The following is a 112,170-nucleotide window of genomic DNA, read 5'->3' on the forward strand; positions in this document are numbered from 1 at the left end:
CAGATTGCATCGAATAGGCAAGCGCGACGACGCGGTTGCTGCCGACGGAAATGGAGATCAGCCGGCCGACGGACCAGAGTTCGGTGAGATCGGTGTCGCCATGCTCGGCGACAGCTGCGATCGTCGCATGCGAGCCGTTGCAGGCGACGACACGGCCCAGCATCCGGTTACCGATTTTCTGGGCATCGCGACGCTCTTGCTCCCCGGCAGAGATCGAACGGTGAAGGTCGTTGTTCAACAACAGTAACGGCCCTGCAAATGGGGTGGCAATCGAAAGGTGATATGGAGATCAGGTTCCTCCAATCTCGCGACTGTAGCCTTGCCGGCTTAACAACTTGTGTAGGACCTCGTGACTTTCGGCGTGAACTGCGAGCGATCTCAATGAGATGACGTTTTTGCTGACGGTCTGCGTTGACGAATGGGGCATATCCGGCTAACACTCACGGCCATGAATATTTCGAACGCACTTATCGTGGTGGGAACGCGCATGGGCAGGACGGTGTAACCGTCCGGCGATAGCCACCCATGCGCGGAAAGACAGGCTCCTCAAGGGGCCTTTTTTTATGTCTTCAAACCGGCTCGGAGGAGCCGCCGGTAAATCCAGAAGTGAACGGATGACGATGATGACGGATACGAATAACAGGATGACGGGCGCAGAGATCGTCCTGAAGGCGCTCAAGGACAACGGCGTCGAGCATATTTTCGGCTATCCCGGCGGCGCGATCCTGCCGATCTATGACGAAATCTTCCAGCAGGATGACATCAAGCACATCCTCGTCCGCCACGAACAGGGCGCCGGCCATGCTGCCGAAGGCTATGCCCGTTCGACCGGTAAGGTCGGTGTCATGCTCGTCACGTCAGGTCCAGGCGCCACCAACGCGGTTACGCCGCTGCAGGACGCGCTGATGGATTCGATCCCGCTCGTATGTCTGACCGGCCAGGTTCCGACCAACCTGATCGGCTCGGATGCCTTCCAGGAAGCCGATACGGTCGGCATCACGCGCCCCTGCACCAAGCACAACTGGCTCGTCAAAGACGTTGACCAGCTGGCCGGTGTCATCCACGAGGCGTTCCGTATCGCCCAGTCCGGCCGTCCGGGACCTGTTGTCGTCGATATCCCGAAGGACATCCAGTTTGCGACCGGCACCTATACGCCACCGGGCGCGACGCCTGCCAACAAGAGTTACGCGCCCAAGCTTGCCGGCGATATGCAGGCAATCGAGGCAGCCGTCCAGCTGATGGCCTCGGCCCGTCGGCCGATCCTCTATACCGGCGGTGGCGTCATCAATTCCGGTCCGGAAGCGTCGCGTTTGCTGCGCGAGCTGATTGAGCTGACGGATTTCCCGATCACCTCGACGCTGATGGGGCTCGGCGCCTATCCGGCATCGGGCAAGAACTGGCTCGGCATGCTGGGCATGCACGGTTCCTATGAAGCCAACATGGCGATGCATGACTGCGACGTCATGGTTTGCGTCGGTGCGCGTTTCGACGACCGCATCACCGGTCGCCTGAACGCGTTCGCGCCGAACTCGCGCAAGATCCACATCGATATCGACCCGTCGTCGATCAACAAGAACGTTCGTGTCGAGATCCCGATCATCGGTGATGTCGGCCATGTTCTGGAGGAGATGGTCCGCCTGTGGCGCGCCCTGCCGCAAAAGCAGGACAAGGCGCAGATCTCCGACTGGTGGAGCGAAATCCAGAGCTGGCGGGGTCGCAAGTCGTTTTCCTACAAGAACTCGACCGACGTCATCATGCCGCAATACGCGGTCGAGCGTCTCTACGAGGCGACGAAGGGTCACAAGACCTTCATCACGACCGAGGTCGGCCAGCACCAGATGTGGGCGGCACAGTTCTTCGGTTTCGAAGAGCCGAACCGCTGGATGACATCGGGTGGTCTCGGCACGATGGGTTACGGCCTGCCGGCAGCTCTCGGCGTTCAGGTCGCGCATCCCGATGCGCTCGTCATCGACATTGCCGGCGACGCGTCGATCCAGATGTGCATCCAGGAAATGTCCTGCGCCATCCAGCACGATCTGCCGGTCAAGATCTTTATTCTGAACAACCAGTATATGGGCATGGTGCGCCAGTGGCAGCAGCTGCTCCACGGCAACCGCCTGTCGAACTCCTATACGGAAGCGATGCCTGACTTCGTCAAGCTCGCGGAAGCTTACGGTGCTGTCGGCATGTATTGCGACGATCCGAAGGAGCTGGACGACAAGATCGCCGAGATGATCGCAATCCGGCAGCCGGTCATCTTCGATTGCCGCGTGGCGAACCTTGCCAACTGCTTCCCGATGATCCCGTCAGGCAAAGCCCATAATGAGATGCTGCTGCCGGACGAGGCGACCGACGAAGTTGTTGCAACCGCCATCGACGCCAAGGGCCGTCAGCTGGTTTGATCGGCGCATCTGGGACGTCAGCGGAGGGCTGGCGTCCTGAACGTATCTCTGAGGAAACGGACCTGAGACCATGAATGCACATCAGCAGCCGACCGGTTCTGCCTACTTCTTCCAGCCGGAGACGGCAAAGGTCGAGAGCCACACGCTTTCGGTTCTCGTCAGCAACGAGCCGGGTGTTCTTGCCCGCGTCATCGGGCTTTTCTCCGGCCGCGGCTACAATATCGAAAGCCTGACGGTTTCGGAAACCGAGCACGAAGCGCACCTATCGCGCATCACGATCGTCACCAACGGAACGCCGACCGTGCTTGAGCAGATCAAAGCGCAGCTCGAGCGCATCGTGCCTGTCCACCGGGTTCTCGACCTGACGGTCCGAGCGCGCGATCTTGGCCAGGACCGGCCGATCGAACGGGAAGTGGCATTGCTCAAGGTCGTCGGCCACGGCGACCAGCGGGCCGAGGCCTTGCGTCTCGCCGACGCGTTCCAGGCGAAGGTCGTGGACGCGACGATCGAGCACTTCATCTTCGAGATCACCGGCAAGTCGTCGAAGATCGATCAGTTCGTTGCGGTCATCAGGCCGCTCGGCTTGATTGAGATCTGCCGCACGGGCATCGCCGCGATGAACCGCGGCTCGCAGGGCATGTAAGTGTCGGGCCGCGGCGCCGGGGATATTCCATTGCAAAAGGGCTGGCTGCCGAAACCTGGAACGCGCATCGGTGCGACCTTCTATGTCCGGCAGTCGCAGCCCTTCCTGCGGCATTACTTCGGCGTCGAGGCGCTTGAACCGACGCTTCGGCCGGGGATCGGCGGGGTCGTTCTGTGGGGCGGTCGCATTCCCGCAAAGGCGGCCCGACTGATTGCCGCACTGCGCGGCCTGCCGAGCTGGTATCTGGAAGACGGGTTTTTACGCTCGGTGGGTCTCGGCAAGCAGAACGCGCTGCCGATTTCGATCCAGATCGACGACCTTGGCATGCCGGTAAGGGCCGCCGTTCCCTCGCGCCTGGAAAAGGTGATCGCGGCATCTGCCGACGATTGGGATGCTGCATCCCTTGGCAGTGATATCCGCACTGCGCTGGTGTCTGAAAAGCTGTCGAAATACAACAACCTGCCGCATCGGGAGCTGAAACTCGAGAGATCGCTGCGAAAGCGCATCCTTCTGGTTGACCAGGTGCTCGGCGATGTTTCGGTGCCGATGGCGGGCGGCTCGCCGGACAGCTTTTCTCGGATGCTCAAGGATGCGATCGCGAGCGGTGCTCAATGCGTGGTGCGCACCCATCCGGATGTGATGGCCGGCTTCCGCAAGGGCTATCTGACCGAACAGGCAGCGAAAGCGTCCGGCGTGATTCTCCTGTCGGATGCAGTCTCGGTTGCCTCCATTCTCGATGTGGTGGATGAAGTCTGGACGGTCTCCAGCCAGTTCGGGCTGGACGCGCTCCTGCGCGAAAAGCCGGTGCGGTGTTATGCCGGTCCGTTCTATGCGGGCTGGGACCTGACCGAAGATCACCTCGGTGGGGGCGCGCAGGCCACTCTGTCTCGTCGGACCGCCCGTCCCACCATCGATCAGCTGGCAGCGGCAGCCTTCGGCCTATACCCGGTCTATCGCGACACGAAGAGCTTTGCCGAAATCGACGTCTTCAAGGCGATCGAGACGCTCGCGGACGAGCGCCGACGGCTGAATCTCGACTAGAGCATTTCCAGCGGCTGCTTGCGTTCCGGCGGCGGGAAGGCGGCGTCGAGAGCCTCCCAGTCCTCGTCGCTGATGTCGAGGTCGACTGCACCGGCATTCTCCTCGACGCGGGACGCAGTCGAGGATTTCGGAATGGCGATCACCTTGTCCCGCTCCAGCAGGAAGGCGAGAGCCACCTGCGCCGGTGTTGCCTGATAGGCCTTGGCGATGCGGATCAGCTCGGCATTGCGCAGGATCCGGCCCTGCTCGATCGGGGAATAGGCCATGACCGGGATGTCGTGATCCTGGCACCAGGGCAAGAGGTCGAACTCGATGCCGCGGCGCGACAGATTGTAGAGAACCTGATTGGTCGCGCAGTTGCGTCCATCCGGCACCTCCATCAATTCCTCCATGTCCGCGACGTCGAAATTGGAGACACCCCAGGCGCCGATCTTGCCGCTGCGGCGCAGTTCCTCGAACCCGGCGACCGTTTCTTCGAGCGGATGCTCGCCGCGCCAGTGCAGAAGGTAAAGGTCGAGCCGATCAGTTTTCAGGCGTTCGAGACTGGCCTCACAGGCCTCGATGACACCGCGGCGGCTGGCATTCCAGGGATAGACCTTGCTGACCAGAAACACCTCGTCGCGCCGGCTTTCGATGGCTTTTCCTGTGAGCTCTTCCGAAGCGCCTTCGCCATACATCTCCGCTGTGTCGATCAGCGCCATGCCAAGGTCGAGCCCGCGCCGCAGACTTTCGATTTCGGCCTTGGCGTCGTTCGGAGCCTCGCCCATTTTCCAGGTTCCAAGGCCAAGCGCTGGAACCGAGATGCCGGAGGGCAGGGTGACGGTTGGAATATCGGTCATCTTCGACCTCGCTGGTGAGTGATCTGATGTCAGATAAGGCGCTCCGTCGTGATGCCAAGCCTCCGGTTCGTCCGGTGGCGGCAAAGGCTTGCCGGGCATGATGAAGGCGCATACGCTGAACCGACGACGACAACGTTTGCATCTCCGCGATGCGGACGTTGGCAAAAGTACCCCGCAGCGATCATGAGGTCCGGCCATGCACGACGATCACGAACACCACCATGGCCACTCTCCCGACCACGGGCACGACCACTCTCACCACCATGGTCGCCACCATGACCACGGGCACGACAACCGATACACCGACATGCAGGCGCGGGTGAGGGCGCTTGAGACGGTGCTGGTCGAAAAGGGCCTGATTGATCCGAAAGCAGTCGATGCGATCGTCGAGACCTACGAGACGAAGATCGGGCCGAAGAACGGCGCCCGCGTGGTAGCGAAAGCGTGGAGCGATCCGGCATTTGCAGACTGGCTGAAGGCAGATGCGACGGCGGCGATCGCCAGCCTCGGCTATGCCGGTCGTCAGGGCGAGCATATGCGCGCCGTGTTCAACACCGTGGATACCCATAACCTCATCGTCTGCACGCTCTGCTCCTGTTACCCGTGGGCCGTGCTTGGCCTGCCGCCGACCTGGTACAAGGCGCCGGCCTATCGCTCCCGTGCGGTGATCGATCCACGCGGCGTGCTGGCCGAATTCGGCTTGGCTCTTCCCAAAGAGACGAAGATCCGCGTTTGGGATTCGACAGCCGAGCTGCGCTACCTCGTCATTCCGGAACGACCTGACGGGACGGACGGGCTGGACGAGCAAGCGCTTGCCGCACTGGTCAGCCGAGACGCGATGATCGGCACGGCGGTCGCAGGGGTGCCATCATGAACGGCCCGCACGACCTTGGCGGCCAGATGGGTTTCGGCCCGGTGGCGCCTCAAAGCAGCGAACCCTATTTCCATGCGGACTGGGAGCGCCGCGCGCTGGGCCTGACGCTGTCCTGCGGTGCATTTGGCGCATGGAACATCGATGAAAGCCGGCATGCGCGCGAGAATATCCCACCGGCGAGCTATCTCTCGGCCAGCTATTACGAGATCTGGACCCGGGCGCTGGAAGTGCTTCTGGAACGGCACGGTTTTGCGACCAGCGCGGAAATTGCCTCGGGCACAAAACAGGTCGAACCGGCGGTGCCCAAACGCATCTTGAAAGCCGAGATGGTTGCGGGCGTGCTTTCCAAAGGCGGGCCGTGCGACCGGCCGCTGGAGACAAGGCCAGCCTTTGCCGCGGGCGATCGTGTCCGCACGAAAAACTTCAACCCGGAGACCCACACGCGATTGCCGCGTTACGCACGCGCCAAGACCGGCGTGGTCGAGGCGGTGCAGGGCGCTTTCGTGTTCCCGGATGACAATGCCCATGGCAAGGGCGAAAACCCGCAATGGGTCTATACCGTCGTTTTCGATGCGTCAGAAATCTGGGGCGAGGGCGCCGATCCGACGCTGACGGTTTCCGTCGACGCGTGGGAGAGCTATCTTGAGCGCTTCTGAACATAGATGCGATAGCAAAACCGACCTTGCGGATTCGCCGGGCTTGCCGGCGTCACCGGAGGGTGATCCGGTATTTCCCGAGCCCTGGGCGGCCGAAGCCTTCGCGATGACCGTGCACCTGCACGAGCGCGGCGTGTTTACTTGGCCGGAATGGGCAGCGGCATTGTCGCGCCAGGTCCATCAGCCCGGCAGGGCAGACGATGGAAGCGATTATTTCGACTGCTGGGTGGCAGCGCTATGCGACCTCCTCGAAGAGAAACGTGTCGCCGACGAAGCGACGATCCTTAACCTACAGCAAAGCTGGCAGCGCGCGGCGGAAGCCACGCCGCATGGCATGCCGATCGAGCTGAGGAACGATCCGCACCGACAGAGTTGAAAACAGGCATCTTGAAAATACACATCAAGTGTGTATAGATAGCCCATGAAGAGTGGCGACATCATCTCTGCGTTGAAGGCTGATGGCTGGTACGAGGTCGCCAGGAAGGGCAGTCATGTCGAGTTCAAGCATCCAAGGAAGCTTGGTCGGGTAACTGTCCCTCACCCTAAGCGAGATATTCCAGTCGGAACGCTCAAGAGCATCGAGAAGCAAGCCGGACTAAATTTGAGGTAAGCCATGCGCAATTATATCGCACTGATTCATAAGGATGCCGACAGCGATTTCGGCGTTTCCTTCCCGGATTTCCCCGGTGTTGTCACTGCTGGTCGGGATCTGGATGAGGCGCGGCGCATGGCTGAGGAAGCGCTGGCGTTGCATGTCGAAGGATTGCTGGAAGATGGCGATGCCATTCCTGAACCGGCTTCGCTTGATGCAGTGATGGAAAACCAGGACAACAGGGACGGTGTTGCGATTCTTGTTTCTCTAAAGACCGAGGGCAAAAAGGCTGTTCGCATCAACATCACGCTTCCCGAAGACATGCTCGCCTCGATCGACGCTTTCGCCGAGGCGAATGGATTTACCCGATCCGGCTTTCTCGCCCGTGCGGCCAAGCATGAGATGGAGTCAGCTCATTCGGGCAATGGCCGGAAGCGAGCGCTGGCCGTCTGAACCAGCTTCCTTCATCCCAGGCTTCCATTCATCTTTCGTTCTTTTCAGTTGCGCTGGCAGGCAGAATCCTGCCAAGTCGCGGCCATGCAATTTGCGCCGCAACAAGACGAGGCCTTGAAGGCCGTTTCGAAATGGCTGAAGGAAGGCCGTAGCCAGGTTTTCCGTTTGTTCGGGTATGCGGGCACGGGCAAGACGACGCTTGCCAAGCATTTCGCTGAGCACGTCGATGGCGACGTGCTGTTTGCCGCTTTTACCGGCAAGGCGGCGCAGGTGCTGCGGTCGCGCGGCGCGCGCAACGCCAAAACCATTCACTCGCTGATCTATCGCCCCCGGGGCGAGGAAGAGGTTGAAAACGAGGAAACCGGCAAGACCTCCGTGTCGCCGATGTTTTCGATCAACCGCCAGAGCCCGCTCACCAAGGCCGCTTTGATCGTCATCGACGAATGCTCGATGGTAGACGAACAGCTGGGCCGTGACTTGTTAAGCTTCGGCACGCCTGTTCTGGTTCTGGGTGATCCCGGCCAGCTGCCGCCGGTCACAGGCGGCGGGTTCTTTACCGAACAGGAACCGGATTATCTGCTGACCGATATCCATCGCCAGGCGCAGGACAACCCGATCATCCAGCTCGCCATGACCGTGCGCGAAGGCAAGGAGATCATGCGTGGCGATTACGGCAAGGCGAAGGTAATTTCCCGCAACGAGGTGACGCAGGAACTGGTGATGGAGGCCGATCAGGTTCTGGTCGGAACCAACCGGACCCGCAAGCGCTACAACCAGCGCCTTCGCGAACTGAAGGGCTTTACCGCCGATTACCCACAGTCCGGCGACAAGCTGGTCTGCCTTCGCAACGATCAGGTCAAGGGCCTGTTGAACGGGTCGCTGTGGCAGGTGATGAGTTCGTCGCGAGAAACCGTCAAGCCCGGTATCAACCTGATGATCCGCCCGGAAGACGACGACATGGATCGCGGTGCAGCCAAGATCAAGCTGCTGAAGACCGCGTTTGAGAGCGACGAGGAAATTCCGTGGTCGACACGCAAACGCTATGACGAATTCGATTACGGCTATGCGCTGACCGTCCACAAGGCGCAGGGTTCTCAGTGGCAGAACGTCGTTCTGTTCGACGAGAGTTTTGCCTTTCGCGATACGCGGGAGCGCTGGCTCTACACGGCGATCACCCGCGCTGCCGAAACGCTGACGATCGTCCGCTAGAGCGGTTCAGTTGAGGACGACACCGGCCACCAGTGCCTTGGCGATTGCCTGAAAACGGTTGCTCGCCTCGAACTTGTCGATCAGCGCGATCTCGATTCGGCGCATTTCGTCGAGATCAATCTCAAGCTCGCGGGCTATCCTTGATGCGGAATATCCATCGCTCATCAACGACAGGCATCGGCGTTCGATATCGGCAAGCGGCGGACAGGCTGCACGCCGGCTGGTCTCGGCAAGGTCGTCGGTGTCCTGCGACACTAGGGTCTCGATCTGCTGCATCTGCCGCCGGATCTGGGAGATCTCTGCGGTCATCTCCCGTTTGCGTTGTTGAAGTGCGATACTGAAGATGTCGTCGGCCTTGGCCTGGCTGGCGGCTCCTGCCAGCTCCGACAGGAGGTCCTGGATCATCACGATGCCGATGCCGACCTCGCGGCAGGCCGTGATAACTGCCATGCGACGGATCTGATCTGATGCGTAAACCCGCATCGGGGCCGTTCCGCGTCCCGTTGCACGGCCTGCGACCAGCAGCCCTTTTTCCTCGTAGAAATGCAGTGTCCGGTGCGTTACGCCGAACAGGTCCGCCACGTCGGCAATCGGCACAGGCTGATCCGGCAGCTCGAACGGCAACTGGATTTGCGGGAAAAATCTGATCGCCAGGAATTCCGGCGACAACAGGCAGGAGGGCTGGGAACTCTGGCTCGTTGCATCAAACAAGTCGCTTCGCATCGGATCCTTCGGTCGCTACCTGGTCCTGCTCGATTGCATCCACAGGCCGCTTTATGCGTCATGATGAGCGGATGATCTTCGGTAAAAGGAATGCGGACCCGATTGATCGTGACAGCAGAATTCGCCTCGCCGGCCTCATGTGCCGCATCTTGCCGACTTGGCGAATTCTGCATGAAGACAACGTACGTAAAGTTTTAACGATTACTACTCCGGATTTTTGTAGATTATAATATGCTTACGTATCGGAAAGATCTATTTTCTACGTAATGTTCCCAAACGGTGGTCAACACGCTGCGCATGTCCTAAAAGCAGGCTGACATTTCTCGCTTCGGACGCTGCCATGACCACTACGCTCTCCGTCAATCTCAATGCTGTCGCCATGCTCCGCAATCGCCGCGATCTTCCGTGGCCGAGCGTTGAAGCTTTGGGGCGGATTGCGTTGCAGGCCGGGGCATCCGGACTGACGGTTCATCCGCGTCCCGACCAGCGCCACATCCGCTTTTCCGACCTGCCGGTTCTTCGAGCCCTGATCGACGACGAATTCCCGGACGCAGAATTCAACATCGAAGGCTATCCGAGCGAGGATTTCCTGGCGCTGTGCGAACGTATCCAGCCGGAGCAGGTGACATTGGTGCCTGACGATCCGGCCCAGGCGACGTCCGACCACGGTTTCGATTTCCGTGCGACAGGCGAAATGTTGAAGCCGATTGTGGCGCGCTTGAAAAAGGGCGGCATGCGGGTTTCGCTGTTTGCCGATGGTGACGGCGATGTCGAAGCGGTGGCGCTTGCCAAGGCGACCGGTGCCGATCGGATCGAACTTTATACCGGTCCCTATGGCGGCTGTTTCGACAATCCGGAACGCGGCATCGAATTTCTCGAGCTGTTGGGAAGGACTGCGGATGCTGCATTGGCGCACGGCCTTGGCGTCAATGCCGGGCACGACCTGACGGTCGACAATCTCCCCGCGCTGGTGAAGCGCATTCCGGCGCTTGCCGAAGTCTCGATCGGCCACGGGCTGACGGCCGATGCGCTGGAATACGGAATGGCCGAGACGGTGCGTCGTTTCTGCCGCGCCTGCGGTCAGACGATCTAACTGAACCCGCAGCCGCGGCTCTCTCTTCGACCATGAGGCTGTCAACGTCTGGTGCCGTCACGGCAGGCTTGTAACCGCGTGAAGGCGACGGGTCGGATGCTGCCCCCAAGCGGCGCTATCGAGCGCCTGAATGCCTTGCATCAGGCGGCTCCCTGCCTTGCACAAAAGGCAGATGGACAAAGTGCCGCAGTTCCGTTGACTGAGAACTTGATTAAGACCTGCATCATATTGCGCTGCAGCATTTCATTGTCATTCGTCATTCGGGGAAGCATCCATCGTGATCAAGCATAGAGTTGTCGTCGTCGGGGGAGGTTTCGGGGGATTGCAGACGGTGCATGGGCTGAAAGGTGCCGATGCCGACATCACGCTGATCGATCGTCGCAACCATCATCTGTTCCAGCCGCTCCTCTATCAGGTCGCGACGACGGTGCTCGCCACGTCGGAAATCGCATGGCCGATCCGCAGGCTGTTCCGCGATCGCCGCGATGTCACGACGGTGCTCGATGAAGTTCTCGGGATCGACAAGGGTGCGAAGACGGTGAAGCTCGCGTCCGGCCGTATGGTGCCCTATGATACGCTGGTTCTCGCAACCGGCGCACGCCACGCCTATTTCGGCCGCGACGAATGGGAAAGTGTCGCGCCCGGCCTGAAGACGTTGGAGGATGCGACGACATTGCGCCGCCGCATCCTGCTCGCATTCGAGCGGGCAGAGATGGCGGAAAAGACGTCGGAGCTGGATTCCGAGCTGACATTCGCGATCATCGGCGCCGGTCCGACAGGCGTGGAAATGGCCGGCATGATCGCGGAACTCGCGAACAAGGTGCTGCCGAAGGAATTCCGCAAGATCGACACGACCCGCACACGGGTGATGCTGATCGAGGCAGGTCCCCGCGTGCTGCCGGCTTTCACCGAGGATCTGTCGGCCTATACGAAGACGGCGCTCGAAAAGCTCGGCGTCGAGGTTCATACCGGCAAGCCCGTCACCGCGATCACCGAGGAAGGCGTCACCGTTGGCGACGCGTTCATTCCCTGCAAGACGGTGATCTGGGCAGCCGGTGTTCAGGCATCGCCCGCAGCGCGCTGGATCGGCGCGTCGGCGGACCGGGCAGGGCGCGCCGTCGTCGGTCCGGATCTGTCAGTCCCCGAGCAGCCCGAGATCTTTGTCATCGGCGATACCGCGCTGGTCTCGCAGGACGACGGCAAGCCGGTGCCCGGCATCGCGCCGGCCGCCAAGCAGCAGGGTGAGTACGTCTCGAAAGTCATCAAGACCCGGCTCGCCGGCAAGCCTGCGCCGGCGGCGTTCCACTACCGTCACCAGGGCAGTCTCGCGACGATCGGCAAACGTGCGGCAGTGATCGATTTCGGCAAGTTCAAGCTGACGGGTGGACTTGCCTGGTGGATCTGGGGGCTTGCCCATATCTACTTCCTGATCGGCACGAGATCACGCGCCGCCGTTGCCTGGAGCTGGCTGTGGATTTATCTGTCCGGCCAGCATAGCGCGCGGCTGATCACCCAGAAGGAAACGCTGAAGGACGAGTCCTGATCGTCTGGCAGGGTATGGATCCTCGGGCGTGATCCGGGGATCCAAGCACGATCTCAGACATCGGCCCGTGGAACGTCCGTTAGATCGAGTTCCCAGGTCTGGCCGATGCATTCCGGGCCGAACATCGCATGTCTCTCCTCGGCGACAAGCGTGAAGCCGGTGGCCTCGTAGATGTGAAGGGCAGCCTTCAGCACGTCATTGGTCCACAGCGAAAGCTTGGTATAGCCTGCCGCCTTCGCGAAGGCGATGCAGTGCTCGACAAGGGTCCTGCCAAGGCCGAGGCCACGGCCTGCAGGATCGACATAAAGGACGCGCAGCTTGGCGATGTTCTGGCCGGCGTCGGCGACCAGAACCGAGCCGATGCGGCGTCCGTCTGTCTCGGCAATCCAGCACCGCTCCCTGTCCGGATTGAAGTTTTGGATGAACCGTCCCGCCACCTCGGCAACGAGACCTTCGAACCGGTCGTTCCACCCGTATTCCCGCGTATAGGCAACCGCCTGCGCCTCAATCAGCCAGCCCATGTCGCCGGTTCGGTGTTCACGGATCACGACCGGTGCCGTGGAGCGCTCTGTGGTTGCCAGGATGCCGTGGATAGTAGCCATCGCGGTGACCAATCTGTCTCGATCACCGTCGCTGACGCCGGAAAGCTCGCGGGCGATCTGCGCTCTCGATCGCGTGCCGAGCATTTCGTATTCCGCTTTCCCCGGCGCGGTAATCGTCAGGATTTGACTGCGCCGGTCCAACGGGTCGGGTTCGCTCTCGAGAAAGCCTGCTTCGCGGAATTTCTTCAGGATGCGGCTGAGATAGGCAGGATCGAGCCCGAGTTCACGGTTGAGCTCGGTGGCCGAAATCCTTTGGCGCGCACCGATCTCGTAGAGGATACGCGCTTCCGTCAGCGTGTGGTCGGTATCGAGGTACCCTTTCGACAGCACGCCGAGCTTGTTGGTGTAGAAACGGTTGAAGGCGCGGATTGCCTCGAAGGTCTCTGCTCTAGACATGATGATCTTCCCATTCAGGAGGAAAGATGTTCCGGTATTTAGTTGACTGAGTCAACTAAATACCGGAACTGCGTCGCCTGTTGTCTTACGCGGTGAGGTCGGCCTTGCGGCTGTCGAAATAGGACGCAAGCGATTGGGGCTTTGCACCTGTCAGCGTCTCGTAATCGTCGGTCACCAGATCAAAGTTGCCCGCCTTGATATTGGCGTCGGCGGATACGAGCATCTTGATCAGGAAGTCGGGAAGCCCCGCATTGGCCATTCCGCCTGCAAGTTGCTCCTCGGTGACCTTGACGACCGCAAGCGGCTTTCCCGTGACCTTCGAAACCAGTGATGCGATCTCGTCCGCGCTGAGGCTTTCCGAGCCCGTCAATGTCACCGTCCTGTTGCCGGCCGGGGGATTGGCGAGCGCTGCTGCGGCGGCGCGGGCGCAGTCATCGCGCGCGATGTTGGAAAGCTTGCCGTCGCCCATGGCCGTGTACCAGGTGCCGGTCGCGAGGTTATGCGGCATCGACATCAGGTAATTGTCGCCGTACCAGGCGTTGCGCAGGATCGTGTAGGACAGCCCCGTCGCCTTGATGGCCTCCTCGGTCCCGAGATGATCCGGCGCGAAGCTCACCAGCGATCTGTCCGGGTTCGGCATAGATGTGTAGAGGATGTGCTTGACGCCGGCCTTTTCAGCAGCGGCAACGGCAGCCTTGTGCTGCTTGAGGCGACCGCCCGGCGTGGCGAGATCATCGGTCGAGATGATCAGCACGCGATCGATCCCTTTGAACGCCTCTACCAGCCCGGCTTCGTTAGTGAAATCCGCCTTGCGGGTTTCGATACCCTTGGCCGCAAGCTCCGACAGTTTGGATGGATCACGGCTGGCGGCAACGATATCGCCGGCCGAAACCTTCGATGTCTCTAGGAGGTGATGAAGAACGGCGCGGCCGAGCTGACCGGCGGCACCGGTGACGAGAAGTTTGGTCATACTGCGTTTCCTATCTTTGTAAGTCTCAAAAAGAGACTAACACTAGAATAGGAATTGACGACCTCCTGTAAAGGAGGCAGTTTTGAGGGAGATCGTTACCAAAAGGGAACCACCGCAATGGCCGTTAACGCACGCAAGCCGACGCTGGCTGAGCGACCCTGTGACACGTCGACGTGGGATGACGGGAACTGTCCGGTCCGGGACGTGATGAACCAGATCGCAGGCAAGTGGTCGACGCTCATTCTTCAGGCGCTTTCGGAAAAGCCGTACCGGTTCGGCGAGCTGCGGCGGCTTGTGCCCGATATTTCCCAGCGGATGCTGACGCAGACGCTGCGGGATCTGCAGCGCGACGGTTACATCGATCGGCAGGTGTTTCCGACCAAGCCGCCAAGCGTCGAATACCGGATGACGCCGCTAGGCTACTCGCTGTTTGAACCACTCTCGGCAGTGCTTGCGTGGGCGGCAAGCAACCACGCCAACGTCAGGGCGGCACGGTCGAAGTTCGACGCGGGCGATCTTCGCTAAAACAAAGGGCGGCCCGAAGACCGCCCCTGTCATTCCACTATGTCACATGGATCAGGCGTCGAGCGACGCCATGTCGATGACGAAGCGGTAGCGCACGTCGCTCTTCAGCACGCGCTCATAGGCTTCGTTGACGTCCTGGATCTTGATCATCTCGATTTCCGAAACGATGTCGTGCTTGCCGCAGAAATCCAGCATGTCCTGGGTTTCCTTGATCGAGCCGATCATCGAACCCGACAGGCTCTTGCGGCCCGGGATCAGCGAGAAGGCATGAACCGGGATCGCATGCTCCGGTGCACCAACAATGACCATCGAGCCGTTGACCTTGAGCAGGCCGAGATAGGCGTTCCAGTCGATCGCCACGCCGGCCGTGCAGATGATCAGATCGAATGTGCCGGCAAGCTTGGTGAAGGTTTCCGCGTCGCTCGTCGCGTAATATTCCTTGGCGCCGAGCTTCAGGCCGTCTTCCTTCTTGGAGAGGCCCTGCGAGAGGACGGTGATATCAGCGCCCATCGCGGAACCGATCTTGACACCCATATGGCCGAGACCGCCCATGCCGACGATCGCGACCTTCTTGCCAGGGCCAGCCTGCCAATGGTGGAGCGGCGAATAGAGCGTGATACCGGCGCACAGCAGCGGAGCGGCAGCGTCGAGCGGAAGATTGTCCGGGATCGACAGGACATAGCCTTCCTTGACGACGATGTGATCGGAATAGCCGCCCTGGGTGGCCGCATTGCCGTTCAACGTATCCACGTCGTTATAGGTCTGGACGAGGCCTGGCATATACTGTTCGTTGTCGACATCACGCGCCGCGCAGCCGACGCAGCTATCGACGAAGCAGCCGACGCCGACGCGGTCGCCGACCTTGAATTTGGTGACGGCCGAACCGACGGCGGTAACGATGCCGGCGATCTCGTGACCGGGAACGATCGGGTAGACGGCGTTCTTCCATTCGTTGCGGACGGTATGGATGTCGGAATGGCAGATGCCGGCAAATTTGATATCGATCACCACGTCATCTTCGTTCGGCTCGCGGCGCTCGAAGGTAAACGGTGTGAGCGGCTTGGTGGCGTCGGTCGCGGCATAGCCTCGTGCAATAGCCATGGAAAACTCCATTCATTTTCAGTTGAAATCAACTGCCGGACTATGCCGATCCGTCGTCACAAGCGTTAGATCGATCCTGCAAGCTTCTTGCACGATCCTACAAATTCCGTTTTCGGATACTACCTCTGTCTTGTGCCTGATATGGATTTGCCATGTCAGTGCCGGAACGCGCGACGGTGGTAAGACTTCATGACAATTTCCTTCATGCCCTATCAGGAACTGACGGCACTCGCTGCCCGGCATGCAGTCGAAGGCAATGATGGCACGACTGCGATCGAAGGGTTGCGGCTGCACCGATGTTCGGCTCCAACAGCGCCGCTTCATACGGCCTATTCTCCCAGTTACACGCTGGTGCTACAGGGCTCCAAGAGCCTGACGCTTGGCCGTGAGACGTATCGCTATGGCGTCGGCCAGTATCTGCTGACCTCGCTCGATCTGCCCGTCGCGTCCTGGGTGGTGGAGGCCAGCGGCGATATTCCCTACTACTGCCTCTGCCTTGATCTGAAGATGGAGCGGCTCCACGAATTGTTCGACCGTATCAACTTCCAGCCAGACTCTCTTGCAAGTGAGGGATACCGCGGGTTGACGGTCAACCATGCGTCGCCTGATCTGATCGATGCGACAACCAGACTGGTGCGGTTGCTTGATACGCCATCCGATATCGCTGCGATGGTGCCGCTTATCGAACAGGAGATCTTCTACCGCCTGCTGACCTCGCCCGATGGGCCAAGGCTTGTCCATATGGCCATGTCGGAAACGCAGAGTTCCAGAATCGCACGAGCCGTCAGTTGGTTGCGATCAAATTTCCATCGTCCGCTCAAGATCGAGGATCTGTCGGATCACGTGGGAATGAGCCCGTCCTCGTTCCACCATCACTTTAAGGCCGTGACGGCTCTCACGCCTGTCCAGTTCCAGAAGCATCTCCGCCTTCACGAGGCGCGCCGGTTGATGCTGGTCGACGGGCTGGATGCAGGCAATGCCGGCCACCGTGTCGGTTACCAGAGCCCGTCCCAGTTCAGCCGCGAATATGGCCGTCTCTACGGCATGTCGCCGAGCCGTGACATCAGCGCAGTGCGTGAGCCGTCCGCCGGCTGACGCGGATTAGCGAGAGTTCTCTCCCGGCTTGGCCGACCAAACTCTTCCCGCATCTTATTCACAGGACCCGCCAGAAGCACTTGACGGGCATTTGAAATCATTTATACCGGCAGAACCGTACCGTACGGTACTTCAGAGGTGAGCCGTGAGAACCGAAACCGCAGATATGCCCGACTTTTCGCCGCGCCAGAACGAGGTTCTGGAGCAGGCGCTGCGTCTGCTCGTCGAAGGCGGGGAGAAGGCGCTCACCACATCCGGGCTTGCGCGCGCCGCAAGCTGCTCGAAGGAAAGCCTCTACAAGTGGTTCGGCGACCGTGAAGGCCTGCTGGCGGCGATGATCGCCCACCAGGCCGCCAAGGTCCGCACTTTCGAGCGCTCCGGCGAGCGGCTGAGCGCCGAGCTTCTGCGCGAGCATCTCGAACTTTTCGCACGCGATCTGCTGGAGGTTCTCTCCGGCGACGTGTCGCTGGCGCTCAACCGGCTGGCGATCGGCCAGTCGGGACCGGGTGCCGGACCGAACGGATCCAAGCTCGGCAAACTGCTGGTCGAGCACGGCCGCCGCCAGATCGATCGTCGCGCCATGGCGCTGATCGATGCGGGCAAACGGGTAGGTCTCCTGCGGTTCGACAACGCGGATGCCGCTTATCATACGCTTTACGGCCTGATCGTCTCTGATCTGCATGTTCGCATGCTGCTCGGCGAACCGGGGCTGAAGGATACTGCACGCCAGGCGGAAAGAGCCATCGATGCCTTTCTGTCGCTGTATCGCACCGAGAAACAGCCGCTGGAGGTGTTGCGCACCTCCTCGGCCCGCTAATCATCAACAACAGTTACGTTCATAGGGAAGGAACATACGATGCGCGTTTATTACGATCGGGATGCTGATCTCAATCTCATCAAGTCCAAGAAGGTTGCCATCATCGGCTACGGTTCCCAGGGTCGCGCCCACGCGTTGAACCTGAAGGACAGCGGTGCCGGCAACGTCGTCATCGCACTGCGTGCCGATTCGCCGACCGTCAAAAAGGCCGAAGCCGATGGCTTCAAGGTCATGACCGTTGCCGAAGCTGCCGCCTGGGCAGATCTGATGATGATGGCGGCTCCCGACGAGCTGCAGGCAGACATCTACAAGGCCGACATCGCCGGCAACATTCGCGACGGCGCTGCGATTGCTTTCGCCCACGGTCTCAACGTCCATTTCGGCCTGATCGAGCCGAAGGCTTCCGTCGACGTCGTCATGATCGCACCAAAGGGCCCAGGCCATACGGTTCGCGGCGAATATCAGAAGGGCGGCGGCGTTCCTTGCCTCGTTGCCATCGACCAGAACGCGTCCGGCAATGCGCTTGAGATCGCTCTCTCCTACGCTTGTGGCGTTGGCGGCGGCCGGTCCGGCATTATCGAGACCACGTTCAAGGAAGAGTGCGAAACCGATCTGTTCGGCGAACAGGCCGTTCTCTGCGGCGGTCTCGTCGAACTGATCCGCGCCGGTTTCGAAACGCTGGTCGAAGGCGGTTATGCGCCTGAGATGGCCTATTTCGAATGCCTGCACGAAGTGAAGCTGATCGTCGACCTGATCTATGAAGGCGGTATCGCCAACATGAACTACTCGATCTCCAACACGGCCGAGTGGGGCGAATACGTCACCGGTCCGCGCATCATTACCGCCGAGACAAAGGCCGAGATGAAGCGGGTTCTGACCGATATCCAGACCGGCAAGTTCACGTCCGACTGGATGCAGGAATATCGTGCCGGTGGCGCCCGCTTCAAGGGCATTCGCCGCATGAACGACAAGCACCAGATCGAGGAAGTCGGCACCAAGCTTCGCGCCATGATGCCATGGATCGGCAAGAACAAGCTGGTCGACAAGGCCGTCAACTAAGCGATTTTTGCAGATTGAAACGGAGGCCGGAGCCGAAAGCTCCGGCCTTTCGCATTTCTGGGTGACGTCGAGCGGGTGAAGTCGCCGGTCGAGGCTCCCCGGTCAACCATTGCTTAAGCAAGTTCTGCGATTCTCTCGCAGTTCGGATCGATCCTGATCCAGTTTAGCGTAATGGGTAGGCGTCTCGTGAGCATGTGGACCAAGCATCACAAGAAAAGAAAATTCGGTCGTTTCGTCCTGCCTGCCATCACGATCGCATTCGTTTCCTATTTCGGATATCATTCCGTGCATGGCGAACTCGGGCTGATCGCGACGGAGAAATTCGAGAAGCGGCGGATCGAGCGGGTTGCCGAACTGACAAGGCTGACCGACGGTCGCAGGGCGTTGGAGCGTCAGGTCCAGTTGATGAGCGACGGGTCTCTCGAGAAGGACATGCTCGACGAGATCGCCCGTTACCAGCTCAACGTCTCCAAGCGCGACGAAATCGTGATCTTCAACAACTACTTCTAAATTAACCACAAGCTGGTTAATTTCACAATTCAGCAACGATATCAGTGATTTAATTTGGATGTGAGCCATGCAATTATGGCATTGCTGGTCCGTGCTTTCTTCCCTATGTTACGCTCCGAAACCAGGGTGCGTCATTTTGACATGATGTCCCCTTTATAAAGAGCAGCACACAGGGAGGGATCGATGGCGCAAGCTAAAACCGCGTCTACGTCCGGCCGCAAAACGGCGGCAAAGTCTGCAACCCAGAACGTTTCAAAGGATTTTACCGGCAAGAATATGTCGGACTTCGGCAAGGATGACGAGCTGCACGCGTATCGCGAAATGCTGCTCATCCGCCGCTTCGAGGAAAAGGCCGGCCAGCTTTACGGCATGGGCTTCATCGGTGGTTTCTGTCACCTCTATATCGGCCAGGAAGCTGTCGTCGTCGGCATGCAGATGGCGCAGAAAGAGGGCGATCAGGTCATCACCGCCTATCGGGACCACGGCCATATGCTGGCAACCGGCATGAGTGCCCGTGGTGTGATGGCGGAACTGACGGGGCGTCGCGGCGGCTATTCCAAGGGGAAGGGCGGCTCGATGCACATGTTCTCCAAGGAAAAGCAGTTCTACGGCGGCCACGGCATCGTCGGCGCACAGGTGTCTCTCGGCACCGGTCTTGCCTTCGCCAATGCCTATCGCGGCAATGACAGCGTATCGGTCGCCTATTTCGGCGATGGCGCTGCCAACCAGGGCCAGGTGTACGAGAGCTTCAACATGGCTGCTCTCTGGAAGCTCCCGATCGTCTACATCGTCGAGAACAACCGTTATGCGATGGGCACATCGACCGCCCGCGCGACGGCGCAGTCGAACTATTCGCTGCGTGGCTCCGGCTTCGGCATTCCCGGCATCCAGGTGGATGGTATGGATGTTCGCGCCGTTAAGGCCGCCGGCGACGAGGCGCTCGCTCACTGCCGTTCCGGCAAGGGTCCGATCATTCTCGAAATGCTGACCTACCGCTACCGTGGTCACTCGATGTCCGACCCGGCGAAGTATCGTTCCAAGGAAGAAGTGCAGAAGATGCGCTCCGAGCAGGATCCGATCGAACAGGTGCGTCTGCGCATCCTCGACGGCGGCTGGGCGACCGAGGACGAACTGAAGACGATCGACAAGGACATCCGTGACGTCGTCTCGGATTCTGCAGATTTTGCCCAGAACGATCCGGAGCCGGATGTATCCGAGCTCTACACCGACATTCTGCTGTGATCGCGGGGAGGGAACCTCAATGCCAATCGATATCCTGATGCCCGCGCTTTCTCCCACAATGGAAGAAGGCACGCTCAGCAAGTGGCTGAAAAAAGAAGGTGACAAGGTCACCTCCGGCGACGTGATCGCCGAAATCGAGACCGACAAGGCGACCATGGAAGTGGAAGCCGTCGATGAAGGCGTGATCGGCAAGCTGCTGATCGAGGCCGGCACCGAAAACGTCAAGGTCAACACCAAGATCGCAATCCTGCTTGCCGAAGGTGAAACCGCCGACGACATGAAGGCTGACAAGCCTGCACAGGAAAGCGCGCCCCAGGGAGATGCTCCGAAGGCTGATGCCGACACTCCGGCTGCGACCTCCGATGCTGCCGGCGGCAAGGCCCGCGAAGCCAAGGACGAGACACCTGCTGACGCCAAGGTTCCGGCCCAGCCGAAGATCGAAATTGCTGCCGATCCGGACATTCCAGCCGGCACGGAAATGGTGATGACCACGGTTCGCGAAGCACTTCGCGATGCCATGGCCGAAGAAATGCGTCGCGATGGCGATGTGTTCGTGATGGGTGAGGAAGTCGCCGAATACCAGGGCGCCTACAAGATCACGCAAGGGCTGCTGCAGGAATTCGGCGCGCGTCGCGTCGTTGATACGCCGATCACCGAACACGGCTTTGCCGGCGTCGGCGTCGGTGCTGCCATGGCGGGCCTGAAGCCGATCGTCGAGTTCATGACGTTCAACTTCGCCATGCAGGCGATCGACCACATCATCAACTCGGCTGCCAAGACGCTCTACATGTCCGGCGGTCAGATGGGTGCGCCGATCGTGTTCCGTGGTCCGAACGGTGCCGCTGCCCGCGTTGGCGCGCAGCACAGCCAGGATTACGCCGCCTGGTACAGCCAGATCCCCGGCCTCAAGGTCGTCATGCCCTATACGGCTGCCGATGCGAAGGGTCTTTTGAAGGCTGCGATTCGCGATCCGAACCCGGTCATCTTCCTGGAAAACGAGATCCTCTACGGACAGCAGTTCGAAGTGCCGAAGCTGGACGATTTCGTACTGCCGATCGGCAAGGCGCGTATCCACAAGACGGGCAAGGACGTCACCGTCGTGTCCTTTGGCATCGGCATGGCCTATGCCACGAAGGCGGTTGCCGAACTCGAGAAGGACGGCATCGATGTCGAACTGATCGATCTTCGCACCATCCGTCCGATGGACCTGCCGACCGTGATCGAATCGGTGAAGAAGACGGGTCGTCTGGTCACCGTCGAGGAAGGCTATCCGCAGTCGTCGGTTGGCACCGAGATTGCCACCCGCGTGATGCAGCAGGCCTTCGACTATCTCGATGCGCCGATCCTGACGATCGCCGGCAAGGACGTGCCGATGCCTTACGCCGCCAACCTTGAAAAGCTGGCGCTGCCGAATGTCGGTGAAGTCGTTCAGGCGGTGAAGACCGTCTGCTACAAGTAAGGATCCGGTTATGCCGAAATCTTCTGTGAAGCAGATTCTGCCGGTTTCCGGTTCTTGGTTCCGAGTGATCGGCACCAAGAACAACCCGGTCTTTGAAAGAATTGTGTTCTGGGCCTTGGTCAAGACCGAAGACACCGAGGTGATCGTCGGTGTCCCGCGCGAAGAGATTGGCGTGATTGGTGCCGTAGACGGCTGGCTTGAAGACGTTGCCGGTTACATCGAAGTGACGCCTGAGGACGTCACCCGGCTGACGGAACATCCTGACGAACTTGCCCAGTTTGAACTTGTGTGGGCGGAGGATTAACATGCCTATCAACATCACCATGCCTGCCCTGTCGCCGACCATGGAGGAGGGCAACCTCGCCAAGTGGCTGGTCAAGGAAGGCGATACGGTCAAGTCCGGCGACGTGATCGCCGAAATCGAGACCGACAAGGCGACGATGGAAGTCGAAGCCGTCGACGAAGGCGTTGTCGCCAAGCTGGTGGTTCCGGCCGGCACCGAAGGCGTCAAGGTCAACGCCCTGATCGCCATCCTTGCGGTCGACGGCGAAGATGTTTCGGCTGCCGCTTCCGGCGGCGAGGCTCCGAAGGCTGAAGCCCCGAAGGCAGATGCTCCGAAGGCTGAAGCAGCTCCTGCGGAGAAGGCGTCCGAAGCGCCGAAGTCCGAAGCCAGTTCCGACAAGCCGCTGACGGATGCCGCTCCGGCACCGTCGACGCCTGCTCCGAAGGCAGAAGACGGCAAGCGTGTGTTTTCGTCGCCGCTCGCCCGTCGTATGGCCAAGGAAGCCGGTCTCGATCTCACCGGCGTTACCGGCACCGGCCCACATGGCCGTGTCGTCAAGGCCGATATAGAGAAGGCAGCCGCTTCCGGCGGTGCAAAGTCTGCTCCGTCCGCGACGACGCCGGCAACCGCCGGTGCCGCTCAGGCTCCAGCCGCGCCAATGGCAAAGGGTCCGTCGGACGACAACATCATGAAGCTGTTTGCGGAAGGCTCATACGAGCTTCTGCCGCATGACGGCATGCGCAAGACGATCGCCTCGCGCCTGACCGAGTCGACCCAGACGGTTCCATCGTATTTCGTTTCGATGGACTGCGAACTCGATGCCATGCTCAAGCTGCGCGCCGAGATCAATGCGTCCGCGCCGGTGAAGAAGACGGAAAAGGGTGAGGTTCCGGCCTTCAAGCTTTCCGTCAACGACTTCATCATCAAGGCGATGGCGCTGGCGCTTCGGGATGTTCCGATGGCGAACGCCTCCTGGACGTCTTCTGCCCGCGTCCTGCACAAGCATGCGGATGTCGGCGTTGCCGTCTCGATCCCGGACGGTCTGATCACTCCGATCGTCCGCAAGGCCGAGACGAAGACGCTTTCGGTCATCTCCAACGAGGTCAAGGATCTCGCCAAGCGGGCCCGCGACAAGAAGCTGAAGCCGGAAGAATACCAGGGCGGCACGACGTCTGTGTCCAACCTCGGCATGTTCGGTGTCTCCAACTTCACGTCGATCATCAACCTGCCGCAGGCCTCGATCGTCTCTATCGGCGCGGGTGTCGAGAAGCCGGTCGTGCGTGGCGGCAAGCTCGAAGTCGGCACGGTGATGACGGCAACCTTCGCCTTCGACCACCGCGTCATCGACGGCGCGCTCGGCGCAGAGCTGGCCTCGGCCTTCAAGCGCTACATCGAAAGCCCGATGGGCATGCTGGTTTAAAAAAACTCTCGGCCGCGGCCTATGTCGCGGCCGTTCCCATCCGCGAATGCGCTTGATGCGTGACATTTGTAAGCTGCTCCACCATATTTGATGGAGCGGAATACGGCCCGCTCAGGAGCACGTCGATGGCGAATGAACCGGTAGATATGATCATGCCCATGCTGCGTGAAATACGCGGTGAAATGCTTGAAATACGCGGTGAACTCGGTGCCGTAAAACAGCAATTGCACAAGCTTGAGATCGGCCAGAAGAGTATTCGCAATGCGCTGACCGCCGATACGATGCTCTCGAAATTCATGACCGGTGATTTCGAGGAGCGGATATCCGAGTTGGAAAGCAAGGTCGAGACGCTGATGAAGGGGACCTGAGCTCGACAGAGACAGGTCGGCAGGGAATGACTGGGCGTATGGACACTATGAAAACCGTTCTCTGCTTCGGCGACAGTCTCACCTGGGGATATGACCCCATCGGTCCCGGCCGTCACGCGTTCGAGGGTCGCTGGACGAGCGTGCTCGGCGCCGCACTCGGAGACGAGGTCACGGTGATTGCCGAGGGCCTGAACGGGCGCACGACAGGCTATGATGATAACCTCGCCGATTGCGATCGCAACGGCGTCAGAAATTTTCCGACCGTCCTCCACACCCACATGCCGCTTGATCTGGTCGTCATCATGCTCGGCACCAACGACATGAAGCCAGTGATCGCCGGCACGGCGCATGCGGCGCGGGCCGGCATCCAGCGGCTGGTCGCACTGATCCGCCATCACGAATGGTCGTTCGACTATGATGCACCTGACGTGCTGATCGTTTCGCCGCCGCCGCTTTGCGAGACCGGGGACCCGATCTTTTCGGCGATGTTCCAGGGCGGGATCGAGCAGTCGTCGATGCTCGCCTCGCTCTATCGCGATCTCGCCGACGAGCTCGGGTGCGGCTTCTTCGATGCGGGATCGGTCGCAAAGACCAGCCCGCTCGACGGTGTGCACCTGACCGCTGAAGACACCCGCGCCATCGGCCGCGGCCTTGAGCCGATCGTCCGGATGATGCTCGGCATCTGACCCAAGAATTCACATCGGCAGGCCGCGTATCGATGGTCGCCGCAGGCACAGACTTAAAAAGACAAAGGCAGGAAACAATGGCTCAGTCCTACGATCTCATCGTTATCGGCGCCGGCCCGGGCGGCTATATCGCCGCGATCCGTGCATCCCAGCTGGGCATGAAGGTTGCCGTCGTCGAGCGCGAGCATCTGGCCGGCATCTGCTCCAACTGGGGCTGCATCCCGACCAAGGCGCTGTTGCGAACCGCCGACGTGCTGCACACAGCCCAGCATGCCAAGGATTACGGCCTGACGCTGGAAGGCACGATCACTCCCGACGTCAAGGCGGTCGTTGCGCGGTCGCGCGGCATTGCCAACCGCATGAACAGCGGCGTCGGCTTCCTGTTCAAGAAGAACAAGATCGATATCATCTGGGGCGAGGCCAAGGTCACCAAGCCGGCATCCGGTTCGCAGATGGCCGAGATCGTCGTCGGCAAGATCACCAAGGAGATCGTCCAGCCGCAGGGTCCTGTTCCCAAGAACACGCTGGGCGAGGGCACATACAACGCCAAGCACGTCATCGTCGCCACGGGCGCCCGTCCCCGTGCGCTGCCGGGCATCGAGCCGGATGGCAAGCTGATCTGGACCTACTTCGAGGCGATGAAGCCCGAGGAGCTGCCGAAGTCGCTGCTGGTCATGGGATCTGGCGCGATCGGCATCGAGTTCGCGTCCTTCTACCGCACCATGGGCGTCGACGTGACCGTGGTCGAAATCATGAGCCAGGTCATGCCGGTCGAGGATGCCGAAATCTCGGCCTTCGCCAAGAAGCAGTTCGACAAGCAGGGCATCAAGATCCACCTCGAAGCCAAGGTCTCGAAGGTCGAGAAGGGTGCAAACTCGATCACGGCCACGATCCAGAAGAAGGACGGCACGTCGGAGAAGATCACCGCAGACCGGATGATCTCGGCTGTCGGCGTGCAGGCCAATATCGAGAATATCGGCCTTGAGGCTGTCGGCGTGAAGACCGACCGTGGCTTCATCGTCATCGACGGCTACGGCAAGACCAATGTCGAGGGTATCTACGCGATCGGCGATGTGGCCGGCGGTCCGCTGCTGGCGCACAAGGCCGAGCATGAAGCCGTCGTCTGCATCGAGAAGATCGCCGGTCTGCCGAACGTGCACGCGATGGACAAGAGCAAGATCCCGGGCTGCACCTATTGCAACCCGCAGGTCGCGTCGGTTGGTCTGACGGAAGCGAAAGCCAAGGAGCAGGGCCGCGAGATCCGCGTCGGCCGCTTCTCGTTTGCAGCCAATGGCAAGGCTGTGGCCCTCGGCGAGGACCAGGGCATGGTCAAGACGATCTTCGACAAGAAGACCGGCGAGCTCATCGGTGCGCATATGGTCGGGGCGGAAGTGACCGAACTGATCCAGGGCTTCGTTGTCGCCATGAACCTCGAGACGACGGAAGAAGACCTGATGCACACCATCTTCCCGCATCCCACGATTTCGGAATCGATGAAGGAAAGCGTTCTCGATGCCTATGGTCGCGTCCTGAACGCTTAAGTCTCAGCGCCGATTGCATATGGGCGGCTCGCCGCCCATATTTGCTGAAGAGGTTTGAACGGAGTAAGACATGGGCGTGGGCTGGTTTGCAGCAATCATCATCGGAGGCCTGGCAGGCTGGCTTGCCGGCAAACTGATGGATATGCGCTTCGGCATCTTCATGAATATCGTGATCGGCATCGTCGGCGCTGTGATTGCCAACGCGATCTTCAATGCGGCCAACATCCATGTTGCCAGCGGTTGGCTGGGTTACCTCGTGCAGGGTTTCGTCGGCTCGTGCATTTTGCTATTTGTCGCAAAACTCGTCAGGCGTTGACGGTACCCGCATTCAAGGCGGTTGAGGACAGTAATTTATGGTCACCATTCTCGACAGGATAAACTTCATCACCCCTGCTACGGGCGATGAGAAGCGTGTCCGCCATCCGGAAAAGGCGCATCGGCCAGATACCGAGGTGCTGCGCAAGCCCGAATGGATCCGTGTCAAGGCGCCGGTTTCCAAGGGCTATCAGGAAACCCGCTCGATCGTGAAGGAGCACAAGCTCGTCACTGTTTGTGAAGAAGCGGGTTGCCCCAACATCGGCGAGTGCTGGGACAAGAAGCACGCCACGTTCATGATCATGGGCGAGATCTGCACCCGCGCCTGCGCGTTCTGCAACGTCTCGACAGGAAAGCCGAACGCGCTCGACCTGTCAGAGCCTGAAAACGTCGCAAAGGCCGTCAAGGAGATGGGCCTCAGCCACGTCGTCATCACCTCGGTCGATCGTGACGATCTGGCCGATGGCGGTGCCGAGCATTTCGAAAAGGTAATCTGGGCGATCCGTGCGGCGTCACCGTTGACGACGATCGAAATCCTGACACCGGACTTCCTCAAGAAGCCGGGCGCGCTCGAGCGCGTTGTTGCCGCAAAGCCTGACGTCTTCAACCACAATATGGAGACGGTTCCTGGCAACTACCTGACGGTTCGCCCCGGTGCGCGGTATTTCCACTCGGTTCGTCTGCTGCAGCGGGTGAAGGAACTGGATCCGACGATGTTTACCAAGTCGGGCATCATGGTCGGCCTCGGCGAAGAGCGCAACGAAGTGCTGCAGCTGATGGACGACCTGCGGACCGCCGACGTCGACTTCCTGACGATCGGCCAGTACCTGCAGCCGACCCGCAAGCATCACGCGGTGATGAGTTTCGTGACGCCGGAGGAGTTCAAGTCCTACGAGACCGTGGCCTATACGAAGGGCTTCCTGATGGTGGCGTCCAGCCCGCTGACGCGGTCGTCGCATCACGCAGGCGATGATTTCGCCCGTCTGCGCGCCAATCGCGCCCGCAAGCTGCTCGCAGCAGCGGTGTAATCCGCACTTCTGCGGTCTGGCGGCCGATCACTCGGCCGCTTGAATCTTCTCGATCTTATCCTGGTTCTTGTCCTGCCCGCGGCGGCGCTCGCGCAGCGTCGTGCGATGTCCGCGTGTCTCGGCTTTCGCCATTTCCACAAAATAGGCGAGCATGGGGAGCTGGTTCATATCGGCCAGTTGCTTGGCGGATTCGAGCAGCTTGATCATTTGCGTAAAGTCATCCATGGAATGCGTCTTTCCGACAGGTAAAGGCCAGTCATCTCCCGTGAAGCGTTATACGCAGGATTGATCCCGCGGATCATTACAACTTCATTGCTGAGACATTAAAATTATTTAATCTTTGGGCCTCCCGTTATCGAGCCGAGCGGCGACGTCCCAGATATGCCTTGAAGCAACAACCCGCCAGAGGGCGGGGCCATTTCTTTGGACGACAGCGAGAGCGCAGGATTTGGGCGCGCCTGATGTTGAAATCGCACCGACAGAGGCGTCAGCTTCTTGATCTTCTGCCTGTGCGCGATTAACTCCACGACATGCCCAAGTTCGAAATACGCCGCCCCGTCAAGCATAGTCCCGAGAAGATGTACGCGCTGGTCGCCGACATCGAGAAATATCCGGAATTCCTGCCGCTTTGTGAAGCGCTGTCGATCCGTTCCCGCAAGGAACGTGATGGCAAGGAGTTGCTGCTTGCCGACATGACCGTCGGCTACAAGGCGATCCGCGAGACCTTCACGACGCAGGTTCTGCTGCATCCCGCCGAAGAGGCGATCGATGTCAAATATATCGAAGGTCCGTTCAAGTATCTCGATAATCGCTGGCGGTTCGAGCCGGCGACGGACGGTTCCGACGGTTGCACCGTTGCCTTCTTCATCGACTACGAATTCAAGAGCATGATTCTCGGCGCTTTGATGGGCTCGATGTTCGACCGCGCCTTCCGCATGTTTGCCGAAGCGTTCGAAGCACGCGCGGACAAGATCTACGCCTAATTGGGGTCAGTTCAGTCCGCCGCCTCCAGCAGCATCTCCAGCGCAGTCCTGACGGTCGCAAGCCGGATCTCGGTTCGGCCGATGTCGCCATAGCGCATCTCCCGGTGCAGGATCTTCCCGGTCCGGCCGCGCGCTGCGAGATGGACCAGCCCGACTGGCTTTTCGGCCGAGCCGCCGCCGGGGCCTGCTATGCCTGTTACGGCAACAGCGAGATCGGCGCGGGAGCGGAACAGGGCGCCAGTTGCCATCAACAGGGCAGTTTCCCTTGAGACGGCGCCGTGTGTTGCAAGCACCGACGAGGGCACTCCCAGCATGTCTGTCTTCGCGTCATTGGTATAAGTGACAAAGCCGCGATCAACGACCGCCGACGACCCGGCGATCTCGGTCAGCGCTCCGGCGATCAGGCCGCCTGTGCAGGATTCTGCCGTCGAGACCATCAGCTTGCGCTTTGAAAGCGTCTCGATGATGCGGCGGGCCTGTGCCTCGATATCGTCCGGAAACAGGCTCATGCCTTCACCGAGCCGAACACGACGGTGGCTGTGGCAATCGCCGCGATCCCCTCGCCACGGCCGACAAATCCGATCTTCTCGTTGGTCGTCGCCTTGACCGAGCAGCGGTCGAGCGAGATGCCGAGGATTTCGGCGAGCTTTTCGCGCATTTCCTGACGATGCGGACCGACCTTGGGGGCTTCCGCGATCAGCGACACATCGGCATTCATGATGGTTCCGCCGTGTTCGCGCACGATCTTCGCGGCGTGCTCAAGAAAGATCCTTGAGGCCGCGCCCTTCCACTGCATATCGGAGGGCGGGAAGTGGTCGCCGATGTCGCCGGCGCCGCAAGTGGCGAGCAGCGCGTCGGTGAGGGCATGCAGCGCCACGTCGGCATCCGAATGGCCGCTCAGCTTCTGATCGTGCGGAATGAAGATCCCGCACAGCGTCACGCCGTCGCCGGCCACAAGCTGGTGGACGTCGTAGCCATTGCCGGTGCGAACATCCGGCAGATAGTGTGCGGCAGGGTTGTCCTGCGTGAGTTTCTCGTCAGCCATGTCGATATCCCGCTTCAGCGTCAGTTTGATATTGTCGACGGAGCCTTCCACAATCGTCACGGCAAGGCCCGCCCATTCGGCGATCGAGGCATCGTCGGTGAAGTCGTCGTGGCGAAGGGCTGCGGCCTTTTCATGCGCGGTGCGGATTTCCGAGAGACGGAAGCTCTGCGGTGTCTGGGCCGCATAGAGCCCCGCCCGCGAAACCGTTTCGTGCACCAGCCCGTCCGATCCGCCACGCTTCAGCGTATCGGACACCGCCATCGCCGGCAAGATTCCGTCATTGCCCGCGGCAAAGCCCTCTGCAATGCGATCCAGCAGTGCGTGGTCGACGAAAGGGCGGGCCGCGTCATGGATCATCACGTGGGTCGCCTCCGTTGCCGCAATCGCCCGCAGGCCCTCGTAGACGGAGCGCTGCCTTGTATCGCCGCCGAAGGTGACAATGATGTTCTCGGCTCCGCCAAGTCCGTCCGTCGAGGCGGCGTAGAGCGCCTCGTCTTCCGGGTGGATGACCACGACGATCGGGCCGCTCTTTGGCCAGGTCAGAAATTTCTGCAGCGTATGATGAATGACTGGCAAGCCACCGATACGGCGATATTGTTTTGGCCCGTCTCCCGGCGCACCCGCACGCTCTCCGCGGCCAGCGGCCACGATGACGATGGCTATCTTGAAGATCTCGCCGTCCATGAGCCCTCGGAAATTGGTGGGAGGTTGACAGCCGCAGAACTATAGGACCAAAAGCCTTAATTCCAGCACGTCGCTTAAAAATAACGCAGCTCGTGAATTGCCCTTGGCAAACGCATGACTCCTGAATAAAAATAGTGCAGAAGAATTATCTGCCCGAAAGATCATCATTTGTCGTTTCCCGACCTTGCCTCACCTTTTCATATCGGGCCAGTCGCCATCCGTAACCGGGTGGTGTTGGCGCCGATGTCCGGCGTGACCGATCTGCCGTTCCGCACGCTTGCCTGGCGCCACGGAGCAGGCCTCGTCGTGACCGAAATGGTGGCGAGCCGCGAACTGGTCATGAACCGGGAGGAATCCTGGTCGCGTCTGCAGGGAACGGGGATCACCCCGCATATGGTGCAGCTCGCCGGTCGCGAAGCGCACTGGATGGCGGAAGCGGCAAAGATCGCCGAAGCCAACGGTGCCGATATCATCGACATCAACATGGGCTGTCCGGCCAAAAAGGTGACCGGTGGCTATTCCGGTTCGGCGCTGATGCGCGATCCCGATCACGCGCTGTCGATGATCGAGGCGACCGTCAAGGCGGTCAACGTACCCGTCACCGTCAAGATGCGGCTCGGCTGGGACGAGAATACCATCAACGCACCCGAAATTTCACGCCGTGCCGAACAGGCAGGTGCCCGGATGATCACCATCCATGGCCGCACCCGCATGCAGTTCTATGAGGGCAAGGCGGACTGGGATGCCATTCGTGCCGTGCGCGATGAAATCTCGATCCCTCTGATCGCCAATGGCGATGTCGAAACGCCGGAAGATGCGGCCGAGATCATCCGGCGCTCGGGCGCCGATGCGGTCATGGTCGGACGCGGTGCGCAGGGTCGTCCCTGGCATATCGGATGGCTTGCCGGCGCTTCTGCACCGGGCCGCGAGGAGATGGCTGTCATCGTCGTTGAACATTACGAAGCGATGCTGGAGCTTTACGGCCGCGAGGCCGGGCTTCGACACGCAAGGAAACATCTCGGCTGGTATCTCGACCGGTTCGCGCCGAACCTGCCAGCAGATCAGAAGGGCGCAATCATGATATCGAAGGACGCGACCGACGTTTCGAAAAGAATGTCGTCGGCACTGCTCGACGGTGCGTTCGATGAGTCGCGAAGGAAGGCAGCATGACCAAGTCTCCCGCACCCGATTCCGCGCAGGGGCAAGCGCTGGCCATGGCGGTTCTCAATTCCGTTCAGAACCCCGTCATACTGGTGGATGCCGAAGGCAGGGTCGCTTTCGCCAACTGGGAAGCCGAGTCGTTCTTCGGCTCCAGCGCCTCGCATCTGGCCAAGAACACGATCTCGAGTTTCATTCCGTTCGGAAGCCCACTTCTCGCGCTGATCGATCAGGTTCGCGAGCGTAAGGCGCCGGTCAACGAGTACCGCGTCGACCTGTCGTCACCGCGCCTCGGCCAGGAAAAGCTGGTCGATCTCTATGTGGCTCCTGTCGTCAGCGAGCCTGGGTCTGTCGTCGTGGTGTTCCAGGAGCGCTCGATGGCCGACAAGATCGACCGTCAGCTGACCCACCGGGCTGCGGCACGCTCCGTCACCGGCCTTGCGTCAATGCTGGCGCATGAAATCAAGAACCCGCTCTCGGGCATCCGCGGAGCAGCCCAGCTGCTTGAGTCGGTCGTGCCGGACGAAGACCGCTCGCTGACCCGGCTGATCTGCGACGAGACCGACCGGATCGTGTCGCTGGTCGACCGCATGGAAGTGTTCTCCGACGAGCGTCCGATCGACCGGATGCCGCTCAACATCCACTCCGTGCTCGATCATGTGAAGGCCATCGCCAAGGCGGGGTTCGGACGCGACATCAAAATCGCGGAAATGTACGATCCGTCGCTGCCGCCGGTCTATGCGAACCGCGACCAGCTGGTGCAGGTGTTTTTGAACCTCATCAAGAATGCCGCCGAAGCGGTGGGTGATCAGCCGGATGCGGAGATCATGCTGACCACCGCCTACCGTCCGGGCATCCGCCTGTCGGTTGCCGGCACGCGGGAGAAGATCTCGCTGCCACTGGAATTTTGCGTCATCGACAACGGTCCGGGCGTGCCGGCCGATATCCTGCCGCATCTGTTTGACCCTTTCATCACCACCAAGACGAACGGTTCCGGCCTCGGTCTGGCGCTGGTTGCTAAAATCATCGGTGCCCATGGCGGCATCATCGAATGCGACAGCCAGCCGCGCCGGACGATATTCCGCGTTCTTATGCCCATGCACAAGGAAGAAGGCGGCGATGGCCGCGCCTTGAACTTCACAGGAAGCGATTAATGACTGCCACGATCCTTGTCGCAGACGACGACGCAGCCATCCGCACGGTTCTTAACCAGGCGCTGACCCGCGCCGGTTATGACGTCCGCATCACATCGAATGCCGCAACGCTATGGCGCTGGATTTCCGCCGGCGAGGGCGATCTTGTCGTCACCGACGTGATCATGCCGGACGAGAACGCGTTCGACCTCCTGCCGCGCATCAAGAAGGCGAGGCCGGATCTTCCGGTACTGGTCATGAGCGCCCAGAACACGTTCATGACCGCCATCAAGGCCTCGGAAAAGGGCGCTTACGACTATCTGCCGAAGCCGTTCGACCTCACCGAGCTGATCGCCATCATCGGCCGGGCGCTGGCCGAGCCGAAGCGCAAGCCGGCCCGCCTCGACGACGATACGCAGGACGGCATGCCGCTGGTCGGCCGTTCGACGGCGATGCAGGAAATCTACCGCGTTCTGGCGCGTCTGATGCAGACCGACCTGACGCTGATGATTACCGGCGAGTCGGGCACCGGCAAGGAGCTGGTCGCCCGCGCGCTGCACGACTACGGCAAGCGCCGCAACGGCCCCTTCGTCGCGATCAACATGGCGGCAATTCCGCGCGATCTGATCGAGTCGGAACTGTTCGGCCACGAAAAGGGAGCCTTCACCGGCGCCCAGAACCGTTCGACCGGCCGTTTCGAACAGGCAGAAGGCGGCACGCTGTTTCTCGACGAAATCGGCGACATGCCGATGGATGCCCAGACGCGGCTTCTCCGCGTTCTGCAGCAGGGCGAATACACGACCGTTGGCGGTCGCACGCCGATCCGCACCGACGTGCGCATCGTTGCCGCGACCAACAAGGATCTGAAGCAACTCATCAACCAGGGTCTGTTCCGCGAGGACCTTTATTATCGCCTCAACGTCGTTCCTTTGCGCCTGCCACCTCTCAGAGATCGCGCCGAAGATATTCCCGATCTCGTCCGGCATTTCATGCAGATGGCGGAGAAGGAGGGCCTCGACGGCAAGCGTTTCGAAACGGAAGCGCTGGATGCGATGAAGGCCTATGCCTGGCCGGGCAACGTCCGCGAGCTGGAAAACCTCGTGCGCCGCCTGATGGCGCTTTATCCACAGGATGTGATCACCCGCGAGATCATCGAAACGGAGCTTCGCTCCGATGTGCCGGATAGCCCGATCGACAAGATGACGGCCCGTTCAGGGTCTCTCACCATTGCCCAGGCGGTCGAAGAGAACATGCGGTCATACTTTGCCGGTTTCGGCGAAAACCTGCCGCCGCCAGGTCTTTACGACCGGGTTTTGACGGAAATGGAGTATCCATTGATCCTTGCCGCGCTGACGGCCACCCGTGGCAACCAGATCAAGGCAGCAGATCTCCTCGGCCTCAACCGCAATACTCTGCGCAAGAAGATCCGCGAACTGGGCGTTTCGGTCTATCGCAGCTCCCGCGGCGCATAGTCCTGTCATTTCCGTTCGCCACAATCGCTTGACACTTCTGCTTCATCGTTGCATTTTCGCCACAAAGCGTTGCTTAAACATCACGCAGATTTACGCTTCAGGCTGAGCATCCAGGCTTGGCCCGAGCAGCGCGAGTTTTCGTTGCAAATGAATGACTGGCGTCTGCGTCCGGATGAGATATCCGCACCGGCCACGCCACGAAGGCCGGGGTTTTAACGATGACGGATGGCGCTGCAACGCAGTCGGCCGAAACGGAGCCGGCAGCTGTAGTCCACGATCGGCGTGCATCCTTCGCGCTGCCGGGCCTGCTTCTTGCCGGTGGTGCACTGATCTGCGCCACACTGACGCTGTTCGTGCTGCTGGGCGTGACGCCGGTCGCGCCGACGACCAATGTCGTGATCGCGTCCGCCGCGATCAACTCGCTGTTCATTCTCGGCCTCGTCTACCTGATCGGCAGAGAGGTCGGACGACTGGTAAAGGCAAGGCGTCGTGGCCGTGCCGCGGCCCGTCTGCATGTGCGCATCGTCGTGCTGTTCTCGTTCGTGGCGATCACGCCCGCCGTGCTGGTTGCGATTTTCGCCAGCCTGACGCTGAGCGTCGGTCTCGATCGCTGGTTTTCGCTTCGCACGCAGTCGATCGTGCAGTCGTCGCAGGACGTTGCACGAGCCTATATGATGGAGAACGCAAGTTACCTTCAGGGCCAGACCGTCTCGATGTCGAACGACCTCGAGCGGAACCGCGCGATGTATTATCTCGACCGCACCGGTTTCATCGATCTGCTGACCCGTCAGGCACGGGGCCGTGGTCTGCTCGGCGCCTTCCTGGTGCAGGAGGATGGCCAGGCAGTCGCACAGGCCGACATCAAGACAGAAAAGCCGCTCCCGGCCATTCCGCAGGATGCCCTCAAAAGCGCCGCGTCCGGCCAACCGACGCTGATCCCGCCCGGCATTACCAACCTGGTCGGCGCCGTCATCAAGATCGACACGATCCCGGGCGCCTTTCTCTACACGATCCGGGCCGTCGATCCGCGCGTGATGAACGCGATGCGGCTGATGGAGGAGAACACCGCCGAATACAAGGCGATGGAAGCCGGCCGCATGTCGCTTCAGGTCGCCTTCGCCGTGCTCTATCTCGGCTTTGCGCTGATCGTGCTTCTGGCCGCCATCTGGGCCGCCATCGCTGTCGCCGACCGTATCGTACGGCCGATCCGGCTTCTGATCAGTGCGGCAGACAGCGTCGCCACCGGCAATCTCAACGTCGTCGTCCCGGTTCGCACTGTTGACGGCGATGTGGGCAGCCTTTCGCGCACCTTCAACAAGATGATTTCCGAGATCCGCAGCCAGCGCGATGAAATTCTCGAGGCCAAGGACGAGGTCGACGATCGCCGCCGGTTTATCGAAGCCGTGCTATCGGGCGTGACCGCTGCCGTCATCGGCGTCGAGGCCGACCGCCGCATCACCATCGTCAATCCCACCGCGGAAGACTTCCTCGGCGCGCCTGCCGAGGAGCTGATGGGCAAGACGCTTGATGACGTGGCGCCTGAAATCGACCATGTGCTGACCGAGGCGACCGCCCGCTCGCGTGGGGATTTCCGCAAGCAGGTCAATCTGATGCGCAACGGCACCGAGCGGACGCTATCCGTGCAGGTCACCCGTGAGGAGCAGCGTTCGCCGCAGGATGCCTACGTCATCACGCTCGATGACATTACCGACCTCGTGATCGCGCAGCGCTCCACCGCATGGGCGGATGTGGCGCGACGTATCGCGCACGAGATCAAGAACCCGCTCACCCCGATCCAGCTTTCAGCCGAGCGCCTGAAGCGCCGCTATGGGAAGCAAATCGACGCCAGCGACCGGGCTGTGTTCGACCAGTGCACCGATACGATCGTGCGCCAGGTGGGCGATATCGGCCGCATGGTCGATGAATTCTCATCGTTTGCCCGGATGCCGAAGCCGGCCAAGGAAGATGCGGACCTGCGCGATATCCTGCGCGATGCCATCTTCCTGCGCGAAATGGGTGAGACACATGTGGACTTCATTCGCGAGCTCGGAGACCAACCGCTGAAAGGTCTTTTCGATGCGCGCATGCTGGGCCAGGCTTTCGGAAACCTCGTCAAGAATGCTGTCGAGGCGATCGAGGCGGTGCCGAGCGATCAGCAGCGCGACGGCCGCAAGATCATGGTCCGCGCAGCGCTTGAAAAAGGCCGGGACACGTTCGTCGTCGATATCATCGACAACGGCAACGGACTGCCGACCGAGAACCGGCACCGTATTCTCGAGCCATACATGACGATGCGCGAAAAGGGCACGGGCCTTGGCCTCGCGATCGTCAAGAAGATCATCGAGGAGCATGGCGGACAGCTGGAGCTGCACGATGCCCCTCACGATTTCGATCATGGCAAGGGCGCCATGATCCGGGTGCTGCTGCCGCATGTCGAGCGGGTGGCAAAGCCCAACACAGATAATAACGATAAGGAACTGGCATATGGCATCTGATATTCTTGTCGTCGATGACGAGGCCGACATTCGCGACATCGTTTCCGGGATCCTGTCCGACGAGGGCCATGAAACGCGAACGGCCCACGATGCGGACAGCGCGCTTGCGACGATATCCGACCGTGTGCCACGGCTCGTCTTTCTCGATATCTGGATGCAGGGATCACGGCTCGATGGGCTCGCGCTCCTCGAGGAGATCAAGTCCCGTCATCCGGACCTCCCTGTCGTCATGATTTCCGGTCACGGCAATGTCGAGACGGCGGTATCAGCCATCAAGCGCGGTGCCTTCGACTTCATCGAAAAGCCGTTCAAGGCCGATCGGCTGATCCTGATTGCGGAGCGGGCGCTCGAAAACTCCAAGCTGAAGCGCGAAGTGACAGAGCTGAAGCGCCGCACCGGTGACGCCGCCGAACTGGTTGGCACGTCGGTTGCCGTGTCGCAGCTTCGCCAGACGATCGAGAAGGTCTCGCCCACCAACAGCCGCATCATGATCCTTGGCCCTTCCGGTTCCGGCAAGGAGCTGGTGGCACGGATGATCCACAAGAAGTCCTCGCGGGTAACGGGGCCGTTCGTTGCACTGAATGCCGCAACGATCACGCCTGACCGCATGGAGATCGCGCTGTTCGGGACCGAGGGCGGCCCCGGCCAGCCGCGCAAGATCGGTGCGCTGGAAGAGGCGCATCGCGGCATTCTCTATCTCGACGAGATCGGTGAAATGCCGCGCGAGACGCAGAACAAGATCCTGCGCGTGCTTGTTGATCAGCAGTTCGAGCGCGTCGGCGGCTCCAAGCGGGTCAAGGTGGATGTGCGCATCATCTCGTCGACCGCTCTCAATCTCGAGAGCCTGATTGCCGAAGGGGCGTTTCGCGAGGATCTTTACCACCGCCTCGCGGTCGTGCCGGTCAAGGTGCCGGCGCTTGCCGAACGGCGGGAGGATATTCCGTTTCTCGTCGACATGTTCATGCGCCAGATTTCCGAGCAGGCGGGCATCCGCGCTCGCAAGATCGGTGACGATGCCATGGCGGTTCTGCAGGCGCATGACTGGCCGGGCAATATCCGTCAGCTGCGCAACAATATCGAACGGCTGATGATCCTTGCCCGCACCGACGGTCCGGATACGGCGATTTCAGCGGATATGCTGCCGCCGGATCTCGGCGACATGCTGCCGAAAGTCTCATCCAAGGGCGATGTCCACATCATGACGCTGCCTCTGCGCGAGGCGCGTGAAATGTTCGAACGCGACTATCTCGTCGCGCAGATCAACCGCTTCGGCGGCAACATTTCGCGCACAGCGGAATTCGTCGGCATGGAGCGCTCGGCGCTGCACCGCAAACTGAAGTCGCTGGGCGTGTAAGGGGTCACCATGCGTATCGCTTACGTCAACGGTCAGTATGTCAGGCACTCCGAGGCTGCGGTTCACATCGAGGACCGCGGTTTCCAGTTCGCCGATGGTGTCTACGAAGTCTGCGAGGTCCGGGACGGGCTGATCGTTGACCTGACGCGGCATCTGAACCGGCTTGACCGGTCGCTGTCCGAGTTGCGCATGGTCCAGCCGATGAGCCGCGCGGCGCTCACCCTCGTCATCCGGGAGGTGCTGCGCCGCAACCGGGTTCGCAACGGCATCTTCTACATGCAGGTGACACGCGGTGCGGCCAAGCGCGACCATTTCTTCCCACCGGAAGGGACGGCTCCGACCATCACGATCACCGCCAAGAGCACCGACCCGTCGCTGCTTGCGAAGAAGTACGCCAATGGCATCAAGGTGATCACGCTTCTCGAAAACCGCTGGGATCGCGTCGACATCAAGACCGTCGGTCTGTTGCCCAACGTTCTGGCCAAGCAGCAGGCCCGTGATGCGGGTGCCCATGACGCGATCTTCGTGACGCGTGACGGCATGGTGCTGGAAGGTGCGTCCGCCAATGCCTGGATCGTCACGCCGGATGGCAAGCTCGTCACGCGGCCGGCGGAGCATGGGATCCTGAAGGGCATTACCCGCACCACGGCGATCGACGTTGCGGCGAAGCTCGGCCTGGTTTTTGTCGAGCGGGAGTTCTCCGTGGACGAAATGCATGGCGCCCGCGAGGCCTTCATGACATCCGCAACCGGCATTTGCGTTCCGGTCGTCGAGGTGGATGGTAAGCCTGTCGCGAACGGCCATCCAGGCACCGTCTCAAGCGATATAAGGGACGCTTTTTTCGCGATTGCGGAGAAGACGGCGATTTGATAACCACACTGTCAGGGGAAGGGAAACACGAGGGCGTTTCCCGCTCAACTCTAGAAATTTTGATCAGCTTCCGGCAATGACCGGCAAGAAAGAAAGAAGCGACGCTATGGCGGAACGTTCTCAGAACCTGCAGGATTTGTTTCTCAACACAGTCCGCAAACAGAAGATTTCCCTGACGATATTTTTGATCAATGGGGTGAAGCTCACGGGCGTCGTGACCTCGTTCGACAATTTCTGTGTGCTTCTACGCCGTGACGGACACTCGCAGCTCGTGTATAAGCACGCTATCTCCACCATCATGCCGGGCCAGCCGATGCAGATGTTCGAGACCGAAGAAAACGCTGCTTAAGGATCGATAGAATCTCCAATCGTGATACCTCGAACGAATCAATAGTCCCGGAAGCCGAAAAGCACCGGGACGACATGCGCGCGGTCGTCATCGTGCCGGTGCTGAAACAGGGCCGGACGCGCAGCGGGCAGGGTGAGGCGACAGCCACGCCTGTGCCCTCAAGACCTGCCGCACCGCAGCGATCCAACGAAGCCCGGCTGGAAGAAGCGACCGGCCTTGCGCGCGCGATCGATCTCGAGATCGCCGAAGGCATGATCGTGACCGTCGGTCAGCCGCGTCCGGCCACGCTGATGGGAACCGGCAAGATCGAAGAGATCAAGGCGCTTCTCGACGAGAAGGATGCCGGGCTCGTCATCGTCGACCATCCGCTGACACCTGTTCAGCAACGCAATCTCGAGAAGGAATGGGGCGCCAAGGTCATCGACCGCACCGGCCTCATTCTGGAAATCTTCGGCCGCCGTGCCTCCACCAAGGAAGGCACGCTGCAGGTCGATCTGGCCCACCTGAACTACCAGAAGGGTCGCCTCGTTCGGTCCTGGACCCACCTTGAACGCCAGCGCGGTGGTGCGGGCTTCATGGGTGGTCCCGGTGAAACCCAGATCGAGGCCGACAGACGGCAGTTGCAGGACAAGATCATCAAGCTCGAGAGGGAGCTTGAACAGGTCGTCCGGACCCGCCAGCTGCACCGCGCCAAACGCCGCAAGGTGCCACACCCGATCGTGGCGCTGGTCGGCTATACCAATGCCGGCAAGTCGACGCTGTTCAACCGCATTACCGGAGCCGGCGTTCTCGCCGAGGACATGCTGTTTGCGACGCTCGACCCGACGCTGCGCCGGATGAAGCTGCCGCATGGCCGCACCGTCATCATGTCCGATACGGTCGGTTTCATCTCCGATCTTCCGACCCACCTTGTGGCCGCCTTCCGCGCGACGTTGGAAGAGGTGCTGGAAGCCGATCTCGTGCTCCATGTGCGCGATATGTCCGATCCTGATAACGCCGCCCAGTCGGCTGACGTGCTGCGCATCCTCGCCGATCTCGGGATCGACGAGAAGGAGAGCGAGAAGCGCATCATCGAGGTCTGGAACAAGATCGACCGGCTCGACCCGGAACGCCACGACGCGCTGTTCGAGCGTGCCCAGGGCCGCGCCAATATCATGGCCGTCTCGGCGATTACGGGCGAAGGCGTCGACGCGCTGCTCGATGAAGTCTCGAACAGGCTGTCCGGCGTGCTGACCGAGGCCGAGATCGTGATCCCGGCCGATAAGCTGGCACTCGTCTCCTGGGTCTACGGCAATGCCGTGGTGAGCGAGCGTGAGGACAATGAGGACGGCTCGGTGACGCTGGTCGTCAAACTCACGGATCGGCAGGCTTCTGAACTGGAGCGCAGGCTCGGGAACGGCGCAAAGCCGGACAAGGAAGAGTGGGAGCGGTAAGACGCTCCTTCTTCATTCCCTGTAGCTGCTGCGAAGGTTCGCGGGAGCGTATTTCCCTCCATACGGATGGTAATTCGCTTTGTGAACCTATGTCGGAAAACGCCAGTCCAGTAACGCTCCATTGTGATACGTATTCATCTTCGTGGCGCGAAGCTAACACACTGACAATATTTGAGTATTAAATAGGGTTTACGCGTAATTCACGGGCGGCGGAAGCAACCAAAGCTTGGCGGATGCATTTAGGCTGCGCTCTCCAGCTAAGGTTCGCTCCTGATGACATCATCCGTTCTTCACAAATCTGCGGGTGGCAATCCACCGCGCATCTTCTCCGACCGATCTCTGGCGGCGCTCTGCCTCCTCAATTTCTTTCTAGCCGATGCGCGTGATGGGCTCGGGCCGTTTCTTGATGCTTTCCTTGCGACGCAAGGCTGGTCATCGATGTCACTCGGCCTGATCGCCACGGTCGGGGGTTTGATCGGGCTTGCCGCAACGCCGCTTTGTGGGGCGCTGGTCGATGGAACGTCGTGGAAACGGGCGCTCGTTGCCATTCCGGTCGTGGTGGTCACCGCTGCGGCGCTGGTGACGCTTCTTTCCCCCAATCCGGCAATTGTCTGGATCGGTCAGATCGGGACCGCCGTCGTCGGCGCCGTGATCGGTCCGGCACTGGCCGGCCTGACGCTGGGTCTTGTCGGCGAGAAGCTGTTTTCGCAACAGATTGCTCGCAACGAGTTCTGGAACCACACAGGCAATTTCGCCTCGCTGTTTGCCGTCTACGTCATCATCTCGCTGTTCGGCCAGGGTGGCATGATCTGGCTGATGATCGCGACGGCGTTCGGTGCTCTTGCGGCTGTCGCAATGATCGATCCTGATCGCATCGATCACAAGGTCGCCCGCGGCCTTGCGGCGGACGACGGCAGCGGAGCAGACGCTAGCGCGGCGGAGGCGCCATCCGGGTTCAGTGTGCTTCTGAAAAGCCGGGGACTTATTCTGCTTGCACTGATCCTGATGATCTTCCATTTTGGCAACGCGCCGATGAGCCGGTTGATCGCCCAGCAGTTCGCCATCGAACTCGGAACACCATTCCGGACCACGGCGATCATCACAGGCATCGCCCAGCTTTCGATGGTGGCTGTCGCGGTCGTGACGCCGTTCCTGATCCGAAGGCTTGGCCTTGCCGCGACGCTTGCGATCGGGCTTGCAGCGCTGCCGATCCGCGGGTTGATCGCCGGCAGCTTCGACGGTTTCTGGGTCGTGTGGCCCGTCCAGATCCTCGACGGCGTCGGTGCCGGGCTGCTTGGCATCGTCACACCGGTTGCAGTGGAACGCATCCTGAAGGGTACAGGCCGTTTCAATGTCGGCTTTGCGAGCTTGATGACGGTCCAGGGCCTCGGCGCATCGCTCAGCAACGTCGTTGCCGGCTATGTGGTCAGCCAGGGAGGCTATGCGGTCTCGCATCTCGTCGGGGGCGGCGTCGCGCTGATCGCCGTGGCCGTCTTCGCGATCTACCACAAGGAAATCGCGCCATCGCAAAAGTCGATTGGCTGAAAAATGAATGCCGCGATCCCGGCTCAGTTCGGGGATCGCGGCATTTATATTCAAATCATTAGGTCGGTCTTTTAAACCAATATCTCAGAAGTCAGCCGACGAACGCGCGTTCGATAACGAACTCGCTCGGCTTGTTGTTGGCACCTTCGGTGAGGCCTGCATTCTCCAGACGTTCCTTGGTGTCTTTCAGCATCGCAGCCGAGCCGCAGATCATGCCGCGGTCGACCTCGGGGTCGAGCGGCGGCACGCCGAGATCGGTGAACAGCTTGCCGTTGTCGATCAGGTCCGTGATGCGGCCCTGATAGGGGAATGCCGCGTCGCGGGTGACGGTCGGATAATGCTTCAGCTTGGTGCCGACGACTTCGGAGAGGAACTCGTGATTGCGGATCTCTTCCATCAGGTCAAAACCGTATTTCAGCTCCGCCACTTCGCGGCAGGTATGGGTGAGGATCACCTCGTCGAACTTCTCATAGGTTTCCGGATCGCGGATCAGGCTTGCGAACGGAGCGATGCCTGTGCCGGTCGAGAACATGTAGAGACGCTTGCCCGGCGTCAGCGCATCGAGCACCAGCGTTCCCGTCGGCTTCTTGCGCATCAGAACCGTATCGCCCGGCTTGATCGCCTGCAGATGCGATGTCAGCGGGCCATCCGGAACCTTGATCGAGAAGATCTCGATCTCTTCGTCCCAGGAGGGGCTGGCAATCGAATAGGCGCGGTAGATCGGCTTGTCGCCGACCATCAGGCCGATCATGGCGAACTCGCCGGACCGGAAGCGGAAGCCTGCCGGACGTGTCATGCGGAAGCGAAACAGATGATCCGTGAAATGCTCCACCGAAAGCACGGTCTCGGCGTAGACTCCATCCGGGATCTTCACGGCAAACTCTTCGGTCTTGGCAGGTGCGTTCATAGTCTCGTCCGTTACTCGGTCAGATTGGTCTCGCAGCAGCGAAATACACTATCGAGCCGCGCTTATGAAGCAATCGGCCGCGCTTTCTGGCCGATCGCTTAGAAAATATGTCTTCTGAGGTCAGCTTTTCAAGCCGGCACCGAGCGGCGGCGCCAGCTATAGCCTTCGCCTGGCTCCGCAGGACGCGCCGTCGGCTGGTAGTGAACGTCAATGCCGGGCAGGCGGCCTTCCTCCAGACGCTGCAGCGCCGTTGCGTTGGTGACCGCGAAGCTGTCGATGCCACACCGCAGCATCAGCGGGACCTGGTCGATAAGGACATCGCCCACGGCGCGCAACTCGTTCTTGTAGGCCAGACGATCGCGCAGCAGCGAGGCGTGGCTGAAAGCGCGGCCATCGCTGAAGGCCGGAAACTCCACCGCCACAAGCTCGATGCGGTAGAGATAGGGCTCAAGCTTCCGGACGTCGTCGGCGGGCTTGATCAGAACTCCGAGACCGACATCGTTGCTGCCTTCCGCCTTCTCGATGAATTCGGCCAGCGGAAGCAGAGGCTTTTGCTCGCCCTCGGCCTTTACCTCTTCCGTCTCGATGACCCAGGGGTCGTTGGCGACGAAGCCGGTCTCTCTCCAGATCTTCGCCATCACGCCGCCTCCGCCTTCGCGTCACCGTAGAGCGCATCCTTGAAGGGCTGCGGTCCGACACGGCGATAGGCGGCGAGGAAGGTTTCCTCCTGGCCCTGCCGAAGCCCGAGATAGGTGTTGACGATAGTTTCGATCGCGTCCGTCACCTTCGACGGCTCGAAGCCGCGGCCGATGATTTCGCCGATCGACGTGTTCTCGTCGGCAGAACCGCCAAGCGTGATCTGATAGAGCTCGGTGCCCTTCTTCTCGACGCCCAGAAGGCCGATATGGCCCACATGGTGGTGGCCGCAGGCGTTGATGCAGCCGGAGATCTTGATCTTCAGCTCACCGATTTCCGCCTGCCGCTCCGGGGAGCCGAAGCGCGTGGAGATTTCCTGCGCGACCGGGATCGAACGGGCGTTCGCCAGCGCACAGTAATCCAAGCCGGGACAGACGATTATGTCCGTGATCAGGTTGGAATTTGCCGTTGCCAGATTGTGTGCGGCGAGGGCGCGATAAAGCGGCTCGAGATCGGCCAGCGCCACATGCGGCAGGATGACGTTCTGCTCGTGGCTGATGCGGATTTCGTCATGGCCGAATTCTTCGGCCAGATCGGCCATCGCATCCATCTGCACGTCGGACGCATCGCCCGGAATGCCGCCGATGGGCTTCAGCGAGATGGTGACCATGCCGTAGTCCGGATGCTTGTGCGGCTGAACGTTCTGATCCACCCAGCGGGCAAAGTTCTCGTCCTGCCGCTTCCAGCTGGCGAGTTCCTTCCAGCCCTCGGCGCGGTTCGCCAACGCGGGCGGTGCGAAATAGGCGGTGATCGCCTCGATATCCTGTTCCGGCAGTTTCAGCTCGGTGCCCTGCAGGTGCTGGAATTCTTCTTCCACCTGACGGGTCAGTTCCTCGACGCCGGTTTCGTGCACGAGGATCTTGATGCGGGCCTTGTACTTGTTGTCGCGGCGACCGTTGAGATTGTAAACGCGCATGATCGCGGTCGTGTAGGAGAGGAGATCCTCTTCGGGCAGGAAGTCGCGGATCTTCTTGGCGATCAGCGGGGTTCGGCCCTGTCCGCCGCCGACATAGACGGCAAAGCCGATCTCGCCCTTGTCGTTCTTCTTCAGATGCAGGCCGATGTCGTGCACCTGGATCGCGGCGCGGTCGCGCTCGGCGCCGGTCACGGCGATCTTGAACTTGCGGGGCAGGAACGAGAATTCCGGATGGACCGACGACCACTGACGCAGGATTTCCGCGTAAGGGCGCGGATCGGCAACTTCATCGGCTGCAGCGCCGGCGAAATGATCGGCCGTGACGTTGCGGATACAGTTGCCCGAGGTCTGTAGCGCGTGCATCTCGACGGTTGCGAGTTCGGCCAGGATATCCGGCGTATCGGACAGTTTCGGCCAGTTGTACTGGATGTTCTGCCGTGTGGTGAAATGGCCGTAGCCGCGGTCATACTTGCGGGCGATATGGGCCAGCATCCGCATCTGCTTTGCATTCAGCGTGCCATAGGGGATGGCGACGCGCAGCATATAGGCATGCAGCTGGAGATAGACGCCGTTCATCAGGCGCAGCGGCTTGAACGCATCCTCGGCAAGCGCGCCGGAGAGGCGGCGCTCCACCTGATCGCGGAACTGCTCCACGCGGCCTGATACAAATGCGTGGTCGAATTCGTCGTAACGATACATGTTGTTCCTGAACTCTCGGTATCAGACTGCGATGAATGCCGGATCGGCGTGGCTGTAGCCTGCGGCATAATCCATTGTCGGGCCCTGTGCACGAATGCGTTCGCGAAGACGCGTGGGCCACAACTTGCCTTCGGTTTCCTCGACATCGATGACATTGACGTCAACGACCTTGTTTTCGGCAAAGTCACGCTTGCCGATCGCTTCCAGAGAGGAGACGGCTTCCGCGTGGCGCGCCACGAGCGCGTCCTGCAGGTTTTCCGTCCAGCGACCGGCGGCATCGAGCCAGACGGCGATGCCATCGGACAGGCGGTTGGCAGTCAGAACCTTGTCGGCCATTATTCCACTCCAATGCTTGCCCGCTCAACCGTCCTTGCAAAGGCGGAAAGCGGTTCGGACTTCTCAAAATTCGCACCGGCGACGGCTTCGCCGATGATCACCATGACCGGGCCATCGAGATCGTCCCTGGTCTCCAGCGCCGGCAGTTCCTGGAGGACCCCGTGGAACAGCTTGCGGTCGGTGCGGCTGGCATTCTCGATGACAGCGACGGTGGTGAGCGGCGAGACGCCGGCCTGCATCAGCCGTTCGGCAACGGATGCTGCGACTGTACGGCCCATATAGACGGCGATGGTGGCGCCTGAGATCGCAAGGCTTGCCCAATCGGGCAGGGCTTTGCCGGCAAGGTCATGGCCGGTGGTGAAGATCAGCGACGAGGCGACACCGCGGAGCGTCAGCGGCAGCTCGAAATCGGCAGCCGCGGCAAAGGCCGAGGTGATGCCGGGCACGATCTCATAAGCGATGCCGGCTTCGCGCAAGGCTGCCATCTCTTCGCCGGCGCGGCCATAGACCAGTGGATCGCCGCTTTTCAGGCGGACGACGCGCTTGCCCTGGCGACCGAGATCGACCAGCAGGCGATTGATCTCGTCCTGGCTCTTGGAATGGCAGTTCTTGCGCTTGCCGACCGAAAGGCGTTCCGCATCGCGGCGGCCCATATCGACGATCGCTTGCGGAACCAGCGCATCATAGACGATCGCGTCCGCTTCCATCAGCACGCGCTGGGCCCGCAGTGTCAGGAGATCCTCGGCGCCTGGACCTGCACCGACCAGCCAGATCTTGCCTTCGGCCTTGCCGGTGACCGAGAGCAGGGCATCTGCGGCACGGCGGGCCGCGGTATGATCGTTGGCGTCGACGGCATCGGCAACATCGCCGGAGAAGAACCGGCGCCAGAAGATGCGACGGGAGACGCCGCGCGGGACTGCGCGTTCGACGGCATCGCGGTAATCGGTCGCAAGCGAGGCCAGTCTGCCGAGCGATGGCGACAGCATCTGATCGATGCGGGCGCGGATCATCTGGGCGAGAACAGGACCTGCACCTTCCGTGCCGATGGCGATGGCGAGTGGAGCGCGGTTGACCAGTGCCGGCGTGAAGAAATCGCAGTGATCCGGCTGGTCCACGGCGTTGGACGGAATTCCGTGCGCGCGGGCCGCGGTGACGATGGTCTGGTCGAGAGCCTGATCGCCGGTGGCGGCAAACACGAGCGTGGCGCCAGCCACTTGACCGGCGGCGAAGGTCTTGCGGATCGGTTCTATTCCGTGCTGGGCTAGCCATGCGGCATAATCGGCCTGCGGATCATCCGCATAGGCGATGATCAGCGCGTCCGTATTGGCGATCAGCCGCGCCTTGGCATAGGCCTCGTCGCCGTTGCCGAACACGGCAACGTTTTTTCCGCGCACGCGAAAAAACGCCGGGAAGACCGACAGGCGTTGAAGGCTCTGAGACATGCGATTATCCTGCATCATGTGAACCCGAATATCCACAATACGGTGGCATAATTGAAGAAATGGATGTGCAAAAGGCCGGGGCGCCCGGTATTTCTGTTTCCCGTTCGCTCGCTTCTTGAGCAAAAGCCACCGCCAACCTTCCGTTCTCTGTGAGCAGCCCCACACGACCATAACCCTACAACCGTCCAATTTCGCTCTGCGGCAGACCTGGAGATGAGTGCACCATGACCATTGCTTCCCGCCTTCTCGATGTCATCGAGCACGATATCCTGCCTCTGACCCAAACGGGCGTTGCCGCCGGCAACAAGGTGTTCGGGGCGGCAATCCTGCGCAAGTCTGATCTGTCGCTGGTGATCGCCGAGACCAATAACGAGCTGGAAAATCCGCTCTGGCATGGCGAGGTGCACACGCTGAAGCGCTTCTACGAGATTGATTCCGGACTTTCCGCCAAGGATCTGATTTTCTTCTCGACTCACGAACCGTGCACGATGTGCATGTCGGCGATTACCTGGGCCGGGTTTGACAATTTCTACTCGTTCTTCAGCCACGAGGACAGCCGCGATGCGTTTGCCATTCCGCACGACCTGAAGATCCTGAAGGAGGTGTTCGGGCTGGAGCCCGGCGGCTACCGGCGCGCCAACGCCTTCTGGAACTCCTACTTCATCAGCGATCTGGTCGAGGCCGAAGAGGACGACGCCATCAGGCAGGACCTGAAGGCCCGGGCGGAACGGATCCGGCAGCGTTACCAGTTGCTGTCGCAGAGCTATCAGGCCGGCAAGGCTGACAACACGATACCGCTCAATTGAAGGCCAAGGATTTCGGCATGCATGCTTCGAAGGATATTTCCCGCCTGATCGAGATCATGGCGGCGCTGAGGACACCGGTGACCGGTTGCCCGTGGGATCTCGAACAGAGTTTCGAGACGATCATTCCCTATACGATCGAGGAGGCCTACGAAGTGGCCGATGCGGTCGAGCGGCATGACATGGACGATCTGCGAGAGGAACTGGGCGACCTGCTGCTACAGGTCGTGTTTCATGCGCGGATGGCCGAGGAGGCCGGTGGGTTTGCATTCGGCGACGTGGTCGAGGCCGTCACCACCAAAATGATCCGCCGGCATCCGCATGTGTTTGCGCGCTCCGATGCGGATACGCCCGGCGCCGTGAAGCTGCAGTGGGATGCGATCAAGGCCGAGGAGAAGCGCGAGCGGGCCGAGCGGCGGGCGCTGCGCGGCACGACCGAGCCTTCCAAATCCGGCTTTCTCGGCGGCGTCCATCGGGCCCAGCCGGCGCTGAGCGAGGCCGTGAAGCTGCAGCAGCAGGCCGCCCGCGTCGGCTTCGACTGGTCGGAACCCGGCCCGATCCTCGACAAGATCGAGGAGGAAGTTGCCGAACTGCGCGAGGCCCTGGCGGCCGGGCAGCCCGAAAAAGTGTCCGACGAACTCGGCGACCTCATCTTTGCCCTCGTCAACATCGGCCGCCATGTGGACGCCGATCCGGAGGCGGCGCTGCGGGGCACCAATGCCAAATTCCGTCGACGTTTCAGCCATATCGAGACGGAACTTCAGAAATCAGGCGAGACTCTGGAGGAGGCGACGCTCGAGCGGATGGAGGGGCTTTGGCAGGCGGCGAAGGCGATCGAGCGGGCGCTGTAAGCCGCTCGGCTTCGTGCCGCCTATCTCGGCCCGGCGGGGCTGTTTCCATCCGCGGTCTGCGTTACGGCCGGGATGGCGGGGACAGTTTTTCGCGGGCCCGGTAGGCCGCCATCCATCGCTTGGCATCGTCGTCCGGTAGCGCGTTTCGGGCGACCTCGACACAGGCATCCTGCAATTCACGCTCGATGGCGGAGGGCGATGCGAACATCATGCCCTGCCGGCCGAGATCGGCGCGGGCGGCAAGCGCGATGAGGTAGATCAGGGTAAAGCTTTCGGGGTAGTCGGGGCCGAAATTGATCAGACAGGCAGGGGCGCCGGTGTCTATATTGACATGCAAGCATCGGTTGGCGCGACGGCATTCGCGCCGGAGGCAGGCCTGCGGAAAGGCCAGGATCTCGGCCGTGCAGCATGCCAGATGGGTCTCGATTTCCGTGATTTCGACAGACATGGTGCTTCTCCTGTCCGGTTTCGGATGATCCGCCTCGCCGGGCAGACGTGTGCCTTGGCGATCGAGGGATGAAAAATTCGGACGGGGCGCCGGAAGCTGCCTCGATATAGAAAGTAGTGGTGACACCTTTCGGCACCCCGTTCGGCGGTTTTTGCCCGCGACTCCGGTCTCTCTGCAATGACCCGGCCGGGCGGTTGTTCGCCGCCGGCTTCCCGGTGCTTCCGACGGATCAGGAATCCGGCGAAACCACCCGGCGGGCCACCTTGTGTGCCGCACAGGCACATCCGGCGCGCTCTTTCGGGCATCGGAAACCGGCGGTCGGTCCGTGACCCGCCTGTTTCCCCCGTGTCGCCGGAGGGAGACCATTTTCCGCGGACCCGGAGCATGGGTTTTTGCGTCCTTTCCCCATGACCCGCGCCGGTTCCGCCTCGCCGGGACGCCTCCCGGTGTATCCGCGACGGAACGCAGCATTATAGGCACGGAAAAAATCCGTGAGGATGTAACATGCGTTAAGTCATTGAAATTTAGTGGGTCGGTGCGTCAAAAATCGCCGCAGCGCAAACAGAAGCGCTGTTACCGAGGCGCATCTAAGGACCGGAAAGCGGGGCGTCGCGCCCCCGGCGCGAAAAGCTGGCGCTCAGCGCGGCGCTGTGCCGGCCAGTCTTGACTGCACGAGATCGACGCTGCCGCGAACATGGATCGTCACCGGTTTGCCACCGGCACCCGTGACCGCGAGCGCAATCACCGAGACGTCTTCCTCATAGGTGGTGACGTAGAGGACCTGAGCCTGATTGACGTAAACGGGCTGGTTGTGGGTGTTCTTGAAGCCAATCATCGTGGCTGTGCTCCATCTTCGTTGTGAAGAAGGTATCGCATGGAAGGGGTTGATGGAGGGTGAATGCGGGTGGTGATGGTGTATGGGCGGGCGGGGAGCTCTTGAGGCGAGAGGTTTTGCATACGGATGTATTTCTTCTGGAGCCACTCGATTGCGTCGCCGTCGTTGGAAGGTTGCCTTCGCAGTTGAGAAACAGGCGCTGCGAGGCACGGTGCGACATTCCGGAGACGATTGAGCCATATCGAGACGGAGCTTGAGACATCAGGCGAGACGTTGGAGGCCGCGACGCTGGAGGGGATGGAGGCGCTTTGGCAGGCAGCGAAGGCGATTGAGCGGGAGATTGGGTAGGACGATCGCCCGACCCGAACTGAGACGCGGTGCAAGGGTGGGCGAAGGGAGCCCGTGCAGATCTATTGGCCTCCTAGCAGGTCTCGCAAGCTCCACGAATATTCGCCCTGTTGGTTGGCGATGTCGTCCACCTTCCAGCCGCCATTTTCGCGCTTCAGCGTGTAGTAGAGCGTCACCTTTTCCGAGCCGTTGAGAAAGCTAACCTCCAGCTCGGCTTGGTCGTCGATGAGGATCGGCGGCGAGAGTTTGACCCCTTTCGCCTCGCCATCCTGGCCGGCAATCACCGGATCGAAATCCACCGCCCCGACCTCACCCTCCGCCGTGCCGTCGCGGTCCTTTTGGAACAGGCGGTTGAGGCTGCGCGAGAGGAATGGCTGGTAGGGCGACGGCGCATCGTCGGCGGTGGCGGCGATGTCGTAGGCATAAAGGGCGCGGATGAGGGCTTGCGGTGTTTTGAAGACCTCGGCGCTGGCGGGGAGGACGGAGAGGGTGAGGAGGAGGAGGGCGAGGAGGGTGGTGAGGGGGCGCATTGGGGTGGGGGATCCGGGGTGAATGGGTGGGGAGCGTGTAGAGCTTACTAGAACATATGCGAAGCGAAAACAGTGGCTGTGGTGATGGCTTCTTGCCGTCCGAGAGGGGTTAGGAGGGTACCATCTCTCCGCTGACGCTGGTGATGAAGGTTCACGTCGTCCCTTCATCACCAGCGTCGCCGCGTCTTTCGGACCGCCAGGACGCCTCCTGGTGTATCCGAGGGCGGATGTGGGAAGCGTGGGTGAGGTTTGGGTGGAGGGACGTAAGTTGTTAATATTTGCTGGGTGGGTGCGATTGTTCGGGTACCGGGATCGCACGGTCTGCATGCAAGCGGGGGTCTTCATGTTGAAGTTTCTGCCCGTGAAACATACGTCTGGAAGTAGATTCTGTATGCATGGATACGGAGCATAAAAAAGATATATATATATCAATCATATAGGATGAAAAAATCTTGTGAGAGTTATACAAAATTTTTAGGAGTATGTATCGTTGTGAATGACAGAGAGGTTATTGCAGCAAAAAGTTCTGAAAATAGGCCTCTCTTATGACGTCTTATCCACAGGAGAACGTACGAATCTAGCAGATTCAAAGTATCAACGTTGACGAATATTATTTTCATATATAGATATATATTTACTTTGTAACATTCAGGAGGTGAATGGTGACGGGAGATTCGGTATCTGAGGAGTTCAAGCTGACATTGAGTGGTGATGGTCTGGAGGTGCAACGGTCAGTGACGCCACAGCAAGCGGCTTCCATACTAAGCATTATTATGGGTGGAGATCTTTTTCCCACTGTGGGGCTTGCATCTAATTCAAGCGTTGCAAGCGCGGGGCCTGTCGTAAGGCTCTCACTTCGAGAATTTTTAGACGAGGTTGGTGCGAATAAGAAGTCAGACCAGATTGTGGCAATAGGTCATTACATGTCGCTTCACGAGGGGGAAGCCAGTTTCACACGCGAGCAAGTGAAAGAACGCTTCAAAGTCGCTCGCGAACCGATGCCTGCGAACCTGCCTCGCGATTTTGGAACTGCTCTTAATGCCGGGCTCATAGCTGAAGATCACAAGGTGCCTGGACAATATTACATTACGAAGAGCGGGCTTCGGGCCATAGAAAGCCGTTTTGACCTGAGCAAAAAGTAGGAGAGCGATTGTGGCGCTTAAAGATCTTGTAGCCGATCGCGGTAAAATGACAGAAGAGGCGATCGAACGAGTAATTGCAGACTACATTCGATACGACCCCGAGCGCTTTGAAGTAGTATTGACGCCAAGAGGGGCGGATCTCGGCAATGATCAAAAGATACTAGTGATACTCGTTGCAATGCTAGGATGGAGATACGTGATAGACCACGAACATGAGATTGATTCTCGTCCGGCAACGCTGGAAGCACTGACTGGAATACCCGGTGGCACCCTTCGCCCCATCCTTAAGAGGTTAAAGGAAGCACATTTGCTTACCTCCATTGGGGGGAATTATTCAATACGGCCAGCAAACTTGGAAGCCATTGGTTCCATCGTAAAAGGCGAGCAGCCTTTGACGGCGCGAAGGCGTACCAAAAAAATGTCTCGTTCGACGTCGAGCGAAAGGCAACAGAGTGGCGATGAAAAGGAGGTTGATGGTGCGAGAAAAAGCCGACGTAGCGCGGGAACTCCAGCGCGAGGGTCTCTCCGTAGGCTTCTTGAAATTGGATTTTTTAAGGAGCCGCGCACGCTTGCTCAGGTTGTCGCACGATTACACGAGATGGCCGTAATCACCAAGGCCACGTCGTTGTCGGGGCCTATCGCCGAACTGGTACGCGAGGGTAGCCTGCAGAGGAAAAAAATTAAGGAAAACAATAAGGAAATGTGGAGTTATCGTGCGGCTTAACTATGCGTGACACAGTCATCCACGATCTCTCGAAGGCCATTCCTCTCGTGCTCGCGACGGAACTTGTAGACGCCTATCAGGAATTAGTAGCCAAGCATCGTAAAGGAGATCTGGAAGCTGCTCTGTTAAAAGGCGGACGCTTTGTGGAACATGTTCTCAGAGTGATCGAATTCGTCAGAACTGGGTGCGCGCCATCGGAGATCAAGCAATTTTCTGTCACGATTCGTGACATCGAGAAAGATGTCACACTGCCAGAATCGCTCCGTGTCTTGATCCCTAAAGCTGCTTATGTGGTTTACAACATTAGAAGCAAACGTAATGCGATCCATGTAAAGGAAATCGATCCGACTCCAATCGATGTATCGTTAGCAGTAGCCACGGCAGGCTGGATTCTTGCGGAGTTGTTGCGCCTTTATCATTGCAGTGACGATATGGTGGTTGCCGACGCAATGCTCGCGCTCACTAGAGCCTCCATTCCTATGATCGAAGCGATCAATGGTGAAATCTTCGTTGGGCAGACAGTTCCGACAAAGAACGAGGTGCTCCTTCTTTTGGCCCACGCTAAGCCGCTCGGGATGAGTCGCTTAGAAATTGGCATTTCAGCTAAATGCAGCCAACCCTCCGTAAGCAAGGCTCTAAAGGAACTGACAGGAAAGCGCCTTGTTCACCAGGCGCGAGACGCGAGCTATTTCATCACTAGTGCGGGCGAACAATTTCTCGAGCAGTGGGTGCGCGCACAGGCTTCAAGCAAGCGGCACTAGAATCCGTCGTTGACTCATATATGTGTTAGCCAGCCCTACTCACCAAGTTCGCCTCGCCAATCGGCTGCGCCTCTTGGGCCGAACTATACTCTCCCACAAGGGAGAGAAGTGGACTGCCGCTGCTTCACCGCCCCGGCCGGCCCGTCTTGCCCTTCGTTCTGCGCTTCTGCTGCTTGGCATCGGTCGCGTCCTCGTAGCTCCCGGCGCCGACCTTGCCGCGGACGATGGGGCGGGGGTCGTCCTTGCCTTCGCCGCGTTCCGGCTGGCCTTCCAGCAGCGGCGAGAAGCGTTTCTTGGTGCTGATCGTTTGCGGCGGGCGTTCCGGCAGGGTGCCGGGCGCGGGTTTTTCGGTGCGGCCGACGGTCATCTCGTCGAGGGAGTTGCGGCGGAACAGCGGGGTGGCCGTGTCGGTGCCCGGGCCCATGTCGTCGAGCGAGGGTTTGGCGAAGTAGGAGGGAGACGCCTCGTCTCCGGCCTTGGCGCCTTTGCCTTTGCCACCGCCCAGCGAGGTGCGGGTGGCTTCGGCGCTGCGGCGCACGCCTTCCTGGGCCTTGGATTCCTCGCGGGCGATCGGGTCGTCCATCGTGGCGAGTTCGGAGGCCTTGAGGCGTTTGATCTCGTCGCGCAGGCGGGCCGCCTTTTCGAAGTCGAGATCGGCTGCGGCGTCGCGCATGGATTTCTCCATGGCGTTGAGATGGCTCTGCAGGTTGTTGCCGACGAGGTGGCCGCCGTCTGCGAAACCCTTGCCCGAGGCGCCGGAGATATCGGCGCGGACGTGGTCGCGCTCATAGACGCTGTCGAGAATGTCGGAAATGCGGGCCTTGACCGATTCAGGCGTGATGCCGTGTTCGGTGTTGTAAGCGACCTGCTTTTCGCGGCGGCGGGCGGTTTCGTCCATGGCGCGCTGCATCGAGCCGGTGATCTTGTCGGCGTAGAGGATGACCTTGCCATCGACGTTACGCGCGGCGCGGCCGATGGTCTGGACGAGCGAGGTTTCCGAGCGCAGGAAACCTTCCTTGTCGGCATCGAGAATGGCGACGAAGCCGCATTCGGGAATGTCTAGACCTTCGCGCAAAAGGTTGATGCCGATCAGCACGTCGAAGGCGCCGAGGCGCAGGTCGCGGATGATCTCGATGCGTTCCAGCGTGTCGATATCCGAGTGCATGTAGCGCACGCGCACGCCCTGTTCATGCAGGTATTCGGTGAGGTCTTCGGCCATGCGCTTGGTGAGCACGGTGACCAGGGTGCGGTAGCCCTTTTCGGCGGTCTCGCGGATCTCGCCGAGCACGTCGTCGACCTGGCTGCGGGCGGAGCGGACTTCGACCGGAGGGTCGATGAGGCCGGTCGGGCGGATGACCTGTTCGGCAAACACGCCGCCGGCCTGTTCCATTTCCCAGTTGCCGGGCGTTGCCGACACGGCGACGGTGAGGGGGCGCATCGCATCCCATTCCTCGAAGCGCAGCGGCCGGTTATCCATGCACGACGGCAGCCGGAAACCGTATTCGGCGAGCGTCGCTTTTCGGCGGAAGTCGCCCCGGTACATGCCGCCGATCTGGCTGACGGAGACGTGGCTTTCATCGATGAACAGCAGCGCGTTGTCGGGGATATATTCGAACAGCGTCGGTGGCGGCTCGCCGGGCGTGCGGCCGGTGAGATAGCGCGAATAGTTCTCGATGCCGGCGCAGGAGCCGGTCGCCTCGAGCATTTCGATATCGTAGCGGGTGCGCTGTTCCAGACGCTGCGCTTCCAGCAGGCGGCCGCCCTTTTCGAGCTCGGCGAGGCGGAGCTTCAGCTCCTCCTTGATCGACTTGATGGCGCCGTTGAGGGTGGGGCGCGGCGTCACATAGTGGGAGTTGGCGTAGATCTTGACCGACTTCAGGTCGCCGGTCTTGTGGCCGGTCAGCGGGTCGAATTCGGTGATTGAGTCGATCTCGTCGCCGAACATCGAGATGCGCCAGGCGGCATCCTCAAGGTGGGCGGGGAAGATCTCGATCGTATCGCCGCGCACGCGAAACGATCCGCGGATGAAGTTGATGTCCTGGCGCTTGTATTGCTGGGCCACGAGGTCGGCGAGAAGCTGGCGCTGGTCGAGCTTGTCGCCCACGGCCATCTGGAAGGTCATGGCGGTGTAGGTTTCGACGGAGCCGATACCATAGATGCAGGAGACCGAGGCGACGATGATGCAGTCGTCGCGTTCCAGCAGCGAGCGGGTGGCGGAGTGGCGCATGCGGTCGATCTGTTCGTTGATCGAGGATTCCTTCTCGATGAACGTATCGGAGCGCGGCACATAGGCTTCCGGCTGGTAATAATCGTAGTAGGAAACGAAATATTCCACCGCGTTGTCGGGGAAGAAGTTCTTGAATTCCGAATAGAGCTGCGCCGCCAGCGTCTTGTTGGGCGCCAGGATGACGGCCGGGCGCTGCGTGGCCTCGATGACCTTGGCCATCGTGAACGTCTTGCCGGAGCCGGTGACGCCGAGCAGGACCTGCGAGCGTTCGTTGTTGTTGATGCCCTCGACGAGGTCCTTGATGGCGGTCGGCTGGTCGCCGGCGGGCTGGTAGTCCGAGGCCATGCGGATGGTGACGCCGCCTTCGGACTTTTCCGGACGGTGTGGACGGTGCGGCGTCCACATCTTGCCGTCCTTGAACAGCGGGTTGCCGCTTTCGATCAGCGCCGACAGGGCCTCCACCGTGGCGGTGACGGCGCCGGTGGCGAGGTGTTCGGCTTCTTCCAGCGACACGTCCATGCCGGCGACCGGATTGAGGCCGGCGGCGGCGCGGGTTTTCGGATCGGACGAGCCGCCCATCGACGTGCCGCGAGACGATTTCGACGAGGTCGTGTGCGTGGCGGTTTTCGGCGTGTCTTTCGCGGCGGCCTTGATGGCCTCCTCGCGGGCGGCGATCTCGATCTTCTTGCGGTGCTTGCCGGCCTTGGAGGCGATCTCGCGCTGGGTCTCGACGCCGGACATTTCCGCCTCGGCTTCCAGCTGCCTCACCCAGTCCGAAACATTCCCCTCCAGCGGCGCGCCTTCAAACGACGATTGCGGGGATTCCTCGAAACCGCTGGGCTTGGAGGAGGGGGATTTTTTCGGAGATCTGGCCATGCCGCGAATATGGAGGCGGGATGGCGGAAAGTGAAGAGGGGGATGGCGGGAAAATGAGTACAAAAGGGCAACGGGGTGGTTTGTGCTTTTGGCGCGGTCTCCAGCAGATCCCGAAGGCTACCATTGTCCACAGTTCTACGATGCATAGCGTGGGCTGCGTCTCTCACATCCCCACGCCGTAAAGTAACCGGATGACAGAATGTTGTACCGACCGTGGCTGGACAGGCGAGCCGTCGTTGGCGATATCGCAGCTGATGGCATTCTTGCCGAGGCATATGGCAATCGTTTAGAGGAGCCACTTCCGAGGTTCTTCGGTCCCAGACCGCGGTTGGCTGGCGGCAAATCGTCCGGGTCGCGAAATGGCCGTAATTGTCTTTCGTTTCGGACACATTCGTCTCCGACTCTGGGGGACTGAAACAGGAGTGGCCGGATGGCGATTTCGAGACCGACATTGGCAGCGATTCGCTACGGGTACGGATTGCGTCCCGGCGAGGAGCCGCCGCGCGATGCCGAGGCTCTGCTGGCCCAGCTCGACCAGGCCGCAAAGCGGAAGCCGCGTTTTCCGCGCGAGGGAGCGGGTGGCCGCCGCGAGACTGCGTCTCGCGTGATGTCGCTGCGGGCGGCCGAGGCGAAGGCGGCCAAGGACGGCAAGCCGAACGAAAGCATTCGCAAGGAAACCCAGAAGGAAGCGCTGCAGATCTATCGGCAGGATGCGATGGCGCGGCTGGCGCAGGCGATCCTGTCGCCCTTCGGGTTTCACGAACGGCTGGCATCGTTCTGGACGGACCATTTTTCCACCAGCGCGCTCAAGTCGCTGCCGATGCGGATGGTCGTGCCTTTGTACGAGGCAGAGGCGATCCGTCCCAATCTGGCCGGGTCGTTCGCGAACCTGCTGAAAGCCGCCATGCTGCATCCCGCGATGCTGATCTATCTCGACCAGAGTGATGGTGCCGGCATGGACGCCCCCGCGGGGCGGCCGGGCGGGCGTGCCGTGAACGAAAGCCTTGGCCGCGAACTGCTGGAACTGCACACGCTGGGCGCGGGGAGCGGGTATACCCAGGAGGATGTCCGGGCCGCCGCGCTGATCCTGACGGGACTGTCGGTCGATCGCCGCGCTCTCGAAGTCGTCTACCGGCCACGCATTTCCGAAGGCGGCTCGATCAGCTTGCTCGGAGAGGTTTATGAGGACGACGAGGCGGGGAGCCAGGACCATCTACGGATGCTTGAGGATCTGGCGCTGAACCCGATGACGGCGGAACATGTCTGCCGAAAACTGGTGATCCACTTCGTTGCCGACGAACCCCCGGCGGATCTGGTTGCCGCGATGACGGCAGCCTGGGCTGAAACCGAGGGCGATCTGAAGGCTGTCTATCGTGCCATGCTGGATCATCCCCGTGCCTGGAGCGATCCTGGACAGAAGATCAAGCGTCCGTTCGAATTCGTCGTGTCCGGATTCCGAGCCGTCGACATTTCCGATAAGGACCTCTCCCGGTTGCTGGAAGAGATGGACGACGATGAGCAGGAAGACGACGGACCGATGCGAAAGGCGCTGAAGATGGCCAGCAGCACGGCTGCCCGCGCGGATGCCAAGCAGCGTGCCGCGCGCGCCAACGACCTGACGCTTGCCGCGCTCCAGCGGATGGACCAGCCAATCTGGCAGCCACCGAGCCCGGCCGGCTATGCCGACCTGGCGAGTGTCTGGCTGTCGCCGGGCCAGCTGAGCGAGCGGATCGCCTGGGCGCGGCTGATGGCCGGCCGTTTCGGCCAGAGGCGCGATCCCGGCACGTTTCTCGATGCGGCGCTCGGGGACGCGGCGGGCCAGAATACCAGGGACGTGATTGCTCAGGCACCCAACACCAACCACGCCATCGCGATGGTTCTGGCGTCGCCCGAGTTCAACAGGAGATAGCGATGACGATCAAGCCAAGCTTTTCGCTCTCCCGCCGCGGCTTTCTGGCCGGCGCATGCTGCGCCGCTGCCTCACCCGTGCTGACACCGTTCAGCGTTGCGGCTGCTCCTGGCGAAAGCCGGTTCGTGACGATCATATTGCGCGGAGGGATGGACGGCCTGGATCTGGTGCAGCCCTATGGCGATGCGGCTTTCGCCGGATTGCGACCGACGCTCGGTCTGACGCCCGGGACCGGACTTGTTGATCTCGACGGATTTTTCGGTCTCAACCCGGCGGCGTCGGCATTGATGCCGCTCTGGCAGGAGAATGCGCTGTCCTTCGTGCACGCGGTCGCGACGCCCTACCGCGACGGGCGCAGTCATTTCGACGGCCAGACAATGCTGGAAAACGGTGGTACCGACGCATCGCAGAAGAGTGGCTGGCTCAACCGGACGCTGGCGGTCATTCCGCGCACCGACGGCCGCAAGGCGCTCGACATCCATACGTCGATGGAACTGATCCTGAGCGGGCCGAACAAGGCCGACAACCGTGCGGGAACGGGCGACGTGGAGATGGCGCAGGACGAGATCGGCTTTCTCGATCGGCTCTACGCAGCCGACGCGCCGTTTGCCGCGGCGATGGAGGAGGTCAAGCGGACGGGGTTTTCGGCTGACGGGTACCGCCAGAAGCGGAACCGCAGCGTCGTCGACATGGCGCGGCTTGCCGGTGGCATGCTGCGGGAAGACTACCGGATTGCCAGCTTTTCGATCAACGGCTGGGATACGCATCGCGAACAGGCTAGCCAGTTCGGATCGGTGGCTGGCGAGCTTGCCGCTGCCATCGTGGCGCTCAAGGACGCATTGGGTGCCGACGCCTGGGCCCGCACGGTGGTGCTGGCAGTCACGGAATTCGGACGTTCCGTGCGCGAGAACGGCACCGGCGGAACCGATCACGGCACCGGCGGCGTTGCCGTTCTCGCCGGCGGTGCGGTGTCGGGTGGGAAGGTGATGGGGACGTGGCCCGGTCTTGCCGAGGACAGGCTTCTGGATGGCCAGGATCTGATGCCGACCGGCGATGTGCGCGAGATCGCCGCGGCCATGCTGCACAAGCAGTTCGGCATTGCACCGGACAAGCTGACGTCGCGCGTCTTTCCCGGGCTGTCCTTCGACAGGTCCTCCATCTATCTTCAGGGGTAACTGGCTATCTACAGCGATAGACCGGCTATCTGCAGGGATCGACTAGGGCCGGTCCGACCTGGCCACTATTCTGCGGGAACGGGTCTTGGCTTGCCGTCGTCTCCCAGCGCCACCATGACGAAGGTCCCGGCCGTTACCTTTTCCAGCATCCGGTAGCGCGCGCGCTGGGCCCAGGCTTCGACATTCAGCGTGATCGAACTCGTGCCGACGCGGGTGATCTCGGTGTAGACGTTCAACGTGTCGCCGATCTTGACGGGAAGCTGGAACGCCATCTCTTTTACGGCTGCGGTCACCGTGCGGCCATGCGCCCGCTCGGTGGCGCGGATGCCGCTGGCAAGGTCCATCTGGGCCATCACCCAGCCGCCGAAGATATCCCCGGCTGGATTGGCGTCGGCCGGCATCGCAAGTGTGCGCAGTGTCAGTTCGCCGGTCGGAGAGGCAGGTTGCGGCTGTTCGGTCATTCGTCACGTCCTTGCTGAGTCTCGTATCTGTTGAGACCAGACTAGAGCGAAAGACGGGTCCGGCCCACCCTTGTTTTGGATTGGAGCAATGCTCCAGCAACATGGCTTGGATACATGCCGCTTTGGTGCGTGCGCACCCAATCCGAGTAAGTGTTTCCGCCGCTTACATGCTTTACGACCTGCTAACCCTCTTCACTTAAGCTCCGCGCAGTTTTACTGGAGGGGGAAACTATGCAGCGTATCGCTATTTCTTGGCGTCTCTACAGCCTTGTCGTCCTGTCGCTCGTCATTCTCGGTGGCGCGATGGTGTTCAGCCTGTTTCAAAGCTATCGTTCGTCGGAGCAGGAGCGCAAGGCGGGTCTTGCCCAGATGAACGACAACGCTGTTGCCATCCTGAAGAAGTACCAGGGTCTCGAAGCTGCTGGCACGATGAGCCGTGACGAGGCGCAGGCAGCCGCCAAGGCGATCATCAGCGCCATGCGCTATGGCGGCGGATCGGGGTATTTCTGGATCAACGACATGCACCCGACCATGGTGATGCATCCGATCAAGCCGGAACTGAACGGGTCCGACCTGACCCAGAACAAGGACCCCAACGGGAAATTCCTGTTTGTGGAATTCACCAATGTGGTGAAGGCAGGCGGTCAAGGCTTTGTCGACTATTACTGGCCCAAGCCCGGTGCCGCCGAACCGGTCGAGAAATACTCGCATGTCATCGGCTTTTCGCCCTGGGGCTGGATCGTCGGTACCGGTGTTTATACGGACGACCTTCAGGCGATGTTCCGCCAGGACGCGATGAAGTTTGCCGCCATGTTTGCGGGTGGTGCGGTGCTGCTGCTCGCCGGCGCCTGGTTTGTGGTCAGAAGCGTGACCCGACCGATCCGTCAGGTAAAGGGCGTGCTGACCGCGATTGCGGACGGCGAGACCGGCATGGCGGTTCCCTGCACGGCCTATCCGAACGAGGTGGGCGAGATGGCACGTGCTGTCGAAGTGCTGCGCAACAGCGTTGAAGAAAGTGCGGCACTTCGGGCACGCGAGGCCGATCACCAGCGTGCCATGGCGACGGAGCGTTCCGAAAGCGAGCGCAGCAGCGGTGCTGCGGCCGAGAGACAGGCGCGGGCGATCGGCGAGCTGGGATGGGCGCTGGAGGCACTTGCCGCCGGCAATCTCTCCGTTTCGCTCGGTGATATTGGTGCTGATTATGCGAAGCTGCGGCGCGATTTTAATGCGGCGGTCGAAGCGCTTCACAATGCCATCGCTGCGATTTCGGAAACCGGCCATGTGGTGCGCGACAGCGCTTCCGACATTTCCGGCGCTACCGGCAACCTTGCCAAGCGGACCGAGCAGCAGGCTGCGGCACTGGAAGAGACGGCAGCCGCACTCGACGAGATCACCGCGACAGTCGGAACTGCGGCGGAGCGGGCTCGCGAGGCACGCGTCATGGTCGCCGAGACCAAGGCAAGTGCCGGCCGTTCCGGCGAGATCGTCCGCAGCGCGGTGGATGCGATGGGCCGTATCGAGGCATCGTCCAGCCGCATCAGCCAGATCATCGGGGTCATCGACGAGATCGCCTTCCAGACCAATCTTCTGGCGCTCAATGCCGGCGTCGAGGCGGCACGGGCAGGTGAGGCGGGTCGCGGCTTTGCAGTCGTTGCGCAGGAAGTGCGCGAACTGGCGCAGCGCTCGGCCAACGCCGCCAAGGAGATCAAGACGCTGATCAGCACCTCGGTGCACGAAGTCGAGACCGGCGTCGCGCTGGTGCGGTCAACCGGTGATGCGCTGGTGGAGATTGCCGTGCTGGTCGAAAAGGTCAACGCCCATGTCGAGACAATCGCAACGACCGCGCACGAACAGTCGGGTGGGCTTCGGGAGATCAACGCGTCTGTCAACCACATGGACCAGATGACCCAGCAGAATGCCGCCATGGTCGAGGAGACGACGGCTGCCAGCCAGACCCTGGCCGAACAGAGCCATCATCTGCAGCATCTGCTTTCGACCTTCCGACTGAATGGCGAGGCCGTAAGGGACACTCGTCAACCGGACCGGGTTCGCGCGGCCTGAGTGACTAACGTCGATGCGCCCGTCCGCAGCTTGCGGGCGGGCGTTTTTACGCGCGGCGGACATGCGACGGTCTTCACAAAGGTGCAGTTGTAGTGTGTGGCAGCTCGCGCTGCCTGCATGAAATGACCATGAAACGGCCTCGATTGGGCAAGGCTTCGTTTACCGAATCTTCCTACAATTTGCGCTTGTGTGATTTCGGCACCAGAGGGTGGCAACTGGTATGGCGTATGCGCTTCTCGAGAAGCAGGCCCAACGGATGGCCCCGAAGACTTTTATGCGCAAAGCTTTGGCGCTGCTGATGGTCTCCACCATGCTTGCCGCCTGTTCTTCCAGCGACCTTGTTCCGCCTGCGTCGATCGATAGCGGGACGCGCGTCGGCGCGATCCAGCCTGTCGCGCCGCTGCCGCCCGACACGATAGCCCAGTCGCCCTACCAGACAAACGCCGGTTATCAGGCTGGTCCTTCGCCAGCCGCTTCGGTTGGCATGATGAACGCTCCGGTCGCCTCGAACAGCCCTCCCGGTGACGGGGGACATTATCTGCGCGCGCCGCAACCGATGCAGTCAGCCTCGCTGGCGCCACCCGTATCCTCCTCGCCGCTCGGGCAGGGCGGAATGCCCACGGCTGCGCCTGAAGAGGGCGTCAACATGGATAGCGAGCTCGGCTTCGATCCGGACGAGAGCGGTGTGACGGGCCTTGCGGAAGAGCAGGACAGCGATATCGCCGAAGGCGTCGGCGACCAGCCGGTGGTCGATGGCATCGGCACGGACAATCCGCGTGCACTGAGTGCGAGACGCCAGCCGATTTCCAACGTCGAAGATGATCGTGTCATTGTGCCGCCGAAGCGTTCCGGCGCGGGCGCGCGCGATGAAATGATGAATGACGGATTGGCCGGCGGTAGCCAGGTCTGGGGCGACCGTTCGCCCGTGACGCCGCCGAGCCGTGCGCCGGTTCGCAGCCAGCAGGTGGCGATGCTGCGTCCGAACAATCCAACGATCCAGTCGGGTCCGATGAGCGAGCCGGACAAGCCGTTTCTGCGCAACGTCATGCCGCAATCGGAAGTGAGCTGCCGGGCGGAACTGCGCCGGATGGGCGTCGAGTTCCGGGATCAGCCGCGCATCTCCAACGGTCCGAGCTGCGGCGTCGACTACCCCGTGAAGCTTTCCGGTCTTTCCGGCGGCATCGATGTCAAGCCGGCGGTGACGCTGAACTGTCAGGTGACGCTTGCCTTCGCCAAGTGGGTGAAGAGCGAACTCGCACCATCGGCACGTCTGCGCTACCTCTCGGGCATCCAGAAGATCCAGCCGATGGGTGGCTATTCCTGCCGCCGCATGAACAATTCGCGGCAGCGCTACAACCCGATGTCGGAACATGCCAAGGGCAATGCGATCGATATCGGTGCCATCGTGCTGAAGAACGGTCACGATATCAACGTGCGCAAGAAGGGGCTGTTTTCCTTCCGCGAGGGCGCGCTGCTCAAATCCGTGCGGACCGACAGCTGCAAGTATTTCAACACGGTGCTTGGACCCGGCAGCAATGCCGAGCACTGGAACCACTTCCACTTCGACCTGCGCCCGCGCAAGGGCGGTCGGCGCTACTGTAGCTGACGTCCACGCTACGGTTGCCCAAGCTCACGCAGCAAAAAAAAGCCGGCTCGGGGTTTTCACCCGGAGGCCGGCGAAATGGAGATGGCTCGCGGGGGGAAGCCTGTCTCCCGGTAGGAGACCCGCCTTTGGCTGAGGCGGGGTGATGCGGCAAGCGAAAGAAAATGCTGAAAAGGATCTGGTGATAACGGCCGACCGGCTTGGTGTTGCGGCACTCCAGAAACCTGGAACCGGGCGCCCATTGCTTGCCTCTGCGCAATCATGCTGTCAGAACGTCACGGGAAAATGACAGCGGCATGCAGAATCCGATTTTCTAGCGCTGCCTTCGGAGACGAACGATGCAGCCTCTCATGCCGCCGCTGGCAGACCTCTTGCCTTTCATCGCAGCACTTCTGGCCGCCGGTGTGCTGGCGGGACTTCTCGCCGGTCTGTTCGGGATCGGTGGCGGGGCGATCCTGGTGCCGATCTTTTTCCACGTGTTCGGCCTGTTGGGCATTTCCGATGCGGTGCGCATGCATCTGGCGCTCGGAACTTCGCTTGCGATCATCGTGCCGACGTCGATCCGCTCGTTCATGGCGCATCGAAAGAAAAACGCCGACGCTGTCGACATCGATCTCCTGAAGGGCTGGATCATTGCCGTGCCGCTCGGCACGATGATCGCCGTCGTTGTCGCGGCATGGTCGTCCAGCACCGAGCTCAGGATCATCTTTGCGGTCATCTCGCTGCTTCTGGCGCTTCGCATGATCTTCAACCGGGCAAGCTGGCAGCTGGGCGACGATCTGCCCAAGAACCCGGTCAAATTCCTGGTTGGCACGGGGATCGGTATTCTCTCGGGCCTGATGGGCATTGGCGGCGGTGTCATGAACAACACCTTCATGACCCTCTATGGCCGCTCAATCCATCAGGCCGTCGCGACATCGTCCGGCGTCGGCGTGCTGATTTCGCTGCCGGGTCTGATCGGCTACGTCTGGGGCGGATGGGGTGAGCCCGGCCTGCCGCCGTTTTCCACCGGCTATATCAACTGGATGGCGGTGGCTTTGCTGATCCCGGTGACGCTGTTGATGGCACCCTATGGCGCAAGGCTGGCGCACGCGCTGTCGAAGCGGCAGCTGGAGTTCGGTTTTGCGTTGTTTCTGGTGGGAATTTCGATCCAGTTCTTCTTGAGCGTGTTTGCCTGACACCATTGGTCGCGAAATCCGAACGCAATATTCGACTGCCTGGGGATGGTTGCACGATGGGTTGAGCCTATATCTGATGCCAATTCAGAAATTCAGTTCCCCATTCAAGTCTCCCAGCGAGTAACAATGACTTCTATCGTTTCCATCCGCCAGCTGACCAAGACCTACGGTAATGGTTTTCAGGCGCTGAAGGGCGTCGATCTCGATATCGAGGAGGGCGAAATCCTAGCGCTTCTCGGCCCCAACGGCGCCGGCAAGACGACGCTGATCTCGATCATCTGCGGGATCGTCAACCCGAGTTCCGGAACTGTCAAAGTCGGGGGCTACGACGTCGTGAAGGACTTTCGCAAGACCCGTTCGCTGATCGGACTGGTGCCGCAGGAACTCACCACGGACCAGTTCGAAACCGTCTGGAACACCGTCTGCTTTTCGCGCGGCGTTTACGGGTGCAAGCCGGATCCGGCGCTGATCGAGCGGATCCTGAAGGACCTCTCGCTCTGGACGAAAAAGGACAGCATGCTGCGCGAGCTTTCCGGCGGCATGAAGCGTCGCGTGCTGATTGCCAAGGCGCTGTCGCATGAGCCGAAAGTGCTGTTCCTCGACGAGCCGACCGCGGGCGTCGACGTCAACCTGCGCCGTGACATGTGGCTGGTGGTGGAAAAGCTCCGCGAAAGCGGCGTCACGATCATTCTCACCACCCACTATATCGAGGAAGCCGAGGAGATCGCCGACCGCGTCGGCGTCATCGATGGCGGCAGCCTTCTGCTCCTGGAGGAAAAGGCAAAGCTGATGACGAAGCTAGGCCGCAAACAGTTGCGGCTGGAGCTTGCAGCACCGCTTTCCGCGCTGCCGGAAAGCCTTGTCCCCTTAAACCTCACTCTGTCCGATGATGGAACGACGCTGATCCACGACTACCAGGGCGAGGAAGCGCAGGACAGTATCGCCTCGCTTCTGGCGACGCTCGCGCGGGAAAACATCCATTTCCGTGATCTGTCCACCCGGCAGAGCTCGCTTGAGGACATTTTCGTGGCGCTGGTGGCTGAAAAAGCAGGAGAACGGGCATGAATTTCGAAGCCGTCAAATCGATCTACTATTTCGAGATGGCCCGCATGCGCCGTACGCTTCTGCAAAGCGTGCTGTCGCCGGTCATCACCACGTCGCTCTATTTCATCGTGTTTGGCACGGCGATCGGCTCGCGTATCCAGACAATCGAAGGCGTGTCCTACGGGTCGTTCATCACGCCGGGCCTGATCATGCTGACATTGCTGACGCAATGCGTTTCCAACGGCTCGATCGGCATCTACTTCCCGAAGTTTACAGGCACGATCTACGAGATCCTTTCGGCGCCGGTGGCGATGACGGAGGTGCTGCTCGGCTATGTGGGAGCGGCGGCGAGCAAAGGGCTGATCATCGGCCTGATTATTCTCGCGACCGCGTCCTTCTTCGTGGAGATCCGTATCGCCCATCCATTCATGATGATCCTCTTCCTGGTGCTGACGGCGATCACTTTCAGCCTGTTCGGCTTCATCATCGGCATCTGGGCGAAGAATTTCGAGCAGTTGAACGTCGTGCCGATGCTGGTCGTGCCGCCTCTGACGTTTCTCGGCGGCAGCTTCTACTCGATCGACATGCTGCCGCCCTTCTGGCAGGCGGTCAGCCACCTCAATCCGGTCCTGTATCTGGTCAGCGGTTTCCGCTGGAGCTTCTACGAAATCGCCGACGTCAATCCGATGATCTCGGTCGGCATGATCGCGCTGTTTCTGGTGATCTGCCTGTCGGTGTTGGGCTGGATGTTCAAGACCGGGTATCGGTTGCGGAACTAACCGGCGGAGCCGGTCCGCACCTGGCTGCTGGAACTCAAGAAACCCTCACAGAAACGCCCGCAACATTGCTGTTGCGGGCGTTTCTTTTGCGCGGTGGTTCGGGCCTGTCTAGCCCAGTGACAACCGGCGACGTTCGCCGCGGGCGGCCATGACCGAGGTGCCGGCGAGGGCGGCGATGCCGAGGAAGGAGATCACCGCAATCGGTCCCTGTGTTTCGATCAGGATGCCGCCGAGGACGGCACCGCTGGAGATCGCGATCTGGAAGGCGGGGATGACGAGCGCGCCGGCGCTTTCGGCTTCGTCAGGGGCGTGACGCACGACAAAACTCTGGATGCTGACCGGGAATGCACCGAAGGCGAGGCCCCAGAGGGCGATTGCGACAGCTGAGACGACAAGCGATGCGCCGCCGATCGCCAATATCAGGGCCGATACGGCGACAAGGCTTCCGAAGATCGTCACCGACAGACGTGCACTGCGTTCCGAGACGATGCCGCCGAGGATGTTGCCGACGAAGCCTGCGATGCCGTAGCCGAGGAGGATGAGCGAGATCGTTTCGACGTCGAGCTTCGGCACGCGCTCCAGGAACGGACGGATATAGGTAAAGCCGGCGAAATGGCCTGCGACGAAGAGGAGGATGGTGAAGAGTGCGGTGCGGATGGCCGGACGGCGCATCAGGGCCGCGAGCGTTCCAAGACCTGCATGGCCGGTCGGTGGCAGGGCGGGCAGGGTGAAGGCCTGAACGGCCAGCGCGACCACGCCAACGGCTGCGGAGAGGTAAAAGGCCGAGCGCCAGCCGAGCGTCGAACCGAGCCATGCGCCGAGCGGGGCAGCGCAGACGGTGGCGAGCGAGACGCCGGCCATGATGATGGCCATGGCGCGCGGCATGCGGGCCGGCGGCACGAGGCGCATGGCCAGTGCTGCCGACATGGCCCAGAACCCGCCAAGGCCGATGCCGAGCAGGACACGGGCGGCCAGCAGCATGACGATGTGGTTGGCGACTGCCGCCAGCAGGCTCGACAGGATCAGAAGCGTGGTCAGGGCGAGAACCGTCCAGCGCCGGTCGATATTGCGGGTGCCGATGATGACGCCGGGCCCGGCGATGGCTGCAATGACGGCGGTCGTCGTGATCGACTGGCCCGCAACGCCGGTGCCGACGCCGAGATCCGCCGACAGCGGCGTCAGCAGGCTGACGGGCAGGAATTCCGCGGTGACAAGGCCGAAGACGCCAAGCGTCAACGATATGACAGCTCCCCAGCGCGCGGGTGTGTCGTCGGCCTGCGGCGACGTGGCTCGTTGGACGCTCATATCCATTGGTATAGACTCCTGACTGAATGATGCGCCCTGGATAGGCTTCACTCGCCGGATGATCCATGCTAGATAATCCGATATGCTTGATCATTCGTCCAAACTGACATCTGACCCTACGTCCGATCCGCTGACCGAAATGTTGCGGGGGCTTCGCCTTGATGGGGTCGACTACGGTCGCTGCCGTCTGGCCGAGCCGTGGGGAACGGCGTTTCCGGCGCAGGACGCCGCGCGGTTTCATTTCATCAAATGCGGCCGGGCGATCATCAAGACCGAAACAGGCGACTGGCAGGAACTAAAAACCGGCGACGCGGTGCTGATCCCGCGGGGCGAGGCGCATGTTCTGGCGAGTGCTGCCGATGCGCCGACCCTGCCGTTCGAACACTACGGCCGCAAGGAAGTCTGCACCGGCATCTATGATCTGAAGTGCTGCAATACGGCGGAGAGCGGCGGCACGCTGGTGTTCAGCGGCTCCCTGCGCTTCAACGTCGACCGGCTGCATCCGCTTTTGCAGATGATGCCGGAGACGATGCTGACCAGTGATCTCGCCAAGGATGACCCGGCCATTCCGCATCTTCTCGAGGCGATGACGCGCGAAGTGGATATGGACCGTGTCGGCGCCGGCGGCATTCTGGCGCGCCTCGCTGACGTACTGATGGCGACGATGATCCGTACCTGGGTCGAACACGGCTGCGGCGAGACCCGCGGCTGGATCGCGGCCGTCCGGAGCCCCGATGTCGGCCGGGTGCTCGCGGCCATCCATCTGCAGCCCGAGCGCGACTGGAACAATGTCGAGCTGGCGCGGCTGATGGGCATCTCCCGCTCGGGCTTTGCGGAACGGTTCGCACGCGTCGTCGGCGAAACGCCGGCGCGGTACGTGTCGAGGGTACGGATGCATCAGGCCCGGCTGTGGCTGAAGGACGGGATGCGCGTGGCGATGGTGGCCGAGCGGCTGGGCTATGACGCCGAGGCCTCGTTCAGCCGCGCCTTCAAACGCGTGATCGGCGATCCGCCCAGCCATTATCGCAGCAAGGCCGATCCGGTCCGCGCGCTGGCGCCTCTTGCGGCGGTCTCCTTGGTCGCTGCCGAATAGACGTGACTAATCCTTCAGCCTTAGCTCGTCGGACTGCATCTGCATCGAGCTGAGTGTGGAGAGGAAGGTCATGCCGAGAAGGCTTTCGTCGAGCCTGCCTTCTTCCGCCACCATGGCGCGGACATCGCGCCGGACGATCGGGCCGATCGAGACTTCGCTCAAACGCACCGGCGCTGCCTGGGCGCGGCCGTTGGCGGTCATGACAGTTACCGAGTAGCTCAGCGCCGAAGGATCAAGGCCGATGCGGCGTGCATCTTCGTAGGTCAATACGATGCTGCTTGCACCGGTATCGACCAGCATCGGCAGGACCTTGCCGTCGACGCCGACATTGGCTTTGAAATGGTCTCCGAGCGTCTTGTGGATGACCACTTCGCTGCTGCCGTCGCTGGATGTGGTGACGACCGCGGTGCCGGGCATCAGCCCTGCCGTCATGCGGGCACCAAAGCTGCTGAAATCGTTTCGGTAGAGATAGCCCGCGACCAGCGCCATGATGATGACCAGCCAGATGGCAAGCTGGCGGGCAACGGTTCCGAGGTTGCCGCGGCGGCCCTGCAGGACGCCGGCGGATAAAAGTGCGGCGATCGGAATCAGATAGACGAGACTGCCGAAATCCTCGTTGGCGATGCCGAATGTGCGGCCGCTGTCGTGGTTGTAGACGAGCAGCGCCAGACCGGCACCGAGGATGAGGAGGACAACGGTAAAGCCGTTCATGCGGTTGTTGTTTCCTTCCTGATCGCGGCGTCTGCGGTTCGCTTGCGACTGACTTCCAAGAGCCGGCCGGGGTCGATGGTGTCGAGACGTGTCGGCAGGAGGCCCATCAGCTCGATGCGCTCGTCATCGGTGAAAGCGGTCCATCCAGCTATCTCGCTGCCAGTGCGGCCGCAGCCGACGCAAAAGCCTGTTTTCATGTCGATCGAACATATCAGTGTGCAAGGCGAAATCATCGCGTCCATATCGTGGGTTCAGAGGCCGAGAGCAAGGGCCGATAACAGGGCGATCTCGCAGAGTTGTTGTGTGGCGCCGATCGTATCGCCGGTATGCCCGCCCAGTTTCTTCGCTACGTAGCGGGTGAAACCCCAGGCGGCGGCGGCAGACAGGCCAAGCGCGATCAGCGCATGCGGGAGGCCGAAACCGGGTATGAGCAAAACGAGGCCGGCGGCAGCGCCTATCACGAGCGCGAGATTGCGGGCGTTGTCATCGGGCATTCCTGCTCCGGCTGCGACACCGTTGTTTCTGGCAGGGGGCAGGGCGCGCCAGTGGGCGACCAGGAGTGCGCGGCTGACGGCGGCGCTGGAGAGGAGGGCGAGAGCGGCCGCCTCTGGCGAAAGCTGCGCAATGCCAGCCAGTGCTGCGGCACGCAGGCCGAAGGACAGGATCAGCGCGACGACGCCATAGGAGCCGATGCGGCTGTCCTTCATGATGAGAAGCGCATGATCCGCATCGCGTCCGCCGCCAAGACCGTCGGCGGCATCGGCAAGGCCATCTTCGTGCAGCGCGCCGGTCAAGAGGGTGATCAGTGCAAGAGCAATCAGAACCGGCAGGAGCGTATCTCCAGCGGTTGACTGGATGCTGCAGAGGCTCAGGAGAAGGAGAGCGGGAAGAAATGCGATCAGCAATCCGGCGACCGGAAAGGCGCGCACGGCACGTGAGACCGTGCCGTCATAGCCGGCAAAAAAGCGATCCGGCACCGGAAGGCGGCTGAGGAACCCTACCGAGCGGGCGAGATCTGCAACGAAGTGGTTTGCGTATAGCAGTTTTTCTCTCCTGGCTTTGCGAGGCCTGTCTTGAGAATGGCCTTTTCGGCAGCAGCCTTTTTGACCTTGTCCCGTTCGACCTGACCTTGTCGCGTCGCTGATAGCCGATTATGAGATGGCGCATAAAGTATGATTTGCTGAATGATCAATCCCTACCCGATCCAGCGTCAGAAGACGATACCGCCCGAAAGTACCGAAGAGAGTTTTCCATGAGCATGACCGGCCTGCCGTTCGACGATTTCCGCACCCTGATGCAGAACCTTCCCGGTCCCGATGCAAGGGCATTGGTGGCGGCCCGCGAACGCGACGCGCAACTGACAAAGCCTGCGGGTTCGCTGGGACGTCTGGAAGAGATCGCCTATTGGCTGGCGGCCTGGTCGGGAAGGGCGCCGAGCGTCACCCGGCCGCTGGTGGCGATCTTTGCCGGCAATCACGGTGTTACCAGACACGGGATCACGCCGTTTCCCTCGTCCGTGACGCAGCAGATGGTCGAGAACTTTGCGGCTGGCGGTGCGGCGATCAACCAGATCTGCGTGACGCATGATCTCGGTCTGAAGATCTTCGATCTGGCGCTGGATTATCCTACCGGCGACATCGCCACCGAAGCTGCACTTTCCGAGCGCGACTGTGCGGCGACGATGGCCTTCGGCATGGAGGCGATTGCCGGCGGCACCGATCTTCTGTGCATCGGTGAAATGGGGATCGGCAACACGACGGTTGCGGCCGCGATCAACCTGGCGCTCTACGGCGGCGAGGCGGAAGACTGGGTTGGTCCCGGCACCGGTTCGCATGGCGAGCTTCTGGCCCGAAAGGTGGCCGTGGTGAAGCAGGCGGTGGAGTTCCACAAGGAGCATTTGTCGGACCCGCTGGAAGTTCTGCGTCGCCTCGGCGGACGTGAGCTGGCAGCGATCGCGGGCGCTATCCTCGCGGCGCGGATGGAAAAGATCCCCGTTCTGCTCGACGGCTATGTGGTGACGGCTGCGGCCGCTATCTTGAAGGCGGCCAATCCGTCGGCGATCGATCACTGCCTGATCGGCCATGTCTCCGGCGAGCCGGGGCATCTGAAAGCCATCGAGAAGCTTGGCAAGACGCCGCTTCTGGCGCTCGGCATGCGGCTGGGCGAGGGTACCGGTGCAGCACTTGCAGCCGGGATCGTCAAGGCGGCGGCCGCGTGTCACACCGGCATGGCGACCTTCGAGCAGGCCGGCGTCAGCAACAAGGACTAGTCCCTGGATGGAAAAGACGCCGCTGGACAGCCATATCGAGAAGGCGGCGACCTTTCGCAGGATCATCGCCTCGTTCCGGTACTCGATGCAGGGACTTGCCAGGCTTTGGCGCGAGGCGGCGTTCCGGCAGGAGGTCTATGCCTTCCTGATCGGGATCGTCATCTTCGCGGTCGCCGGAGCCGGGTTTGGCGACTATTTCATCTTCATCATCCTGATGCTCGTGCTGTTTTGCGTGGAAGCGCTCAACACGGCGATCGAGGAACTGGTCGACCGGGTGTCGCCGGAGATTTCGGTGGTCGGGCGGCACGCGAAGGATCTCGGATCCTTCGCCGTGTTCTGCCTTCTCTGCGCCAACGGTCTGTTTGCGCTCTATGTGGTGGTGAAGCAGATCTGGATCTGATCCGAAAGGCGCTTATGCCTCAGCCGATGATGTCGAAATCGCCGGCGGTGAGGCCGAGGTTCTTGTCGAGTTGGGCAAATTGCACGGCGGCGGTCTTGCCGGTGCCGTCGGCGTCGTAGAACAGTTTGCCGGTCAGCTTGTCGTAGATGATCCGGTCGCTGGCATCATGCGCCTTGGTGCCGGTGTGGAATGCGCTCGACAGGAGATCGCCGACCTTGCCCCCCTTGGCGAACACGTCGTCGTCCAGCCAGATGGTGTCGTCCTTCGCACTGAAAGCGCTGATCGTGTCGATGTTTGACGCTCCGAGCTTCGTATCGAACACGAAGATATCCGCGCCGCTGCTTCCTGCGAGTGTGTCCTTGCCGGCCCCGCCGTAGAGTTTGTCGTTTCCGGCGCCGCCGGAAAGCTTGTCGTTGCCGGATCCACCGATCAGGGTGTCGTTGCCCTTGCCGCCATCGAGGCGATCATTGCCGTTGCGTCCGTCGATCCGGTCGCTACCGGCAAGACCGTCGATCGTATCGGCAAGCTGCGAGCCGCGTAAGCTATCGTTCTTGTCGGTCGGGCGGATGAAGGCCGGGTCGCCATCGTGGGGTGCGGCCAGGCGGTCGAGATCGCGGTCCGGGGCGGCGTAGGGGATGAACCCGTCTTTCAGAGCGAGCTTGTTGAATTCGTCGATCCGCGTTGTGCCATTGATATAGTCGACGGCGAAGACCGGCTTGCCGTTCGCCAGAAAGTCCTTTTTGAGGACATCGATCGTTTCGCGGTCCGGATTGAGCTTGTTGTTCTCGTCCGCATCGCCGCCATAGTAGACGTCCTCGACCGCGATGCCGCCGATTGCGCCGAGATAGGCCTTTTTGCGGGCGCTGTCGGACCCGAGGTCCTCCATGATGAAGGCGCCATTTTGCGGAATGACGAAAAAGTCGGGATTGGTTTTGCGGGCATGCTCGGTCAGCGCGACGATGAAATCCACCATGCGCTGTGCAGCCTGCTTGGTGTTGGCCGGATCGCCCGGCTGCCTGTCCTTGGCCGAGGCCTCGGCGCCTCAGAAATAGTAGGCATCGACGATGTCGAGATAGGCGGCGTCGAAGCCTGCCTTGACGATGGCATCGAAGTCACCGGTCTTCTTGTCGTTGAAGATCAGATCCTGCCAGTCCTTGTCCCAGTAGCGAACTTTGCGGGATTCCGGCCAGTCGGCGTTGACGGGACCGAGCCAGTCGGGGGCTTTCGACGTCAGCTTGTCGCTGGCTTCGCCGCCCGATGTCCACGTCGTCTTCCAGTAGTCGCGAAACTCTGCGGCCTCGCCGATCGAGATATAGGACGCGACCACCGAGCGGCCGCCCATGCCGTCCTTCATCCGGGTGATCTCGTCGGCGGTAAACCGCTCCGCATTGCTGCCGTCGCGTGTTGAATCGATGACGAGGAAATCGTGGGTCGCGGAGATAAGCAGACCGGCATCGAGCGGATTGCCGTTCGTGCCCTGTAGCTCATAGCCCCAGTTGTTGACTGTGACTTTGCCGGACGAGGTTGTGAAACTGACCATTTGGTGCCCCGGCTCGTGACTGATGTCGCAACGTGATGTTAAGCGAAGCTCTTGCGGCGGCGCTCGATGGCGGGGGCGTCGGCGATGGCGGGGACGCTCTGGAGGATGCGGGTCGAGGGCAGGATGGCGATGGCTTCGGTGCCTTCACGCAGCTTCGAGCGCAGGATGAACTGGCCGTCGTGCTTGGCAAGGATCGCCTGGACGATCGGCAGGCCGAGGCCTGTTCCCTGTTCGGCGTTCTTGATGGCAATCGATCCCTGACCGAAGGCGGAGAGCACGATCGGGATTTCCTCTTCCGGAATGCCCGGTCCGTTATCCTTGATCGCCACATACTGGCCGCCGCCGGCGGTCCAGCCCACCTTGACAGTGATTTCGCCACCCTGGGGCGTGAACTTGACGGCGTTGGAGAGAAGATTGAGCATGACCTGGCGCATCGACTTCTCGTCGGCCCAGACCTGCGGCATGTGCTTTTCGAACTGGTCGCGAATGGTGATGCTTTTCGCCCGGGCCCGCAGTTGGACCATGCCGATGCAATCTTCCGCCACTTCGAGAAGCGACAGCGAGTCCTCCGTCAGATCGTAGCGGCCCGCTTCGATGCGCGACAGGTCGAGGATCTCGTTGATGAGGTTCAGGAGGTGCTGGCCAGAGCGGTGGATGTCGCCGGAATATTCCCGGTAGGTCGGATTGGCAAGCGGGCCCAGGACCTCGGAACTCATCACTTCCGAGAAGCCGAGGATAGCGTTGAGCGGGGTGCGAAGCTCGTGCGACATCGAGGCAAGAAAGCGGGATTTTGCCAGATTGGCTTCTTCTGCACGGCGGCGGGCCTCGTCGGACATGGACTTTGCCACTTCGAGCTCGGCGATCAGATCGTCCTTTTCCGACTGATAGGACATCAGCGTCAGGTTGGAGCGGTAGAGGCGCTCGGCGACGTAATGGAAAAACACGACAGCCGTCGCGCACATGGCGGTAAGGCCGATATCGAGGACCTGACCCGACAGGATGGCGATGCTGAGAAGCGCCGCAATCATCGGCACGAAGCCGTAGAGAACGCTCTGGCGCAGCATGAACGTGCTCATGGCGGTGTAGGACACCGCAAACAGAAGCACCGCGCCCTTGTAGAAATAGAAGCTGTCGCCAGCGCAGGTGGAGCAGCCCTGAAGCGCGAAGACGCCCCAGCCGCAGCCGAGCAGGATATGTCCCGTAAGAAGGCGTCTACGCCATTTCCTGGTGTCGGCAGCCGTTATCTCCACCTTGCTCGCACGGCGTGCCAGAAGCACGTTGATCGCGTGCAGGCACAGCATCAGCAGCGCCCAGGCGAAGATGTGGATATCCGGATTGAGATTGAAGCCGATGGCGGTGACGACAGCAACGACCAGCGGCGTCATCAGTGCCGCCTGCAAACCGGACCCGATATGGATGGAGAGCATATCGCGATCAAACGCGAAATTGCCATTGGACGACGACTGCAGCCGATCACGGGTCGCACGGACAGCCTTCGAGACAGCCTTGTTGCGGTGGCTGCGCGTGCGATCGACGATATTCTTGTCGGTTGATGTGCTGACGCCGCTACTCATAGGCTGTGTACTGGGCCTGTAAACTGATATCCCCGGGTACTTGAGAGGCTAATCCGCAAACCTTAAGAAGATGCTGCAGGGAAAGGATTTGTTTGCCATTTCCGTGAAGCTTCCGTTTTGTTGTAAGGCTTAAATGTGACCCGTACCGTTAAAATAGGCCGCGACGCCGTGTTCCTGGCGGCGTTCATCTTCCTGGGCTCGCTGATCATCGCCAAGTTCGATATCGGGCAGGGCAGCGCCATCAACGGTCCGTTTTTTGCGATCGATGGCGACACTCTGGCAGCCGGTGCTGAGCGGCTTCGGCTTGTCGATATCGATGCGCCGGAGGCTGGCCAGACCTGTGGCGATGGCAAGGGCGCAGAGTGGGCCTGCGGCGATGCGGCTCGCGAAGCCTTGTCGAAGCTTGCGGCGAGTTCCATGACCGAGTGCCGCGGCGACGCGCGCGATCGCTACCGGCGTGTTCTGGTCTCCTGCCGCCGCGGCGATCTCGACATTAACGGCGAGATGGTGCGCCAGGGCATGGCAGTGGCGTCCGGTGGTTACGGACGCGAGGAGGCGGCCGCGAAGGGTGCAGGCGAGGGGATCTGGGCCGGACCCTTCGAGCGGCCGAAAGCGTACCGGGCGGCGAAGGGGGCGATGGATGACGACGAGGGTACAACGGCGCTTGTCGATCGCGTAGGCGAGCTGTTCGACCGGCTGAAGGCTGCGGTTTCGTGGTGAATGGCGATCCGGCTGGCATCGCGTCTCTCGCGGCCTCGATCGCGCAGTGTCGCATCTGTCGCGATCATCCGCTGAAGGGCGAAGCGGACCGGCTGCCGCACGAGCCGCGGCCGGTTGCCGTGCTGTCTGCCACCGCCCGGTTGCTGATCGCCGGGCAGGCGCCGGGCTTGAGGGTTCACGAGAGCGGTCTGCCGTTCAACGATGCCTCGGGCAACCGCCTGCGGGACTGGATGGACGTGACGCGCGAGGAGTTCTACGATGCGCGGCGCCTTGCGATCGTGCCGATGGGTTTCTGTTTTCCGGGCTATGACGCGAAGGGCAGCGACCTGCCGCCGCGTAAGGAATGTGCGCCGGCCTGGCGCAGCCAGGTGATGGCGGCGATGCCGCAGATCGATACGATCCTCGTGATCGGGCAGTATGCGAGTGCATGGCATCTCGGGTCGCAGCGCAAGCCGAGCATGACGGAAACGGTCATGAACTGGCGGCAGTATTTCCTCGCCAATGAGGGCCCGCGCGTTCTTCCGATTCCGCATCCGAGCTGGCGCAATAGCGGTTGGCTGCGCAAGAATCCGTGGTTCGAGGCAGAGGTTATTCCAGCGCTTCGGCATCATGTGGATAGCTTGGTGCGGGGAACAAATTTCGCTTAACTGTGCGATAATGGGGTATATAACGGAAAATCATTTCGAAAGGACGTTTGATGGACCGCCTGGACCGCAAGATTCTGCGCATACTGCAAGAAGACTCCACGCTCGCCGTTGCAGATCTCGCAAAGAAGGTCGGACTGTCGACGACTCCGTGCTGGCGGCGCATCCAGAAGATGGAAGAGGACGGCGTGATCCGCCGTCGCGTGGCGCTTCTCGATCCGGTCAAGGTCAATACCAAGGTCACGGTGTTTGTCTCCATCCGCACCGCAAGCCACTCGATCGAATGGCTAAAGCGGTTTTCCGAAGTGGTGGTGGATTTCCCCGAAGTGGTTGAATTCTACCGCATGAGCGGCGACGTCGATTACCTCCTGCGCGTGGTCGTGCCCGACATTGCTGCCTATGACGCGTTCTACAAGCGCCTCATCGCCAAGATCGAGATCCGTGACGTGTCGTCCGTCTTCGCGATGGAGCAGATCAAGTACACGACTGAACTGCCGCTCGACTATATGTTGCTCGACAATCAGAAGTCCGGCGACAGCGACTGATGGTCAAGGCGCTTCACAGGGCTGTTATTTTCGATTGCCCTTAATGAGGCCGGACCTACCTTGAGCGTGTGACCCGGTGCATGCCATGTGCCGGGCGCGAGCCTCAAGGAGACCTGATGCCCACGCCATTCCTACGTTCTATCGTTGTCGTTGCTGCTGCCTTAGCCCTGCCGGGCCTCGGTGCGGCGCAAGGCGTGTCCTCGGAGCACCCGACCTATGGTCCGAGGCTCGAAGGCTTCGGGTATCCGTTCAAGACTGAAGTCTTCAGCGTGGCGGGGCAGAGGCCGGATGCTGCGGCCGCAGGCGACAGTCAGCCGCTTGAAATGGTCTTCATGGATATCGCCCCTGAGACGCCGAACGGGCGCACCGTGGTGCTTCTGCACGGCAAGAATTTCTGTGCGGCAACCTGGGAAGCGACGATCGGTCGGCTGACCGGCGCCGGTTACAGGGTGATCGCACCCGACCAGATCGGTTTCTGCAAGTCGAGCAAGCCGGCCGCCTATCAGTTCAGCTTCCAGCAACTGGCGCAAAACACCAAGGCGCTGCTCGACGCGCGCGGTATCGACAAGGCGACGGTGGTTGGTCATTCGATGGGCGGCATGCTGGCGACGCGGTTTGCGCTGATGTATCCGGACTTTACCGAGCAGCTGGTTCTGGTGAACCCGATCGGTCTCGAAGACTGGAAGGCGAAGGGCGTGCCCTACCAGTCGATCTCGGCGGCCTTCGAAGGTGAGCAGAAGACCAGCTTTGAGAGCATCAAGGCCTACCAGCAGAAGTTCTATTATTCCGGCCAGTGGAAGCCGGACTATGACAAGTGGGTGGAGATGAGCGCCGGCATGTCTGCGGGCGAGGGAGGAGATCAGGTGGCCTGGAACCAGGCGCTGACCTCCGACATGGTCTTTACCCAGCCTGTTGTCCACGAGTTCGGGCAGGTGAAAACGCCGACCCTGCTCATCATCGGCACGACGGACAAGACGGCTCCGGGCGCTAACCGCGCCAGCAAGGCGATCGCCGCATCGCTCGGCGATTATACCAAGCTCGGCAAGCAGGCGGCGGAATCGATCCCCGGGGCGAAGCTGGTGGAGTTCGACGATCTCGGCCATTCCCCGCAGATCCAGGATCCGGACCGGTTCCACAAGGCGCTGCTCGACGGGCTGAATGATCGCTCCTGATACTGGGAACCGCGTTCGCTTCAGTGAACGCGGTTCCTGATCAGCTTTCCGGCACGATTGCCGGCATGCGGAAGGTGAACACCGTCTGGGTATCATCAGAGGTGACATCGATATGGCCGCCATGCGCCTTGGCGATCTGCGACGCGATGTAGAGGCCAAGGCCTAGACCCTGATCATGGGTGCCCGCATCGCTGCGGCTGAAGGGCTGGAACAGTTTTTCGATCGCCTTGCCGGTGATCGCGGTTCCGGCATTGGCGATTTCCAATTTCAGTTCGTCCCCTTCGACCGTTCCCAGAATGCGGATCGGATGTTCTGTAGAGCCGTGGGTGATCGCGTTGCCCAGAAGGTTGGAGAACATCTGCGCAAGGCGGTCATGGTCGACATCGAACAGGCCCGGCAGCTCTATCTCGACGTCAATCTGCCGCTCTGGATGGGCAGAGCAGATTTCCGAGACGACCTGCATCAGTGTGGGGCCAAGCGGACGATCTGCTTCCCTGCGTAGACCCAGACCGCCACCAAGCCTTCCGCGGGCGAAATCCATGACGTTATCGATCAGGCCGGACATGCGCAGGATACTGCCGCGCATCATGTTGAGCACCCTGGTAGACCGCTCGCTTTGCGCTTCGCGCTGCAGGATGTTGATGCCGCCGTCGAGCGACGCAAGGGGATTTCGAAGATCGTGGCCGAGGACTGCGATGAACTGTTCCCGCAACCGAGCCGTCGCTTCCGCATCGAGCAGACTTGCATTGGCCCGATCGAGCTTCTCGTCGGCTTCCAGATGGTAGGCAATCAGTTCGGCAAACAGCTTGAATGTTCCAATCACCAGCGGATTGTTGAGCGCTGCCGGCTTGGGATCTATGGCGCACAGGGTTCCGAAATAACGGCCATCCGGCAGGATGATAGGCATGGAAATGTAGCTCTTCAATCCGTAGAGCTTCGGGGTTTGATGCTGGAAGTAAACAGGGTCTTCGGCGACGTTGTCGATGACGATAACGTCGCGCGATTGCCGGACTTCGTGGCAGAGCGTCGTTTCGACCGGCAGTTCGCCTCCGGCCGGGAGGCCGAAATGGATGTTGTCGAGAACCTGGCAGGCAACCCACCGATCCTCCGTGACGCGAACCACTGCCGCATATCCCATCCCGGTCGCGCGACAGACAACATCAAGGATCGTTGGTACGGCACCGATACGCTGGACTGCGTCTATGTCGTCCTGAAAGTCATGCGCCATCAATATTCACCAATCCGGCTGACCTTGGTCCTCCAAAATACCCTCTACCCATGGGGCGTCGCAAGGACGTCCACCACGCGTCAGGTTCACCGTCGTCGCATAATGCCGCTGTAACCGCGAGTCCGGGTTTGCACCAGTCTGCTCTAGCTAAGGATAGAGCAACGGCCAATGTCAACGGGCCGTCGCCACGACTACTGTCGTATCGATAAATTACTTCCGCTCCAACCGTGCCAGCAGCGACGACGTGTCCCAACGCTTGCCGCCCATCGCCTGCACTTCAGCATAGAACTGGTCGACCAGCGCGGTCATTGGCAGGTTTGCGCCGTTGCGACGGGCTTCGGTGAGGACGATATCGAGATCTTTGCGCATCCAGTCGACGGCAAAGCCGAAGTCGTATTTGCCCTGGTCCATCGTCTTGTGGCGGTTTTCCATCTGCCAGGATCCGGCAGCTCCCTTGGAGATGACGCCGACGACGGTCTCGATGTCGAGGCCTGCCTGCTTGCCGAAATGCACGGCTTCCGCCAGGCCCTGGACGACGCCGGCAATGCAGATCTGGTTCATCATCTTGGTCAGCTGGCCGCTGCCGACCGGACCCATCAGGCCGACCATGCGGGCATAGGCCTCGATCACAGGCTTTGCCGTGTCGAAGGTTTTCTGATCGCCGCCGCACATGACAGTCAGCACGCCGCCTTCGGCACCCGCCTGGCCGCCGGAAACCGGTGCATCGATAAAGCCGATGCCTTTCTCGATGGCGGCTGTCTCCAGTTCACGGGCGACTTCGGCGCTGGCCGTCGTGTTGTCGATCAGGATCGCACCGGATTTCATGTCCGAGAGAACGCCGTTCTCACCTGTGGTCACCTGGCGCAGATCGTCGTCGTTGCCGACGCAGATGAAGACAAAATCGGCATCTTTTGCCGCTTCGGCTGGCGTTGCACCGGTTCCTCCGCCGAACTTCTTTGCCCACTCGGCAGCTTTGGACGCGGTGCGGTTATAGACCGTGACGTCATGGCCGCCCTTTTCCTTCAGGTGGCCTGCCATGGGGAAACCCATAACGCCAAGACCGATGAATGCCACTTTCGCCATGCCGGAACTCCCTGAATTGCTGTGATGCGAGGATTAGAACAAAGCAAGGCCGACGGGAAGGGCAAAGCGCTCGCAAGCCTAACTAGCTGACCTGTCACGACGCTCCACCCGCCGGCTGCGGCGCGTTGGAAATTGGTTCGGTGATACCGTCGTGCAGAGCAGGGTCTTTCTTCTGATCAGAACGGCTTGATCACGGCGAGTGCCACGATCAGCACGAGACAGATCATGATGATTGGCATGCCGAGACGCACGAAGGCGTTCGGATCGCGTTTCGGATCGGCCGCCATCTTGCGCATGGCCGCCCCCTGCATGCCGTGCAGCGCGGAAAGCAGGATCACCAGCAAGAACTTGGCGTGAAGCCAGCCGCCGGAAAAGCCGACGTAACCGATCGCCAGCCAAAGGCCGAAGATCCACGCGCCGGCAAGGGCTGCGGTCGTGACGGTGCGGTCGTATTTGCGCAGCGACTGGATGACGCCGACCCGGATTGTCGGGGGCACCATGGAGATGACGAAGGCGTTCACCAGCATGCCGCCGATCAGCAGGAAGTCGGAGATGAGGTGCAGGGTTTTGAGTACGAAATACAGCATGGGTCAGTCACTCCAGATCATGGATTCGGTAAAGCCGAGTTCGGCGAACTCTTTTGCGCGCAATGCCTGTTCCTGCGGGTCCGACGGAAAGAACTCGTCGAGCTGCGGTGGGGAAACAGGGGTGGAAGACAGCATCGCATGCACTTGGCCGCGATGATGGATCTGGTGCTGGAAGAGGTGCAGCAGAATTCGATCGGCTCGCTCGACCTGGACATGGTTTTGGCGCGGGATCCGGATTTCCCCGGCGAGGTCGGCCTCGCTCATGCGACGACAGTGATCGATCAGGCGACGGTCGACGGCCCGTTGTTCCCGATCGAGATCGGCGATAGCGGGGAAGGGTATCTGCGGCTCGAACGCCGAAGCGCCGGGACAGTGTCCTTCGAGCGCACCGACGTAAAGCCAGTCCACCGTGAGAATGTGGTTGAGCGTGTGGATGATCGACGGGAAGAAGCTTTGCCGCGGCGCGCCAATATCTTCAGCCGACAGCAGGGCACAGGCTTTGAGCAGCCGGTGATTGGCCCAGGCATTGTTATAGGCCTGAGTGAGAATATAGCGCTGCGGCCCCATCGCCACCTCCATTGCGAAGTTGGTTTAGCCGTTCGGCACGGAGATGAGAAGATGGAAGTTGATATGGCTGCTCCGATGATGAATGGGGGGAGATCAATGCCTGGACAGTATCCGATGCTGGATCTTACGTTTCCTGCTTTTTGTTCTGGGGATTGCGCTTGGAATCCCGGAAGTAGGAGGATCCTGGCTCGAGGCTGTCAGCAATGTCGTTCCACAACCGACGCAGGCGGCGGACGTGCAGATCGTCCGAAATCCATGTCATCAGATGTTCGGCGGCTTTCGTGATCAGTTTCGGCTCGCTGCTGACCCGCTCCCGGGCCCACTTGGCGTATTCGTCCACCGAGACCGGGCGGGCATTCGTACCGTCCATGATCATGAAATTCATTTTCGCGATGTCAGCCAGCCTGCGCAGGTTGCTGGTCGGCGACATGAGGATGCTCATGTAGATGTCGTCGAATTCTTCCGGAGAATCGACGCTGTCGATTGCGCGTTCGAGGTCGAAGATCGTCCGGATGTTCAACTCCCGCAAAGCCAGGAATCGCTCGAGGCCGACGATATGACAGAGCTGCGCCTGGGCGACCCAGTCGATGCACTGATAGATCCCGAACGGCGTTTCGACGTGAAGGAGGATGGGGTTGTAGGTGGCAAGGTTCTGGATGTCGTAGATGCCGCAGTCTTCAAGCCGGAAGCGGATTTCGTAATCGATGCCGTTGATCACATCGAGCGACACGATCGGGGTGATGGACACGAAGCGGTCGTCGCTCACCTTGACCCAGGTGAAGATCTGCTGGAGCTTGACGAAGAGGAACTTGGTCGAGCTCTGCGGGAGCAGCCCGAGCATCGGCGCGAGTGCTATCCATGTGAGCGGCAAGGATTGGCCCGTGGTTTCGGCACTTGAGGTTGCCCCGCCAGTCAGAACACGTCCGATGCCGCCGAGCGGGTCCGGAAAGGCTGCAAACAGGATGGCCGCAAAGAGAACCGATGCCAGGCTTTCGATGGTGATTCTCAAGAATGTGGTCGACGAAAGATCGAACACAGCGAGGCGGGCAAGAAGGGTCCGGGCCGAAGAAATGTAGGCGCCGATAAAGGCGAGCGAACCGATCACGATAAGCTTCGAGGAGGTGTCACCGCCGACGAGACCGGGCACAGGGCACTGAACGGAGATTTGCAGCCCGCAGCAGATCGCGGAAATGAAGATGTGGAAGCCGATATAACTGAGAAGGACAAACCCCAGCGACGACAGGAACAGACGATACGCGAATGTCACGCGGCCCTTTGCCGCGAGACTGATAAACTGCCGCAGCTTGTCCGCTTCCGGGAGAGCATCGAATTTGTCCTTCTCCGGAAAAACCAGATCGGCCGTGTATTTCGAGCGGACGAATTCGAAGGATGGATTGGTCCCGAGTCGCGAAGCTACGGTGTTTGAGGCACTGCCTTTTTCACTGCTGAAGTTGACGTAGAAATCCTGGATCTGTCGCAGCCGGCGCAAGCGCACTTCGTTTCGAGCTGCGAAGATGAGAAGCGGGCCAAGCAGGGCGATGACGAGAGCTATCCAGTCAATGCTCGAAAACAAGCCGCCCAAAAACGATAGTTTTGAGAAGGGGCTATCCAGCAGCCCAGTCCAAGACGTGGCATCCATAGCAATCCCCCCAATCAATCCGAATGCTATTATCGGTTGATTAGGTGAGCTTTGCGCAACTTATACGTAATGTCAATATGACTCGGCGAACCGTCCAGTTTAGGGGCTCAGCCCTTCAACTTCGCAATCACCAGATGGCCCGGGCTCGGGTTGCCGTCCTGCATCCGCACATTGATTTCGGTCATTTCCACGACCGTAAAGCCGGTCTCTTCAAGCCGCGAGCGGATGTAGGATTCCGAGTGGACGAAGCGCTGGTGGGGGCCGACCCGGTAGGGGGTGGTGTCGGATGCGGGGAGCGTTTCGGACGAGAAAGCGAACAGGCCACCCGGCACCATGTTTTCGGCAGCGCCGAAGAACAGGGGCTCAAGCGCGCCGAGATAGGGCAGTACATCGGTTGCGGTGACGAGGTCGAAAGGCTCGTCGTCGTTGTCGTCAAGGAAGTCCTCGACCTCAGCGACGTAGAGCGTTTCGTAGAGATCCTTCTCATGGGCGATCTCGACCATGTTTTCGGAGAGATCGATACCGGTGATGTCGTCCACCATGTCGCGCAGCGTACCGCCGGTCAGACCGGTGCCGCAGCCGAGATCGAGCATGCGCTTGAACGGGCCAAGGTTCAGTTCCTGCAGACGCTGGCGCAGGATGACGGGCACGGCGTAGCCGAGCTGTTCGACAAGGATGTCCTCGAAGCTTTCGGCATGCTGGTCGAACAGGGTTTCGACATAGGCGTCCGGCGCTCTCGGCGGCGTTTCGCCGCGTCCCATCGAGGCGATGCGGACTGCTGCGCCGCCGTGATCCTCGGGGTCGATTGCCAGCACGTCTTCGTAGGCTTTTACCGCCGCGTCGATGTCGCCGGCCTTTTCCAGCGCCAATGCGCGGTTGTAGGCCTCGGCCAAAGCTTCCTCGTCGATCTTCGTCATCGCCATCATCCTTTTCGTTGCGAAGCGCTTTAAGGGGCGGGGCGCCGTTTGGCAATCTGGACTAGCGTTTCAGGTGACGGGTCAGGCGGGCTTCCATGAATGCCCAGAGGTGCCTCAGCGCTTCGACCATCGTCAGGTAGAAGATCGCCGCCCAGAGATAGGTCTGGTAGTCGAAGGTGCGCGAAAAGGCATAGCGCGTCTCGCCCATCAGATCGAAGACGGTAACGATCGCGACCACAGCGGAGCCCTTGATCATCAGGATCACTTCGTTGCCGTAAGGGCGAAGGGCGACGATCAGTGCCTGCGGCAGGATGACCTTGCGCAGCGTGATGCGCTTGGAAATGCCCAGCGCCGCGGCGCCTTCGTGCTGGCCGCGCGGCACGCTTTCGATGGCACCGCGCAGGATTTCGGCCTGATACGCGGCCGTGTTGATCGTCAGCGAGAACAGTCCGCAATACCAGGCCTCGCGGAAGAACCACCAGAGACCGACGGATTCCAGTTCCGCCCTGAAACTGCCGAGACCGTAATAGATCAGGAAGAGCTGCGCGAGCAGCGGCGTCGAGCGGAACAGATAGACGTAGGCGTAGGCGATCGTGTTGAGCACGCGGTTCTTCGACATGCGGGCGAACGCGATCGGCAGCGAAAGCAGCGCGCCGAGAACGATGGAGATGCCGACGATCGAGATGGTCGTCCACAGGCCGTTCAGGTAGCGCGGTCCGTATCGCTCGAACTTGGCCGTATCCCAGCCGTTGATCACCATCATGACAAGCGCGACCGCCAGCAGGCCCCAGAGCACCAGCACGATCATGCCGGTGACCTTGGCGGCGGTGAGCGGCCTCTCGGCGACGGCGGGCGCCGGGCGTGCCGGTATCAGCTCTTTCACAAAGCTCATCGCGATACTCCCGAGCGTTTGGCCCAGCGTTCGATGAAGCCGAGCCCGAACGAGGAGATCATCGCGAGCGCCAGATAAAGAAGGCAGGCGATGGTGTAGAAGAAGAACGCCTCGCGGCTGACGCGCGCGGCAATGCCTGTCTGGCGGATGATATCGGCAAGGCCGATGACCGAGACGTAGGACGTATCCTTCAGCAAGATCAGCCAGAGATTGGTGAGGCCCGGCAGCGCGATGCGGATCAGCTGCGGCAGGACGATCAGGAACATCGTGCGCCAGCGCCGAAGGCCAAGCGCATCGCCGGCCTCATACTGGCCGCGCGGGATGGCGCGAAAGGCAGAGAGAAGCACTTCCGACGAGTAGGAGGAGAACACGACCGCAAGCGCCACCATGCCGGCGACGAAGGCGTTGATCTCGACGCGGCCGTCATAGCCGAAGGTCGACAGCACTGTCTGGAGAAGGATCTGGGCGCCGTAGTAGACGATGAACAGCGTGAGCAGCTCGGGAAGGCCACGGAAGATCGTCGTGTAGATGCCGGCGGCCAGCCGCAGCAGCCGTTCCTCCGACTGTGCTGCGAGCGCGATCAGAAAGCCGATGACGAGGCCGACCGGCAGGGTCGCCAAGGCCAGCGTGATCGTCACCTTGACGCCAAAGGCGATCTCGTCGCCCCATCCGGCGTCGCCGCAGGCAATCAGGGAACCTTGGCCGAGCCAGGTAAAGATGCCGGCCGGGCCGCAAAACGGGTCGAGCGTATCGAAGAGGGCGGAGAGCCATCCGCTCATAGGGTCATTCCGGTTCGTTCCCCATGCGGCTTTTAAGGCGCCGCTTCAGTCATAGGTGTCATTAAAAAGGAAAACGGCGGAAGGGCAAGCCTTCCGCCGTTCATATTCCGGCGTATAGACGATTACTTGTCGCCGTACACGTCGAAGTCGAAATACTTCTTGTTGATTTCGGCGTATTTGCCGTTGGCGCGGATGGCGGCGATCGCGGCGGTGAACTTGTCGGCCAGTGCCGTTTCGTCCTTGCGCACGGCAATGCCGGCGCCTTCGCCATTAATTTCAGCATCCACCGGGAGCGGTGCAAGGATCTTGCAGCAGTTGCCGGCTTCGGACTTCACCCATTCCGACAGGACGACGATGTCGTCCACAACGCCGTCGATGCGGCCGTTGGTGAGGTCGAGCTTGTACTCGTCAGACGTCGGGTAGAGCTTCAGTTCGGAATCAGGAAAATGCTTTTCGGTGTAGTTCGAGTGGGTGGTCGAACCCTGGGCGCCGAGCGTCTTGCCCTTGAGCGAGGCCGCGGTCGCATCCTTCAGCGGCGAATCCTTCGGCACGGCGACTGCCGGCGGCGTGTTGTAATATTTCTTCGAGAACGCAACCTGCTGCATGCGCTCCGGCGTGATCGACATGGAGGCGATGATAGCATCGAACTTCTTCGACTGCAGCGCCGGGATGATGCCATCCCAGTCGTTGGTGACGAAGGTGCAGGTGACCTTCATCTCGTCACACAGCGCCTTGGCAATGTCGATGTCGAAACCGGTCAGATTGCCGTTGGATTCGAGAACGTTGAAGGGCGGGTAAGCGCCCTCGGTGCCGATCGTGAGCTTTTCCTGGGCAAGCGCGGATCCGGCGAAAAGCGATACAGCCGCGATGGATGCAGCTGCGAAAAGGCGGGACATAGTCATAATGATCCTCTCTGTTGGCAAGACCGGCGGCGTTGAATTCATACGCCATCCGGGTTGCGGGGCTTAAGGCCAGCTCGCCCCGTCTGACGTTTTATAGATACCGGCCAACGGGAAATTGCAACGGCATTTTCCTGCCTGATGACACCTCGCGGGAGGTGAACGCGGCATTCAGTTGTCATTCATGTGGTTGGGAACAGTCTTTGCGGAACCATATCGGTTGAATACCCGTTCAGCCGGCGCGTCAGCCCGAGGTCATTCTTTCGAACGATGCATAATACGGGATGCGCCAAGGGAAGAGACGCTTGAGAAGAGGAAGATTGCATGTCTAAAAAATTCAGACTGTTTGCCAGCGTGGCTGCGCCGGTGCTGTCGCTGCCGCTGATGCTGCAGCCGGTTGGTGCCATGCCGCTGAAGGCCGCCATCGAAGTCAACCAGGCTCCGGCCTCGGTACCAGGTTTCATCCAGGTTCAGCAGGAAGTCATCGCGCCTGAAGATGGTGGTGGCGAAAAGCCGCAGCGTCCGCGCCGCGAAAAGAGCGAAGCAGGCCAGGGCGAAGACAAGCCAGAGCGGCCGCAGCGTCGCCAGGCCGCGGAAGACGGTGGCGGTGCCAGCGAGCGCCTGCAGCGTCGCCAGCAGGCTGAAGACAACGGCGGCGCAAGCGAGCGTCCAGCACGCCGCGCGCAGGCTGAACAGGGCGAGCCCGAGCAGAAGAAGCCAGCGCGCCGCGATGCCGAGCGTCAGCAGGATGCTCCTGCAGCAGGCGAACGCCCGCGCCGTGAAGCGCAGGGAAGCGATGCCAAGGAGCGTCCGCCTGCAGCGGACCGTTCCAATGCCGAAGGCGAGCGCCCGAAGCCATCCCGTGACCGCGCCGATCCGTCCAAAGCCGATGCTGCCGACAGGGCAAAGCCGGACGATGCAAAGCCGGCCAAGCCTGAAAAGGCACAGGCTGATCGTGCAAAGCCAGACCAGGCCGATCCGGATCAGGCTCGTCCGCAGCGCGAAAAGGCCGGCGATGAACAGTCGCCTGAGCGTCCGCGCGCGCAGGGCGATCGCAACAAGGTAGATCCGAAGGCCGACCCCAAGGTTGATCCGAAGGCTGCGGAACGCAATGCTCGCGACACCGACGCTGAGAACGGGGCTACGCCACCGCGCGACGCCAAGGATCGCAACCAGCGCGACCAGACCCGTCCGGATACTGCAGCGCAGCCAGACGCGGCTCGCCCAGACCGTAATCAGGCTGACCGTAACCCAGCCGACCGCGACCAGAACAACCGTCGCCCGGGTGATGCCGATCAGGCCAATCCGAACGAGCCCGGCCGTGATCGTCCCGATCGCAACCAGGCCGATCGCAACCAGCCGGAGACCGATCAGCCCGCAAACGGCCGTCCGCGGCCGCCGCAGGTTGCCGATACGCCTGACAAGGTGGAGCGCGCCAAGGAACTGGCGAAGGATCCGAAGTCTGCGCAGCGCGGCGAACAGCCGACCCTGCCGGTCGAAAACGGTGCAGCGGTGCTCGACAGCGCCAAGGAAGATGCACGTCCGCGTCGTCCGGACCGCGATGGTGAGCGTCCGCGCCGCGACCGCGATCGCGATGCCCAGCAGGCGGATCGTGCACCGCCACGTTCCGACGCTGATTCCCAGTCCAACACCCGGGAGACAGCGGACCAGAGGCGCAATTTCCGCGAACTGTCCGAAGAGCGCGGCGAACGGCTCGACCGTCGTCCGCAGTTCGATCGCCCGCGTGGCTGGGATTATCGCGGCCAGGACGGCCAGGACGTCGGTCGTAACGATCGCAGCAGGGATCGTGGCCGCGTGATCATCTCGATCGACAACCAGTCGGTCGTGCGCCACGATGACAGCCGCCGCTTCTATGAAGAAGACGGTCGCCAGCCGGAATACGAGCGTCTGCGCGATGGTCGTGTACGTGAAGTGATCGAACGCGACGACGGCACCCGGATCGTCACCGTGCGCAACCGTTACGGCGAGATCGTCCAGCGGTCGCGTATCGTGCGCGGCGGTGAGGAATACGTTCTCTACTATGCGCCGGAACTGTCGGAACAAAACCGTGGTGCGGATTATACCTGGCGCGATCCGGGTGACGATCTGCCGCCGATGCGTCTCGACGTTCCGCTCGACGACTACATTATCGACACGTCGTCGGAGCCTGACCGGAACTACTACGAGTTCCTCGAACAGCCGCCGGTCGAACAGGTCGAGCGCGTCTATTCGCTGGATGAGGTTCGCTACTCGGCCCGTATCCGCGACAAGGTTCGTCGTATCGACTTGGATACGGTCACCTTTGCAACAGGCAGTGCCGAAATTCCGATGAATCAGGCAAGCTCGCTGCGCAAGGTTGCGGATGCGATCAACCAGGTGCTGAAGAAGGACCCGGCTGAAACCTTCCTGATCGAAGGCCATACCGACGCCGTCGGCGCGGATGATGCCAACCTCGTCCTGTCCGACGAGCGTGCGGAAAGCGTCGCCCGCGTTCTGACCGACGCTTACGGCATCCCGCCGGAAAACCTGGCGACCCAGGGCTACGGCGAACGCTACCTGAAGGTTCGCACCGACGGACCGAACCAGGAAAACCGCCGCGTCACCATCCGCCGCATCACGGCGCTGGTAAAGCCGGTTGCGTCGAAATAGTACGGTTCACCAGAGTTGATCAGAGAGCGCCCGGTTTATCCGGGCGTTTTCATTTCTGCGGGAGAGAAACGACGTCCGCGATGAAATCCGCGATGGCGACCGTGTCGTCGAGATCGAAGACGGGCAGGGACGTACCCTCCACCGCATGATCGGCAGCGATGGCAACAATGTGCGGATCGGTCGGAGCCAGTGGCTCGCGGCTTTTCGATTCGAGCCTTCGGGCCTCGATCTTGGGCACAGGCTCGCGCTTGTAGCCCTCTATCAGCACCAGATCGCAGGGCGCGATACGATCGAGAACGTCCTGCAGACTGGGTTCCGGATCGCCGCGCAGCTCGTGCATGATGGCAAACCGGGTGCCGGAGACGATCGTCACTTCATGCGCGCCGGCCTGACGGTGCCGGAACGAGTCGGCGCCGACCTTGTCGATGTCGAAATCGTGGTGGGCGTGCTTGATCGTCGAGATCTTGTAGCCGCGGCGGGTGAACTCCATCACCAGTCGCACGGCAAGGCCGGTCTTGCCGGAGTTCTTCCAGCCTGCAATTCCAAAGACACGGGGCGGCACTGTCATCTCAGAGCCTCGGTGAAGCGCTTGGCCAAGGCCAGATCCTCCGGAGTGTTGATATTGAGAAAAGGATCGAGCATGTCGCCGCCGATGTCGAGAATTGGGAAATCCACATAGACCGTCGAATGGCGATCCAGAAATGCCCGAAGGCGACGGTTGTCGGGATCAACAAGCCATTTTTCGAGGTCGTCGGCGATCGACTTCGGCCAGAGCGCGAAAACGGGATGCGTACGACCATCCGACGTAGCGACGGCAATGGTTTCAGGGCCAGCGTCGGCTTTGAGATGTGCCACCAGATCGAGCGGCAGGAACGGACTGTCGCAGGGGACCGTCACCATATGGGACGCATCGGTGTCCTGCGCCTGCAGGTCGAAAAGCCCGGCCAGGACGCCTTCGAGCGGGCCGGCCTGGCCCGGTCTCAAGTCGGGAACGAGACGTAGCCCGCGAATATTCTCTGGGGCTTCGGGCGCATTCAGAACGATCGATATCACCTGAGGCGCGAGCCGATCGACGACATGGCCGAGGATCGTCTTTCCGGCGAGCGGCAGATCAGCCTTGTTTTGCCCCATGCGGCTGGATCGGCCGCCGGCGAGAATGAGAGCCGGGAGATTGTTTAAGGCAGTTATCATCGGCCCGTTTCTCTCGTCTGCGTGGAGCCGGGCGGGGCGACGTCGGCGGCGGTCGCGACCTGCTGCTTCCTCTTTTTCTCGCGCGCGAACGTGTAGAGACCGGAGCCGATAACGATTGCCGCTCCCGCAAGCATGCTGCCGCTCGGCTCCTCGCCGAAGAACAGGATCCCGATCGCCAGAGCCCAGATCAGGCTCGTGTAGCGGAACGGCGTCACAAACGAGACCTCTCCCGTGCGCATCGCCATGATCACGGTCTGATAACCCGCAAAAACCAGGAGCGATGTCAGGACGAGAATGGAGAAGGTGCCGGCGCTTACCGGTTGCCAGCCACCCATCGGCATGATCAGGATAATGCCGAGAAGCGTGTTGGCGAAACTCGTGAAGAAGGTGATGCTGATGGTCGGGATTTCGGCGCTGATCCGCCGGGTCGTCAGGTCGCGGCAGGCGGTGAAGCATAAAGCGATGAGCGGATAGATCGCGTCCGCCGAAAAGCCTTCCGCGCCGGGGCGCAGAATGAGAAGGACGCCAACGAGCCCGACCCCGATCGCGCTCCAGCGCCGCCAGCCAACCGGTTCACGAAAAATGAGTGCTGCGCCAAGCGTGACGACCAGTGGCAGCGACTGCATGATGGAGGCAGCGGTGGCAAATTCGAGCCGGGCGAGCGCGGTGAAATACGCAAGGGTGGCGCCGAGTTCGCAAAATCCTCGCAAGAGGACGAGGGGATGGCTCAGCGTTTTCAGCGAAATCGACGCGCGAAGGTGGCGCGCGATGAAATAGACGAGGGTTGTGGTCATGACCCCGCGCACGGCAATGATCTGTGCAATGCTGAGCTCTGACGTAACGGATTTGACCAAAGCGTCGTTGAAGGTAAATGCCGCCATGGCGAACGCCATAACCAGGGCGCCGCGTGCGTTTTCGGACAGACTCATGATGTCTCCTCGGGACCGCGCCGTCTTAACGCAGCTTCAAACGGTCCGCCAGCAGCCACATGTCCCCGTTCTTGCGAAATCGCAACTCGGACATCCTTGAGTTAACGCTTGTTCAACCGAATTTGCAGATTGTGTGCAGCAATGTTACCCGCATGACGTGGGGGCGCTTGCTGGATAACCCGCGAATGAACAGCGGAGCCGGGGGCTACTCAACAACCCGGGGGTTCCATGTCATTCGTCGATCGTCTGCTTCAAAGACGCAAAATTGTCACCAAGGTTCTTCTCTTCGTCGTGCCACTGGTGCTTCTCATTGCAGGCGTGGGAATGGCTGGCTTCTATACGGCCGAAACGCTGAACGGTCATATGACCGTGACGCGTGCCACGATCGAAAATATCGGCGATTTCGAAGACCTCCAGTCATCGCTTCAGGCATTCACCGAGGCTCCGTCGGATCAGACCGTCGCGACCCTGCGGTCCAGTATCGCGCGTCAGGCAGACGGCGTCGGCCGGTTGCAAGGGCTGTTGCAGACCGAGGGTGACCGTAACCGGATAGCCGTTGTCCGCGAGCTCGCGGCTAAGCTCTCCGCCGACACGGATGGGCTGTGGGTGATCGAACAGATGCGCAAGCGCAATGTCGAGGAGATCAATCAGATCCTCAAAGGCGTGCGCGATGCTTCCAACGGCGTCGACAAGCAGGTCGAGATCATCCAGAAACAGTTTGACGGCAAGGAGAAATTCGCCAAGCGGCAGCTGTTTGAAGCCTACGCGTATCGATCCGTCGCGCGTCGGCTGGAAAATCTGCGCAATGCCGTGCGGGCCTCCGAAACCGACGAAGCCACCGTCAAGGGCGCGGAGCTTTACGGCCACACTCTGAAAAAGGAGTTCGCGATCGTCGCGCCGATGCTGTCGTCCAACGGCAAGGCGGCCATGGCGCCGATTGAGCAGTCGGCCGATCAGCTTCTGGCCGTCATCGCCAGCGACAAGCCGGTTGCCGACAAGGCCCAGGCCCTGCGCATTGCGACAAGTGCCTTCATGAGACCGCAGGGGGAACTTGCCGCCGAAGTGACGAAGAAATCCGGTGACGCAGCCGAGCGTTTCGTCGATCTCGAAGGCGAGGTGGAAGTGCTGAAAAGCGTTCTCGACCAGATCGACCAGTCGCTCCAGATTTCGAACGCGATGCAGCTGCATGCCGAGCGTTTCATGACGGTGCCGACCGATGAAGCACGTTCGCATATCATTGCCGACATCGTGGCGCTGAGGGCAACAAGCGCAAAAGTCTCCGAACTCAATTCACGCAATGCCGCCACCCGCGACTTTGGATCGACCCTTGCGACACTGCTGAGCGCGCTGGAGAAGAGCACGGCGACGACGATTGTCAACGCGGGTGAATGGACTGCGGCACGCACGAAGGCGACAGAAACGCTGACGGCGGGCATGGCCGGCCTCAAGAACTTCGTGGCTCAGGCGCAGGAGGTCGGCAAGGCAGACAGCGAGCGTTCGGCCACGGTTTCCGTGATCGCCATGGTGGCGGGCACGCTGCTTGCCATCGCCGGCGGCCTCATGCTGGTCGAGACGCTGCGCGGACCTTTGCGCCGCGTCACCGAGATCATGAAGCGTCTGGCCGATGGCGATCTCGATGTGAAGATCGAAGGCCGCGAGCGGGGCGACGAGATCGGCGACATGGTGCGCTCGGTCAGCGTATTCCGCGATTCGGCGCTGGAGAATATCCGGCTGGAAAAAGAGGCGACGTCGGCACGGGAGCTTTCGAGCGCCGAATCGGACCGCCGCACAAGCGAACGTGCCCGGATTGCCGCCGAACAGCGTCAGGCGCTGACCGCTCTCTCGAGCGTTCTCGGCCAGCTTGCCGAAGGCGACCTGGAGCAGACCATGGATGAAAACCTGCCCGAGGATTTCATCGAGATGGCCCGCACATACAACCGCGCTGTCGAAGAGTTGCGCGGCACGCTTGCCGACGTCCGTTCCACGGCCGACGAGATCGAAGGCGGCACCGGCAATCTTGCGGCATCCGCCGACGACCTTGCCCGGCGCACCGAGCAGCAGGCGGCAGCACTCGAGCAGAGCTCACGTGCGCTCCGCCATCTCGGCGACATCGTCCGCGCAACAGCGCAGAGCGCTCGCGAAACCTCGACGTCCGTCAACGAGACTGAAGCTTTCGCGGTGCGTTCGGGCGAGGTCGTGGCACGCGCTGTCGGCGCCATGGGCGAGATCAGCCGGTCGTCGGAGAAGATTGCAACCATTATCGGCGTCATCGACGAGATCGCCTTCCAGACCAACCTGCTTGCGCTCAATGCCGGTGTCGAAGCCGCACGCGCAGGTGAGGCGGGTCGCGGTTTTGCCGTGGTCGCGCAGGAAGTCCGCGAATTGGCGCAACGCTGCGCAGGCGCTGCCCGCGAAATCAAGGGGCTGATCTCGGCAAGTTCCGCTCAGGTGACCAATGGCGTGCACCTGGTTGAAGAGACAGGTGGCGCGCTCTCGCAGATCATCGCCCATGTGACCGACGTGCGCAAACTGGTGACGCAGATCTCCGATGCTGCCGAGGAACAGTCGACGGGGATCAGCCAAGTCACCCGCGCGGTTCAGGAAGTGGAACACATCACCCAGCGGAACGCCGCGATGGTGGAAGAAAACAATGCCGAGATCCACGGCCTGCGCCAACGGGTCGGCGTTCTTTCCGAAAAGATCGAGCGGTTCAAGACCCGCGAACCGCATGAACAGTACGGCATGGGGAGTTATGACCGGCGCGATCAGCAGCGGCGCGACGTCGCCTGAGACGATCGCTGCAGTCCCAAAATGAAAAGAGCCGGCTCAAGCCGGCTCTTTTCACATCTGACTTTGCTTCGTTTACATCACCCGCCGGTGACGCTCATGTGCCGCGACACCGCCGGGCGGTTGTTGCGGTCGATGATGAAGTCGTGGCCTTTCGGCTTGCGCGAGATCGCTTCGTCGATCGCCGCCGAGAGAACGGCAGGATCGTCCGAGGACCGCAGCGCTGCGCGAAGATCGGCAGCGTCGTTCTGGCCGAGGCACATATAGAGCGTGCCGGTGCAAGTGAGGCGGACGCGGTTGCAGCCTTCGCAGAAGTTATGCGTCATTGGCGTGATGAAGCCGACGCGGCCACCGGTTTCCGCCACCTCGACATAACGGGCAGGGCCACCGGTCTTGTAGGGGATGTCAGTGAATGTGAACTGCTGCTCGAGATCGGCTCGCAGCTTCGATAGCGGCAGATAGCGGTCCGTGCGGTCTTCCTCGATCTCGCCCATGGGCATGGTCTCGATGACCGTCAGGTCCATTCCGCGGCCATGGGCGAAGCGCAGCATGTCGGCGATCTCGAATTCGTTGAAATCCTTGAGCGCGACCGCATTCAGCTTGATCTTCAGGCCGGCCTTCTGCGCCGCATCGATGCCTTCCATGACCTTGGAGAAGTCACCCCAGCGTGTGATGGTCTTGAACTTGTCGGGATCGAGCGTATCGAGCGAGACGTTGATGCGACGCACGCCGCAATCGTAGAGTTCCTGCGCGTGGCGGGCGAGCTGGGAGCCGTTCGTCGTCAGCGTCAGCTCGTCGAGATTGCCCTCTTCGATGTGGCGACCGATCGAGCGGACCAGATACATGATGTTCTTGCGCACCAAAGGTTCGCCGCCCGTTAGCCGAAGCTTTCGGACGCCCTTTGCGACGAAGGCCGAACAGAGCCTGTCGAGCTCTTCCAGCGTCAGCAGGTCCTTTTTCGGCAGGAACGTCATGTTTTCCGCCATGCAATAGGTACAGCGAAAGTCGCAGCGATCCGTGACCGAGACACGCAGATAGGTCACCGCGCGACCAAACTTGTCGATCATCGGTGCGTTGGTCGCGGCAGGGCCGGCAGTCAGTGGCGGTATGACAAATGAATTCACGGGTAAATACTCCTGACGCCAGAACTTGGGTCCGATCCGGGGCAACGTCAAGGTTTGTACTCCTTAACGTGATGATGGACCGTTCACGGCGAACGGGCTTGCGAGGCATGAGCGAAGTCCATAATCGTGAGACATTCAAATTGGAAGAGAAACATGACTGACGTTCCCAACGACAGCTGGCCGACGGAATTGCGGGTTTCGCCGGACAAGAGAACACTGACCGTGCGCTTTGAAGACGGTGCGTCTTACGCCCTGTCCGCCGAGATGATGCGCGTGCTCTCGCCTTCCGCAGAAGTTCAGGGCCACAGCCCGGACCAGAAGGTGACGGTACCGGGAAAGCGCCTTGTGGGCATACGCAACGTCGTCGCGACCGGCAATTATGCGGTCCGCATCGCGTTCGACGACGGCCATGACAGCGGTATCTTTACCTGGCGCTATCTGCGCGAGCTCGGGACCGAGGGCGACGCGCTTTTCCAGGGTTACGAAAATGATCTGGCGGCCAAGGGACTGAGCCGCGATAGTGTCACGCAGACGCGCTAAAGCGATTGCGAAAACAAAGGGGATTGTCGGGGTGGCAGCGGAATCAAATGCGGGCGATCTGGTTCAGGTCGTCGCGCTTCTCGGGGCAGCGGTTATTGCGGCACCCCTCTTCAAGAAGATCGGTCTCGGATCCGTGCTCGGCTATCTCGCCGCCGGTTTGGCGATCGGGCCTTTTGGACTGAAGCTTGTCTCGGATCCGCAGGCGATCCTGCACATTGCCGAACTCGGCGTCGTCATGTTCCTGTTCGTCATCGGCCTGGAAATGCAGCCATCGCGGCTTTGGAGCATGCGAAAGGATATTTTCGGGCTTGGCGCACTTCAGGTGTGCGCCTGTATTGTTTTGCTGATGGCTGTCGGGATCGGCTTCGGTTATCCGGCGCCTGTCGCCTTCGTCGCCGGCACCGGCTTCGTCCTGACCTCGACGGCAATCGTCATGCAGATGCTTCAGGAGCGCAACCATCTGCACACGCCGAAGGGCCAGCATATCGTTGCGATCCTGTTGTTTGAGGATCTCGCCATCGTGCCGCTGCTGGCTATCGTCGCCCTCCTGGCGGCGCAGGGCGAGGCCGTATCCTTGACCGAGCGGCTGCAATCGGTCGGCATCGGGTTTGCAGCGCTTGCCGCACTCGTTCTTGCCGGGCGATACCTGCTTAACCCGTTCTTCCGGCTGCTTGCCAACTCCGGCGCCCGGGAGGTGATGACCGCCGCGGCTCTGCTCGTCGTGCTCGGATCGGCGCTGCTGATGCAGTTTGCGGGACTGTCGATGGCGATGGGCGCGTTTCTTGCGGGCGTTCTCCTGTCCGAATCATCCTTCCGGCATCAGCTCGAGGCCGATATCGAACCGTTTCGCGGCATCCTGCTGGGTCTGTTCTTTCTCGGCGTCGGCATGGCGGTCGATCTGTCGGTGATTGCCGCCAACTGGCAGCATGTGCTTCTGGCCGTGATCGCCTACATGATCGTCAAGGGGCTGGTGATCTACGGGGTCGCAAGGCTGCTCGGCACGTCCCACGCCGAAGGTCTCGGCCGTGCCATCCTGATGGCGCAGGGCGGCGAATTCGCGTTCGTGCTCTACGCGGCGGCGGCCTCCGTCGGCATCTTGGATTCCGATACGAATGCCGTGCTGACGGCGACGATCGTTATCTCGATGGCGGTGACGCCGCTGGTCGTTGCGATCTACGTGCGCACCGCGCCGAAGCCGGAAGTGGATACGAGCGGTCTGGCCGAGCCAGAGAATATCGAAAATACGGTGCTGTTGATCGGCTTCGGGCGTTTCGGACAGATCGTCAGCCAGCCGGTTCTGGCGCGAGGCTATACGCTGTCGATCATCGACAGCAATGCGGAGTTTATCCGCGACATCGGCGATTTCGGCTTCAAGGTCTATTACGGCGACGGTGTTCGACCCGAGATCCTGCATGCAGCCGGTGCGGCGACGGCAAGGGCGATCCTGATCTGTGTGGACGACAAGGAAGCGGCGCTGAAGATCGCCGAGATCGTCAAGGAAGAGTTCCCGCTCGTTCCGGTTCTCGCCCGCGCCTATGACCGCGGTCATGCGATCGATCTGCTGAAGGCCGGCGTCGATTACCAGATCCGCGAAACCTACGATTCGGCGCTGAGCTTCGGAGGCGAGGTTCTGCGCGCTCTGGGTGAGGCCGACGAGACGGCGCTTCAGATGGTCGAGGAATTCCGCGAGATCGATCGCGAACGGTTTGCGCTGGAACAGGTCGGCGGCATCTATGCCGGCCGTTCGCTAATCAAGGGCAATGCGCAACCGGCAGACATCATCGCCGCCAAAACGGCGCGCGAACGGGAACGACGGGCGGCCGCACAGGACGCGGCGCAAGGGGCAGCAAGATGACGGTTATCACGACGGTCGACGAACTGAAGGCGATCTATGGCGACAGCAGCGAGGCATCGATTGCCAAGGTGACCCGCGTTCTGACATCCGAATATCGGCAGATGATCGAGGCGTCACCGTTTGTGGCGCTGGCAACCGTCGGGCCGGAAGGGATCGACTGCTCGCCGCGCGGCGATCTCGGCGGGGTGGTGCGGATCGAGGACGAGCGGACGCTGGCGCTTCCGGACTGGCGTGGCAATAACCGCATCGATTCGCTGATCAACATCGTTCGAGATCCGCGGGTCGCCCTGATGTTTCTCGTGCCGGGCTCGACGATGACGATGCGGATCAATGGTCGCGCGGTGGTGTCGGTGGAGCCCGGACTGCTTCAAAGCTTCGAGATGGACGGCAAGCACCCGCGCAGCGTGACGGTGATTGCTATCGACGAGGTCTATTTCCAATGCGCGCGGGCGCTGATGCGGTCGGAACTGTGGAACCCAGCTCGGTTTGTTGACCCGAAGACCCTTCCGACGCCCGGCACCTTGCTGAAGGCGGCAAAGGCCGACTTCGACAAGGAGACCTATGACCGCGACTGGGCGGACCGTGCCGCCAAGACGATGTGGTGAGGGCAGGCGGTCACTTCTTGTAGATCAGCCAGCTCTTGCTGACGTAATCCTTGGTCATGCTGTCTTCGTAGAAGACGGTCCGGTTTCGTCCGGAGTTCTTGGCATGATAGAGGGCCGTGTCGGCGCGGGCGTAGAGATCGCCCGGATCGGCAGCCTGCGAGGCCATCGAGTATCCGAGCGAGATGGTGACTGGCCCATAGTTGATGCCTGAGCGGGAATTGCGGAAGGCGCGCGTTTCGAGAGCACGACGCACCCGCTCGCAGATGATCATGACCTCGTCGGGTGTGTTGCCCTGAACGATGATCGCAAACTCCTCGCCGCCTGTGCGTGCGACGAAGACTTCCTTGCGGACGTTCGAACGGATGACCGAGGCGACGGTCGACAGGATCTTGTCGCCGACCGGATGGCCGTAGCTGTCGTTGATCTTCTTGAAATTGTCGATGTCGGCAAGGACCAGCGCCGTCACGGGCAGGCTTGGCGCATGGTCGAAGATCGTTGCTAGGCGCTCGTCGAAGGCGCGTCGGTTGGAAAGCCGCGTCAGGGAATCGGTATTGGCGATCCGCTTGTACTCGTCGAGTTCGCGGCGAACCTGATCCATTTCCTGCGAGCGTTGCTCCATGTCGCCGGCGGTCTTTTCGCCCTGCGCGATCTTGTCACCGGTGGCATCGTTGAGGAGGCTGACGGCGTTGCGGATCAGCTCGCTCGAAAAGCTGCTTTTGGCATTGATACGGACGGCGGTCTCGCCAAGAAGACGGCTGTAGCTTTCGAGCGACGCCTGTTCCTGACGCAACAGCTTCAAGACAGAGTCCAGCTCCGTCAAGATGCGGTCATGCGCCTTCTCGATGACATCGACCTGACCCGTTCCCAGGTGCCGGGCAGAAAGGTCGTCGAGTTCCTCTTGCGTCGCGCGTGAGCCCAGCGCCGCAAGATCCTGTGCCAGCTCGGGGTTGGAGCCGATGTAAGCTTCATAGAATAGCTGATAATTACGCGGTATCGAAGCGACCCCCATCGCCCGAATTGCGTATATGACTTGACTGATCAAATCACTGGATTGCGCCTTCGGCGCCACACCCGTCGTCATCGACGACCCCCACTAGACCTCATCCACTGTGTGGATAAATTTATATGTGACGAATATTGGAAAACAATTAAGAGCAGTTTGTATTTGCGCAATTTTGTACGCGTTATTTTAATTATGATTCTATGTTATATTGCGTGAAAGTGCAAATCTTGGCTGAGCTTGCGATACGCGCCAAACATATGTTTCGGTCTAGCTCATTCCAGATGTAATCTTGACGACGGGGCCTATCGGTTGACCGACCCCGTCATCGCTATAGCGACCGATTTACTTGGGGCCGATCATGTTTTCCGGACGGACATACTGATCGAACTCCTCGTTCGTCAGATAGCCACCGCCAACGGCTTCCTCACGCAGCGTGGTGCCATTCTTGTGCGCGGTCTTGGCGATCTTGGCGCAGGTGTCGTAGCCGAGCCTGGAATTCAGTGCGGTGACCAGCATCAGGGAGTTTTCGACGCCCTTGCGGATATTGTCTTCACGCGCTTCGATGCCGACGACACAGTTGTCGGTAAAGGAAACGGCAGCATCACCGAGCAGCTGAACCGACTGAAGGAAGTTGTAGGCCATCATCGGATTGTAGACGTTCAGCTCGAAATGCCCCTGGCTGCCGGCGAAGGTGAGGGCAGCATGGTTGCCGAAGATGTGGGCGCAGACCTGTGTGAGCGCTTCCGACTGCGTGGGGTTGACCTTGCCCGGCATGATCGACGAGCCCGGCTCGTTTTCCGGCAGCGACAGTTCGCCAAGGCCGGCACGCGGACCGGAGCCCAGGAAGCGGATGTCGTTGGCGATCTTGAACAGGGCGGCTGCTGCCGCATTGATCGCGCCGTGCGAAAACACCATCGAGTCGTGTGAAGCGAGCGCCTCGAACTTGTTCGGCGCCGTCACGAAGGGCAGGCCGGTGATCTTCGAGATTTCGTCGGCGACCTTTTCGGCAAAGCCGACCGGGGCGTTGAGGCCTGTGCCGACTGCAGTGCCGCCCTGAGCAAGCTTGGAGAGCGCCGGAAGCGTCAGCTCGATATTGGCGATCGCGGAGGCGACCTGCGCGGCATAGCCGGAAAATTCCTGGCCGAGCGTCAACGGCGTCGCGTCCTGCGTGTGGGTGCGGCCGATCTTGATGATGTGGGCGAAAGCCTTCACCTTGGCTTCCAGCGCCTCATGCAGGTGCTTGAGCGCCGGCAGGAGATGGCGGACGATGGTTTCGACGCAGGCAATGTGCATGGCCGTCGGATACGTATCGTTCGACGACTGGCTCATGTTGACATGGTCGTTCGGGTGCACAGGCTTCTTGGAGCCCATGACGCCACCGAGGACTTCGATCGCCCGGTTGGAGATCACTTCGTTGGCGTTCATGTTCGACTGCGTGCCGGAACCGGTCTGCCAGACCACAAGCGGAAAATGATCGTTGAGTTTGCCGTCGATCACTTCCTGGGCAGCGTCGACGATCGCCTTGCCGACGGTCTTGTCAAGGCCTGCCAGTTCCATATTGGCGACGGCTGCGGCCTGCTTGACGATGCCGAGCGCACGGACCACGGCCAGCGGCTGCTTTTCCCAGCCGATCTTGAAGTTTCCAAGCGAACGTTGCGCCTGAGCGCCCCAGTAGCGGTCTGCGGCCACGTCGATCGGGCCAAAAGTATCGGTTTCGGTGCGCGTTGTGGTCATCGTGTCGCCTCTGTCTCCCATGCCCGCGAACGCGGGCGAACTATCGCGTGCCGGGCACGAAACCGGCGCCGGCATTACTATACCATTACCGGGTGACTTCAAGCGCAGCCGGGGTCGATTTGTGACCGTGTCCGCGTGCCATTTCGGTCACGCCGCGTGGAATTGTGCCCGATGGAACAATGGTCGGCCAAATAAACTAGGTTACCCATTGGTGAAAATTTAACGAATAATTTCTTAATCTTCGCCGGCGTTCGCGTATGCTTTGCCGCTCAGATCCGGCTTTGTGTGTGCTCGGGCGTTTCTTTCCACAGGCCACGCGATCGGATAGATGGCGGGCTGCATGAATTGATCCCGCAGATTTGCAAGCGGGTGGAAATGACGGGGACAAAATTGGCGCAAGATACCAAAAAGACTTCGCTCGCTCTGGCTTTGGTTTCCGGAATTTCGGCCTTTGCCGTCCTGGCCAGCCCCGCCAACGCCCTGACCCTGATGGATTTCCTGAAAGGCGGCCCTGGCAAGAGCCGCGCCGCCGACAACGGCGTTCCGGGCGTGACGACTGTTGCTCCCACCGAAAAGGCGCTGGCCGATCCCGAGCCGCTGCCGAAGGTGTCCGGACCCCGCTACTATACGTATAAAGCCGATGCCAGCCGGGCCGTGCAGACCGCAGGCTTTGCCGCGGCTTCAGCGACCGATGCGACCCGCCTGATCGCGCAGGCAAAGGTTTCGGCCCCGTCTGCGATCGCGTCCGCACTCGAAGCCTATTACAGCAAGAACGCAGCTCCGCTCTGGGTCTCCGGCGGCGATGTCAACGACCATGCGCGGGCGCTGATCAGCGTGCTGGAAAAGGCCGCCGACTTCGGTCTCGATCCCGCCGACTACGCGTTGAAGGTTCCGAACCTGACGACCGCCAGCGTCGCGCCTGCCGAAGCGCCGGTCGCGTCGGCTGAAGCCGAGGCCACTGTCGACCCCGCAACCCCCTCCGCCGCGGCGCCGGAAGCGGCAACCGCCACACCCGTCGCTGCCACGCCGGACACAGCTACCACCACGGCTGAAACGCCTGCCGTAGCATCACCTGCCGCCGGTCCGGCCGAGGGTCACGACCGCGATCTGATGCAGTTCGAGCTTGCTCTGTCTGCCAAGGCATTGATGTTTGCGCAGGATATGACGCGCGGGCGCATCGATCCGAACAAGATCTCCGGATTCCACGACTTCAAGCTGAAGACCGTCGATCTGAATGGTGTCATGGCTTTCCTGGCGACAGGTCAGGAACCCGGCGCCTATCTTGCAGGCCTTGCTCCGCAGGACCGGCATTTCACGGCTTTAAAAGCCGAACTTGTCAGGCTGCGTGCTGAAGCTGCGAGTGAAGCGACCGCCGTGAAGCTCCCGGACAATCTGCTCCTGAAGCCGGGCAACAGCAGCCCTGATCTGTCAGCTGTTGTGGCGGCGATCCAGCATTCGGGGTCCGATGCGCTGAAGACCAAGCACGAAGCGACGCTTGCGAGCTACCAGCAGACGCCGGAATACACGCCCGAGCTGGTCGATCTGGTCAAGACGTTCCAGAGCGAAGCAGGCCTGAAGGCCGATGGCGTCATCGGTGCGGCGACCGTTCGCAAGATGGTCGGCCATACGTCGCAGGACAAGATCGAAAAGCTTGTGGTCGCCATGGAACAGGCGCGCTGGCTGCCGAGCGATCTCGGTCAGCGCTACGTGTTCATCAACCAGCCTGCATTCCGCGTTTACTACAACGAGAACGGCGCCGAGCAGTTCTCGATGCGCACAGTTGTGGGATCGAAGGCGCATCAGACGTTCTTCTTCCAGGACGAGATCGAGACGGTCGAGTTCAACCCATACTGGGGCGTGCCGCAGTCGATCATCGTCAACGAGATGCTGCCGAAGCTTCGCGCGGACCCGTCCTATCTCGATCGTCTCGGCTATGAAGTCGCGGTCAATGGCAAGGCGGTGCCGTCGCGCAGCGTCAACTGGTACACTTCGACCCAGAACGTCTCGGTCCGTCAGCCTCCGTCGAGCGACAATGCTCTTGGCGACCTGAAGATCCTGTTTCCGAACGCCCATGCGATCTACATGCATGACACGCCTTCGAAGAGCTTCTTCCAGCGTGACATGCGTGCGCTCAGCCATGGCTGCGTGAGACTCGCAGAACCGCGCAAGATGGCTGCGGCCGTCCTCGGCATTTCCGAGCAGGAGGTCGATGCTCGGATCGCCGGTGGTGAAAACGTTGCGGCCAAGGTGACCGCAAAGATCCCGGTCTACGTTTCCTACTTTACCGCATGGCCGAACAAGGACGGAAAGGTCGAGTATTTCGACGACGTCTACGATCGCGACGCGGCCGTGAGAAAGGCATTCGAGGCAACCACGAAGGCACGTTCGGCTTAAAGCTGAAAATCTTGACGTCCAATTGGAAACGGCGGCCTTCGAGCCGCCGTTTTCGTTCGTATCGACTTCAGATCATCTGCCGGATGACCTGGACGGTCAGATCGTCGAAGTGATCAATGACGATGTCAGCGTTGAGGTCCACGACCGGGACGTCGGAATAGCCGAAGCTGACGGCGATCGAACCAATCCTTGCATTTTGCGCGGCGAGGATGTCGTTGATGCTGTCGCCGATCATGATGCTGCATGCCGGGTCGGCGCCTGCCTTCTCGATCGTGCCGAGAATATGCCCGGCATCGGGTTTGCGGACCGCAAACGTGTCTCCGCCGGTGATGACGTCGAAACGCGAGGCAAGGCCAAGGCCGTGCATCAGCGGCAGCGCCAGTTCTTCCAGCTTGTTGGTGCAGACGGCAAGCCGGACGCCTGCACATGCGAGGCGATCAAGACAGTCGATGACACCCGGATAGACCTTGCTCTTGCCCGGCATATTCGCCTTGTAATGCGCCATGAAGCGATCGAAAAGCCGCGCGGCCAGTTCGTCGTCGAGCGGCGTGTTGCGCAGGTGGAAGGCGCGGGCGATCATCATCCGCACGCCCTGGCCGACGAGATGGGTGATGTCCTCATAGGCGACAGGCTGCAGATCGGCCGCGGCAATCGTGTGATTGAGGCTATCGATGAGATCGGGCGCGGTATCAACGAGGGTACCATCCAGATCGAAGATGACGAGGGGAGTTTTCACGGGTGCCTCTTGGTTTCGATGAATGCCGGCTGGAATATCAACACAGAAAAAAGCAAGGCAGCGACTAACACGGATCCGGCGACGCCGCAAAACCTCAGCAAGCCTGTGTGCAAGACGTTAGGCTCTTTCGTTTGTCAAAAGAGCCGTGTAAACAGCGACCGCAGGAACATTCTGGAGCTTTTGGCGGATGGACGCCCGAGAAATGAAGGTCAAGGCGGCTGAGGCTGCGCTGGGATATGTCGAAGACGGAATGCGTCTTGGCATCGGCACAGGCTCGACTGCCGAAGAGTTCGTTCGTCTCCTGGCCGAAAAGGTGCATGGCGGCCTGAAGGTTCTCGGCGTGCCGACCTCGGAGCGGACCGCCCGCCTTTGCGTCGAACTCGGCGTTCCCCTCAAATCGCTCGACGAACTGCCGGAGCTCGATCTGACGATCGATGGCACCGACGAGGTGGACGGGAACCTGACCCTGATCAAGGGCGGCGGCGGTGCTTTGCTGCGTGAAAAGATCGTTGCGGCGGCGTCTGCTCAGGTGATCGTGATTGCCGACGAAAGCAAGGTCGTGGAAACCCTCGGCGCGTTTCCGCTGCCGATCGAGATCAATCCGTTCGGGATGGCCTCGACACGCATTGCCATCGAAAAGGCGGCCTCCAGGCTCGGCCTTTCCGGCGAACTGAAGCTGCGCCGCGGTGGCGAAGATGTGTTCCGCACCGACGGCGGGCACTATATTCTTGACGCATCTTTTGGCCGCATTCCTGATGCAGAGGCCTTGTCAGCTCAACTTCATCTCATTCCCGGCGTCGTCGAGCACGGGCTGTTCATTCACATCGCGTCCTTTGCGATCATCGCCGGCGAGGCTGGTGCGCGGACGTTGAAGGCGAAATAACCTTAGGAGCAATCAACCCATGATCAAATTCGCGGTTCTTGGCCGTGCTGCCGCCCTCGCAATTGTGATGTCCGGCGCCCTTTCCGTTTCTGCTCAGGCCCAGGAAATTCCTGAGGCCCATATGGCGGCTGCGCGCGATGCTATCGCTTCGCTCAACGTCACCGATCGGTTCGACAACATTCTGCCCAACATGGCCGAAGCGTTGAAGGGTCAGTTTATCCAGTCTTCGCCGAACTTCCAGGAACAGATCAACGCCATCGTCGACCAAGAGGCGCTGGCGCTTGCTCCGCGTCGCGCGGATCTCGAAAAGGAAGCCGCGACGATCTACGCCAAAAGCTTTTCCGTCGATGAGCTGAAGACGATCTCGACCTTCTTCACGACCGAAGCCGGCAAGAAGCTTTTGAACAACCAGCCGCTGGTTGCCCGCGAACTCGGACGTGCGGCTGAAATCTGGGCCAACGGCATTTCGCGCGACCTGAACACCCAGGCGACCGCCAAGCTGCGCGGCGTTATCGATGCCAACCCGATCAAGGCACCTGTCGTCGATACGCCGGCACCTGCGGCGGCTGGCGCCAAGCCGGCTCCGACGCCTGCTGCCAAGCCCTGATCGACTGATCCACAAGACTTCTGAAAAGCCCGGAGAAATCCGGGCTTTTGTTTATGGCGGCTGCAGCATTATATGTGGCTGGCACCTATCTATGCCCCAAGCATCCCACCCATGTTCTTTCTTCAGGAGCCTGCCATGACCGCCTATGACTATGACCTGTTCGTGATCGGTGCAGGCTCCGGTGGCGTCAGGGCAGGGCGCGTTGCCGCGTCGCTCGGCAAGACGGTAGCCGTGGCCGAGGAATATCGGTTCGGCGGCACCTGCGTCATCCGCGGCTGCGTGCCGAAGAAGCTGCTTGTCTACGCGTCGCAGTTCTCGGAGCATTTCGAAGATGCTGTCGGCTTCGGCTGGACGGTCGGCGAAAGCAGCTTCGACTGGAAGAAGCTGATCGCTGCCAAGGATGCCGAAATCGCGAGGCTCGAGGCGATCTACAAGCGCAACCTCTCCAATAGCGGCGCCGAGGCGATCGAAGATCGGGCCGAGCTTGTCGATGCCCATACGGTGCGCCTGGTGAAATCCGGAAGAACCGTGACGGCGGACAAGATCGTGATTGCCACGGGCGGCACACCCAACCCGCATGTGGCCCTTCCCGGCTACGAGCTCTGCATCTCGTCCAACGAGGCTTTCGATCTGCCGGAACTGCCGAAATCGATCCTGATCGCCGGCGGCGGTTATATCGCGGTGGAATTCGCCAACATCTTTCATGGCCTCGGCGTCGAGGTGACGCTGATATATCGCGGCCAGGAGATCCTGTCGCGGTTCGACCAGGACATGCGCCACGGACTCCGCAAGGCGATGGAAGACAAGGGGATGCGGGTCATTCTCACCGACGTGATCGCCGAGGTGACGAAATCTCCGGCCGGTCATCTCATCGCGTCGACCATGGGCGGCGAAACGCTTGCCGTTGATACGGTGATGCTGGCGCTCGGTCGTGATCCGAACACCGATGGTCTGGGACTTGAGGCTGCCGGTGTCGAGGTGGACGAGCTCGGTGCCATCGTCGTCGACGAGTATTCGCGCACCAATATCGAAAACATCTATGCGCTCGGCGATGTCACCAACCGGGTACAGCTGACGCCGGTCGCGATCCATGAGGCGATGTGCTTTATCGAGACCGCGTTCAGGAACAATCCGACCAAGCCGGATCACGAGCTGATTGCGACGGCGGTGTTCTCGCAGCCGGAAATCGGCACGGTCGGTCTTTCGGAAGAGGAAGCGGCCAAGCGCTATGCCGAGCTCGAAGTCTACCGCGCGGAATTCCGGCCGATGAAGGCAACGCTCTCCGGCCGGCAGGAAAAGACGATCATGAAGCTGATCGTCGATGCCGAGAGCCGCAAGGTGATTGGATCCCACATCCTCGGCCACGAAGCCGGAGAAATGGCGCAGCTGATCGGCATCTGCCTCAAGGCCGGCGTGACGAAGGACGATTTCGACCGCACGATGGCGGTGCATCCGACGGCTTCGGAGGAACTGGTGACCATGTACACTCCGAGCTACCGCATCAGGAATGGCGAGCGGGTCTGAGATCTGTTTGGACCGGGATGAATATAATTTAGCAATGTGAGATGGTTCGACGTCGTTTGTTGCACTGGTGGAAGCCCGGCCGGGCGCTTATCTACCCGCTATGCAAACGAGGCCGTTCGGTCTATAAGCCCCGCAAAATTTGAAGCTTTGCCCGGCGGGGGAGCCGGGGTGGAAACAGGTGAGTATCATGGCGCAGAACTGGACCCCGAGCACGTGGCGGAACAAGCCGATCCAGCAGGTTCCGGACTATCCGAACATGGCTGCATTGGAAGCAACCGAGGCGCAGCTTTCCACATTCCCGCCGCTCGTGTTTGCGGGTGAGGCGCGCCGCCTGAAATCCCAGCTGGCCAAGGTGGCGGAAGGTGACGCGTTCCTTCTGCAGGGCGGCGACTGCGCCGAAAGCTTTGCCGAGCACGGCGCCGACAACATCCGCGACTTCTTCCGCTCGTTCCTGCAGATGGCTGTCGTGCTGACCTACGGTGCGCAGCTTCCTGTCGTGAAGGTCGGCCGCATCGCCGGCCAGTTCGCCAAGCCGCGCTCTTCCAATATCGAGAAGCAGGGTGACATCGAACTGCCGTCCTACCGCGGCGATATCATCAACGGCATCGATTTCACCGAGGCCTCGCGCATTCCGAACCCGGAGCGCCAGCTGGATGCCTATCGCCAGTCTGCGGCAACGCTGAACCTCCTGCGGGCCTTCGCGATGGGTGGCTATGCCAACCTCGAAAACGTCCACAAGTGGATGCTCGGCTTCGTCAAGGACAGTCCGCAGGGCGAGCGCTATCGCATGCTGGCCGGCCGGATCAGCGAAACGATGGAGTTCATGCGGGCGATCGGCATCACGGCCGACAACCAGCCGAGCCTGCGCGAAACGGATTTCTTCACCAGCCATGAAGCATTGCTTCTCGGCTATGAGGAAGCTTTCACGCGCGTCGATTCGACATCGGGCGACTGGTACGCGACGTCGGGCCACATGCTGTGGATCGGCGACCGCACACGCCAGCTCGACCACGCGCATGTGGAATATTTCCGCGGCATCAAGAACCCGATCGGTCTGAAATGTGGTCCGTCGCTGCAGCCGGACAATCTGATCCAGCTGATCGACGCGCTGAACCCGGCAAACGAGCCGGGCCGGTTGACGCTGATTGCGCGTTTCGGTCACGACAAGGTTGCCGATGGTTTGCCGAAGCTGATCCGTGCCGTCGAGCGCGAAGGTCGCAAGGTCGTCTGGTCCTGCGATCCGATGCATGGCAACACGATCACGCTCAACAACTACAAGACCCGTCCTTTCGAGCGGATCCTGTCGGAAGTGGAAAGCTTCTTCCAGATCCACCGGTCGGAAGGGACCCATCCGGGCGGCATCCATATCGAGATGACCGGCAAGGATGTGACCGAATGCACCGGCGGCGCCCGTGCGGTGTCGGCCGGCGACCTGCAGGACCGCTACCACACCCACTGCGATCCGCGCCTCAATGCCGACCAGGCGCTGGAACTGGCGTTCCTCCTGGCCGAGCGTATGAAAAGCGGTCGCGACGAGAAGCGAATGGTCGTCAACGGCTGAACCCCGGTTCGACGCAACGCAAAAGGCCGGCGTGACAACGCCGGCCTTTTGCGTTGCAAGGGCCGCCTACTGGACGAGAACGGGGTTGCGGCAGGACGCGCCACCGACCTGGACATCCGCTTCACCAACGCGCACGCCCAGGGTCAGCAGGACGTTGTAGAGGACGGTGTCGACCGGGCTCATGGCCGCACCGAGCGTGGCACCGACGGCAGAGATAATGGGCTGCGGCAGTCCAAGCCCAAGGCCGAGAAGGTCTACCCGCACAACGAGCTTGGAAAGCAGGCTCGTCGTCAGCGACTCAAGCACGTTCTTGACCGACGTCGACTTTACCCTGTTCGCGCTGATATCCGCTGGCGAGAACGTCAATCGCTCTGTCTTGAGATTGGTCGACGTGGTGTCCGCCATGGCGGAGACTTTGAGAAGAAGGGTCGAGATGATGTCGGCTCGCGTGACACGCGGATCTTTGCCGAAGTTCGTGAATGCAGTCGTATCGACGTCGCCCAATGCGATCGACGCGATGCCCGGGACGGCGTCGACATCGACGCTTGCGCTGTTGGCCGCGCCCGTACAGGTGATGCCGGCAAGCCGTCCTTCGGCATAGGCAACTTCCAGGTAGAGGGGGACGCGGACCTTGAGCCCGAGGATCGCCTGAAGGCCATCAACCACGACCTCGACCGCCACGCGTGTCTGAGCGGTGCGGACGATCGTGCCCGGCGCGCCGACTGCGAGGTAAGACGACCCGACCGGCGGCTCCCCGATCGCAACGGTCACCTTGGACGAGGCGACACCGGGAATGGATGTCCCAAGGTCGACAGAGAGCTGCTTGCCGCCGCTGGCAGCGGTTGCGGCCGCCGACAGCAGATCGAAGACGCTGGTGTTGACAGATAGTCCACTCGATTGGCCGATCAGCTTTTGAGATACGGGTCCCAGCTTCAGAGTATCCTCGAGCTTGACCATGACCTTCGTCTTGTTGAGCGTCTTTTCGAGATTGGAGAGGACCGTCGAGACCGAGGGGGTAAGTCCGGTCGTCTTGCCGAGGGCTCCGACAAACTTGCCATAGTTGATGTCGGTTGTGAGAACATCCGCGTAAGTCCCTGACTGGAGACCAAGATCAAGAGCAAGCTGGTCGATCGTCTTCAAGGCATTGACCTGGGCATCGGCGAGGGCCCGATAATCCATCGCCTTCAGGGAAATCGTCGTTCCGAGCATCTGGCCAAGCAGAGCATTGAGGACACCCTCGTTGACGCTTGCCAAACGACTGCCGATCGAGAAGGACGCAAGCTTATCCGTTGCTGCTGTGCCGGATGCGGCAAGCGCCGGCGGGGTGGTGAGACTTGCCCCGAACATCAGGTTGCTCTTGCTGCGGAGCGTCAAGCGGACCGCATCGGGCGGTGTTGCGCCGGCGACAAAACGGTTCGCGGCAGGCTGCGCGGGATCGGGTACATAGCGGCCTCTGGTGATCTCGGCATAGCTGCCATAGGCTTCGAGCGCCGTCTTGGGGTTGAATGGGACAACCCCCTTGGTCGTCAGCAGGCCGCCGGCGCTGACGACGCCAATGCTTTGACCGTTCATCGCGAAAAAGTCGAAAGCGGATTTTTCCGCAGTCGAAATGTTGGCCGCCGCTGCAATCGCGGCAAGGTCGGCGCTTGCCTGCAACTGCCGCTGCTGCAGCGTCAGGCTGCCATAGTCGACGCCGAGAGCCAGCGCTCCGATGGCAAGCGGCATGGCAAGTGCAGCAGTAATGGCAATGTTGCCGGCCCGGTCACCGGCGATAGTCTGACGACGCTTCAGGCGGAAAAGCATCTCAAATGCCTCCGATCCGCATGGTCGAATAGCGCCTTATGTGCTTGTCCGGCATGGCGTAGCTGTAGAGACTGAAAATCGGCAGGGTACTTGCGTCGTATTCGATCGATACGGTGAACTGGTTGGGGTTGCTCGGGTCGCTTTGCACCTTCGTCGTGAAGTTCTTCTTGTCGAGAAGCGCATAGTCCATCGTCGACTTGGTGAGATACTCCTGCACCAGCTTCTGGCGTTCGCTGGCATCGAGGCCGGCAACAGCCGTGCGTGCCGCATCCGCGGCAATCTGCTGCACGGCGTGGGCCGCAGCGAGGTAGACGCCATAGCCGATCAGGCTGAAGAGCATCAGAAGCAGGACCGGCGCGATGATCGCGAATTCGACGGCGGAACTGCCCGAACGGCATCGCAGCAAGGATCGGATTCTCATCACCAACTCCCATTGTATGAGTATATTCGAATATAATGTTATGCGGTTATAAAGAATCCATGAATCGCGTCCGTCAGTTTTTAATGATGTGTTTTTAGAGCTGCGCTGGGTAAATTCGCGTGACTTGCCACCTTGTGTTCAGGCGTCGTAACCTCGAGCTGCCAGCAAATAGCCGTGAGAGGATGCAATGCGCAGTTCGGTCGAAATCTATAATATCCGGACGCGACAGAGCCGGATTGTCTGGCAAACGAGCGCGCTTTTCGAAGCGCCGAACTGGGCGCCGGACGGACGTTTCCTCATGCTCAACAGCGACGGGCTGATCTATCGGCTGCCCGTGGCCGGCGACACGCCTCCGATGATCGTTGACACCGAGTTCGCGGTTGCCTGCAACAACGACCATGGCATCTCGCCCGACGGCACGCTGGTTGCGATTTCCGATAAGGTCGAATTCGGCAAGTCCGCGATCTATGTGCTTGCCGCGACCGGGGGCAAGCCAAGGTTGG

109 protein-coding genes and 1 pseudogene (2 of these 110 only partly in view) are annotated in these 112,170 nt (G+C 60.9%); 66 read left to right on the forward strand and 44 right to left on the reverse strand.

The window, feature by feature from the left end; genetic code table 11:
* On the reverse strand, window positions 1–241 hold the start of the coding sequence (locus IFT59_RS06170) for a helicase HerA domain-containing protein (protein WP_192086359.1). 1,949 nt of this gene lie to the left of the window's left edge; 241 of the gene's 2,190 nt are visible here — the first part of the coding sequence; its start codon is at window positions 239–241; the stop codon falls past the left edge of the window.
* 382 nt (window positions 242–623) lie between these two features.
* Between IFT59_RS06170 and IFT59_RS06175 the strand changes: the two genes are divergently transcribed.
* The 3 genes from IFT59_RS06175 (at window position 624) to IFT59_RS06185 (ending at window position 4,086) form a co-directional block, all read left to right on the forward strand.
* On the forward strand, window positions 624–2,402 hold the full coding sequence (locus tag IFT59_RS06175) for an acetolactate synthase 3 large subunit (RefSeq protein ID WP_082471955.1): 1,779 nt from the start codon (window positions 624–626) through the stop codon (window positions 2,400–2,402).
* 70 nt (window positions 2,403–2,472) lie between these two features.
* Complete coding sequence (gene ilvN, locus IFT59_RS06180) at window positions 2,473–3,045, forward strand: acetolactate synthase small subunit (protein ID WP_062456299.1); 573 nt, start codon at window positions 2,473–2,475, stop codon at window positions 3,043–3,045.
* A 30-nt stretch (window positions 3,046–3,075) separates the two neighbouring features.
* Complete coding sequence (locus tag IFT59_RS06185) at window positions 3,076–4,086, forward strand: capsular polysaccharide export protein, LipB/KpsS family (RefSeq protein ID WP_192086360.1); 1,011 nt, start codon at window positions 3,076–3,078, stop codon at window positions 4,084–4,086.
* On the opposite strand, the gene IFT59_RS06190 is transcribed toward IFT59_RS06185, so the two are convergent.
* On the reverse strand, window positions 4,083–4,925 hold the full coding sequence (locus tag IFT59_RS06190; RefSeq protein ID WP_192086361.1) for an aldo/keto reductase: 843 nt from the start codon (window positions 4,923–4,925) through the stop codon (window positions 4,083–4,085). The genes IFT59_RS06185 and IFT59_RS06190 overlap by 4 nt on opposite strands.
* A gap of 196 nt (window positions 4,926–5,121) precedes the next feature.
* Here IFT59_RS06190 and nthA point away from each other — a divergent pair, with 196 nt between their 5' ends.
* From nthA to IFT59_RS06220, 6 genes are all read left to right on the forward strand, one after another.
* A complete protein-coding gene (nthA, locus tag IFT59_RS06195; protein ID WP_192086362.1) occupies window positions 5,122–5,799 on the forward strand; it encodes a nitrile hydratase subunit alpha in 678 nt (225 codons plus the stop codon).
* Window positions 5,796–6,455, forward strand: a complete 660-nt coding sequence (nthB, locus tag IFT59_RS06200; RefSeq protein WP_192086363.1) for a nitrile hydratase subunit beta — start codon at window positions 5,796–5,798, stop codon at window positions 6,453–6,455. The genes nthA and nthB overlap by 4 nt, the downstream gene beginning before the upstream one ends.
* A gap of 43 nt (window positions 6,456–6,498) precedes the next feature.
* Window positions 6,499–6,831, forward strand: a complete 333-nt coding sequence (locus tag IFT59_RS06205; RefSeq protein WP_249407505.1) for a nitrile hydratase accessory protein — start codon at window positions 6,499–6,501, stop codon at window positions 6,829–6,831.
* Between the two features lie 45 nt (window positions 6,832–6,876).
* The gene (locus IFT59_RS06210; RefSeq protein ID WP_174196548.1) at window positions 6,877–7,065 is read left to right on the forward strand and encodes a type II toxin-antitoxin system HicA family toxin; all 189 of its coding nucleotides are present in this window, start codon (window positions 6,877–6,879) and stop codon (window positions 7,063–7,065) included.
* A 3-nt stretch (window positions 7,066–7,068) separates the two neighbouring features.
* Window positions 7,069–7,500: a type II toxin-antitoxin system HicB family antitoxin gene (locus tag IFT59_RS06215; protein ID WP_092660675.1), complete on the forward strand. Its 432-nt coding sequence runs from the start codon at window positions 7,069–7,071 to the stop codon at window positions 7,498–7,500.
* An 84-nt stretch (window positions 7,501–7,584) separates the two neighbouring features.
* The gene (locus IFT59_RS06220; RefSeq protein ID WP_062581019.1) at window positions 7,585–8,709 is read left to right on the forward strand and encodes an ATP-dependent DNA helicase; all 1,125 of its coding nucleotides are present in this window, start codon (window positions 7,585–7,587) and stop codon (window positions 8,707–8,709) included.
* A gap of 6 nt (window positions 8,710–8,715) precedes the next feature.
* Here the strand turns inward: IFT59_RS06220 and IFT59_RS06225 are convergent, their stop codons facing one another.
* Window positions 8,716–9,432, reverse strand: a complete 717-nt coding sequence (locus tag IFT59_RS06225; RefSeq protein ID WP_249407506.1) for a MerR family transcriptional regulator — start codon at window positions 9,430–9,432, stop codon at window positions 8,716–8,718.
* A 340-nt stretch (window positions 9,433–9,772) separates the two neighbouring features.
* Here IFT59_RS06225 and IFT59_RS06230 point away from each other — a divergent pair, with 340 nt between their 5' ends.
* The gene (locus IFT59_RS06230; RefSeq protein WP_174196551.1) at window positions 9,773–10,525 is read left to right on the forward strand and encodes a pyridoxine 5'-phosphate synthase; all 753 of its coding nucleotides are present in this window, start codon (window positions 9,773–9,775) and stop codon (window positions 10,523–10,525) included.
* Between the two features lie 277 nt (window positions 10,526–10,802).
* Window positions 10,803–12,068, forward strand: coding sequence for an NAD(P)/FAD-dependent oxidoreductase (locus IFT59_RS06235; protein ID WP_446737809.1), 1,266 nt, complete (start codon window positions 10,803–10,805; stop codon window positions 12,066–12,068).
* Between the two features lie 53 nt (window positions 12,069–12,121).
* On the opposite strand, the gene IFT59_RS06240 is transcribed toward IFT59_RS06235, so the two are convergent.
* Together IFT59_RS06240 and IFT59_RS06245 are read right to left on the reverse strand one after the other, a co-directional pair.
* Window positions 12,122–13,066, reverse strand: coding sequence for a bifunctional helix-turn-helix transcriptional regulator/GNAT family N-acetyltransferase (locus tag IFT59_RS06240; protein ID WP_192086365.1), 945 nt, complete (start codon window positions 13,064–13,066; stop codon window positions 12,122–12,124).
* An 85-nt stretch (window positions 13,067–13,151) separates the two neighbouring features.
* Entirely contained in the window at window positions 13,152–14,036 is an 885-nt protein-coding gene (locus tag IFT59_RS06245) for an SDR family oxidoreductase (RefSeq protein ID WP_192086366.1), read from the reverse strand.
* Between the two features lie 117 nt (window positions 14,037–14,153).
* Between IFT59_RS06245 and IFT59_RS06250 the strand changes: the two genes are divergently transcribed.
* Window positions 14,154–14,561 carry a winged helix-turn-helix transcriptional regulator gene (locus tag IFT59_RS06250; protein ID WP_192086367.1) on the forward strand — a complete coding sequence of 136 codons (408 nt, stop codon included), beginning with the start codon at window positions 14,154–14,156 and terminating at the stop codon, window positions 14,559–14,561.
* A gap of 51 nt (window positions 14,562–14,612) precedes the next feature.
* On the opposite strand, the gene IFT59_RS06255 is transcribed toward IFT59_RS06250, so the two are convergent.
* Complete coding sequence (locus IFT59_RS06255; protein WP_062457989.1) at window positions 14,613–15,662, reverse strand: NAD(P)-dependent alcohol dehydrogenase; 1,050 nt, start codon at window positions 15,660–15,662, stop codon at window positions 14,613–14,615.
* 189 nt (window positions 15,663–15,851) lie between these two features.
* On the opposite strand from IFT59_RS06255, the gene IFT59_RS06260 reads away from it, so the two are divergent.
* The 13 genes from IFT59_RS06260 to lipA all read left to right on the forward strand — a co-directional run bounded on the left by IFT59_RS06260 (window position 15,852) and on the right by lipA (window position 27,485).
* On the forward strand, window positions 15,852–16,757 hold the full coding sequence (locus tag IFT59_RS06260) for an AraC family transcriptional regulator (RefSeq protein WP_062456341.1): 906 nt from the start codon (window positions 15,852–15,854) through the stop codon (window positions 16,755–16,757).
* Window positions 16,758–16,923: 166 nt separating this feature from the next.
* Complete coding sequence (locus IFT59_RS06265) at window positions 16,924–17,574, forward strand: TetR/AcrR family transcriptional regulator (protein ID WP_062456344.1); 651 nt, start codon at window positions 16,924–16,926, stop codon at window positions 17,572–17,574.
* Between the two features lie 39 nt (window positions 17,575–17,613).
* Window positions 17,614–18,633 (forward strand): ketol-acid reductoisomerase, encoded by a 1,020-nt coding sequence (ilvC, locus tag IFT59_RS06270; protein WP_192086368.1) that lies wholly within the window; start codon window positions 17,614–17,616, stop codon window positions 18,631–18,633.
* A gap of 192 nt (window positions 18,634–18,825) precedes the next feature.
* Window positions 18,826–19,143, forward strand: a complete 318-nt coding sequence (locus IFT59_RS06275; protein ID WP_092660691.1) for an FtsB family cell division protein — start codon at window positions 18,826–18,828, stop codon at window positions 19,141–19,143.
* A gap of 183 nt (window positions 19,144–19,326) precedes the next feature.
* Window positions 19,327–20,385 carry a pyruvate dehydrogenase (acetyl-transferring) E1 component subunit alpha gene (pdhA, locus tag IFT59_RS06280; RefSeq protein ID WP_192086369.1) on the forward strand — a complete coding sequence of 353 codons (1,059 nt, stop codon included), beginning with the start codon at window positions 19,327–19,329 and terminating at the stop codon, window positions 20,383–20,385.
* 19 nt (window positions 20,386–20,404) lie between these two features.
* A complete protein-coding gene (locus IFT59_RS06285) occupies window positions 20,405–21,844 on the forward strand; it encodes a pyruvate dehydrogenase complex E1 component subunit beta (RefSeq protein ID WP_192086370.1) in 1,440 nt (479 codons plus the stop codon).
* 25 nt (window positions 21,845–21,869) lie between these two features.
* Complete coding sequence (locus IFT59_RS06290; RefSeq protein ID WP_162728313.1) at window positions 21,870–22,148, forward strand: hypothetical protein; 279 nt, start codon at window positions 21,870–21,872, stop codon at window positions 22,146–22,148.
* Window position 22,149: 1 nt separating this feature from the next.
* A complete protein-coding gene (locus IFT59_RS06295) occupies window positions 22,150–23,547 on the forward strand; it encodes a pyruvate dehydrogenase complex dihydrolipoamide acetyltransferase (protein WP_192086371.1) in 1,398 nt (465 codons plus the stop codon).
* A 125-nt stretch (window positions 23,548–23,672) separates the two neighbouring features.
* Window positions 23,673–23,915 carry a hypothetical protein gene (locus IFT59_RS06300; RefSeq protein WP_192086372.1) on the forward strand — a complete coding sequence of 81 codons (243 nt, stop codon included), beginning with the start codon at window positions 23,673–23,675 and terminating at the stop codon, window positions 23,913–23,915.
* Window positions 23,916–23,962: 47 nt separating this feature from the next.
* On the forward strand, window positions 23,963–24,601 hold the full coding sequence (locus IFT59_RS06305) for an SGNH/GDSL hydrolase family protein (protein WP_192087117.1): 639 nt from the start codon (window positions 23,963–23,965) through the stop codon (window positions 24,599–24,601).
* Between the two features lie 77 nt (window positions 24,602–24,678).
* On the forward strand, window positions 24,679–26,142 hold the full coding sequence (gene lpdA / locus IFT59_RS06310; protein ID WP_192086373.1) for a dihydrolipoyl dehydrogenase: 1,464 nt from the start codon (window positions 24,679–24,681) through the stop codon (window positions 26,140–26,142).
* Window positions 26,143–26,212: 70 nt separating this feature from the next.
* Window positions 26,213–26,458 carry a GlsB/YeaQ/YmgE family stress response membrane protein gene (locus IFT59_RS06315; RefSeq protein WP_062456372.1) on the forward strand — a complete coding sequence of 82 codons (246 nt, stop codon included), beginning with the start codon at window positions 26,213–26,215 and terminating at the stop codon, window positions 26,456–26,458.
* Between the two features lie 37 nt (window positions 26,459–26,495).
* A complete protein-coding gene (gene lipA, locus IFT59_RS06320; protein WP_192086374.1) occupies window positions 26,496–27,485 on the forward strand; it encodes a lipoyl synthase in 990 nt (329 codons plus the stop codon).
* Window positions 27,486–27,512: 27 nt separating this feature from the next.
* On the opposite strand, the gene IFT59_RS06325 is transcribed toward lipA, so the two are convergent.
* Window positions 27,513–27,710: a hypothetical protein gene (locus tag IFT59_RS06325; protein WP_062580987.1), complete on the reverse strand. Its 198-nt coding sequence runs from the start codon at window positions 27,708–27,710 to the stop codon at window positions 27,513–27,515.
* A 305-nt stretch (window positions 27,711–28,015) separates the two neighbouring features.
* On the opposite strand from IFT59_RS06325, the gene IFT59_RS06330 reads away from it, so the two are divergent.
* Window positions 28,016–28,468: a type II toxin-antitoxin system RatA family toxin gene (locus tag IFT59_RS06330; RefSeq protein ID WP_192086375.1), complete on the forward strand. Its 453-nt coding sequence runs from the start codon at window positions 28,016–28,018 to the stop codon at window positions 28,466–28,468.
* 11 nt (window positions 28,469–28,479) lie between these two features.
* On the opposite strand, the gene IFT59_RS06335 is transcribed toward IFT59_RS06330, so the two are convergent.
* Window positions 28,480–28,977: a CinA family protein gene (locus IFT59_RS06335; protein ID WP_192086376.1), complete on the reverse strand. Its 498-nt coding sequence runs from the start codon at window positions 28,975–28,977 to the stop codon at window positions 28,480–28,482.
* Window positions 28,974–30,197: a bifunctional 2-C-methyl-D-erythritol 4-phosphate cytidylyltransferase/2-C-methyl-D-erythritol 2,4-cyclodiphosphate synthase gene (locus IFT59_RS06340; protein WP_192086377.1), complete on the reverse strand. Its 1,224-nt coding sequence runs from the start codon at window positions 30,195–30,197 to the stop codon at window positions 28,974–28,976. The genes IFT59_RS06335 and IFT59_RS06340 overlap by 4 nt, the downstream gene beginning before the upstream one ends.
* Window positions 30,198–30,344: 147 nt before the next feature.
* Between IFT59_RS06340 and dusB the strand changes: the two genes are divergently transcribed.
* From dusB to IFT59_RS06385, 9 genes are all read left to right on the forward strand, one after another.
* Complete coding sequence (dusB, locus tag IFT59_RS06345; RefSeq protein WP_192087118.1) at window positions 30,345–31,367, forward strand: tRNA dihydrouridine synthase DusB; 1,023 nt, start codon at window positions 30,345–30,347, stop codon at window positions 31,365–31,367.
* Window positions 31,364–32,509, forward strand: coding sequence for a two-component system sensor histidine kinase NtrB (locus tag IFT59_RS06350; RefSeq protein ID WP_192086378.1), 1,146 nt, complete (start codon window positions 31,364–31,366; stop codon window positions 32,507–32,509). Before dusB ends, IFT59_RS06350 begins: the two co-directional genes overlap by 4 nt.
* Window positions 32,509–33,960 carry a nitrogen regulation protein NR(I) gene (ntrC, locus tag IFT59_RS06355; RefSeq protein ID WP_062456396.1) on the forward strand — a complete coding sequence of 484 codons (1,452 nt, stop codon included), beginning with the start codon at window positions 32,509–32,511 and terminating at the stop codon, window positions 33,958–33,960. Before IFT59_RS06350 ends, ntrC begins: the two co-directional genes overlap by 1 nt.
* A gap of 218 nt (window positions 33,961–34,178) precedes the next feature.
* Window positions 34,179–36,455 carry a sensor histidine kinase NtrY-like gene (locus IFT59_RS06360; protein WP_192086379.1) on the forward strand — a complete coding sequence of 759 codons (2,277 nt, stop codon included), beginning with the start codon at window positions 34,179–34,181 and terminating at the stop codon, window positions 36,453–36,455.
* The gene (gene ntrX / locus IFT59_RS06365; protein WP_062456399.1) at window positions 36,445–37,809 is read left to right on the forward strand and encodes a nitrogen assimilation response regulator NtrX; all 1,365 of its coding nucleotides are present in this window, start codon (window positions 36,445–36,447) and stop codon (window positions 37,807–37,809) included. Before IFT59_RS06360 ends, ntrX begins: the two co-directional genes overlap by 11 nt.
* 9 nt (window positions 37,810–37,818) lie before the next feature.
* Window positions 37,819–38,679, forward strand: coding sequence for a D-amino-acid transaminase (locus tag IFT59_RS06370; RefSeq protein WP_192086380.1), 861 nt, complete (start codon window positions 37,819–37,821; stop codon window positions 38,677–38,679).
* 106 nt (window positions 38,680–38,785) lie between these two features.
* Window positions 38,786–39,028 (forward strand): RNA chaperone Hfq, encoded by a 243-nt coding sequence (hfq, locus tag IFT59_RS06375; protein WP_007757453.1) that lies wholly within the window; start codon window positions 38,786–38,788, stop codon window positions 39,026–39,028.
* Window positions 39,029–39,030: 2 nt separating this feature from the next.
* Window positions 39,031–40,461 carry a GTPase HflX gene (gene hflX / locus IFT59_RS06380; RefSeq protein ID WP_192087119.1) on the forward strand — a complete coding sequence of 477 codons (1,431 nt, stop codon included), beginning with the start codon at window positions 39,031–39,033 and terminating at the stop codon, window positions 40,459–40,461.
* Between the two features lie 273 nt (window positions 40,462–40,734).
* The gene (locus IFT59_RS06385; protein ID WP_062580972.1) at window positions 40,735–42,006 is read left to right on the forward strand and encodes an MFS transporter; all 1,272 of its coding nucleotides are present in this window, start codon (window positions 40,735–40,737) and stop codon (window positions 42,004–42,006) included.
* A gap of 91 nt (window positions 42,007–42,097) precedes the next feature.
* On the opposite strand, the gene IFT59_RS06390 is transcribed toward IFT59_RS06385, so the two are convergent.
* From IFT59_RS06390 to cysG, 5 genes are all read right to left on the reverse strand, one after another.
* Complete coding sequence (locus IFT59_RS06390; RefSeq protein WP_192086381.1) at window positions 42,098–42,913, reverse strand: ferredoxin--NADP reductase; 816 nt, start codon at window positions 42,911–42,913, stop codon at window positions 42,098–42,100.
* 128 nt (window positions 42,914–43,041) lie between these two features.
* The gene (locus tag IFT59_RS06395; protein ID WP_092660725.1) at window positions 43,042–43,551 is read right to left on the reverse strand and encodes a DUF934 domain-containing protein; all 510 of its coding nucleotides are present in this window, start codon (window positions 43,549–43,551) and stop codon (window positions 43,042–43,044) included.
* Window positions 43,551–45,224, reverse strand: coding sequence for a nitrite/sulfite reductase (locus IFT59_RS06400; RefSeq protein ID WP_192086382.1), 1,674 nt, complete (start codon window positions 45,222–45,224; stop codon window positions 43,551–43,553). Before IFT59_RS06400 ends, IFT59_RS06395 begins: the two co-directional genes overlap by 1 nt.
* A 21-nt stretch (window positions 45,225–45,245) precedes the next feature.
* Complete coding sequence (locus IFT59_RS06405; protein WP_062580964.1) at window positions 45,246–45,560, reverse strand: DUF2849 domain-containing protein; 315 nt, start codon at window positions 45,558–45,560, stop codon at window positions 45,246–45,248.
* Complete coding sequence (cysG, locus tag IFT59_RS06410) at window positions 45,560–47,002, reverse strand: siroheme synthase CysG (RefSeq protein WP_192086383.1); 1,443 nt, start codon at window positions 47,000–47,002, stop codon at window positions 45,560–45,562. Before cysG ends, IFT59_RS06405 begins: the two co-directional genes overlap by 1 nt.
* Window positions 47,003–47,226: 224 nt before the next feature.
* On the opposite strand from cysG, the gene IFT59_RS06415 reads away from it, so the two are divergent.
* Together IFT59_RS06415 and mazG are read left to right on the forward strand one after the other, a co-directional pair.
* Window positions 47,227–47,808, forward strand: coding sequence for a nucleoside deaminase (locus IFT59_RS06415; protein ID WP_192086384.1), 582 nt, complete (start codon window positions 47,227–47,229; stop codon window positions 47,806–47,808).
* A 17-nt stretch (window positions 47,809–47,825) separates the two neighbouring features.
* Window positions 47,826–48,656: a nucleoside triphosphate pyrophosphohydrolase gene (gene mazG, locus IFT59_RS06420; protein ID WP_192086385.1), complete on the forward strand. Its 831-nt coding sequence runs from the start codon at window positions 47,826–47,828 to the stop codon at window positions 48,654–48,656.
* A gap of 61 nt (window positions 48,657–48,717) precedes the next feature.
* Here the strand turns inward: mazG and IFT59_RS06425 are convergent, their stop codons facing one another.
* Entirely contained in the window at window positions 48,718–49,104 is a 387-nt protein-coding gene (locus IFT59_RS06425; protein ID WP_192086386.1) for a hypothetical protein, read from the reverse strand.
* A gap of 637 nt (window positions 49,105–49,741) precedes the next feature.
* Window positions 49,742–49,939 carry a hypothetical protein gene (locus IFT59_RS06430; protein ID WP_092660736.1) on the reverse strand — a complete coding sequence of 66 codons (198 nt, stop codon included), beginning with the start codon at window positions 49,937–49,939 and terminating at the stop codon, window positions 49,742–49,744.
* 190 nt (window positions 49,940–50,129) lie between these two features.
* Between IFT59_RS06430 and IFT59_RS23055 the strand changes: the two are divergent.
* Window positions 50,130–50,287, forward strand: a pseudogene (locus IFT59_RS23055) (nucleoside triphosphate pyrophosphohydrolase); the annotation flags it as partial.
* A gap of 62 nt (window positions 50,288–50,349) precedes the next feature.
* Here IFT59_RS23055 and IFT59_RS06435 read toward each other — a convergent pair.
* Window positions 50,350–50,817: a DUF3828 domain-containing protein gene (locus IFT59_RS06435; protein ID WP_192086387.1), complete on the reverse strand. Its 468-nt coding sequence runs from the start codon at window positions 50,815–50,817 to the stop codon at window positions 50,350–50,352.
* A gap of 659 nt (window positions 50,818–51,476) precedes the next feature.
* Here IFT59_RS06435 and IFT59_RS06440 point away from each other — a divergent pair.
* From IFT59_RS06440 to IFT59_RS06450, 3 genes are read left to right on the forward strand one after another with little or no spacing between them, the layout of a single operon-like run.
* Window positions 51,477–51,959: a hypothetical protein gene (locus IFT59_RS06440; protein ID WP_192086388.1), complete on the forward strand. Its 483-nt coding sequence runs from the start codon at window positions 51,477–51,479 to the stop codon at window positions 51,957–51,959.
* A 10-nt stretch (window positions 51,960–51,969) separates the two neighbouring features.
* Window positions 51,970–52,683: a hypothetical protein gene (locus tag IFT59_RS06445; protein ID WP_192086389.1), complete on the forward strand. Its 714-nt coding sequence runs from the start codon at window positions 51,970–51,972 to the stop codon at window positions 52,681–52,683.
* Window positions 52,684–52,685: 2 nt separating this feature from the next.
* Window positions 52,686–53,444 carry a hypothetical protein gene (locus IFT59_RS06450; protein ID WP_192086390.1) on the forward strand — a complete coding sequence of 253 codons (759 nt, stop codon included), beginning with the start codon at window positions 52,686–52,688 and terminating at the stop codon, window positions 53,442–53,444.
* 124 nt (window positions 53,445–53,568) lie between these two features.
* On the opposite strand, the gene uvrB is transcribed toward IFT59_RS06450, so the two are convergent.
* Window positions 53,569–56,547 (reverse strand): excinuclease ABC subunit UvrB, encoded by a 2,979-nt coding sequence (gene uvrB, locus IFT59_RS06455; protein ID WP_192086391.1) that lies wholly within the window; start codon window positions 56,545–56,547, stop codon window positions 53,569–53,571.
* Between the two features lie 430 nt (window positions 56,548–56,977).
* Here uvrB and IFT59_RS06460 point away from each other — a divergent pair, with 430 nt between their 5' ends.
* Both IFT59_RS06460 and IFT59_RS06465 read left to right on the forward strand, forming a co-directional pair.
* A complete protein-coding gene (locus tag IFT59_RS06460) occupies window positions 56,978–58,456 on the forward strand; it encodes a DUF1800 domain-containing protein (RefSeq protein WP_192086392.1) in 1,479 nt (492 codons plus the stop codon).
* A gap of 2 nt (window positions 58,457–58,458) precedes the next feature.
* A complete protein-coding gene (locus IFT59_RS06465; protein WP_192086393.1) occupies window positions 58,459–59,631 on the forward strand; it encodes a DUF1501 domain-containing protein in 1,173 nt (390 codons plus the stop codon).
* A 65-nt stretch (window positions 59,632–59,696) separates the two neighbouring features.
* Here the strand turns inward: IFT59_RS06465 and IFT59_RS06470 are convergent, their stop codons facing one another.
* Window positions 59,697–60,092, reverse strand: coding sequence for an acyl-CoA thioesterase (locus IFT59_RS06470; protein WP_062456448.1), 396 nt, complete (start codon window positions 60,090–60,092; stop codon window positions 59,697–59,699).
* Between the two features lie 231 nt (window positions 60,093–60,323).
* Here IFT59_RS06470 and IFT59_RS06475 point away from each other — a divergent pair, with 231 nt between their 5' ends.
* The 5 genes from IFT59_RS06475 to IFT59_RS06495 all read left to right on the forward strand — a co-directional run bounded on the left by IFT59_RS06475 (window position 60,324) and on the right by IFT59_RS06495 (window position 66,757).
* Complete coding sequence (locus IFT59_RS06475) at window positions 60,324–62,153, forward strand: methyl-accepting chemotaxis protein (protein WP_192086394.1); 1,830 nt, start codon at window positions 60,324–60,326, stop codon at window positions 62,151–62,153.
* Window positions 62,154–62,409: 256 nt separating this feature from the next.
* Window positions 62,410–63,759 carry an extensin-like domain-containing protein gene (locus tag IFT59_RS06480; RefSeq protein WP_192086395.1) on the forward strand — a complete coding sequence of 450 codons (1,350 nt, stop codon included), beginning with the start codon at window positions 62,410–62,412 and terminating at the stop codon, window positions 63,757–63,759.
* Window positions 63,760–64,106: 347 nt separating this feature from the next.
* Window positions 64,107–64,934, forward strand: coding sequence for a sulfite exporter TauE/SafE family protein (locus tag IFT59_RS06485; protein WP_192087120.1), 828 nt, complete (start codon window positions 64,107–64,109; stop codon window positions 64,932–64,934).
* Window positions 64,935–65,060: 126 nt separating this feature from the next.
* The gene (locus IFT59_RS06490; RefSeq protein ID WP_192086396.1) at window positions 65,061–65,999 is read left to right on the forward strand and encodes an ABC transporter ATP-binding protein; all 939 of its coding nucleotides are present in this window, start codon (window positions 65,061–65,063) and stop codon (window positions 65,997–65,999) included.
* Window positions 65,996–66,757, forward strand: coding sequence for an ABC transporter permease (locus tag IFT59_RS06495; protein ID WP_062456458.1), 762 nt, complete (start codon window positions 65,996–65,998; stop codon window positions 66,755–66,757). Before IFT59_RS06490 ends, IFT59_RS06495 begins: the two co-directional genes overlap by 4 nt.
* A gap of 108 nt (window positions 66,758–66,865) precedes the next feature.
* Here the strand turns inward: IFT59_RS06495 and IFT59_RS06500 are convergent, their stop codons facing one another.
* On the reverse strand, window positions 66,866–68,068 hold the full coding sequence (locus IFT59_RS06500; protein WP_192086397.1) for an MFS transporter: 1,203 nt from the start codon (window positions 68,066–68,068) through the stop codon (window positions 66,866–66,868).
* A 76-nt stretch (window positions 68,069–68,144) separates the two neighbouring features.
* Between IFT59_RS06500 and IFT59_RS06505 the strand changes: the two genes are divergently transcribed.
* Window positions 68,145–69,155, forward strand: coding sequence for an AraC family transcriptional regulator (locus IFT59_RS06505; RefSeq protein WP_192086398.1), 1,011 nt, complete (start codon window positions 68,145–68,147; stop codon window positions 69,153–69,155).
* 6 nt (window positions 69,156–69,161) lie between these two features.
* On the opposite strand, the gene IFT59_RS06510 is transcribed toward IFT59_RS06505, so the two are convergent.
* The 3 genes from IFT59_RS06510 to cobS are packed head-to-tail and all read right to left on the reverse strand — an operon-like array spanning window position 69,162 to window position 70,909.
* Window positions 69,162–69,866 carry a TIGR02281 family clan AA aspartic protease gene (locus IFT59_RS06510; protein ID WP_192086399.1) on the reverse strand — a complete coding sequence of 235 codons (705 nt, stop codon included), beginning with the start codon at window positions 69,864–69,866 and terminating at the stop codon, window positions 69,162–69,164.
* Complete coding sequence (locus tag IFT59_RS06515; RefSeq protein WP_446737812.1) at window positions 69,863–70,108, reverse strand: DUF1289 domain-containing protein; 246 nt, start codon at window positions 70,106–70,108, stop codon at window positions 69,863–69,865. The genes IFT59_RS06510 and IFT59_RS06515 overlap by 4 nt, the downstream gene beginning before the upstream one ends.
* Before the next feature lie 9 nt (window positions 70,109–70,117).
* Window positions 70,118–70,909: an adenosylcobinamide-GDP ribazoletransferase gene (gene cobS / locus IFT59_RS06520; protein WP_192087122.1), complete on the reverse strand. Its 792-nt coding sequence runs from the start codon at window positions 70,907–70,909 to the stop codon at window positions 70,118–70,120.
* Window positions 70,910–71,118: 209 nt separating this feature from the next.
* Here cobS and cobT point away from each other — a divergent pair, with 209 nt between their 5' ends.
* Both cobT and IFT59_RS06530 read left to right on the forward strand, forming a co-directional pair.
* On the forward strand, window positions 71,119–72,135 hold the full coding sequence (cobT, locus tag IFT59_RS06525) for a nicotinate-nucleotide--dimethylbenzimidazole phosphoribosyltransferase (protein ID WP_062456473.1): 1,017 nt from the start codon (window positions 71,119–71,121) through the stop codon (window positions 72,133–72,135).
* A gap of 7 nt (window positions 72,136–72,142) precedes the next feature.
* Window positions 72,143–72,535: a diacylglycerol kinase gene (locus IFT59_RS06530; RefSeq protein ID WP_174196577.1), complete on the forward strand. Its 393-nt coding sequence runs from the start codon at window positions 72,143–72,145 to the stop codon at window positions 72,533–72,535.
* A gap of 19 nt (window positions 72,536–72,554) precedes the next feature.
* Here the strand turns inward: IFT59_RS06530 and IFT59_RS23345 are convergent, their stop codons facing one another.
* From IFT59_RS23345 to IFT59_RS06545, 3 genes are all read right to left on the reverse strand, one after another.
* Window positions 72,555–73,508 (reverse strand): hypothetical protein, encoded by a 954-nt coding sequence (locus IFT59_RS23345; RefSeq protein ID WP_342366075.1) that lies wholly within the window; start codon window positions 73,506–73,508, stop codon window positions 72,555–72,557.
* A 69-nt stretch (window positions 73,509–73,577) separates the two neighbouring features.
* Window positions 73,578–74,075 (reverse strand): endo alpha-1,4 polygalactosaminidase, encoded by a 498-nt coding sequence (locus tag IFT59_RS23350; RefSeq protein ID WP_192086400.1) that lies wholly within the window; start codon window positions 74,073–74,075, stop codon window positions 73,578–73,580.
* A 38-nt stretch (window positions 74,076–74,113) separates the two neighbouring features.
* On the reverse strand, window positions 74,114–75,649 hold the full coding sequence (locus IFT59_RS06545; RefSeq protein WP_192086401.1) for a sensor histidine kinase: 1,536 nt from the start codon (window positions 75,647–75,649) through the stop codon (window positions 74,114–74,116).
* A 135-nt stretch (window positions 75,650–75,784) separates the two neighbouring features.
* Between IFT59_RS06545 and IFT59_RS06550 the strand changes: the two genes are divergently transcribed.
* From IFT59_RS06550 to IFT59_RS06565, 4 genes are all read left to right on the forward strand, one after another.
* The gene (locus tag IFT59_RS06550; protein ID WP_192086402.1) at window positions 75,785–76,369 is read left to right on the forward strand and encodes a thermonuclease family protein; all 585 of its coding nucleotides are present in this window, start codon (window positions 75,785–75,787) and stop codon (window positions 76,367–76,369) included.
* Entirely contained in the window at window positions 76,366–77,016 is a 651-nt protein-coding gene (locus IFT59_RS06555; protein ID WP_446737828.1) for a uracil-DNA glycosylase family protein, read from the forward strand. The genes IFT59_RS06550 and IFT59_RS06555 overlap by 4 nt, the downstream gene beginning before the upstream one ends.
* 50 nt (window positions 77,017–77,066) lie before the next feature.
* Window positions 77,067–77,558: an Lrp/AsnC family transcriptional regulator gene (locus IFT59_RS06560; RefSeq protein WP_062456489.1), complete on the forward strand. Its 492-nt coding sequence runs from the start codon at window positions 77,067–77,069 to the stop codon at window positions 77,556–77,558.
* 116 nt (window positions 77,559–77,674) lie between these two features.
* A complete protein-coding gene (locus IFT59_RS06565) occupies window positions 77,675–78,730 on the forward strand; it encodes an alpha/beta fold hydrolase (protein ID WP_192086403.1) in 1,056 nt (351 codons plus the stop codon).
* Between the two features lie 40 nt (window positions 78,731–78,770).
* Here IFT59_RS06565 and IFT59_RS06570 read toward each other — a convergent pair whose 3' ends face one another.
* The 9 genes from IFT59_RS06570 to IFT59_RS06610 all read right to left on the reverse strand — a co-directional run bounded on the left by IFT59_RS06570 (window position 78,771) and on the right by IFT59_RS06610 (window position 87,324).
* Window positions 78,771–79,958 carry a GAF domain-containing sensor histidine kinase gene (locus IFT59_RS06570; RefSeq protein ID WP_174196580.1) on the reverse strand — a complete coding sequence of 396 codons (1,188 nt, stop codon included), beginning with the start codon at window positions 79,956–79,958 and terminating at the stop codon, window positions 78,771–78,773.
* A gap of 210 nt (window positions 79,959–80,168) precedes the next feature.
* Window positions 80,169–81,041, reverse strand: coding sequence for an NAD(P)-dependent oxidoreductase (locus tag IFT59_RS06575; RefSeq protein ID WP_192086404.1), 873 nt, complete (start codon window positions 81,039–81,041; stop codon window positions 80,169–80,171).
* Window positions 81,042–81,217: 176 nt separating this feature from the next.
* A complete protein-coding gene (locus IFT59_RS06580) occupies window positions 81,218–81,628 on the reverse strand; it encodes a CopD family protein (RefSeq protein ID WP_192086405.1) in 411 nt (136 codons plus the stop codon).
* Between the two features lie 3 nt (window positions 81,629–81,631).
* Complete coding sequence (locus tag IFT59_RS06585) at window positions 81,632–82,195, reverse strand: DinB family protein (RefSeq protein ID WP_192086406.1); 564 nt, start codon at window positions 82,193–82,195, stop codon at window positions 81,632–81,634.
* 124 nt (window positions 82,196–82,319) lie between these two features.
* Window positions 82,320–83,834, reverse strand: coding sequence for a hypothetical protein (locus IFT59_RS06590; RefSeq protein WP_192086407.1), 1,515 nt, complete (start codon window positions 83,832–83,834; stop codon window positions 82,320–82,322).
* A gap of 107 nt (window positions 83,835–83,941) precedes the next feature.
* Window positions 83,942–84,760: a class I SAM-dependent DNA methyltransferase gene (locus IFT59_RS06595; protein WP_062580912.1), complete on the reverse strand. Its 819-nt coding sequence runs from the start codon at window positions 84,758–84,760 to the stop codon at window positions 83,942–83,944.
* Between the two features lie 52 nt (window positions 84,761–84,812).
* Complete coding sequence (locus IFT59_RS06600; protein ID WP_092660783.1) at window positions 84,813–85,643, reverse strand: ABC transporter permease; 831 nt, start codon at window positions 85,641–85,643, stop codon at window positions 84,813–84,815.
* On the reverse strand, window positions 85,640–86,422 hold the full coding sequence (locus IFT59_RS06605; protein ID WP_092660785.1) for an ABC transporter permease: 783 nt from the start codon (window positions 86,420–86,422) through the stop codon (window positions 85,640–85,642). The genes IFT59_RS06600 and IFT59_RS06605 overlap by 4 nt, the downstream gene beginning before the upstream one ends.
* 122 nt (window positions 86,423–86,544) lie before the next feature.
* A complete protein-coding gene (locus tag IFT59_RS06610; RefSeq protein WP_062456519.1) occupies window positions 86,545–87,324 on the reverse strand; it encodes an ABC transporter substrate-binding protein in 780 nt (259 codons plus the stop codon).
* Window positions 87,325–87,645: 321 nt separating this feature from the next.
* Between IFT59_RS06610 and IFT59_RS06615 the strand changes: the two genes are divergently transcribed.
* Window positions 87,646–89,970, forward strand: coding sequence for an OmpA family protein (locus IFT59_RS06615; RefSeq protein WP_192086408.1), 2,325 nt, complete (start codon window positions 87,646–87,648; stop codon window positions 89,968–89,970).
* A gap of 49 nt (window positions 89,971–90,019) precedes the next feature.
* On the opposite strand, the gene mobB is transcribed toward IFT59_RS06615, so the two are convergent.
* From mobB to IFT59_RS06630, 3 genes are read right to left on the reverse strand one after another with little or no spacing between them, the layout of a single operon-like run.
* On the reverse strand, window positions 90,020–90,538 hold the full coding sequence (gene mobB, locus IFT59_RS06620) for a molybdopterin-guanine dinucleotide biosynthesis protein B (protein WP_192086409.1): 519 nt from the start codon (window positions 90,536–90,538) through the stop codon (window positions 90,020–90,022).
* Window positions 90,535–91,161 carry a molybdenum cofactor guanylyltransferase MobA gene (gene mobA, locus IFT59_RS06625; RefSeq protein WP_197978030.1) on the reverse strand — a complete coding sequence of 209 codons (627 nt, stop codon included), beginning with the start codon at window positions 91,159–91,161 and terminating at the stop codon, window positions 90,535–90,537. The genes mobB and mobA overlap by 4 nt, the downstream gene beginning before the upstream one ends.
* Window positions 91,158–92,090, reverse strand: coding sequence for a DMT family transporter (locus IFT59_RS06630; protein WP_062456526.1), 933 nt, complete (start codon window positions 92,088–92,090; stop codon window positions 91,158–91,160). The genes mobA and IFT59_RS06630 overlap by 4 nt, the downstream gene beginning before the upstream one ends.
* Before the next feature lie 228 nt (window positions 92,091–92,318).
* Between IFT59_RS06630 and IFT59_RS06635 the strand changes: the two genes are divergently transcribed.
* The gene (locus tag IFT59_RS06635) at window positions 92,319–94,880 is read left to right on the forward strand and encodes a methyl-accepting chemotaxis protein (RefSeq protein WP_192086410.1); all 2,562 of its coding nucleotides are present in this window, start codon (window positions 92,319–92,321) and stop codon (window positions 94,878–94,880) included.
* Between the two features lie 77 nt (window positions 94,881–94,957).
* Here IFT59_RS06635 and moaA read toward each other — a convergent pair whose 3' ends face one another.
* Window positions 94,958–95,944, reverse strand: a complete 987-nt coding sequence (gene moaA / locus IFT59_RS06640; RefSeq protein WP_192087126.1) for a GTP 3',8-cyclase MoaA — start codon at window positions 95,942–95,944, stop codon at window positions 94,958–94,960.
* 210 nt (window positions 95,945–96,154) lie between these two features.
* Between moaA and IFT59_RS06645 the strand changes: the two genes are divergently transcribed.
* From IFT59_RS06645 to IFT59_RS06655, 3 genes are read left to right on the forward strand one after another with little or no spacing between them, the layout of a single operon-like run.
* A complete protein-coding gene (locus tag IFT59_RS06645; protein WP_113110589.1) occupies window positions 96,155–96,541 on the forward strand; it encodes a gamma-butyrobetaine hydroxylase-like domain-containing protein in 387 nt (128 codons plus the stop codon).
* Between the two features lie 31 nt (window positions 96,542–96,572).
* On the forward strand, window positions 96,573–98,396 hold the full coding sequence (locus IFT59_RS06650; RefSeq protein ID WP_062456538.1) for a monovalent cation:proton antiporter-2 (CPA2) family protein: 1,824 nt from the start codon (window positions 96,573–96,575) through the stop codon (window positions 98,394–98,396).
* Window positions 98,393–99,001 carry a pyridoxamine 5'-phosphate oxidase family protein gene (locus IFT59_RS06655; protein ID WP_192086411.1) on the forward strand — a complete coding sequence of 203 codons (609 nt, stop codon included), beginning with the start codon at window positions 98,393–98,395 and terminating at the stop codon, window positions 98,999–99,001. The genes IFT59_RS06650 and IFT59_RS06655 overlap by 4 nt, the downstream gene beginning before the upstream one ends.
* 10 nt (window positions 99,002–99,011) lie before the next feature.
* Here the strand turns inward: IFT59_RS06655 and IFT59_RS06660 are convergent, their stop codons facing one another.
* The gene (locus tag IFT59_RS06660; RefSeq protein WP_062456544.1) at window positions 99,012–100,082 is read right to left on the reverse strand and encodes a GGDEF domain-containing protein; all 1,071 of its coding nucleotides are present in this window, start codon (window positions 100,080–100,082) and stop codon (window positions 99,012–99,014) included.
* Between the two features lie 264 nt (window positions 100,083–100,346).
* Window positions 100,347–101,738 (reverse strand): class II fumarate hydratase, encoded by a 1,392-nt coding sequence (fumC, locus tag IFT59_RS06665; protein ID WP_062580887.1) that lies wholly within the window; start codon window positions 101,736–101,738, stop codon window positions 100,347–100,349.
* 390 nt (window positions 101,739–102,128) lie between these two features.
* On the opposite strand from fumC, the gene IFT59_RS06670 reads away from it, so the two are divergent.
* Window positions 102,129–104,132 (forward strand): L,D-transpeptidase family protein, encoded by a 2,004-nt coding sequence (locus tag IFT59_RS06670; RefSeq protein ID WP_249407508.1) that lies wholly within the window; start codon window positions 102,129–102,131, stop codon window positions 104,130–104,132.
* A gap of 67 nt (window positions 104,133–104,199) precedes the next feature.
* Here the strand turns inward: IFT59_RS06670 and IFT59_RS06675 are convergent, their stop codons facing one another.
* Complete coding sequence (locus IFT59_RS06675) at window positions 104,200–104,868, reverse strand: HAD family hydrolase (RefSeq protein WP_092660805.1); 669 nt, start codon at window positions 104,866–104,868, stop codon at window positions 104,200–104,202.
* A gap of 187 nt (window positions 104,869–105,055) precedes the next feature.
* Here IFT59_RS06675 and rpiA point away from each other — a divergent pair, with 187 nt between their 5' ends.
* The 4 genes from rpiA (at window position 105,056) to IFT59_RS06695 (ending at window position 109,443) form a co-directional block, all read left to right on the forward strand.
* Complete coding sequence (gene rpiA, locus IFT59_RS06680) at window positions 105,056–105,751, forward strand: ribose-5-phosphate isomerase RpiA (protein ID WP_062456553.1); 696 nt, start codon at window positions 105,056–105,058, stop codon at window positions 105,749–105,751.
* 19 nt (window positions 105,752–105,770) lie between these two features.
* Window positions 105,771–106,358, forward strand: a complete 588-nt coding sequence (locus IFT59_RS06685; protein ID WP_192086413.1) for a DUF2059 domain-containing protein — start codon at window positions 105,771–105,773, stop codon at window positions 106,356–106,358.
* A 135-nt stretch (window positions 106,359–106,493) separates the two neighbouring features.
* Complete coding sequence (gene gor, locus IFT59_RS06690; RefSeq protein WP_192086414.1) at window positions 106,494–107,882, forward strand: glutathione-disulfide reductase; 1,389 nt, start codon at window positions 106,494–106,496, stop codon at window positions 107,880–107,882.
* 187 nt (window positions 107,883–108,069) lie between these two features.
* Complete coding sequence (locus IFT59_RS06695) at window positions 108,070–109,443, forward strand: class II 3-deoxy-7-phosphoheptulonate synthase (protein ID WP_092660807.1); 1,374 nt, start codon at window positions 108,070–108,072, stop codon at window positions 109,441–109,443.
* Window positions 109,444–109,509: 66 nt separating this feature from the next.
* Here the strand turns inward: IFT59_RS06695 and IFT59_RS06700 are convergent, their stop codons facing one another.
* Window positions 109,510–111,246 carry a pilus assembly protein TadG-related protein gene (locus tag IFT59_RS06700; RefSeq protein WP_192086415.1) on the reverse strand — a complete coding sequence of 579 codons (1,737 nt, stop codon included), beginning with the start codon at window positions 111,244–111,246 and terminating at the stop codon, window positions 109,510–109,512.
* A 1-nt stretch (window position 111,247) separates the two neighbouring features.
* Window positions 111,248–111,667, reverse strand: a complete 420-nt coding sequence (locus IFT59_RS06705) for a TadE/TadG family type IV pilus assembly protein (RefSeq protein WP_062456567.1) — start codon at window positions 111,665–111,667, stop codon at window positions 111,248–111,250.
* A 187-nt stretch (window positions 111,668–111,854) separates the two neighbouring features.
* On the opposite strand from IFT59_RS06705, the gene IFT59_RS06710 reads away from it, so the two are divergent.
* Window positions 111,855–112,170, forward strand: partial view of a TolB family protein gene (locus IFT59_RS06710; RefSeq protein WP_113110583.1) — the 5' end (the start) only. 515 nt of this gene lie beyond the right edge of the window; the window shows 316 of its 831 coding nt (coding positions 1–316); it begins with the start codon at window positions 111,855–111,857; its stop codon lies off the right edge, out of view.

The sequence above is a fragment of the Rhizobium sp. CFBP 8752 genome (genome assembly GCF_014842035.1).
Lineage (GTDB): Bacteria > Pseudomonadota > Alphaproteobacteria > Rhizobiales > Rhizobiaceae > Neorhizobium > Neorhizobium soli.

What these genes read in the sequence shown, in the direction of transcription:
- IFT59_RS06175 (WP_082471955.1), top strand. Translation starts at nt 624, where the DNA reads ATGACGGATACGAATAACAGGATGACGGGCGCAGAGATCGTCCTGAAG.
- ilvN (WP_062456299.1), top strand. Translation starts at nt 2,473, where the DNA reads ATGAATGCACATCAGCAGCCGACCGGTTCTGCCTACTTCTTCCAGCCG.
- IFT59_RS06190 (WP_192086361.1), bottom strand. Translation starts at nt 4,925, where the DNA reads ATGACCGATATTCCAACCGTCACCCTGCCCTCCGGCATCTCGGTTCCA.
- nthA (WP_192086362.1), top strand. Translation starts at nt 5,122, where the DNA reads ATGCACGACGATCACGAACACCACCATGGCCACTCTCCCGACCACGGG.
- nthB (WP_192086363.1), top strand. Translation starts at nt 5,796, where the DNA reads ATGAACGGCCCGCACGACCTTGGCGGCCAGATGGGTTTCGGCCCGGTG.
- IFT59_RS06210 (WP_174196548.1), top strand. Translation starts at nt 6,877, where the DNA reads ATGAAGAGTGGCGACATCATCTCTGCGTTGAAGGCTGATGGCTGGTAC.
- IFT59_RS06215 (WP_092660675.1), top strand. Translation starts at nt 7,069, where the DNA reads ATGCGCAATTATATCGCACTGATTCATAAGGATGCCGACAGCGATTTC.
- IFT59_RS06220 (WP_062581019.1), top strand. Translation starts at nt 7,585, where the DNA reads ATGCAATTTGCGCCGCAACAAGACGAGGCCTTGAAGGCCGTTTCGAAA.
- IFT59_RS06225 (WP_249407506.1), bottom strand. Translation starts at nt 9,432, where the DNA reads ATGCGAAGCGACTTGTTTGATGCAACGAGCCAGAGTTCCCAGCCCTCC.
- IFT59_RS06230 (WP_174196551.1), top strand. Translation starts at nt 9,773, where the DNA reads ATGACCACTACGCTCTCCGTCAATCTCAATGCTGTCGCCATGCTCCGC.
- IFT59_RS06240 (WP_192086365.1), bottom strand. Translation starts at nt 13,066, where the DNA reads ATGTCTAGAGCAGAGACCTTCGAGGCAATCCGCGCCTTCAACCGTTTC.
- IFT59_RS06245 (WP_192086366.1), bottom strand. Translation starts at nt 14,036, where the DNA reads ATGACCAAACTTCTCGTCACCGGTGCCGCCGGTCAGCTCGGCCGCGCC.
- IFT59_RS06250 (WP_192086367.1), top strand. Translation starts at nt 14,154, where the DNA reads ATGGCCGTTAACGCACGCAAGCCGACGCTGGCTGAGCGACCCTGTGAC.
- IFT59_RS06255 (WP_062457989.1), bottom strand. Translation starts at nt 15,662, where the DNA reads ATGGCTATTGCACGAGGCTATGCCGCGACCGACGCCACCAAGCCGCTC.
- IFT59_RS06260 (WP_062456341.1), top strand. Translation starts at nt 15,852, where the DNA reads ATGACAATTTCCTTCATGCCCTATCAGGAACTGACGGCACTCGCTGCC.
- IFT59_RS06265 (WP_062456344.1), top strand. Translation starts at nt 16,924, where the DNA reads ATGCCCGACTTTTCGCCGCGCCAGAACGAGGTTCTGGAGCAGGCGCTG.
- ilvC (WP_192086368.1), top strand. Translation starts at nt 17,614, where the DNA reads ATGCGCGTTTATTACGATCGGGATGCTGATCTCAATCTCATCAAGTCC.
- IFT59_RS06275 (WP_092660691.1), top strand. Translation starts at nt 18,826, where the DNA reads ATGTGGACCAAGCATCACAAGAAAAGAAAATTCGGTCGTTTCGTCCTG.
- pdhA (WP_192086369.1), top strand. Translation starts at nt 19,327, where the DNA reads ATGGCGCAAGCTAAAACCGCGTCTACGTCCGGCCGCAAAACGGCGGCA.
- IFT59_RS06285 (WP_192086370.1), top strand. Translation starts at nt 20,405, where the DNA reads ATGCCAATCGATATCCTGATGCCCGCGCTTTCTCCCACAATGGAAGAA.
- IFT59_RS06295 (WP_192086371.1), top strand. Translation starts at nt 22,150, where the DNA reads ATGCCTATCAACATCACCATGCCTGCCCTGTCGCCGACCATGGAGGAG.
- IFT59_RS06300 (WP_192086372.1), top strand. Translation starts at nt 23,673, where the DNA reads ATGGCGAATGAACCGGTAGATATGATCATGCCCATGCTGCGTGAAATA.
- IFT59_RS06305 (WP_192087117.1), top strand. Translation starts at nt 23,963, where the DNA reads ATGAAAACCGTTCTCTGCTTCGGCGACAGTCTCACCTGGGGATATGAC.
- lpdA (WP_192086373.1), top strand. Translation starts at nt 24,679, where the DNA reads ATGGCTCAGTCCTACGATCTCATCGTTATCGGCGCCGGCCCGGGCGGC.
- IFT59_RS06315 (WP_062456372.1), top strand. Translation starts at nt 26,213, where the DNA reads ATGGGCGTGGGCTGGTTTGCAGCAATCATCATCGGAGGCCTGGCAGGC.
- lipA (WP_192086374.1), top strand. Translation starts at nt 26,496, where the DNA reads ATGGTCACCATTCTCGACAGGATAAACTTCATCACCCCTGCTACGGGC.
- IFT59_RS06325 (WP_062580987.1), bottom strand. Translation starts at nt 27,710, where the DNA reads ATGGATGACTTTACGCAAATGATCAAGCTGCTCGAATCCGCCAAGCAA.
- IFT59_RS06330 (WP_192086375.1), top strand. Translation starts at nt 28,016, where the DNA reads ATGCCCAAGTTCGAAATACGCCGCCCCGTCAAGCATAGTCCCGAGAAG.
- IFT59_RS06335 (WP_192086376.1), bottom strand. Translation starts at nt 28,977, where the DNA reads ATGAGCCTGTTTCCGGACGATATCGAGGCACAGGCCCGCCGCATCATC.
- IFT59_RS06340 (WP_192086377.1), bottom strand. Translation starts at nt 30,197, where the DNA reads ATGGACGGCGAGATCTTCAAGATAGCCATCGTCATCGTGGCCGCTGGC.
- IFT59_RS06350 (WP_192086378.1), top strand. Translation starts at nt 31,364, where the DNA reads ATGACCAAGTCTCCCGCACCCGATTCCGCGCAGGGGCAAGCGCTGGCC.
- ntrC (WP_062456396.1), top strand. Translation starts at nt 32,509, where the DNA reads ATGACTGCCACGATCCTTGTCGCAGACGACGACGCAGCCATCCGCACG.
- IFT59_RS06360 (WP_192086379.1), top strand. Translation starts at nt 34,179, where the DNA reads ATGACGGATGGCGCTGCAACGCAGTCGGCCGAAACGGAGCCGGCAGCT.
- ntrX (WP_062456399.1), top strand. Translation starts at nt 36,445, where the DNA reads ATGGCATCTGATATTCTTGTCGTCGATGACGAGGCCGACATTCGCGAC.
- IFT59_RS06370 (WP_192086380.1), top strand. Translation starts at nt 37,819, where the DNA reads ATGCGTATCGCTTACGTCAACGGTCAGTATGTCAGGCACTCCGAGGCT.
- hfq (WP_007757453.1), top strand. Translation starts at nt 38,786, where the DNA reads ATGGCGGAACGTTCTCAGAACCTGCAGGATTTGTTTCTCAACACAGTC.
- IFT59_RS06385 (WP_062580972.1), top strand. Translation starts at nt 40,735, where the DNA reads ATGACATCATCCGTTCTTCACAAATCTGCGGGTGGCAATCCACCGCGC.
- IFT59_RS06390 (WP_192086381.1), bottom strand. Translation starts at nt 42,913, where the DNA reads ATGAACGCACCTGCCAAGACCGAAGAGTTTGCCGTGAAGATCCCGGAT.
- IFT59_RS06395 (WP_092660725.1), bottom strand. Translation starts at nt 43,551, where the DNA reads ATGGCGAAGATCTGGAGAGAGACCGGCTTCGTCGCCAACGACCCCTGG.
- IFT59_RS06400 (WP_192086382.1), bottom strand. Translation starts at nt 45,224, where the DNA reads ATGTATCGTTACGACGAATTCGACCACGCATTTGTATCAGGCCGCGTG.
- IFT59_RS06405 (WP_062580964.1), bottom strand. Translation starts at nt 45,560, where the DNA reads ATGGCCGACAAGGTTCTGACTGCCAACCGCCTGTCCGATGGCATCGCC.
- cysG (WP_192086383.1), bottom strand. Translation starts at nt 47,002, where the DNA reads ATGTCTCAGAGCCTTCAACGCCTGTCGGTCTTCCCGGCGTTTTTTCGC.
- IFT59_RS06415 (WP_192086384.1), top strand. Translation starts at nt 47,227, where the DNA reads ATGACCATTGCTTCCCGCCTTCTCGATGTCATCGAGCACGATATCCTG.
- mazG (WP_192086385.1), top strand. Translation starts at nt 47,826, where the DNA reads ATGCATGCTTCGAAGGATATTTCCCGCCTGATCGAGATCATGGCGGCG.
- IFT59_RS06425 (WP_192086386.1), bottom strand. Translation starts at nt 49,104, where the DNA reads ATGTCTGTCGAAATCACGGAAATCGAGACCCATCTGGCATGCTGCACG.
- IFT59_RS06430 (WP_092660736.1), bottom strand. Translation starts at nt 49,939, where the DNA reads ATGATTGGCTTCAAGAACACCCACAACCAGCCCGTTTACGTCAATCAG.
- IFT59_RS06435 (WP_192086387.1), bottom strand. Translation starts at nt 50,817, where the DNA reads ATGCGCCCCCTCACCACCCTCCTCGCCCTCCTCCTCCTCACCCTCTCC.
- IFT59_RS06440 (WP_192086388.1), top strand. Translation starts at nt 51,477, where the DNA reads ATGGTGACGGGAGATTCGGTATCTGAGGAGTTCAAGCTGACATTGAGT.
- IFT59_RS06450 (WP_192086390.1), top strand. Translation starts at nt 52,686, where the DNA reads ATGCGTGACACAGTCATCCACGATCTCTCGAAGGCCATTCCTCTCGTG.
- uvrB (WP_192086391.1), bottom strand. Translation starts at nt 56,547, where the DNA reads ATGGCCAGATCTCCGAAAAAATCCCCCTCCTCCAAGCCCAGCGGTTTC.
- IFT59_RS06460 (WP_192086392.1), top strand. Translation starts at nt 56,978, where the DNA reads ATGGCGATTTCGAGACCGACATTGGCAGCGATTCGCTACGGGTACGGA.
- IFT59_RS06465 (WP_192086393.1), top strand. Translation starts at nt 58,459, where the DNA reads ATGACGATCAAGCCAAGCTTTTCGCTCTCCCGCCGCGGCTTTCTGGCC.
- IFT59_RS06470 (WP_062456448.1), bottom strand. Translation starts at nt 60,092, where the DNA reads ATGACCGAACAGCCGCAACCTGCCTCTCCGACCGGCGAACTGACACTG.
- IFT59_RS06475 (WP_192086394.1), top strand. Translation starts at nt 60,324, where the DNA reads ATGCAGCGTATCGCTATTTCTTGGCGTCTCTACAGCCTTGTCGTCCTG.
- IFT59_RS06480 (WP_192086395.1), top strand. Translation starts at nt 62,410, where the DNA reads ATGGCCCCGAAGACTTTTATGCGCAAAGCTTTGGCGCTGCTGATGGTC.
- IFT59_RS06485 (WP_192087120.1), top strand. Translation starts at nt 64,107, where the DNA reads ATGCCGCCGCTGGCAGACCTCTTGCCTTTCATCGCAGCACTTCTGGCC.
- IFT59_RS06490 (WP_192086396.1), top strand. Translation starts at nt 65,061, where the DNA reads ATGACTTCTATCGTTTCCATCCGCCAGCTGACCAAGACCTACGGTAAT.
- IFT59_RS06495 (WP_062456458.1), top strand. Translation starts at nt 65,996, where the DNA reads ATGAATTTCGAAGCCGTCAAATCGATCTACTATTTCGAGATGGCCCGC.
- IFT59_RS06500 (WP_192086397.1), bottom strand. Translation starts at nt 68,068, where the DNA reads ATGGATATGAGCGTCCAACGAGCCACGTCGCCGCAGGCCGACGACACA.
- IFT59_RS06505 (WP_192086398.1), top strand. Translation starts at nt 68,145, where the DNA reads ATGCTTGATCATTCGTCCAAACTGACATCTGACCCTACGTCCGATCCG.
- IFT59_RS06510 (WP_192086399.1), bottom strand. Translation starts at nt 69,866, where the DNA reads ATGAACGGCTTTACCGTTGTCCTCCTCATCCTCGGTGCCGGTCTGGCG.
- IFT59_RS06515 (WP_446737812.1), bottom strand. Translation starts at nt 70,108, where the DNA reads ATGGACGCGATGATTTCGCCTTGCACACTGATATGTTCGATCGACATG.
- cobT (WP_062456473.1), top strand. Translation starts at nt 71,119, where the DNA reads ATGAGCATGACCGGCCTGCCGTTCGACGATTTCCGCACCCTGATGCAG.
- IFT59_RS06530 (WP_174196577.1), top strand. Translation starts at nt 72,143, where the DNA reads ATGGAAAAGACGCCGCTGGACAGCCATATCGAGAAGGCGGCGACCTTT.
- IFT59_RS23345 (WP_342366075.1), bottom strand. Translation starts at nt 73,508, where the DNA reads ATGGTGGATTTCATCGTCGCGCTGACCGAGCATGCCCGCAAAACCAAT.
- IFT59_RS23350 (WP_192086400.1), bottom strand. Translation starts at nt 74,075, where the DNA reads ATGGTCAGTTTCACAACCTCGTCCGGCAAAGTCACAGTCAACAACTGG.
- IFT59_RS06545 (WP_192086401.1), bottom strand. Translation starts at nt 75,649, where the DNA reads ATGAGTAGCGGCGTCAGCACATCAACCGACAAGAATATCGTCGATCGC.
- IFT59_RS06560 (WP_062456489.1), top strand. Translation starts at nt 77,067, where the DNA reads ATGGACCGCCTGGACCGCAAGATTCTGCGCATACTGCAAGAAGACTCC.
- IFT59_RS06565 (WP_192086403.1), top strand. Translation starts at nt 77,675, where the DNA reads ATGCCCACGCCATTCCTACGTTCTATCGTTGTCGTTGCTGCTGCCTTA.
- IFT59_RS06570 (WP_174196580.1), bottom strand. Translation starts at nt 79,958, where the DNA reads ATGGCGCATGACTTTCAGGACGACATAGACGCAGTCCAGCGTATCGGT.
- IFT59_RS06575 (WP_192086404.1), bottom strand. Translation starts at nt 81,041, where the DNA reads ATGGCGAAAGTGGCATTCATCGGTCTTGGCGTTATGGGTTTCCCCATG.
- IFT59_RS06580 (WP_192086405.1), bottom strand. Translation starts at nt 81,628, where the DNA reads ATGCTGTATTTCGTACTCAAAACCCTGCACCTCATCTCCGACTTCCTG.
- IFT59_RS06585 (WP_192086406.1), bottom strand. Translation starts at nt 82,195, where the DNA reads ATGGGGCCGCAGCGCTATATTCTCACTCAGGCCTATAACAATGCCTGG.
- IFT59_RS06590 (WP_192086407.1), bottom strand. Translation starts at nt 83,834, where the DNA reads ATGGATGCCACGTCTTGGACTGGGCTGCTGGATAGCCCCTTCTCAAAA.
- IFT59_RS06595 (WP_062580912.1), bottom strand. Translation starts at nt 84,760, where the DNA reads ATGATGGCGATGACGAAGATCGACGAGGAAGCTTTGGCCGAGGCCTAC.
- IFT59_RS06600 (WP_092660783.1), bottom strand. Translation starts at nt 85,643, where the DNA reads ATGAGCTTTGTGAAAGAGCTGATACCGGCACGCCCGGCGCCCGCCGTC.
- IFT59_RS06605 (WP_092660785.1), bottom strand. Translation starts at nt 86,422, where the DNA reads ATGAGCGGATGGCTCTCCGCCCTCTTCGATACGCTCGACCCGTTTTGC.
- IFT59_RS06610 (WP_062456519.1), bottom strand. Translation starts at nt 87,324, where the DNA reads ATGACTATGTCCCGCCTTTTCGCAGCTGCATCCATCGCGGCTGTATCG.
- IFT59_RS06615 (WP_192086408.1), top strand. Translation starts at nt 87,646, where the DNA reads ATGTCTAAAAAATTCAGACTGTTTGCCAGCGTGGCTGCGCCGGTGCTG.
- mobB (WP_192086409.1), bottom strand. Translation starts at nt 90,538, where the DNA reads ATGACAGTGCCGCCCCGTGTCTTTGGAATTGCAGGCTGGAAGAACTCC.
- mobA (WP_197978030.1), bottom strand. Translation starts at nt 91,161, where the DNA reads ATGATAACTGCCTTAAACAATCTCCCGGCTCTCATTCTCGCCGGCGGC.
- IFT59_RS06630 (WP_062456526.1), bottom strand. Translation starts at nt 92,090, where the DNA reads ATGAGTCTGTCCGAAAACGCACGCGGCGCCCTGGTTATGGCGTTCGCC.
- IFT59_RS06635 (WP_192086410.1), top strand. Translation starts at nt 92,319, where the DNA reads ATGTCATTCGTCGATCGTCTGCTTCAAAGACGCAAAATTGTCACCAAG.
- moaA (WP_192087126.1), bottom strand. Translation starts at nt 95,944, where the DNA reads ATGATCGACAAGTTTGGTCGCGCGGTGACCTATCTGCGTGTCTCGGTC.
- IFT59_RS06645 (WP_113110589.1), top strand. Translation starts at nt 96,155, where the DNA reads ATGACTGACGTTCCCAACGACAGCTGGCCGACGGAATTGCGGGTTTCG.
- IFT59_RS06655 (WP_192086411.1), top strand. Translation starts at nt 98,393, where the DNA reads ATGACGGTTATCACGACGGTCGACGAACTGAAGGCGATCTATGGCGAC.
- IFT59_RS06660 (WP_062456544.1), bottom strand. Translation starts at nt 100,082, where the DNA reads ATGACGACGGGTGTGGCGCCGAAGGCGCAATCCAGTGATTTGATCAGT.
- fumC (WP_062580887.1), bottom strand. Translation starts at nt 101,738, where the DNA reads ATGACCACAACGCGCACCGAAACCGATACTTTTGGCCCGATCGACGTG.
- rpiA (WP_062456553.1), top strand. Translation starts at nt 105,056, where the DNA reads ATGGACGCCCGAGAAATGAAGGTCAAGGCGGCTGAGGCTGCGCTGGGA.
- IFT59_RS06685 (WP_192086413.1), top strand. Translation starts at nt 105,771, where the DNA reads ATGATCAAATTCGCGGTTCTTGGCCGTGCTGCCGCCCTCGCAATTGTG.
- gor (WP_192086414.1), top strand. Translation starts at nt 106,494, where the DNA reads ATGACCGCCTATGACTATGACCTGTTCGTGATCGGTGCAGGCTCCGGT.
- IFT59_RS06695 (WP_092660807.1), top strand. Translation starts at nt 108,070, where the DNA reads ATGGCGCAGAACTGGACCCCGAGCACGTGGCGGAACAAGCCGATCCAG.
- IFT59_RS06700 (WP_192086415.1), bottom strand. Translation starts at nt 111,246, where the DNA reads ATGCTTTTCCGCCTGAAGCGTCGTCAGACTATCGCCGGTGACCGGGCC.
- IFT59_RS06705 (WP_062456567.1), bottom strand. Translation starts at nt 111,667, where the DNA reads ATGAGAATCCGATCCTTGCTGCGATGCCGTTCGGGCAGTTCCGCCGTC.